Raw genomic sequence first — 114,641 nt, forward strand, 5'->3', positions numbered from 1 at the left:
TAGCAACGGAAGGCGACCGGAACGCCCCAATAAAGTGCGCCGAATATCCTGCCGAGCGCGTTTTATGCAACTGGAGAGCAGACAGACATATGGACTATCGCGGTGAGCCGAACGATAGCCCGGCCGCTAGCGAGCAGGAGCGTGGAGTCCTATTGGCGGTGAGGGCCTCTGATATACTTGCGCCTCCTTCGCACAGACACGCTCCATGCGTGCTCCACGCCGCCTTTCATGCCTTCATCGCCTACTGATCCCATGTCACTCAACATCGCTTCCATCAATATCGAACGCTCCAGACACCTGCCGCGCGTCGAGGCCTTCGTCAATCGTGAACGCCCGGAGTTGCTCTGCCTGCAGGAGCTCTGCGAGCGCGACATTCCGTTCTTCGAAGCCCTGATGGGCGGCCGCATGTCCTTCGCGCCCATGGTGCGCTATCCGGGGGAAGGCCCTGCGAATGTGGTCGGGATCGGTATGATCGCCCGCGACGAAGCATTGACTGACGTAGTCGCCGAGTACTACTCAGGCAGCGCGCAAAGCATCCGTGAAATGACTTTCTTCAGCACCCAGGGCCTGCGCACTGCCGATCCGCTGAGCATCGCCGAAGTCATGGTGACGGCCACTGTCCGCGGCCTGCGCATCGCCGTGACCCATCTCAACGTGACCCCACTCGGCACCTCCACGGCGTACCAGCGAGAAAGCGCCGGCAAGCTGATCCAGCTGGCTCAGGCGCAGGCACAACAGGCTGGCGATCTGTTGCTGGTGGGCGACTTCAACGCGCCGCGCGGACGCGACACCTTCGACATGATCGCCGAGCACTTCATCGATGGCATACCGGCGCATTACACCAGCAGCATCGACGGCTCGCTACACCGTGCCGGGGACATTCCATTCATGGTCGACGGGCTGTTCCACACGCCCGGCTACCGGCTGGAAAACGCCAGCCTGAGTACAGGCGTCTCCGATCACTGCGCAGTCAGTTGCCGCTTGAGCAAAGCCTGAGCCGGCACTTGCCCACAGGGCACTTGAAGGCGGAGAGGACGCGGGGTTGCCGAGCGCTCAATCACCGCCCACGGCGAAGTTGGGTAGGCTGTCCACTGGCTGGCTGAACTCGAAAGGAATCGACTCCAGCGCCATGCCGACGTTGCGCTGCACCACGAAGTGCAGGTGCGGGCCGGTACTGTTGCCAGTATTGCCAGAACGGCCGATGGCTGCTCCGGCGGCGAGGCGCTGGCCTTCACGAACGCTGACCGAGCCCTGCATCAGGTGCAAATAGACGCCCATGGTGCCGTCGTCGTGGAGGATGCGTACGAAGTTGCCGGAGGGGTTGTCTCCGCGCCCGCTCTGGGCGTTCTCGGTCTTCACCACGATTCCGCTACGCGCGGCGACGATCGGGGTGCCCTCGGGCATGGCGATGTCCAGGGCGTAGCGACCTTTGGGGGTGAAATGGCTGTACTGGCCATTGGCACCTTGAGTCAGACGAAACGGTCCACCCTGCCACGGCAGTGGGTAGCTATTCTTGGTCGGCAGCAGCCGCGGGTCACCCAGGGCGTAACTCAGCTTCGGCGTATAGCGCAACGGCTTGGAGGGATCGAGCGGCGCCAGGGTGGCCAGACGTATCTCGCTACGCGGCGGCAGCACCCAGCTGATCGGTTTTGCCGGTACGCCACTGGCGTTGGCGACCTTCTCGAGTTTGAGCTCCACCTGAACCGGCGCGTACAGGTCGTTACGCACCAGCAGCGTCTCGCCGGCAGCGTGCTTGCGGGTTTCCAGCTTCACCTGGTTATCGAGTTTCTCGACCATGCGGTCGCTGAACACGAACACCTTCGCACCGGGCGCAGCCTGATCACTGTAGGTGACCACGCCATTGGCATCGGTGTACTTGTAGACGGTCAGCGCACTTGCCTGACAGGCAAACGCACAGAGTCCCAGGATAAGTGAGAAGCGCCCTAGCATAACGACTCGAGTCGATTTGATTATGTGTGAGTGTTCGGCGAAGCAAGACTAGCAGCGTCTCGCTGGCCGGGCGACAGGCACCTGCGCGCTTTGCGACAACCGGCACAAGCCTACCGTGCCTGCTGCACAGAACGCGCTTCAAGGGGATAAATCCCAGAGGGGTGAACAGTCAGTGACCGCGTTGCCGGCCTAGCCCTGCTCGATACGGTTGCGGCCGCCCCGCTTGGCCCGGTAGAGCGCCTGGTCGGCACGCTCGAACACCTGCTCGCTACGCTCCGCAGCACTGAACGAGCTGATGCCGCCAGACAGGGTGATGGTCACGCGCTCACCCTTGAAGTGGAACGGGCAGTTCTCGATCGCCGTACGCAGGGTATCGAGCAGTTTCAGGCCACCGTCCATGGGCGTAGAGGGGATCAACAGAACGAACTCCTCACCACCGAAACGGGCAATGAAGTCGGTCTTGCGCAGCCGTTTGAACAGTTCGCCAGCGATGATCTTCAACACCTTGTCGCCGGCCAGGTGACCGAAGTCGTCGTTGATGCGCTTGAAGTGATCGATATCCACCACGGCCAGCAGCAGATCGCCGCCATAGCGCTGCCAGCGCGACAATTCGAGCTCCAGGCGCTCCGTCCAGGCAGCGCGATTGGGCAATCCGGTAAGTGGGTCGAGTAGCGCTTTCTGCCGCTGTTCTTCGAGGTGATCGCGAAAGCCCTTGGCTTCAAGCTCCATGCTCGCTACCCGTTCGACCAGGGTCTGCAGGCGCTCACCCACCTGTTGTTCACGGTCGTCACGCTGCTGCTGATACTGCTCCATGGTGCCGAGCAGACCGCTGAGGCGGTTTTCCACCAGGTTCTTGAGGCTGTCCAGATCGGTGGCTTCAAGCACACTGCTGTGCAAGCCATCGACCTGCTGACGCAGTTCGCTGTCCAGGCTGCGGGCCGCCTGGGTCGAGTCGGCATAATCGGCGTGCACGTCACGCAGGCTGCCCTGGAAAGCCGCAAGGCGCTGATTGAGCTGCTTGAGATAGCCTTCGAACTCGCGCTGACCAACGTCGGCGATCGCCAGCATCAGTACGCCCAAGTCGTCCAACACCGGTACCAGCTCGTACATATTGAGACCGGCGGTGATGCGCTGACGCAGCACGTCGGCCTGGGCCTGATGACGATCAGGCAACGGCAACTCGTCGAGCAAACCGAGCAAACTGCTTTCGACGTGGCCGGCAATAGCGCTGTAGCCAGGCTCAGGTGCAGCCGGCAGCGCATAGGCAGGGTCGGACAGTGGCGCCTCTTCTGGCAGCGCCGCGTCGAGCGTGGCGACTTCTGGCACTTCAGCGACCGGCTCACGAGCAGGCTGGGCAGCAGGCGGCGGCATCAGCAACGAGGACAGCAACGGCAGGCTGTCGAGCAATACCGCGCTGTTGGCAGCGGCGGCATTGACCGTTACGAGCGCGGGCTTAGCCACCTCAGGGTGTGGCAGCGGCTCGGCCGCCAACGCAAGCGCGGGCTCAGGTGCTGGTGCTGGTGCTGGCGCAACAGGCTGCTCGGCCAACGCAACAGCGACAGGCGCGTTTTGCACCGGTAAGGGCAGCGCAACCAGCGCAGGCTCTACCGCGGCGTCAGGTGACGTAGGCGGGGTCGTCCCATCACGGTTGCCAAACAGACGCTCGATAAACCCCGGTCGCTCGACCTGCTCCGCTCCCAAAGCACCCAACGCCTGCTGCTGCAGCTGGCTCAGTTCAGCCAGTAGCGCAGGCAGCTCACGGGATTGCCGCGCTCGCTCGGCAACCTGCTTGGCATAACGCTTGAGCGGTTTGCGCACGTCGTTCGGCAGATCCATCTTCAGCAACTGCGTGACCAGGTTCGACAGCCCACTGGCGACCTGCTCGATCCGTTGCTGACGACGCTGCTCGGAATCCAGCACGGTCTTTTCCAACCGCGGAATCAGCGCGCTGAGCCCGGCATCCATATCGTCACGACGAAGGATCTCGCGCAGATCCTGCATACATTGGTCGACTAACTTGTCAGCCCCCTCGGCCGCCAGGCTACTACGCACCAGTCCGCGCCGCAGCAGGTCGACGCGCGAATCCCAACGGCGCTCAAGCTTTTCCTGCTGCTCAAGATTGGACAGATACTTTTCGCGCCAACGCTGGGCGTCGTCAGACATGCTAAGCCTCCCGTATCGCGGGAGGCAGCGGCCCCAATGTATCGGGAAGGCGGATTTCAACGGCCACCGGCAGGTGATCGGAAATCGGTTGAGCCAGTACTTCGAAACGCTCCAGGTGCAGACCCGGACTGAGCAGGATGTGATCCAAACAACGCTGCGGGCGCCAACTCGGGAAGGTCGCTTCGACCTGCGGCGCGATCAGGCCGAGATCGCGCAGTGGCGAATGCTCAAGCAGGTCGGCAGCGTGGGTGTTCATGTCGCCCATCAGGATCTGATGGCGGTACCCGCTGATCAGCTCGCGGATATAGGCCAGTTGCCGAGTGCGGGTACGCGGCCCCAGCGCCAGGTGCATCATGACCACCGCAATGGCGTCGTCACCTTCGCCGATACGCAGCAGAATCGCACCACGACCGGCTGGGCCGGGCAGCGGGTGATCTTCCAGGATCGAGGGACGCAAGCGGCTGAGCAGCCCATTGCTGTGCTGACCAAAGCGGCCAAGATTGCGGTTGAGCTGCTGATACCAGTAGGGGAACGCGCCCAGACGGGCCAGGTGTTCGATCTGGTTGACGAAGCCGGAGCGCACGCTGCCGCCGTCGGCTTCCTGCAGCGCCACGATATCGTAGTCACCGAGCAGATCACCGATACGCTGCAGATTGCCAGCGCGCCCCCGATGCGGCAGCAAGTGCTGCCAGCCGCGGGTCAGGTAATGGTGATAACGCTCGGTGCTGATACCGACCTGAATGTTGAAGCTGAGCAGACGCAAGCGCCCGTTCTGCGGCCAATCGCCGTCTGGGGTGCAGTCAGGGTTGACCTGTGGATCACACAGGCCAGCCTGACGGGGCATCGAACGGCGGCGCAACATGGCAGGCGCTCCGAATAGGCCGATTACTTGGCAGCGCGCTCTTTGGCGATCAGGTGATCAGCGACCTGCAGAGTCTGCTCCGGGCCACCCGAGCTGGAGATATCGAAACGGTATTTGCCGTTGACGATCATCACCGGTACGCCATTGATCTGGTAAGCCATGGCCAGTTTCTTGGCCTTTTCCATCTGGCTCTTCACACCGAAGGAGTTGAATGCCTTCAGGAAAGCGTCACGGTCGATGCCCTGAGTGACCAGGAAATCCGCCATTTCTTCAGGGGTAGCAAGCTTGCGGCCTTCCTGGTGAATCGCACGGAACACTTCGTTGTGCACCTTGTGCTCGACTTTCATGCTTTCCAGGGTCAGGAACATCTGCCCGTGGGCGTTCCATACGCCACCGAACAGAGCGGGGATACGGATGAAGTTAACGTCGTCCGGAAGCTTTTCGACCCATGGGTTGAGCGTCGGCTCGAATTGGTAGCAGTGCGGGCAGCCATACCAGAACAGCTCGACGACTTCGATCTTGCCGGGTTTGGAAATTGGTACCGGATTGCTGAGCTCGACATACTGCTTGCCAGCTTCGATTTCGGCGGCATGAGCAGCAACGCCGAACAGGCTGGCACCAGCCAGAACCGCGGAAAGGATCAGATTACGCATGCATGACTCCTTGCTATGAGGGTACTGCGGACAGCTTCGCTTCGACTGGATAGCCACCCGGCAGGTTCCGTCCATTGTAGCCGCCTCGCAAACGGAAAAGGGCAGTCAAGACCACCCTTTTTCGTTACCGGTATGTAAACGCCGATCAATGCCTCAGTGCAGGCCCTGGACGTAGCTGGAGATGGCCTGAATGTCCTTGTTACTGAGCTTGGCGGCGATGTCGCGCATGATCATGCTATCGCCATCGTTGCTGCGCTCGCCTTCACGGAAGGCGGTCAACTGCTTGGCGATATAGTCAGCGTGCTGCCCACCCAGATGAGGGTAGCCGGCAGTACTGATGCCGCTGCCATCCGGCGAGTGGCAGCCGATACAGGCCGGCATGCCCTCCGCCAGCTTGCCGCCACGAAAAAGATCCTGACCGCGCGCCACCAAGGCTGGATCAGCGGCGCCGACGGAGATTTTCTGGCTGGCGTAATAGGCCGCCACATCGGCCATGTCCTGGTCACTGAGCGGCTCGAGCATGCTGGTCATCTCGACCACTGGCCGGGCGCCTGACTTGATGTCCTGCATCTGCTTGAGCAGATAGCGCTCGCCCTGGCCGGCCAGTTTCGGGAAGTTCGGCAGAGGGCTGTTACCATCCTGCCCATGGCAGGCACCGCAGACGATGGTCTTCGCCTGCCCCGCAACCGGATCGCCTGCAGCCTGAACAGCACCGACCAGACCCAGCGCCACCAGCAGACTCACTATCATCTTGTTCATCAGCTAATCCAAAACGGCTAAGAGAGAAGTGTTATGAACCGGGGCGATTCGCCCGCCGCGTGATGCACGGCAGTGCGCAGAGACTCAAACCGTGCGTTTCTGCACGAACTCTGGGGCGGCATGCATTCACCGGGAAACGCCTCCATCAGCACGTCGCCCTGCCCCCAACAGCCTGGTCACCCACTCGGCACCCGCCATGATTGCCCAGTGCAGCGCAGCCGATAGTGACCGGCATCAATCCCCCGTGCACATTCATGATGAGGGAGCCGTCAACGGTGTGCTGTTGTCGTGCTGTCGAAGCAGTCTATACGAACGCCGTTGCAGGCCAGGGCCGTGGGTCGCTCGGCAGGGGAGCTACAGACAAACGAAATTTTCTGCCTGGCAGCTAGCCGGCAGGCATAAAAAAACCGCGCCAGGCGCGGTTTTTCATACAGCCAGGTGTCAGGCCTTGCAGCTGGCCGGCGCCCAGTCACCCATATCCGGGTTGTTGCACACATCGCTCACCAGCGTGCGGCCTCGGCTGGCCACCTGCTGGCTTTCCTTCTGCTTGGCCTGGGCCTTCTGCAGGGATTGCTCGGTGTTGATGACTTCCTTGGTGACCTTGGTGGTCGCCTTAGGCTGCTTGGCAGTGGCCACCTTGGTCACTTCCTTGCGCTCGACGCCAACGGTCTGCAGATCCTTCTCGTATGCCTGGGTGTAGGTGCTGACGTTCTCGCCAGTACGGCCGTCCACCTTGGCCAGCAGCGCATTGGTTTCGTTCAGACCACTGACGATTTCCGCCAGGCGCGTACGACCATCGGCGTCGCTGATCTTGTTCGCCTTGCGATCGGCACGCAGTTGAGTGAACGCCTGCTGGTAGCAGCTCTGTGCAGCGCTGGCGTAACGGATGTTGCGGTCGATGTTCTGGTTGTTGGTTTCGATGTCGGCGGCATAGGAAGCCAAGCGCGCGTTGTCGTCGGTGATCTGCTGCTGACGCTGGCTATAGTAGGCCACCGCACCACCGGCCAGGGCACCACCGGCTGCGCCGATGGCGGCGTTGCGACCACGCTTCTCATCGTCGACCAGAGCACCGCCGAGGGCGCCCATCAGGCCGCCGGTCACGGCGCCGATGGCGACACTGCGACTCATCGCGTCTTCCGAGCTGCGCAGTTGCTTCACAGGCTCGTAGCATTGCGGAAAGAACTCCGCCTTGGTGGTCGCGGCGACCTGGGAGCTCGGCGAGCCGGCGCAACCGACCAGCAGCACACTGGCGCAGGTGACGGCGGAAAGCAGCGCAGTGCGTATCGAGGAAAAAGCGGGGACCTTGTTGGGATTTTGCATCGTCGTCGATCTCGTACTTGAGTGAGTGTTTATTCCATTCAGGCTGCGTCGCATGACAACCGCCTGCTTGATCACGGCAAAAGCCGTCAGAGTTACTTTCAAAACTCGCTAGGTCAATAACCCATATCGGCTATCCCTCGCTGCACGCTGGTGTCGTCAGGGTGCCAATAGCTGTTTCAGAATCACGTCCGCGTCGGCCTTGCGGTTCTTGCGGTATTCGCCGACATGTCGCACGAACAGCGTAGCCCGGTTCACCAGACTTTTACCCAGTACCGGCTTGCGCGCCAGCTCCTCCTTGGTGCGCTGGAACTGCGCCTGGATGACCGCATTGCTGTAACGCGTGCCGTTGTCCAGGTTGTCGATGTAGATCGCCAGCGCACCGTCCAGCGCACTGCGCCCATTGGCCATCGCCGCTTCGAACAGTTTCGCCGAGGCTTCATCCTTGGCACTGCGAGCTTCGTCACGGCTCTTGCGTAAATTGGTCAGGCGAATGTTGTAGTTGTTGATCGTCTCGGCTACCAGCGCCGCCGACTGGATCAGGTTGCCTGCCGCATCCTCGCGCTGCTTGGCAATCAGCGACACGCTGCGCTTGAGCTCCTCATTGACGATCGCCAGGCGGTCACGCAGCTGCGGATCGTCGCTGTTGGCGATCAGGCCATCGAGTAGTTTGGTGGCGTCCTGTTCTTCGTCGATCTCGTCGGTGAGCGTACTCACTCGTCCTTCGTCCTTCCATTGCGCAAACAGTTCCTTGTAACGCGAACGTGGTGCCGACAAGGCACCGATGGAGACACGGAAGCCGGTGGTTTCGTTACGTTGCTCGGTACCGTCGGCAGCGAATAACGGGTACTCGCGGCGCATGCCGGTAAAGAGGGTCATCTCCCCTTCCAGGTAGTTGCCGCCCTTGACCACGAAGCCGCCGTAGGTGCCCTGACGACGTCCCGCGTGCACCAGCTGGAACGACTCCTGAACCATCTCCGCAGCGTTGCCGACCACGTCGAACAGACCGACCGGATTGGGCTTTTTCAGGCCAATGGGCAACAGCCGCGCGTTCTGCCCGGTGCCGCCGGATACCTGATTGAACACCGCCCAGTCGCCAAGCGGCCCGTCGCTGTCGCTGCCCTCCACCGGGCGTGGGAACAGGCGCGCCTCGAGTTGCTGGCGGCTGACCGCATGGCCGCCTCGGGCAGCGTATTCCCACTCCACTTCGGTAGGCAGGCGCACGAAGCCCTGGCCACCGTCTTCGCGATTGCCGCTACGACCACTGACCGGCAGCAGATCACGGTGATGCTTGAGCAACCAGGCGCTGTAGAGCGCAGCGAAACGCTCGGCGTCGAATCGCGACAGATTGACCTTGGGCAGCCGCCCCGCCATTCCGGACGGCGCCTCGCAGGCCGGCGCCTCGCCCTCTCCGGCCAGCGCCGGGGCTTGGGCCATGACCAGATCGTACTGCCGCTGGGTCACTTCGTACTTGCCGATGAAGTACAGCATCGGCTTGAGCGGCGTCACCCCGTCGGCCTTGGGCAGCTCACCGCGGACGTTGGCCTGCCAGTCCTTGGAGAGGTCGCTGAGGGTGAACTGGCCATTGATGTAGTCGCGTCGGTAGCCGGAGATGAACGACTGCTGATAGCCCGGTTCACCTTCGCTGAAGGGGTAGCCGAGGGTCACCTCACGGTCGTCCAGCGAGCCCTTGGCAAGCACGTAGACATGCCGGAAGACCATCTGCCCCTCGCAGGGTAGCGGCAGGCTGACGTCGCCTTTCAGCGGCTTGGGATTGTAGAGCGGATCGGCATCCGCCTCGGCCCGGGCGACACAAGTGAAACAGCTTAGAACCAGCGCGGCACTCAGCACCTTATACATGACGCAATCCTTCCGAGGCTTCCAGGTAGGCCGCCCGCCAGCCGCCAGCGGCTGCCGCAAGCATGCAGCACAGCAGCGTTGCCAGTGCCGCCAGCAGGTAATGAGAGAACAACAGTCGGCAAGCATATTCGCCGGACGCCGACTGGAACAGCAGATTCAGGCCGCTCGCCGCGATGCCGTACAACAGCGCCGACAGCATCAGGCTGGCAATCCCGGTGTACAGCGCCTGCAGAACCACGAAAGCGACCAGCGCTGCTGCGGGGAAACCCAACAGGCGTAGCACCGCCAATTCATGACGCTTGCGCTCCACTGCGCCCAAGGTACTGGCGGTAAGTGCGGCGAAGGCTCCGGCCAGGGACAGGCAGGCCACCGACCAGAAAATCCACGCCAGGTTGCGGCTCAGGGTGCGAACCTGAGCCACTGCTTCGGCCTGGGTCACCACGGCCTGCCGCGCCTGCTGGAAGTGCAGGCGCAGGCTTTCCACACCATCGAGATCACGGGCATACAGGCGAAAGCCGGGGTAAACCCGCTCCGACCGCACCGTGGCCTGCGCTCCCGGCCAGCCGAAATCGACGACTGCCAGGCCATCACGATAATCCTCCACCGCCTCCAGCAGCGGCAACGAGGCGAACAGTGCGTCGCGCGAGAATGCTGCCAGCGGCAGTACCGCCTGCACCTGCAGGCGGGCACGCGCGTATTGCGGCGCGCCCTGCACGGTACGCCCGAAGCCTGCCTCGAGGGTGTCCCCCGCCGTGACGCCGAGTTTCTCCGCCGCGCTCTGGCTGAGCAGCACGGCGTCTCTGCCGGCCGGCGCAGGCAAGGTGCCGAGCAGCGGATCGCCAGATGCAGTGGGCAGCATTTCCACGGTGAGGGCCTGCCCCGCGCTTTGCAACTCGGCGGTGGCGGCTATCTGCCGGGTTCGCGGGATCACGAACGCCACGTCGTCACGCAGGGCCAGTGCCTCGATGGCCTGCAGGCTGTAGCGGGCACCGCCGAGCGGAATGACTTCGCGAACGCCGGGGTCACGCTCCAGGCGCTCGGTAAGCGTCGTCACCAGGCCGAACTTGAGGCCGAACAGCACCAGCAACGGGGCGATGACGGCCGCCAGCGCGAGGATCGCGCACCAGGACAGGCGCGCATCGCAGCGATAATCCTGCCATGCGAGCCGCGCGAACAGACCCAGACGCATCAGCCCGCCTCCCCCAACCGTGCAGCCACCACGCCGTCGCTGCGCTGCTCCACCGTCAGGCGCATGGGTGTCAGCCCGTAGCGCACGGCCTGTGCTTCGTCGTGAGTGGAGATCACCAGGCACAGGTCACGCACCGCCGCCTGCTCGACCAGCAACTGCATGACGCGCTCGGCGTTCAGGGGGTCGAGCGATGCGGTCGGCTCGTCGGCCAACACGATGTCAGGACGATGAGCCAGGGCGCGGGCGATACTGACGCGCTGCCGTTGACCGACGGAAAGCCGTCCCGGCTGCCGGTCGAGCAGATCGGTAATCCCCAGTTGCTCGGCCAATTGCTCGACCGCACCGTCCATTGGCAACCCCAGGAGTTCGCGGGGTAGCTGAATATTGCCGCGTACATTCAGAAAACCGAGCAGCCCACCGGTCTGCAGCACATAGCCGAAGGCGCGAGCGCGCAGCTTTGCCAGCTCGTCATGCCGGCCAAGACGCCACAGTTCGGCGAGATCGAGAGACTGCACGCTGTCGTCCCAGCGCAGGCTGCCGCCCGAGTCAGGCGACAAGGCCAGCGCCAGCAGATCGAGCACCGTGCTCTTGCCGCTGCCGCTGGGGCCGATCAGGGCGATCCGCTGTCCGGCGCGCAACGCCAGGCCGGGAATTTCCAGGCGATAGCGCTGCCCTTCGGCCCCACGGGTCTTGCTGATCGCGCCAAGGGTGAGCATCAGGGCAGAGTCGACAGGGGCACGCGATACAGCGCGTCTCCCGGAGCCGCATCGCCGAAACGCACCCAGTTGGCGGTATCGTTGTGGAAGGTCTCGTAGAGTTGGATCTTCGAATCCAGCTCGTCGATGAAATCTTCCTGCTCGGCCACGCTGAGCGACAACCACAGATCCTGGCTCATGTTCAGCACCTTGCTGCGGTAGGGCAAACCATCCAGATACTCACCCAGCACGCCGCTCTGGGCCAGGTTGGCGCCCTTGACCATGGCCGACGGATCGCGACTCATATGGGCACTGGCACTGGCGATTTCCTGGAAGAAATCCTTGGGCGAGCTCTGCGTACGCCGCGCCGCATCGACCACCATGCGCAGCGACTGCTGCAGATCGTTGAGCTGCAGCTTGGTCAGCAGCACGCAGACCTGGAAGGCCGGCAATGCAGGATCGGTGATATCACGATCGCTGGTCCACGCAGTGACTACCTGGGGCGCCCGCGCCTCGGATTGATGGCCGAGGAAGTCCATGTGCATGGCGTAGCCGACCGCAGCGGACTTGTCGGCGATGCTGGCGCCGCCCTTGGGCTCGGGCAGACTGTTGTCGCTGCGCACCTGATGCACCAGATCGGCGAACGCGCTGCCGATCTCCGTCACGCGACTGCCGAAGGCATTCACATCACCGCCGGCCACCGGAACGTAAAGGTCGCCGATACGCGGGTTGGGGTCGGCGGTGAGGCTGCGGTACTGCTGCTCGGCGAAGCCGTGATTGCGCTTGCCGGTGGCGGTCTTCAGGTGCAGGGCATAGATCTTGATCTGCTTGCGCAGCGCCGCCTCGCGTACCTCCGCCTCGTTCATTTTGGTCAGCCCCAGCGGATCGCTCTTGCGCAACGCGCCGGCATCGCTGACCAGCAAGATCAGACGACCGCCGTAGCCATTCCAGTCCATGCCGTCGACGGCCTGCATGACGCCGGCGAAGGCGTCTTCGTTGAAGTCATGGCTGGACACGTCGGTGGCTTTGATCTGCTGCGCCAGCTGCAGAAAACGCTCGGGATCACGCCCCTGTTGCAGAGACACGAGTGTCTTGGCGGTGTACTCCAGGCCCGGCGTCTTGGCGGTATTGCTGCGGAAGCCGACCATGCCGAAGCTGACGCTGTCCAAATCGCCACGATTGGCGATCTGGCCCTGTAGTTCGTGGACGACGTCGCGTACTCGGTCGATATAGGGCTGCATCGACACCGAGGTGTCGACCACCAGCACGATGGCCGTTCTGAACCCCTCCGGTATTGCCGCTGGCGCGCTTTCACCCTGGCTCTGCGGGGCATTGCCCGGGTCGATGGAGGCCACATTGAGCAGTTGCAGCGGCTGGCCGTTGGCGTCGAAGGTTTCCTCCGAATCGAAGATCGGCAGCAGGTAGAACTGATCCTGCGGCACCGCACTGCCGCCAGGCTCGACCGCCACCACGTTGTGGCCGGTACCCTTCAGCGCTTCACGCAGCGCCTCGCGAGCGCGGGCCGGCTCGGCCAGCAACTGCTCCAGGGCCGAGGCGTCACGCACGAACATCACCGGAGCGCGACCGGAGCGTTCGGTGAACTTGAGCACCAGACTCTGCTTCCAGTCGCTCACCGCCGTGGCCGGCAACCAGCCATCGCGGCGCCCGTCGCTGGAGGCACCGATCTGCAGCCACGGCTGGCCGTCGATGTCCTGCCGGGCATACACGTAGAACACCGAAAACGCCGGCGTATCCTTGCCGCTGCTGGCACCGGCCGTATCGGCCAGCTTGGCGCCAGGCTTGCTCAGCACGCGCTGGAACAGGGTCTTCTTGCCCGGCATGAGCAGCGGGCGATCGCCACCATCACTGTCCACCACCGCCGAGATCGGCCCTGCCTCGCCACTTGGCTGTGCCTGGGGTTGAGCCGGCTGGCCGGCTACCGGCGGCGAGGCTGGCGGCGTGCTGTCGGAGCCGAACAGCCAGTAACCACAACCGGCCAGCAACAGCACGCCGACCAGGGAGGCGCCGAGGATCAGCGGCTTCTTGCTGTAGCCTACGTTGCCTTCACGTACCGATGACGCCAGCGGCGAGGGCTGTGGACGCGGCGGCGGCACGGCGGTATCCGCCGCCGGTGCGTGGGTCGGTATTTCCACGGAAACCGCTGCCAGCGGCGGCACGCTGGTGTCGCCCTTGACCTCGGCGACGGGTGGCAGCACCAGCGGCTGGAACCGGGTGGCATCGTCGGCGGCAGCGGCTGGCACCTGCAGGCGATCGAGCGCGGCAATCAACTGCGCCGCATCAGCGAAGCGCTCGTTGGGATCCTTGGCCAGCAGGCGCTCGAGAATCGGCTGGTAGCGGCCATGCACCATGGGCAGCGCCGGCAAAGGCTCGGTCAGATGCGCCAGGGCCGTGGACAGCGAATCACTGCCGATGTAAGGCAGCTTGCCGGTGAGTATTTCGTACAACACCACGCCGAGGGCGTAGAGATCGGCACGGCCATCGATATCCAGACCACGGGCCTGTTCCGGGCTCATGTAGCTGGGCGTACCGACGGCGAAGCCGGCCTGGGTGAACTGGGTGCGGTCGTCCAGCGCCTTGGCGATCCCGAAGTCGCTGAGTACCGCCGTACCGTCAGCGCGAAACAGGATGTTGGCCGGTTTGACGTCACGGTGAACCATGCCCTGGGCATGAGCGTAACCAAGGGCCGAGGCGATCTGGCGAATCCACACCAACCCCTGATCGATACTCAGACCCGCGCTGATGCGCTCCTTGAGGGTGCCGTTGGGCAGGTACTCCATGGCCATGTAGTAGAGGCTACCGACATTGCCGATGTCGTGGATGGTCACGGTATTCGGGTGCGACAGCCGCGCCAGGGTCTTGCCCTCGCGCAGGAAGCGCTCGCAGAAGGTCGGGTCGGCCGCCAGCGAGGCCGCCATGATCTTCAGCGCGACCTTGCGGTCGAGGGAACGCTGTGTAGCCAGGTAGACCACGGCCATCGCACCATCGCCCAGCTCGCGTTCGATGTCGTAACCCGGTATTTGCATGTCCATGCTATTGGTCTTCCGAGGCCATCCCGAGATGATCGGGCGCGGCAGCAATTGAGTATTTGGCAGATCGATGTGCAACAGTTGGCCGCCTAAGCGGCCTTGATCACCACGGCGGTAATATTATCCGGAGCGCCTCGAGTCAAGCCAAGGTGTACCAGGCTGCGCACCATCTGGTACGGATCCTCGTGCCCCAGCACCTCGCGCAGTTCGTAATCCTCGACCGTCTTGTTCAGGCCATCGCTGCAGAGCAGGAAGGTGTCGCCAGGTCGCACGTCCAGGCGTGCACTTTCCAGTTGCAGGTCATCCTGAACGCCCAGGGCACGGGTGACGATATTGCCCATGGGGTGGCTGCGCGCAGCCTCTTCGTCGAGCAGGCCGCTGTCGACCAGTTCCTGAACGTAGCTGTGATCACGGCTGATCGGTTGCAGGCCACCGTTGCGCAGCCGATACAGGCGGCTGTCCCCGGCCCACAGGCACAGCGCTTCGGCACCCCGTGCGGCGAGCACCACCACGGTGCTGCCCATGGTCGCCCCGCCACGCTTCTCGGCCTCTATACGCACCTGTTGATTGACGTGATCCAGGGTGTCGATCAACGCCCCTTCGTAAGTGCTCAGCACGGCACTGGGCGGTAACGCACGCAGGCTGTCGATGATCAGGCTGCTGACGTAGTCACCGCTGGCGTGTCCACCCATGCCGTCGGCGACAGCCCACAGGCCGTTGTCCGGGGCATCCAGGCAGGCATCTTCATTGACCTTGCGCACCATGCCGACATGGGTATGACTGGAAGAGTGGTACCGGGTAACGCTCGACGGACTCATGCCTCGCCTCCAGCGGACTCGCTGAGCAGACGACAGAACGCCTCGGCCGGGGGCAGCCCGGCGAAACGTACCAGGCCGGGCGCGACACGCTCGGAACCGCGCCCCCACCACAAGCTGGCGCCACTGCAGGCCTGCTGCATCAGGGCCAGACCACGATCCCGCGGGTTATCCACAGACCAGATCGCCGCGCCGCTGGCATCCAAACGCTGGGTGCTGCCAGTTGCCAGCAGCGGGCTGCCCAGGGCGCCGACAGCGCGCTCGAAGGCTTCAGCATCGGCATCGGTTTCCAGAGTCGAGAGCAACAGGGCCTCGGCACGTTCGAACCAGTCGTCGCTGTCGCTGAGCAGGTGACCGATATCGGTCTGCGCCGGCAGCGGCAGGGCGATGGTCAGGGGAAAGTAACGACCGACCCGGTCGACACTGGGCATCATCACCCCGCAAACGGCTTCCTGACCGAGCAGGCCAGGCGCGATCGCGAAGCGCCAGAGCGGGCTGACCAGATAGGCATCCAGCCAGGCTTCGCCCAGGGTCTGCCGACTGGCGGTGAGGCCTGCCGTCAGCCAGTTGTCCCAGGCCTCGATGAAGCCTGGCGCAAGACCGCGATGAATGAAATCGCCGCGTACGGCTAGCTTGCCGTAGAAACCCGGGTTACTCACAGACGCTCCGGCAGGCTGAAACCGCTGACGACCTGGCGGCGGAATGGATTGAACGCACTGCTGGCACGCAGCTCGCTGGAAATGCTGGCGTTGTCGACGCGCATGCGCAGGGTGAATCGATCAGGTGAATTGCCCTGGGCGAGATCCGACTGATCGAGCAGTCGGAACCAGGCCCACGGTCCCTCCAGGGTTATCCCCGAACGCCCGGTGACCGAGGCCGGTGAAATGTTCAGACGTACCACGCCGGTGCCATTGCTGCTCGGCCACTGCATGGCGACCGGTCGCGCCGGGCCGTGGTCGTAGCTGAACTGCTGGCCATCGAGATCAAGCTGGAACTGCTCGATGCTGGAGTCCATCGCCACCGGCCGCAGCTCGAAACGCACCATCGGCAGGGTACCGCCAGAGCGGAAGAACGCCTCGCGAATGGTTGCGGCACGCTGGAAGGTCTGCAGCACACCGCTGCCGATACCGAGCTTCTGCGCAGCACCCGGCTGCCAGCGCCAGGTGCTCGCAGAGGTATCCACGTAGGGCTGCAAGTACTTGCGGAAGTAGCTGTCGAGCACCCCGCCCTGGCCGAAGAAATGGCCAAAGTCGTCCAGGGTCGCATCCCGGCTGCTGCCACGATCCAGCGGGTAGCGCCCAGCCAGCGACTGGCGGTACACCGACACCACCTCGCTCATCCAGGCGGCATTCAACTGGTTGCGGATGCCGCCCATCATGGTGCCGGTGGTCGAGCCGACCACCGACTTGAGGAACCCCTGTACCAGCGGCGGCTGGCGCTCGGCACTCAGGCGCACCTGATCGGCAGCAGCCGTGGTCTGGTTGCGCGACTCGCCCAGCAACGCTTCGCCACTGGCGCCACTCATGGCACTGACCTGCACATAGAGTGCGTTGAGATCCTGCAGCAGGGCATCGATGGCCGGAGTCTGGCCATCCGTATCTTCGACCAGACCGTTGAGTTCGGCGAAGTGAGCGGTGATCGGATCCATTTCGGTGGCCAGGGCATTGACTACGCCCTCCTCCGACTGGCCGACAAGGGAACCGAGCTGCTGCTTGAGGCGGTCGACGGTATCGTCGCCACGCTCCTTGAGCTTCTCGGCGACCAGTCGCTCCTCCTTCTGCAGATCGGTCTCCTTGGCGACCGCCTGAAGCAACCTCTTCAGCGGCGAGGTCGGTCCCGACAGCACGCGCAGCACGTCCGCGGCCTGGGCCACACTGGTCACCGGCACGAAGTCGATATCGGCGAGCAGCGCATCCCATTGAGCCATGTAGTCCTGCACATAAAGGCGCCGGACTTCCAGCGCGAGGGCGGCGGCATTCTGTCCATCGTCCAGACTGCGACCGAGTACCCACTGCTCCTCGGCCAGGGTACCGGCCTGGCTGACGCTGCCGACCAGAAAGGCCTCACGGTAGCCGCGCTGGGTATAGAAGCCGCTGAGCGGCTCGTTCAGCGGTTTGCCACTTTTGCGGGTGAACACCAGCGCGGCATCACGGCCGGCAGCATCGCTGAGGCGGAAGTCCGGGATACCCTCGGGCAGCTTCTGGCGCTTCACCCGGTCATAGGCGCGCTGCGCCACGGACAGCCGCTGCAGACGCCGGCGCACGTCTTCGACCAGGTTCTCGTCGAGGCGTACCACCGGTGGCTGGCGGTCATACAACGCGACCAGATGCTGATTCAGCGCCTCACGCTGTTCCGGCAGCAGATCCCGCGGCAGGCTGCGATCCCAGTCGAGGGCGATCCAGGCCTTGATGAAGTCGGCATCGTAATGCTCCGACTCGCCAAGCATCAGGTAAGCCTTGAGGCCTTCGTAGAGAAAGTCCGAGTTGCCCCCGGTACGCAACTGCTCTTCCAGGCGCGCCAGCACCCGCGGCGCCATGACCGCGATCAGCAGCTTGCGGTAGACGCTGGAGGCTTCGCTGTCGAGCATGTCGCCCTGGTAGAGGCCAAAGCCCTCGGCCCAGCTCGGCGCATCGCCACTGACAGTGCGGATGGCATTGAGCAGCGGTTGCACCGCCAGAACGTCGCGCTGTGCCGGGCTGAGCGCCTGCAGCTCGCCACGCAGCGGCTGCACGCGGGCATCCACGGCAGCGATATAGGCCTGGTTGGCACGGAAGCTGGCGAACCATACCGCGGCCGTGCCGAGAACCAGAATCACAGTTGCGGCAATCACTCCCCGTGCCAGCCAGCGCTTCTGCCGCTCCACCTTGGGGTTGGCACCGACCAGGCCGCGTTCGCCGAACACCACGTCACGCAGCAGGCGCTCGATGAAGTAGCTACGCCCTGTTCCGGTCTGGCGGGCCAGGTGCTGACGGTCGAGGCTCATGCTCTGCGCCATGGCACCGATCAGACGGTCGATCGGGCTGCCTTCCTGGGTGCCGCTGGTCAGGTAGACGCCGCGTAGTAACACCCGCTCCTCGTAAGGGTTGGGTTTGAACACGCCGTCGAGGAAGCCGGCCAGCGCCTCACGCAGCGCGGCGAACTGTTGCGGGAAGCCATAGATCAAGTCGCGCCGCGCAGGGTCTCGCTCCTGCTGCAGACGCTCGACCAGGCGCTCGTTGAGGCGCAGCTCCAACGCATCGAACTCGCTGCGAAATACCTGCAGCGGGCCCTCGGCACTCTTGCCATCGTCGAGGCTGAAGGTCATGCCCCAGACCTGAGCACGCTCTTCCTTGCTCAGGCCGTCGAAGAACTCCATGAAGCCGGGCACCAGATCCAGCTTGGTGAGCATCACGTACACAGGGAAGCGTACGCCGAGCTGGGTATACAGCTCCTGCACACGGGCGCGAATGGCCACGGCATGGGCCGCTCGCTCGCTGTCGCTGCCGAGCAGCAGATCGGACAGGCTGATGGCGACGAAGGCACCATCAATGGGCCGCCGCGAGCGCTGCTTTTTCAGCAGGTCGAGGAAACCCAGCCAGGCGGCCTTGTCGACCGCGGCATGGCTGTCCTGGGTGGTATACCGCCCGGCGGTATCGAGCAGCACGGCCTCGTCGGCGAACCACCAGTCGCAGTTGCGTGTGCCGCCAACGCCGCGTACCGCCCCGGCGCCCATCTGCTCGGCCAGCGGGAAACGCAGCCCGGAGTTGGCCAGTGCGGTGGTCTTGCCGGAGCCGGGCGGGCCGATGATCACGTACCAGGGCAGCTCATAAAGGTTGCGCCGCTCACCGCCACCGAGCTTGGCGCGCTTGAGCAGGCCCAAAGCCTCGTCCATGCGCTGGCGCAGGGTGGCCAGCTCTTCCGCGGTGGCCACGCTGGTCGGATCCGGTGCAACCTCCACCAACCCCTGCATGACCCTGGCCGCATTGTGCCGCGCCTGAATGATGCGCATCAACCGCCAGGCCGCCCACAGGGCGAACAGCAGGATGATCAACGTCCAGCGCACCGTGCTGCTGGCCAGCGGCTCGAAACCGCCGATGGCGATCAGTGGGCCCACGAACCAGATCACCAGACTCAGCGCCAGCAACCCCAAAACCGGCATGACCCAGCGGGCCATGAAACCGAACAACGCCTTCACTCGACGCCCTCCGCAAAGACTGTGATTTCAACCCGGCGGTTACGCGCGCGGCCTTCCGCCGTATCGTTCGAAGCCTTGGCTTCGGTGTCGCTGCGCCCCTCGGCACGGAAGCGCGCGGGCTGGCCAGTCTTGGCCGCCAGCACGTCCATCACCTGTTGGGCGCGATCCTGGGAGAGCTTCCAGTTGGACGGATAACGCAGCGTCGCGATGGGGCGGTTGTCGCTGTGCCCGGTGACCAGCACCTGGCCGTTGACCTTGCGAATGGCTTCGGCGATGCGCAGTAGCAGCGGTTGGAAGTCGTCGGCAATCGACGCACTGCCGGAGGCGAACAGCTGATCCCCGCGAATGGTCACCACAGAACGGTCGACAGCGTCTTCCACCGCGACCTTCTGCGCACGAATTTCCTCTGCCAGGAAGCCAGCCAGGCGTGGACGCTCGACGACGCGCGGCTGCTGGGCCGGACGGTCGATGGTCTGCACCGGCACGTCACCAAGGGCGTGCAGATTGCGAAACACCGGCTCGGCTTCGGCAGCCAGTTTCATGCGCAGGCCGAACAGCAGCAAGAGCAGGATCGCCAAGCCAATGGCCACCGCCACCCACGGCGGCAGGAACTGACGCAGGCGGTCACGGGCGACCACCAAACCACGCCAGTGTGGCGACAACTCGCGCTCGATCTCGCCCCGTGTGCTGCGAATGGTCGCACTGACCCGCTCGCGCAGCGCATCGAGCTGGCTGCGGCCATCCTGCATGACCCGGTAACGCCCTTCCAGGCCGAGGCTGATGCACAGGTACAACAGCTCCAGCAGATTCAGACGTTGACGGGGGTTCTGCAGGCAGTGGTCGAGCAGCTGGAACACCTTCTCGCCGCCCCAGGCCTCGTTGTGCAGGGTGATCAGCAGACTCTGCTTGCTCCAGTCACTGGCGCTGCCCCAGGGCGTGCTGAGCACAGCCTCGTCCAGCGCGGTGCAGAGCACGTAACGCGCCAGCATTACTTCATCCTGAGCGACGCCGGCGGCACGCGCCTTGTCCTCGAACTGGCGCAGGTAGCCGAGCAGCTGCGCACGCAGGCTGGCCGGCGCGGGATGGGAAATGGTGCTGCGCAAGCGGGTCAGCAGCGCCAGCATCGGCCCGGCGGCGGCCTCGATAGGATTCAGGCCAAGCCCCCGCGCAGCCAGTGGCGGCGCACTGGGCATGGCAGGCGGTGGCGAACCGGCGGAGGTCGGCCGCGAGGGTTCGGCGGCGCGGCCACCGGGGCGCGGCATGATCATGGTGCGGTCGTTGCCCGCCTGGTCGTGTCCCTTGCCGGGCTGACCGGGCAAGGCGCCAAATGGATCGTCGATGGTCATCGCGCGTCAGCCTCGGATGGCCCAGAAGGCCAGGTTCAGACCAGGGAACTGGCCAGCGATATGGAAAGCGAAGCCGCCGGAATGGATCAGTTGCTTCCAGTGGTCGCTGCCCCGATCCAGTTCGAAATAATTGGAGCCAGCGTGATACGGCAACTGCCGTGGTGCGACCGGCAGTGGCAGCAGGCCGATGCCCGGCAACTGCAGGTTGACCAGATCGCGGATGTGCTCCACCGAACCAATCTTGGCCTGCTGCGGGAAGTGCCCACGCAGGCTCTCACCCGGAACGTCCGCACGTACCACCAGGATGAAGCTGGCGGAATCGAGCAGCGACTTATCCGCCAGCATCGCCACGTGCACGCCGAAGGACTTTTCAACGATAGGAATGGGGGTCGCGCGGCTGTCGATGACCATCGACAGCGCCTGACGCAGTGCCAGCATCACTGGCGCGAAGGTGGCGGTCAGGTCGTCGTGCTCATAGACCGGATACTCACCCGGCCGCCGTTCGCTGGCCGTGAAGGTGGCGAACTCACCAGCCAGCGCCACCAGCTCGCGGTACAGTACTTCCGGATGCAGCGGCGTGATACGCGCCAGGTGCGCCACCAGCGGCTGGGCCCGGTTGACCAGTTGCAGCAGCAGGAAATCGGCGATTTCCGAGGCCCCACCGGCACCGGAGGCGACCACTCGACCCGCCAGGGCCTCACCACGCTGATGCAGCAGCCCGAGCAGTTCGTTGCGAAACGCCGAGAGCGGGCGCGAGGCGCTGACGTCGAGCAGCGGCGGGATGTAGTTGTCGTCCAGTAGCAGGCTGCGGTCTTCGCGCTTTTCCACCACGCGCACGACACCGATGGCCGCGTGCTCGTCGAGGCCGTCACGCTCAGTGATCAGGCGCAGGGCCAGGGAGCCGATGGCCACCGGCGCACGGCTCTCCAGTGAGGCATTGTCGTCACGCACCTCGTGCACGCTGCTCTGATAACGGGCCGAGCCCAGGCTCTCGCCGCTTTCCACGGTATCGCGCACACCGGCACGCCGCAGTGGCAGGGCCAGATAGACGATGCCATCACGCAGACTGTCATCAATGTTCAGCGGGGCAGGCGCCGCATCGTTCTCGGGAATGTTGAACGGCGTGCCATCAGGCAACAGGCCCCGCGCGGACAGAATCGCCAGCTTGCCCTGGGTCAGCAACGCGCTGTCGATAAGCACGTGCGAAAAGCCCCAGGCGCCAGGCTGCGAGGCATGGTTGCGGCCTTCGACCAGGGTTTCGATATAGCGATCCTGCTGCTGGAAGTGCTGCGGGCGCAGGAACATTCCCTCCGACCAAACCACACGGTTGTTCCAGGACATGAACGGGTCTCCAGTCACTCAAGAGGGGTCAGCGGCGTGGCGCTGATGGCATAGGCGTCCAGCTGCAGGCGCAAGGCGCTTGCCTGATGGGCAGGAATTTCGATGACCTGGCGCCAGATCGAACGGTCGAGGGCGCGATAGGCCACGACCACGCCAAGGTGGCGAGTAGCATCGTCCAGGGTCAGCGACTTGCGCTGGGTTTCGCCAGGGCGCACCACGAAACGATCATGTTCGATCAGTTCGCTGGCCAGGGTCGCGTCAGCGCGATCAACCAGCGAGAAGAAGTCGGCACGAGAAAAGGTCGAGGCATTGCGCAACTGGTAGACATGCACCCAGACCGGCGCAGCGCCGCCCGCGAGCGCCGGATTGAGATCGCGGCTGGCCTGCAATTGCAGCTCGACGGTAGTGGGTACAGGCTTTTCCGGGCCGGACGCACAGGCGCCGAGCAACAGAAAAACCAGCAGGGTCAGAATCCTTGGCATAACGCTTCCTCAATGATTGCAGCAGGCCCGCGAGCGCGCGGGCCAAATGATCTCAACGGCCTCGCAAGCGTGCGATGTGCTCCTCATAGGCACGACTGAACTCACGGCCGAACAGCTCCTGAAAACCGTCTTCGGCCTCCTGGGAAATGGTCGCGTAGAGTTCGGTGAATAGCTCCCAGTAGTGTGCACGACGACCATTGGGCAACAGCGCCGAGAGCCCGCTCGGCTTGTTCAGACGTCCTTCCAGCTCGCGCGGTTCAAACCGTGCCAGCAAATATTTGATCGCTGCCTGAACGCCAGCCATCAGCGCCAACTGATGGGCACGCAGGTCGTCGAAACTCTCGCCAACCGCCTGATCGGGCGCCATGAAAGCCTGATTGTCGTGACGCAGCAACATCAGCAGCGCCTCATCGACGTTGGGCGCGAACTTCAGCGGATTGTTCTGTACGGGCTGGATCATGGTCTGCGCCATGCGGAACTCGCCCTTGAGGCTGGCACGCGCACGCAACACGTCGATCAGCCCTTCGACCATCAGCCGATAACTGCGCCCGATGGACTCCATCTGTGCGGCCGCCGCCACTCTGTCGAGACGCAGATGCTGCAGACCAGCACCACGCAGGAAAGCCTCCATCAGTTCGCCATCATCAACGGCCGCGGGCGCTGCAGGTGCAGGTGCAGGTGCAGGTGCAGGTGCAGGTGCAGGTGCAGGCTGAGGCGCCGCGACCGGCTCGACAACAGGCAACGGCTGAACCTGCTGCACCGGCGACTCGTTCACGAAGAACGGGGGGATTTCCACTGCCGGCATCGGTGGCGACTCGGCGAACGGATCCGGTACCTCCACGGCTTCGGCACTGGGCAGTTCGGCGAATGGATCGGGAATCAGTTGAGGTGCCGATGCGGCCCGAAGATCGGCGAAAGGATCCCAATCCGCCGGGATCACCGAAGCCGGCGCAGTCACGGGCGCAGCGGTAGCCGCGACTACGGCAGGTGGCGGCTGTGAGGGCCGTGGTGGGCGGAAATCATGCTGCTGGGCCGGCACGTGATCGGAGACCGATGGCGCCACGGCTGCCGGAGGGCTGAGGAAGTCGAACAGATCCGGCTTGGTATCGAATGGCGAATCGCGCCGTGGCGCTGAAGGCGCGGGCGCTGCCTGAGCATTCACCGGCGGCATCTCGAGCGGCTGCGCACTGCGGTTCAGCAACGCCTCGAAGCTGTTGAACGGATCGTCCGTCGCGCCACTGGTCGGTACCGGCGCTGCGGTCAGGGCAATACCGCTGATCTGCACACGGATCTCGTATTCGCCGATCTTCAGCACTTCGCCATCTGCCAGAGGCTCACTGCTGCCGCGGCGCAAACGCGTACCTGCGGCCTGCAGAATCACCCCGTTGGTGCTGGTATCGGTGATGTAGTAGATACCGTCGCGGTACTGGATCACGCAGTGCTGGCTGGACACCAGCCGCTCGGGATCGGGCAGCACCCAATCGTTACCGGCGCTGCGCCCGATTTTCAGCTCACCCCGATCGAGCTCGACCTCGGCCCGTTGCCCGGGCGTCAGTTTGTGATAGGTGGTGATGACCAAACGCAGCGGCATTGCGGCTCCTTGCAGTGCGGTAAAAAAACCATGTTCTTCGAGGGGTGTCGATATGCCAAACGCACTATTTTTTGCCCTTGGCCAATACTGTTCAATGCCCAAGCGGGCATATATTTCCAAGCGGTTGTGAGTCACTGCACAGAAGAAGGAAATACTGTGCCTCACGACAGTTTCTACCGCCTTGCCCTTGCTTGACAATGATCTGAGAGCACTCGGAGAATGATCCGGATTAGCATCGAACCTCGCCTGAATAGTGGCATTGTGCCGCTTTGCGTGATGAATCCAGTCTGACAGGCAGCTCGCCGTCACTGCTTCATTTCAACTTTCAGGCCTGACATGGAGAGCACCTGACGTGGTGGATGTGTCGCACTTGCTCAACGCAGTATCCGACGAAAACCCATGTGGGGAAGACCTCGAATACGATGCCGATTTTCTCGAACTGGAGCGCCTGGCGCTGGGCCAGCCAGAGCGCCAGATGGGCCAGTCGGTCATCGCGGCCGAGCCGCCGGATTGGCGCCAGGTACGCGAACGCGCCAGCGAACTGTTCGCCCGCAGCAAGGATCTGCGTCTCGCCAACCTGTATCTGCAGAGCGCCATCGCCCTCGAAGGCCTGAGCGGCCTGGCACAGAGCCTGACGCTGGTTCGCGAATTGCTCACCCAGTATTGGGACGGTGTGTATCCGCAACTGGATGCTGACGACGATAACGACCCGACCATTCGCATCAACGCGCTCAACGCCCTGAGCGCCGAGCCAGTGATCGTCCTGCTGCGTGAAGCCAGCATCACCCGCTCGCGCGCCTTCGGCTCGGTGAGCATTCGTGCAGCCCTGAACGCCGTGGATCTGCAGCGATTCTCCAGCGAGACGCTCTCCGCCGACCAGCTGCGCGGCGCCTTCCTCGACACCGATGCCGAGCTGCTCGACAGCACCCGCATTGCCCTCGACGAAGCCAGCGCGGCACTGGCCGATATCGAAGGCCTGCTCAGCGAGCGGGTCGGGTCGGCGCAAAGTGCCAACCTCGAAGTGCTCAAGCAGGTGCTGCGCCACACCCGGCAGATTTTCAACGACCAGGCACCAGCCGCAGGCAATGACTCATCGCCTGCCGCCGACACCGACCAGCAGGCCGACGAACAGCCTTCGCAGGGTGCAGCAGAATACACAGCGCGCCAGGCGCCGATAGCGCCGGGACGCATCGCCAGCCGCGACGACGTGCTACGTACGCTCGATCGTCTGCTGGAATATTACGCCCAGCACGAACCTTCCAGTCCGGTGCCGGTCTTACTGACGCGCGCGCAGAAGCTGGTCACCGCAGACTTCGCGGAAATCGTGCGCAACCTGATTCCCGACGGTATGTCGCAGTTCGAAAACCTGCGTGGCCCCGAATACGACTAACGTGCGGTGGATCTTCAGGGAAGCCCCACGCACATCGCTACCGGCCTATGGCCGACGAAGCCAGTGCACATGCACAGGAGGAGCAACATGAGCAGCAATACCAGCAGCCAGAAATTCATCGCGCGCAACCGCGCCCCGCGGGTACAGATCGAATATGACGTAGAGCTGTACGGTGCCGAGAAAAAGGTGCAGTTGCCCTTCGTCATGGGCGTGATGGCCGACTTGGCCGGCAAACCCGCCGAGCCCCAGGCCGCCGTAGCCGACCGCAAGTTCCTGGAAATCGACGCCGACAACTTCGACTCGCGCCTCAAGGCCATGAAGCCGCGCGCGGCGTTCCACGTGCCCAACGCACTGACCGGTGAAGGCAACCTGAGCCTCGACATCACGTTCGAGAGCATGGACGACTTCAGCCCGGCCGCCATCGCCCGCAAGGTCGATTCGCTGAACCAGCTGCTCGAAGCGCGCACCCAACTGGCCAACCTGCTGACCTACATGGACGGCAAGACTGGCGCAGAAGAGCTGATCATCAAGGCGATCAAGGATCCGGCGCTGTTGCAGGCACTGGCTAGCGCGCCCAAGCCCCAAGACAACGAGCCGCAAGCTTAAGAGGATGTCCCGATGGCCCAGTTGATTCAGGATTCCGCGCAAGCGGCCGCCACTACCGAACAGACCAGCGAATTCGCTTCGCTGCTGCTGCAAGAATTCAAACCCAAGACCGAGCGCGCCCGCGAAGCGGTGGAAACCGCCGTACGCACCCTGGCCGAACAGGCACTGGGCAAGACCGACCTGATCTCCGATGACGCGATCAAGTCCATCGAGTCGATCATCGCGGCGATAGATGCCAAGCTGACCGCTCAGGTCAACCTGATCATGCACCACCCGGACTTCCAGCAGCTGGAAAGCGCCTGGCGTGGCCTGCACTACCTGGTCAACAACACCGAGACCGATGAGCAGCTGAAGATTCGCGTGCTCAACATCTCCAAGCCCGAACTGCACAAGACCCTGAAGAAATTCAAGGGTACCGCCTGGGATCAGAGCCCGATCTTCAAGAAGCTCTACGAAGAGGAATATGGTCAGTTCGGCGGCGAGCCTTACGGCTGCCTGGTGGGCGACTACTACTTCGATCAGTCACCACCCGACGTCGAACTGCTCGGCGAAATCGCCAAGATCTCTGCGGCCATGCACTCGCCGTTCATCTCTGCGGCCTCGCCGACGGTCATGGGTATGGGTTCCTGGCAGGAGTTGTCCAACCCGCGCGACCTGACCAAGATCTTCACCACCCCCGAGTACGCCGGCTGGCGCTCGTTGCGTGACTCCGAGGACTCGCGCTATATCGGCCTGACCATGCCGCGCTTCCTGGCTCGCCAGCCGTACGGTGCGAAGACCGATCCCGTCGAAGAATTCGCCTTCGAGGAAGAAACCGACGGCGCCGACAGCAGCAAGTACACCTGGGCCAACTCGGCATACGCCATGGCGGTCAACATCAACCGTTCGTTCAAGCTGTACGGCTGGTGCTCGCGCATCCGCGGTGTGGAATCGGGCGGTGAAGTACCGAACCTGCCGGCGCACACCTTCCCCACCGACGACGGTGGCGTGGACATGAAGTGCCCGACCGAAATCGCCATCTCCGACCGCCGTGAAGCGGAGCTGGCGAAGAACGGTTTCATGCCGCTGCTGCACAAGAAGAACACCGACCTGGCTGCCTTCATCGGTGCCCAGTCGCTGCACAAGCCTGCCGAGTACGACGATCCGGACGCCACCGCCAACGCCAACCTGGCCGCGCGCCTGCCGTACCTGTTCGCCACCTGCCGCTTCGCTCACTACCTGAAGTGCATCGTGCGCGACAAGATCGGCTCGTTCAAAGAGCGCGACGAGATGCAGCGCTGGCTGCAGGATTGGATCCTCAATTACGTCGACGGTGATCCGGCGCACTCAACCGAAACCACCAAGGCCCAGCACCCGCTGGCCGAAGCCGAAGTGGTGGTCGAGGAAATCGAGGGCAACCCCGGTTACTACAGCTCCAAGTTCTATCTGCGCCCGCACTACCAGCTCGAAGGGCTGACCGTGTCGCTGCGCCTGGTATCCAAACTGCCTTCGGCCAAGGGGGCCTGAGGTTCGTCACTGTGGCGTCCGCTCTCGCGGACGCAGTTGAAACAGAGTGGCAAAAGCCACGAAAGGAGGAATGATGGCTGTTGATATGTTCATCAAGATTGGCGACGTCAAGGGCGAGTCCAAGGACAAGACCCATGCCGACGAAGTCGATGTACTGGCCTGGAGCTGGGGCATGAGCCAATCCGGCTCGATGCATGTAGGCGGTGGCGGCGGTGCCGGCAAGGTCAACATTCAGGATCTGTCGCTGACCAAATACGTCGACAAATCCAGCCCCAACCTGATGATGGCCTGCTCCAGCGGCAAGCATTATCCGGAAGCCAAGCTGACCATCCGCAAGGCCGGTGGCGATTCTCAGGTCGAGTACCTGATCATCACCCTGAAGGAAGTTCTGGTGTCTTCCATCAGCACTGGCGGTAGCGGTGGCGAGGATCGCCTCACCGAAAACGTCACCCTGAACTTCGCTCAGGTGCTGGTCGACTATCAGCCGCAGAAAGCCGACGGCGCCAAAGAGGGCGGCCCGGTCAAATACGGCTGGAACATCCGCCAGAACGTCAAGGTATAACCCCCGCCCGAGCTTCGGGCGTACATCAATGCCCGGCACCACGCCGGGCATTGATGGTTTTGACCATAGCGAATTTTCAATGGCCCGCAACGCACCTCGCTCCACGGCGAGCCCCGCGGGCCTGATGGCTAACGCATTGCAGCGGTAGCCGCGCCAGTACAGGGAACGACGATGACTGCCGAAGAACACCTGCGTAACGCACGGCTCGAAGAGGCACTGAAGGCGCTGCAGGATCAGATTCGAGCGCTGCCTGCCAAGGCTGAGCTCCGGGTATTCCTGTTCCAGTTGCTGGCCGTGATGGGCCAGTGGAGCCGCGCCCAGAATCAGCTGAAGGTAGTCGGCGAGCTGGATGCAGCCTGCCTCCCCATGGTGCAGACCTACAGCACCGCGCTGAACTGCGAAGCCCTGCGCGAGCAGGTTTTCGCCGGTAAAACCACCCCCGTCGTTCTTGGCGAACCCGCTGAGTGGGTGGCACCGCTGATCCTGGCCCTAGAGCAGGATGCTCAGGGCAACACCGCCGCAGCCCAGAGCCTGCGCGACCAGGCCTTCGAAACCGCCGCAGCGGTACCGGGCAAGCTCGACGACGTCCCCTTCTCCTGGATGGCCGATGCCGACCCGCGCCTCGGCCCGGTGCTCGAGCTGATCGTCAATGGCCGCTACGTCTGGCTGCCCATGGAAAACATCGCCAGCCTCAACCTGGAAGCACCCAGCGATCTGCGTGACCTGGTCTGGCTGCCGGCTCAGGTGAATCTGACCAATGGCGGCAGCACCGTGGCGCTGATTCCCAGCCGCTATCCCGGCAGCCACACTAGCACCGACGGTGCGCTGCGCCTGGCGCGTAAGACCGAATGGCAGGACACCGGCCTGCCGCTCGGCCAGCGTCTGTTCGCCTTTGATGGGGGCGAACAGGCCCTGTTCGATGTCCGTACGCTGAGCTTCGATCATGGGAATGCAGCGGCATGGCCGACCTGAAACGTCAGGAACGCCTGCAGCCCGCTCTGCTCGATCGTCTGCTCGACGATGATCCGAGCAACCAGGCGGAAAGCGTCGACAAGCGCGTGCTGACCCTCAACCAGTTGCGCGCCTCGGTGCTGCGCGACCTGGCCTGGCTGTTCAACACCGTGGCACCGCTGACCAGCGACAATGAAGCGCAGAGCCGGGCCGGCAGCTCGGTGGTCAACTTCGGCCTGCCACCACTGGCAGGTCACAGTGCCTCGAGTATCGACATACAGGCGGTGGAACGCCTGCTGACCAAGGCCATCGCCGACTTCGAGCCACGCATCGTGCGCTCCTCGCTGCGCGTGCGCGCGCGTCAGGAAGCCGAAGAGATGAGCCACAACTCCCTGAGCTTCGAGATCGAAGGCGACCTCTGGGCGCACCCCATGCCGCTTCGCCTGCTGCTCACCACTGAGCTGGATCTGGAAACCGGCCACGTTCAGGTACTACCTGCCGACGCATCACGGAGACGACGATGAACCCGCGCCTGCTCGGCTACTACAACCAGGAACTGCAACACATCCGCGAGAGCGCCGAAGAGTTCGCTGGCGAATTCCCGAAGATCGCCAGCCGCCTGACGCTGTCGGGCGTGGAATGCGCCGATCCCTATGTGGAACGCCTACTCGAGGGCTTCGCCTACCTGACCGCACGGGTGCAGCTCAAGCTCGACGCCGAGTACCCGACCTTCACCCACAACCTGCTGGAGATCGCCTACCCGCACTACCTGGCACCGACCCCGTCGATGACCGTGGTGCAACTGTGCGCCGATCCCAACGAAGGCTCTCTGAGTAGCGGTTTCACCCTCGAGCGCGGTGCATCGCTACGGGGCCTGCTCGGCAGCGAAGCCCAGACCGCCTGCGAATACCGCACTTGCCAGCCAGTCACGCTCTGGCCGCTGGAAGTGACCCAGGCCAGCTATTTCGGCAACCCGACGACGCAGCTCGGCCGCCTTGCCGCCAGCGAACCCGGTGCCAAGGCCGGCTTGAAACTGCGCCTGCGCACTGGCGCCGGCCTGCCCTTCAATGCCCTGGATCTGGATACCCTGACGTTCTTCCTGCACGGCGCCGACGAGCAACCCTTCCGTCTTTACGAACAATTGCTCGGCAATGCCTGTGCCCTGTTCGTGCGCGCGGTGGATGGCTCGTGGGTCGAGCGTCTGCCACCCGACAGCCTGCGCCCACGCGGCTTCGACGACCAGGACGCCGCGCTACCAGTGGTGCCCCGCGCGTTCCAGGGTTATCGCCTGCTGCAGGAATACTTCGCCCTGCCGAACCGTTTCCTGTTCGTCGAACTGACTGGGCTTAAACGCGCCGTGCAACGCAACGCCAGCCAGGAGCTGGAGATCGTGGTGCTGTTCAATCGCCTCGACAACAGCCTGGAAAACAGCATCGGCGCCGAGCAGTTCCGCCTGTTCTGCACCCCGGCGATCAACCTGTTCGCCCGGCGTGCCGACCGCATTCACCTCAGCGACCGCGTTCACGAACACCAGATCATCGCCGACCGCACACGCCCGCAGGACTTCGAGATCCATTCGATCACCGAAGTCAGCGGCCATGGCAGCGGCCCGGAGCAACCGTTCCAGCCGTTCTATGCGGTGCGCGACCCTTCTCGCTACGGCCGCGAACAGGCCTGGTACAGCCTGCGCCGCGAGCCTCGCGTGCTGTCGAGCAAGCAGCGTCGTAACGGCCCGCGCTCCACGTACATTGGCAGCGAAACCTTCATCTCCCTGGTCGACACCAACCAGGCGCCTTATCGTCACGATCTGCGCCAGCTGGGCATCGCCGCGCTGTGCACCAATCGCGATCTGCCGCTGTCGATGCCGATCGGCGGGACGCGCAGCGATTTCACCCTGGAGGACAGTGCGCCCGTGGTCGCGGTGCGCTGCCTGGCCGGCCCCAGCCGACCGCGGGCCAGCCGCGCCCATGACGCCAGTGCCTGGCGCCTGATCAGCCAGCTGTCACTCAATTACCTGTCGCTCAGCGAACAGGGCCAGGGCGCCGCCGCACTGCGTGAGTTGATGCGCCTGTACGGCGACGCTGGCGACAATGCCCTGCAGTTGCAGATCGACGGCCTGCGCCAAGTCAGCAGCAAGGCCTGCACGCGGCGCCTGCCGATGCCCGGGCCGATCGTTTTCGGTCGCGGCCTGGAGATCGGCCTGGAGTTCGACGAGAACGCCTTCCGCGGTACCGGAGTGTTCCTGCTCGGTTCGGTACTGGAACGCTTCCTGACACGTTACGTATCGATCAACAGCTTTACCGAAACGGTGCTGCGCACCACCGAGCGGGGCGAAGTGATGCGCTGGAGGGCCAAGCCCGGATGTCGGCCGACCCTGTAAACACCCTGGCGGCGATGGCCGAAGCGCCCTGGAACTATGACTTCTTCCAGGCCATGCGGCGCATCGAGTGCGAATACCCAGAGCGCCCGCGCCTCGGCCATTCCGTGCGCCTGGTCGACGACCCGCTGCGGCTTGGCCAGAAACCGGACTGCGGCTTTGCGCCCTCGACCCTGGCCAGCGTCATCCACGACAGCACCGGCACGCCGCGCATCGAGCAGTTCTTCTTCGGCCTCACCGGCCCCAACGGCCCGCTACCGCTACACCTGACCGAACATGCCCGCGAGCGCCAGCGGCACCATGGCGACGCCACCTTCAAGCGTTTTCTTGACGTTTTCAATCATCGCCTGCTGACCCTGTTCTACCGCGCCTGGGCCGAAGCACGACCCACCGTCAGCCAGGATCGTGCGGACGACGACTACTGGTCACCACGCCTCGGCGCCCTGTCCGGCCGCGGTATGCACAGCCTCATGGGCCAGGGCCCGATCGACGACGCCGCACGCTATTACTTCACCGGCCACCTGGCCGCGCAGACCCGCTATCCGGACGGCCTGCAGGCGATCCTCAGCGAGTACTTCGGCGTGCCGGTGGCCCTCGAGGAATATGTCGGCCAATGGCTGCAACTCCCGGAATACAGCCGCCTGGGCGCCTCGACCTGCACACTCGGCGTGGATCTGTGCCTGGGTACCCACGTGTGGGATCGGCAACACAAGTTTCGCCTGCGCATGGGCCCGTTGAGCCTGGCGCAGTACAGGCGGTTTCTGCCCGATCAGCCGCTGCTCGCCGAGCTGGCAGCCTGGGTGGCCGAATACGTCGGCATGGAACTGGACTGGGACACCAACCTGGTGCTCAAACAGGAGGAAGTACCGCAGGCCAACCTGGCCGGTGGTTACCGACTCGGCTTCGACATCTGGCTCGGGCAACCGACTGAGGACGCCGAGGACCTCTACCTCAGCAGTGGCCACTGCACATTCGCGGAAGCGTGCTGATGGCCAATCAGGTCTTTGCCAACAACATGGAAATTTCCTGCAGGTCGGCCAGCGGAAAATCCGTCGCCGCCTTTCCGGACGTTTGCTTCACCCCGCCGCAGGCACCGCCCACACCTATGGGCGTACCGATTCCCTACCCCAATACCGGGCTGGCGAAAGATCCCAGTCGCGGTACGCGCAGCGTGAAGATCACCCGCAAGGAAGTGATGCGCAAGAACAAGAACTTCTTCAAGACCAGTTACGGTGATGAGCCTGGCTGCGCACCGAAGAAAGGCATTCTTACCGGCAAGATCAAGGGCAAGGTGTACTTCACCAGTTGGTCGATGAACGTCAAGGTCGAAAGCCTCAACGTCGTCCGCCATATGGATCTGACCACTCACAACCATGGCTCCATGCCCGGCAATACGCCGCCCTGGCCGTACATGGATGAAATAGCCATGGCCGTCATGAACTGTGACGAGGCCCTGGAACGTACACCGGTAAAAAATCATAGCGAGCAACAGAAGCGCTGCCAGGCCATCAAGCAGGAGACTGAAGTGGAATACCAATCCCACCATGTCATCCAGAATTCGCACCTCTGCTATCCGCGCGGCACCACGCTCACGGAAATCTGCCCAGGGTATGACGAAGCGCTGGCGCCCTGTATCGCGCTAGAGGACGGTACCGATCCGAGTACCGACCACGGCCGGGTATCGCAGATGCAGAAGGCGGATGCCAAGCGCTACCGGGATGCCTATAAGCACAAGCAGACCAGCCCGACCTATCAGGACGCACGAGCCGACGCCAAGCGTCAGTTGATCGAGCCGGGGCCCGGCCCGGGTCTCAGCGCAAACGATGCCGAATGCGTGCTGCGTGAGGTCGACAAGCAATTTCACCAGATGTGCAAAAGCAGCATGCAGAAGCCCAAGCAATTCGAGCTGCGAGCGCCCGGCACTCGTGGAGCAGCGTTGCCGCAGAAAGTCATTGCGAAGAAAGCCCAAAAATCAAAATTGTTCTGATAAGGACGTTTTCAATGAGCGATTCACGTCAAGTCAGCATCGTCACCATACATGGCAACGGCCAAGGACAGGCCGATGTTCTGTTGAACGTCTACGAACCACCTCTAGAACCCGACGCGATCATTTCCTGCATCCATAGCGTTGCCTATGACGACGAGGGGCTGAGTGCTACCTCGTTATTCGAGGTCGATCACTGGCTGACCCATATGCATCGTCGGGGTGACTGGATCGCCGCCTGCTCCATGGATGGCCATATCCACTATTTCGATGGCATCCACTGGCAGACGCTACAGACCACGACAGAAGATGGCTTCAACGCCGTGTTCGTCGCCAGCCCGGGGAGCATTTATGCCGCCGCGCTGGACGGTTCCATACGCCTGATCGAGAACCATCACGAGCAGATCGTTTCAGCGGCGGGCGGCAAGCGCCTCAATGCACTGCACGGCTGTGCCAGCGATTGCCTGTATGCCGTCGGCGATGGTGGGCGCGTGGTTCACTTCGACGGCAGTCGCTGGAGCGAAATCGAGCCGTTCACCAACATCAGCCTGCTGGCTGTGCTGTGCATAGCCGACGATCAGGTCGTCATTGCCGGGACCAAAGGAGGTCTCTGGATCGGCCATGGCGATATCTGGCAGCAACTCGATGCCGCTGACTACACCATCACCAGCCTTGCTGTGCAGCAGGACCAAATCTGGCTTGCAGCAGGAGCCAACGGTGTATTCAAACTGGACGGCGATCAATTGCAGGAAAGCAAACAGGCCCCCCTATATCGGCTGGCGGCCAATGATGCGCACCTGATGGCGGTTGGCGGAGAGATCTTCGCCTGGTGGGACGGACATCAGTGGCAAGGTTGGCGTTATGAAATCGACTGACCGACCTGCCGTCACCGCAAAGACACCAGATGCAGTAAGCAACGGACATAAGTCATTAGGTAAAGGAGCACACCATGAGTGAAATCAGTCGCGCCGCGCTATTCGGCAAATTGAACAGCGTCGCCTACAAGGCCATCGAAGCAGCCACCGTATTCTGCAAGCTGCGTGGCAACCCCTACGTCGAGCTGAGCCACTGGCTGCATCAGATCCTGCAATTGCAGGACTCCGACCTGCACCAGATCGTGCGTCAGTTCAGCATCGAGCCGGGCCGCCTGGCCAAGGACATCACCGAAGCCCTGGATCGCCTGCCGCGCGGCTCCACATCGATCACCGACCTGTCCTCCCACGTCGAGGAAGCGGTCGAGCGCGGCTGGGTCTACGGCAGCCTGATGTTCGGCGAAAACCAGGTACGCACCGGCTATCTGGTGGTCGGCATTCTCAAGACACCGAGCCTGCGCAATGCCTTGTTGGCCATCTCCCGCGAGTTCGACAAGGTCAAGGTCGAGACCCTCACCGAGCGTTTCGACGAGATCGTCGGCGCATCACCGGAGAACGCTCTGAGCGCCACCGACGGTTTCGATGCCGGTGCGGTGCCGGGTGAAGCCAGCGGCGCCATGGCCCCGGCAGCGATGGGCAAGCAGGAAGCGCTCAAGCGCTTCACCGTCGACCTCACCGAACAGGCGCGCAGCGGCAAGCTCGACCCCATCGTCGGGCGCGACGACGAGATTCGCCAGCTGGTCGACATCCTCATGCGTCGCCGTCAGAACAACCCGATCCTCACTGGCGAGGCCGGGGTGGGCAAGACCGCAGTGGTCGAAGGTTTCGCCTTGCGTATCGTCGCCGGCGACGTACCGCCAAGCCTCAAGGACGTCGAGCTGCGTAGCCTGGACGTCGGCCTGCTGCAGGCCGGCGCGAGCATGAAGGGTGAATTCGAACAGCGCCTGCGCCAGGTCATCGAAGACGTACAGAGCTCACCGAAGCCGATCATCCTGTTCATCGACGAAGCCCACACTCTGGTCGGCGCCGGTGGCGCGGCCGGTACCGGTGATGCCGCCAACCTGCTCAAGCCCGCGCTGGCCCGGGGCACCCTGCGTACCGTGGCCGCCACCACCTGGGCGGAATACAAGAAACACATCGAGAAAGACCCTGCGCTAACCCGCCGTTTCCAGGTCGTGCAGGTGGACGAACCCTCCGAGCACCGTGCGATCCTGATGATGCGCGGCGTCGCCTCGACCATGGAAAAACACCATCAGGTGCAGATCCTCGACGAAGCCCTGGAGGCTGCCGTCAAGCTTTCGCACCGCTACATTCCGGCCCGTCAGTTGCCGGACAAGTCGGTCAGCCTGCTCGACACCGCCTGCGCTCGCGTAGCCATCAGCCTGCACGCCGTGCCGGCCGAGGTGGACGACAGCCGTCGACGCATCGAGTCCCTCGAGACCGAGCGAGCGATCATCGGCCGCGAACAAGCCATTGGCGTCACCATCGGCAGCCGCCTGCTGGACGTCGATACGGCGCTGGCCGAAGAGCGCCTGCGCCTGGTCACCCTGGAAACCCGCTGGGCTGACGAGAAGGCGCTGGTCGACGAACTGCTGGCCACCCGTGCCCGCTTGCGCGCCGCTGCCGAGCCGGTGGACGACACCAGCCGTGAAGCGGGCGCCGAACAGCCGGCCCTGAACGACGAGCAACGCGCTGCACTGCGCGATACCCTCGTCGATCTGCAGCAGCGTCTCAGTGCCCTGCAGGGCGAGGCGCCATTGATTCTGCCGACCGTGGATTACCAGGCGGTCGCCTCGGTGGTCGCCGACTGGACGGGCATCCCGGTCGGGCGCATGGCACGCAACGAGCTGGAAACCATCCTCAAGCTCGACCAGCACCTGAAAAAACGCATCATCGGCCAGGATCATGCCCTGGAGATGATCTCCAAGCGCATCCAGACCTCCCGTGCCGGCCTGGACAACCCCAACAAGCCGATCGGCGTGTTCATGCTCGCGGGCACCTCCGGCGTGGGCAAGACCGAAACCGCCCTGGCCCTGGCCGAAGCTCTCTACGGCGGCGAGCAGAACGTCATCACCATCAACATGAGCGAGTTCCAGGAAGCGCACACGGTTTCCACCCTCAAGGGTGCGCCACCGGGCTACATCGGCTACGGCGAAGGCGGCGTGCTGACCGAAGCGGTACGTCGCAAACCCTATAGCGTGGTGTTGCTCGACGAGGTGGAGAAAGCTCACCCGGACGTGCACGAGATCTTCTTCCAGGTGTTCGACAAGGGTGTGATGGAAGATGGCGAAGGCCGTCAGATCGACTTCAAGAACACCCTGATCCTGCTCACCACCAACGCCGGTACCGAGATGATCGCCGGGCTGTGCAGTGACCCGGAGCTGATGCCCGAACCCGAAGGCATCGCCAAGGCACTGCGCGAACCCCTGTTGCAGATCTTCCCGCCAGCCCTGCTCGGCCGCCTGGTGACCATCCCCTACTACCCACTTTCCGATGACATGCTCAAGGCCATCACCCGCCTGCAACTCGAGCGCATCAAGAAACGCATCGAAAGCACCCACAAGGTGCCGTTCGATTACGACGATAGCGTGATCGATCTGGTGGTTTCGCGCTGCACCGAGAACGAGAGTGGCGGTCGGCAGATCGACGCCATCCTGACCAACAGCATGCTGCCGGACATGAGCCGCGAGTTCCTGACCCGCCTGCTCGAGGGCAAACCGCTGAGCGGGGTGCAAGTAACGCAGCAGAACAACGAGCTGCATTACAGCTTCGAACAGACGCCGTGAGCCCCACGATGCTGACTGCGACAGAGGACGCTAGATGGCAATAACCCAGAGCGCACGCATGGCCGTCGTCACTAGCCCCTTGGGTGGCGACGTGCTGGTGCTGCGAAGAATGGAGGGCCGGGACGAACTCAGCCGCCCCTTCGCCTACGAACTGGCGCTGATTTCCGAAGATCATGCGCTGCCACTCGATGCCCTGCTGGGCAAGCCGATGGGGCTGACCCTGCAACTGGCCGACGGCAGCGACCGCTACTTCCACGGCATCGCTGCACGCTGCAGCCAGGCGGCTGGTAGCGGCCAGTTCGCCAGCTACCGGGTCAGCCTCAAGCCCTGGTTATGGCTGCTGTCGCGTACGTCAGACTGCCGCATCTTCCAGAACAAGACGGTGCCGGATATCGTCAAGCAGGTCTTCCGCGACCTGGGTTTCTCCGACTTCGAAGACTCCCTCACCCGCTCCTATCGGGAGTGGGAGTACTGCGTGCAGTACCGCGAAACCAGTCTCGACTTCGTCAGCCGACTACTCGAGCAGGAAGGCATCTACTACTACTTCCGCCACGAGCAGGCCCGCCACGTGCTGGTGCTGTGCGACGCCTATGGCGCACACCGGGCGGCCCCTGGCTACGCCAGCGTGCCCTACTTCCCGCTGGAAGATCAGATGCGCGAACGCGACCACATCTACGACTGGCACCTCAACCACGAAGTGCAGTCAGGTTCGCTGGAACTCAACGATTACGACTTTCAACGCCCCAGCGCACGCCTGGAAGTACGCTCGATCGTCTCGCGACCGCATAGCAACGCCGGGCATCCACTGTTCGACTACCCCGGTGAATACGTCCAGAGCAAGGACGGCGAGCAATACGCACGCAATCGCATCGAGGCCATTCATACCCAGTACGAGCGCGTACAGTTGCGCAGCAACGCGCGCGGGATCGGTGCCGGTCACCTGTTCAGCATGACTGGCTACCCACGCGCCGATCAGAACCGCGAATACCTGACGCTCAGCGCCGACTACCAGATCGTGCAGGAAGCCTTCGAGAACAACACCAGCGACGAGCCGCTGCAGTTCGACAGCCGCCTGGAGTGCATCGATGCCAGCCAGGTTTTCCGCCCGCTACCACTGACCGTGCAGCCGATCGTGCAGGGGCCGCAGACGGCCATGGTGGTCGGCCCGCAAGGCGAGGAAATCTGGACCGACTCGTTCGGCCGGGTGAAGGTGCACTTCTACTGGGATCGTCACGACCAGTCCAACGAGAACAGCTCCTGCTGGATCCGCGTATCGCAGAACTGGGCCGGCAAGAACTGGGGCTCGATCCAGATTCCGCGTATTGGTCAGGAAGTCATCGTTAGTTTTCTGGAAGGCGACCCTGACCGGCCGATCATCACCGGTCGCGTCTACAACGCCGAACAAACCGTGCCTTACGATCTACCTGCCAACGCCACCCAGAGCGGCATCAAAAGCCGCTCCAGCAAGGGTGGCACGCCAGCGCAGTTCAATGAAATCCGCATGGAGGACAAGAAGGGCGAAGAGCAGCTGTACATCCATGCCGAACGTAACCAGGACATCGTCGTCGAGCTGGACGAGACCCACGCCATCGGCCGCGACCGCAGCAAGTCCATCGGCCGCAACGAGACGGTCGATGTCGGCGCCAACCGCACCAAGAAGATCGCCCGCAACGAGCGATACAGTATCGGCCACAACAAGACGGTGAACATCGGACGCTTCAAGGTCGAGAGCATCGGCATGGCCAAGATGACCAACGTCGGCCTGGGCTATAACCGCAACATCGGCATGGCGATGTTCTCGGCAGTGGGCATGAACCGCACCGATTTCGTCGGCAAGACCTGGGCCGTCTCGGCCGGCGACAAGATCGAGTTCAAGGTCGGCAGCTCGCAACTGACCCTGACGCCGGATGCCATCTACCTCAGTGCCAAGGACATCCACTTCAAGGCGCAGGAGTATCTGCACGCCGATGCCCCGTCCGATATCCTGCTCAACTCGGGTACCGCGCAGCCAGCGCCAGAACACAGCGGCAAGGCGGAGCCCGGCTCGCAGGTCGGTGCACTCGCAGCGGTCACTGGCGTTCTGCGCGACCTCGGTTCGCAGGCCGCACCGAGCGCCCAGGGTAATGACAAGCGCCCGGGCGCCGAAGCACAGGGCAGCCTCTCGTTGAGGAGCAATGCACCCGCGGCGGCCGATACGCCTGCCGCCGTTACCACCGGCCTCGGCAGCGCAGTGGATCGCATTGCCGCCCAGTCACCCGCGCTGCAGGAGGATCTGCGCTCGCTGCAGGAGCAAGGCTGGGATATCGAATACGGCCCTGCAGGCGCAGGGACATACGTGAGTCAGGAAGGTGACGTGAGCCGGATCGTCATCGACGGCGACATGCGTGGCTCGCCCGCCACAGTGACCCAACTGCTGGCTCACGAGGTGGGCCATGCCACCAATCCCTACGAGGAGAATCTTTCCTCCAAGGCTGCTTACGTCAGCGGTGCTCTGCAAGACGAGGGCGCTGCGGTGCTGAACAACATCAAGGTACAACGGGAGATCATCGCCAGCGGCGGTCCGGACATCAGCATCAATGGTTCGGCGGCCAACCATGCGGCTTACAACGCGGCCTACGACCAGCTCGTCAGCAGCGGCGATACAGGTGCAGCCCGCAAGGCCGTCGGCCAGGTGTGGGGCAGCGAAACCTCATCGGTCAAGGTCGACGGCCAGTTCGTCACGTACAACGATTATTACGGCAGCTGGTATGACGATAACGTCGACGATTAAGCGGCCCTTTTTCAGGCTCTTTGCCTACCTGCTCGTAGCGAGCACGGCAGCCTGTTCAACAGCGAACGAGAACCAACGGATGAACCAAGCCTCTTTCACGCTCTGGCAAACCATCGAGAAACTGGCGCAGCAAGGGCCGCTGACCAAGACCAAGATCGAGCAGACACTGGGCAGCACCTTGCAGCTGGACAAGCAGGATGAGCACCGCACCCGCTGGATTGGTGGCGAGGTTGTCCTGCAAGGCAACGTGCGCATCGCGCAGACTGGTTTAACGGTGCTCAACAAGGAGCATGCGGCTCGCCAGAGCACCGTCGGCCTGTTTCTGACCGGTGCCTGCATAGGCCGCCATGACATAGAAGCGCAGTATGGTGAACTGCTTCTGGTCTCGGCCCCGCGTGGCCGCTCACCGCACGAGACGAGCGTTTGGGAAAGCGCACGCCCCTGGGGCCAACTGCGCTTCGCGTTCAAGCAGAACAACCCCGAGTGCCTGCACAGCGTGTCGATCATTCCAGCCGCGCAATCGATACCTGGCGAAGCTTGATTCATAGCGAACGGACATAGCGTGCAGATCGATAATCGCAGTGGTTTCCCCCATGCCTGGTTCGAGAAAACCGGCCCAGGCGACGTCGTTTACGACGTACTGGTGCTGCGCGGCACCTTCGCGCTGACCGGTAGCTATCTTCCACTACCGCGGGCCGATGTGCAGGCACCCATCGTCTATGCCGATGAGTACGATGGCCATCCCGAAGCCAACCCCCTGCAAAGCGTGCTGCGCCGCGAAGGCGACCTGACGCTGCTCAAACCGGCCAGTGATATCTACGTCACGGGTACCGCCCGTAGCGAAGGCGGTGTCGCCCTACCTGGCTGGCTCGCCGGCATTCGCGTCGGCACACGGCGCAAGCTGCTGCAACTGCACGGCCCGCGGCGCTTCGAACGCCACGGGCAGGAGTGGCGCCTGAGCAGCGCTGAACCCGTCAACCAGGTGCCCCTCGACTACCGCTATGCCTTCGGTGGCTGCTACAGCGTGATGGCGAGCGAACAGAGCCCGGTAGAGCGGGTGTACAACCCCGATAATCCCGCCGGGTGCGGCTGGCTGCCCGGCGAGGCCGACCTGCAAACCGTGTCCCCCGAGGCCCAGGCGCAGATACGCCAATGGCTGGAGGGCGTAAGCGAGCTGCCGGCGCCACAGATCGAGGACGTCGATGCGCCAATCACCAGCCCCCATGACGCGCTGCCGCCACAAGGCTTTGCCCCCCTCGCCCGCTGGAGCCAGGCACGCCTGCAATACGCCGGCACCTACGACGAACACTGGCAGCGCGAGCGCTATCCCCTGCTGCCCGACGACTTCGACGAACGCTTCTACCAGGCGGCGCCGCCTGAGCTGATCCAGCCCGGCTACCTGACCGGCGACGAATTCATCTCCCTGCTCGGCATGCTGCCTGAGGGCCTGACGCATTTCCGTCTGCCCGGGATCCTCGCGCTGGTATCGCTGACCCCGTTCCACGGCCGTACCCGACAAGGGCCGCTGGTGCTCGACACCGTGGCCATCGACCTGGATGCCCGGCACGTCTCGCTGATCTGGCGCGGCACCTTCGAGCGCGGCGAGCCCTGGCAGCGGCTGGCGATCGGCACGCTGGACGTTCCCCTGGTACAGGAGGACGTGCATGGCACTTGAGATAGACATATCGGCAGGCCGGTACCACAACGCCGACCTGTTCCGTAAGAACTTCGGTATCGACAGCGCCGAACAGGCCGCAGGCGCCCTGAACAATCTGGATAGCCTGTATGCCCGTGGCGGCCACCCCTGGGAAGCCTTCACCGCCAACGGCGAATACTTTCCGGGCCAGCGCGAGAGCTTCGACAAGACCGCCAGGCAGGTCAAGGATCTGTACGACAAAGGGGTCTACAAGGATGGCGAGCTGGCGGAGTCAAAACCGACGGAGGACGGCAAGGATCTCGTGGGCAACGCCCGCCACGCCGCCAACGACAGCCATGAATGGAAAGCCGTCTGCTCGGTACCGGACTTCTGCAAGGTCGGCAATGCCGTGGTGCCCTTCGACAGCTTCGCCACCATTGGCAATCAGACCCAGTCCTCATCGGACGTGAAAGCCCAGGGCGTGCCGGTGTATCGAGTCGGCGACCTGCACAAGGGCGTCCAGGGCGATGCCGGTTCCCACGTGGTCGCCGGTACTTCGCTCGGCGGCGGCTACGTCAAGTTTCTCAGCGGCCAGAACGACGTCAAGGTCAACGGTATCCCGCTGGTGCGCCAGGACAGCACCTGCCTGGTCAATTGCAATGGCGCAGGTATCGGCGGTGCGCTGGGCAAGGTCGTCACTACACAGCGCGGCGCAGATACCCAGGCCGAAAAAACCGCCGAGGAGACCACCCCGGAACTGCAGGCGCTGCTCGACGCCGAAGCCGACGAGCGCTCGCTGTGGGAGAAGACCAAAGACTTCGGTTCCGGCGCCTGGAGCAGCACCAAACGCATAGCCGAGGCCAGCGTTGACGACCCGCTGGATACCGGCGTTGGTGTACTCAAGGGCATTGGCAACCTGCCTACAGATCTCTGGAACCTCGGCGTGATGGCCAGCAAATACAGCTCGGCGGCGGGCATCCCCCCTATCGCACTGCGCGCACATGCTATGGAAAAGGCCGCCCTTGCCGCCCACCAGGCCGGCGACCTGACCAAGGCCAACGAACTGGCCAGCCAGGCCAGCAAGATGATGAACGCGGGCTACGCCGGGGATTTGTTCGAGCTGACCAGCGATGCACAGACCGGTGGCTCTGTACTGTCGATGTTCATACCCGGCAGCGTGGTGGTGAAGGGGGCGAGTAGAGCGGGCAAGGCAGCACGTGGAGTGCGAGTTCTGGATGAGGCGGCCGACGCCGAGAAAGCCGCAGATGTAGGCAAGAGTTCGGGCCCAGGGGTGCACGTCAAGGCGGCAACAGGCGAGAAGGCGGCACATGAGGCCATGGTAGGTAAAGGATACGAGCCTCTGGGTAAAACGGACGGCAATTACAAGCCCGGGCAGAACGGCATTGATGGTGTCTACAAGAATTCAAACCCGCCTCCCGAGTACATCATCACCGAGGCGAAGTACGGCTCATCGCAGCTCAACAAGAGATTGGCCGATGGCACAAATCAGATGGATGATGCCTGGGTAAGAAACCGATTGGATGCACAAGTTGGTAAAAGGCAGGCTGATGCCATTCGCGCGTCCATGCGCCGCGGAGATGTTCAAAAGTGGGTACTTCGTGTTGGCGAGGATGGCAAGGTAAACGCCAAGCTGGTTGACAGTGCAGGTAACGTAATCAGAGGCAATGCTGGGAAAGTTCCGAATTTTTAAAGGAAATAATTGATGACTCGTGACAACGTGAAAACGACGGCGTATTTCGATGAATGGATTGATTACGATCAAGATGTAATCCAACAAATACTCGACGAACTAGGGTCCAACTCCTTGGCGCCATATGGCAGAGTTCAAGCGGCATATGACCTTGCCAGGAAAATTCTTGATCGCATCATAATGCGCTACTCAAGAGGGGATAGCCTTACCGGTTTTCGCGATGACCTCGAAAGCCTGTTGGCTGCCCGTGAGCAACTGAAGTTACTGTGCGATGCATTGCCATCGGACGAGCAAAAGAACCGTTTCCAATATGAGCGACTGAGTTTCGACAACTACCTGGATTTCTTCTGGTGGCTCTCTCTGGCCGTCTGTCTCGATATGGACGAAGCACACCTTGAGCGCGTAATCGCGCTGATCAACAACGCAGGCCAGGACGCGCTACTGGATCGTATCGCTGTGAAACTCGGCGCTCATCAGCGTGCCGTATCCAACGAATTGGTGTTCCCCAAGCAATATGCGCTGTTGCTGCAAGCACTGGATGCGCCTTCGCAAGAGCAATCCAATCTGGTCAAGAAATTCCTCGACGGCTGGTACAAAGGCAACAAGAACCTTGCAGCGTGGTACGACAACCATAAGGGCGAAGACACCGGCTACGTTGGTTATTGGTGCTTTGAAGCCGCACTGGTAGTGAAGCTATTTGGAATAGACGATTCGTCTTTCAGAACGCATGCGCACTATCCGGCTGACTTAGTTCACAACACCTGATTTCTATGGCATCGCTTCACCCGCAATCGCCTGCACCGATATGGGATGTGAATCAGTGATTCGTATCGGTCAGGCTGCTAATCAGGCACAGGTCTGCTTCGCCACCATCGGCAATCAGACCTAGTCTTCGCTCGACGTCAAACGTCGGCTACCTGCACAAGGGCCTCTAGGGCGATGCCGGTTCCCACGTGGTAGCCGGCACCTCGCTCGGCAGCGGCTACGTCAAGTTCCTCAGCGGCCAGAACGACGTCAAGGTCAACGGTAGTCCCGTGGTGCGCCAGGACAGCACCACCTGCCTGGTCAATTGCAATGGCGCAGGTGTCGGTGGTGCGCTGGGCAAGGCCGTCACCACCCAGCGCGGCGCAGATACCCAGGCCGAAAAAACCGCCGAGGAGACCAACCCGGAACTGCAGGCGCTGCTCGACGCCGAAGCCGACGAGCGCTCGCTGTGGGAGAAGACCAAAGACTTCGGATACGGCGCCTGGAGCAGCACCAAACGCATAGCCGAGGCCAGCGTTGACGACCCGCTGGATACCGGCGGCGTACTCAAGGGCATCGGTAACCTGCCTACGTATCTCTGGAACCTCGGGGTGATGGCCAGCAAATACAGCTCGGCGGCGGGTATCCCGCCTATCGCGCTGCGCGCCCAGGCCATGGAAAAGGCAGCCCTTGCCGCCCACCAAGCCGGCGACCTGACCAAGGCCAACGAACTGGCCAGCCAGGCCAACAAGATGATGAACGCAGGCTACGCCGGGGATTTGTTCCAGCTGACCAGCGATGCACAGACCGGTGGCTCTGTACTGTCGATGTTCATACCCGGCAGCGTGGTGGTGAAGGGGGCGAGTAGAGCGGGCAAAGCGGTGCGTGGGGCACATGCGCTGGATTCAGCGGTCGATGCGAGAGCCGCAGGAACAAAAGCCCAACAAGGTGTACATATTGCGCCTCGAAGCACAGCCTGGACGGAGCTTGCGAAAAAAATCAGAGCCTACATCAAAGATGTCGAAGCTCGCACCGGTCGGAAGATCCCTGAAAACCAAAGAAAATTGCTTGAGCAAGACCTACGATCCAATAAGTACCAGCGCTTAGATGTGGAGGCCGCAGCGGCGCACCGGACTGACTTCAATCGAGTGGAAAACGATTTGATTTCAGAGTGGGAAAAAAATACAAATCAGAAATGGCCAAGGTATAGCGAGGATGTACTCTCGAAAAACGGCTCCGTTATTCGACGTGTTGGACAACCCTACGATGCACATCACTTGATTGAATCCAGCTACGGCGGACCCAATAAATGGTGGAATATGCATCCAGCCAGATTCCCAGATCAACATCAGGGCGGAATACATAGATCGGGCAGCCCGGCCCGAGACTTATTCGAAAAGTGAGAGCAAATCATGAGCATGTACCTGGATTATCAAAATGCGAAGGGCAAAGGTTCCTTAATCGACAGGATGATTCCAATTTCGCCAAATGGTGAGGCCGCTATCCGTGCCATTTACCCAGCCATTCCCAATGACTACATTGACTTCCTGTTGGCTGTTGGAGCAGGAGAGATTGGTGATGCCGCATTCGAGCTCTACAGCGGGCCAGTTGAACCTGAAGAAATCTATGGGGATAGCGATGGCGTCGAAAACGTTCTGCTCATAGGCGATGACCTTCAGGGCTACAACGTGGGTTACGACATAGATACATGGAATGTGGTCGAGATCGACCCGACGAATCGCAGCACTCGGAAAGTGGCATCAAATTTTGAGAGTTTCATACGAACACTTGTCATTACTTACTCCTAATCTTAATAATTTGCATCGAGAAAAAACAATAGATATAAAGTCTGCTTAGAATAGAAACAGGCAATGTCATCTTGGTTAAGTATCCCGGTGATTACCACTGCGGGATGGGTTGCTTTCGTTATATGCCTTCACTATGACAGGACGAGCTACAACGATGATCACTTGAAAGCTGTTCAGCAATACGCACTCTCATCAGCATGTAAGAGCTCCCGACATGTCGTCATGCGTTTGATTCGGCTCACCGCACCTATGTCGCAACGTTAATCACAGTACGGGCCTGTTCTAGAATCGTCTCCATGAACAAACCACGCTCCAGCCTCCTGACTGCTCTCTCCATCTTCGCCATCACGGCCTATATCGGCATATTCCTTGATGCCCGTGGTAACCCGGCCTAAAACAAACCGCTGGAGTGGCTGTTCGCCCCGACGAACGCTCGCTGTGGGAGAAGACCAAGGACTTCGGTTCCGGCGCCTGGAGCAGCACCAAGCGAATCGCCGGAGCGAGTACTGACGACCCGTTAGATACCGGCGTCGGCGTGCTTAAGGGCATCGGCAACCTGCCCACCGACCTATGGAACCTGGGCGTGATGGCCAGCAAGTACACATCGGTGGCTGGTATCCCACCCGTAGCCGTACGCGCCAACGCCATGGAAAAGGCAGCCGTTGCCGCCCATCAGGCCGGCGATCTGGCCAACGCCAATGAGCTTGCCCGTCAGGCAAGCCAGCTAATGAGTGCAGGTACCACAGGTGATCTGTTCGAACTGAACAGCGATGCGCAACAAGGCGGCTCTTTCCTATCGATGTTGATACCCGGCAGCGTGGTGGTGAAGGGTGCGAGTAGAGCCGGCAAGGCAGCACGTGTACTGGATACTGCAGCGGATGCAACAAGGGGGCCGACGTAGCATCGGATGCGGGTGGTTTGGGGCGGCGCCTGCCGGAGTCCGCCAAGGAAGCAGAAAAAGCCGCGGATGCAGCCGTGACCAGTGTGCATGTAGCCAAATTGTCAAACGCTCAGCAATACGCAAAGCTAGTGAACTCAAACAAACGCTGGTCATGGGAAAAAGATTTCCCTGGTGGTGAGAACCTCACCCGAGGGCAAAAGGAGGCGATAAAGCGGCAAGCAATAGCGGAGGGTTTGATACCAGATGTGCCTTTCAAACCTGGCACCAAGTTTCCAGATTTCGAGAAAGCAGGATTGGTTAGCCGGGTCGACCACCTCCCTGAGTATTTGTGGAAAACGGGCGACAAAGCGCAGTTCAAATGGCTGGATAGCCAGATACCCGGAGGTCGCCCTAGCGGGTTCACATGGCACCACTCAGAGCTGCCGGGTAGAATGGAACTTATTCCGTTTGGGCCGCATAACATCATTACTCACTCTGGCGGTCGGTCTACAGGCATGTGGGCGGCAGGCAAGAGATGAACCAGGAGTTTGTTATGGAATTAAAAACAGTAGGCCAGATTTCAGCGCCCCCTATTGAAGCGACCACTTCACTCGAGCGTTACTGCAGAGTAAAACTGCCTCAGGATTTTATTGAGTTCCTCCAATACGGCAATGGTGGAATCCCCGAAAAAAATCTATTTATCCATGAGGGTACGGACAGACTGATTGAACGCTTTCTACCCGTTATGCTAGACCCTAACTCAGAGGATATAGGTGAGTACGACATATCGGTAGTGATGACAGCGTTGGACTCCCGACTCGGCGATGATCCTGACGAGATCGGCTGCAAGCTCATTCCTTTCGCAGCGCTTTTTTCTGGTGACTTTCTCTGCTTAGATTTTCGGAAAAACGCTGAATGCCCCGAGGTAGTACTTTGGGATCACAACCAATCCGATGATTTCGCTCCGCATACGGAGCCAGTTGCACCCTCCTTCGCCGACTTTAAGACCCAGCTATTCACTTGAAAACCGAAAAAGACTCGGGCATATACAACTACTATCAGTAGACTAAATAGCGTCTACAAGAACTCAAACCCGCCCCCCGAATACCTCATCACTGAGGCGAAGTACAACTCATCGCAGCTCAGCAAGAGATTGGCCGATGGCACCAATCAGATGGATGATGCCTGGGTCATGAAGCGCCTCGATAGGCCAAGACTTATCGACAGCTCTGGCAATGTGGTCAGGGGTAACGCCGGAAAGGTTCCGGGATTTTGAGACAGAGGGGCAGATCAATGCCGCGCGATACGCTAAAGAGCAAAGAGTTCTTCGACAAATGGATTTCGTATGACCTGGAGAGAATGCAACAGAAGCAGAACCGTCTCGACTCTGGAGGCATACCGCTGCCCTACGGCAAGGTAACCGCCGCTGCGGATCTCTGCAATAAGGCGCTTGAAGTCATCGTCATGAGCTATTCGCGTGGCGACCGGGTTGCCAATTTGAGCGGCCATATAGTCAGACTGCTCGCTGAGCGTGAGCAACTCAAAGCGCTGTGCGCCGCCCTGCCTAAGGACGAGCAAAAAAAACGCATCCAATATGAGCGACTGAGTTTCGACAACTACCTGGATTTCTTCTGGTGGCTCTCTCTGGCCGTCTGTCTCGGTATGGACGAAGCACACCTTGGGCGCGTAATCGCGCTGATCAACAACGCAGGCCAGGACGCGCTACTGGACCGTATCGCCGTGAAACTCGGCGCTCATCAGCGTGCCGTATCCAACGAATTGGTGTTCCCCAAGCAATATGCGCTGTTGCTGCAAGCACTGGATGCGCCTTCGCAAGAGCAATCCAATCTGGTCAAGAAATTCCTCGACGGCTGGTACAAAGGCAACAAGAACCTTGCAGCGTGGTACGACAACCATAAGGGCGAAGACACCGGCTACGTTGGTTATTGGTGCTTTGAAGCCGCACTGGTAGTGAAGCTATTTGGAATAGACGATTCGTCTTTCAGAACGCATCCGCACTATCCGGCTGACTTAGTTCACAACACCTGATTTCTATAGCATCGCTTCACCCGCAATCGCCTGCACCGATATGGGATGTGAATCAGTGACTCGTATCGGTCAGGCTGCTAATCAGGCACAGGTCTGCTTCGCCACCATCGGCAATCAAACCTAGTCTTCGCTCGACGTCAAAGCCCAGGGTGTGCATCGGCGACCTGTACAAGGGCGTTCGGGGCGATGCCGGCTACCACGTGGTCGCCGGTACTTCGCTCGGCGGCACTACGTCCAAGCACACGATCATAAACCCTACAGGTCAATGAAATGACACCCGAAATTCAACAGCTGCAGCAAACCATCGCAAAAGGTGTGTACGAAGTGCTGCCAGAGGACGGTTGGACAGACGCTACCTATTCGTTCCAGGCCATTACCCGGTTTTTTTCGGAGACCGGCCACTATCTGCTCAATGACGTAAAAACAGTGTCGTTCGTCGCGGAAGATGAATTAAGCGATGCGTTTCGCGAGCTACGTACCAAAATGGCAGCCCTCCATGAAAACGGGCATGCCTGGTACACCGCTACGTTCACACTTACCCCTGACGGCAACTTCAAATTCGATTTCATCTACGACGAACTACCTGCGTTCGAGATAATTCCATCTCCGGACAAATGGGCTGACGAATTCCGCACCTACCCACGGCCGGAGTTACAGAATTTTGTTCCACAGCAGCCGAAGCTCTAGGGGTGAAACGACCGAAAATGGTCACAAACCAAAACGGACTTCATGACGTGACTAGCACAGTCGTCTGACTGGTGCAGGAAGCCTCCGATAAATCTCATCAATGGATAGCAATTGCTGACATGACTCGCTTCCAGCGTATCCAGGCCAGCGTTCCAGCAGGCGTCGTGCTCCCCGATGCGCTGCGCCGAATCTGCGACTATCTGGATGAAACCGACTACCCCATCAGCGGCTGCATGCGCCTCAGGCCCGACGACTACGGTGGCCTGCTCGCCTGGTTCGATGGCGACGCAGCCATGGCTGCCAACTTCGCCTGCTTCGGCGCCGGCCCGGATGGTTCGCTGGTCGCCTTCTGGCTGCTCGGCGGCACCGATGCCCGCCAGGCGCCAGTCGTCCATCTGGGTTCGGAAGGTTGTGACAATCGGGTGCTGGCGAAGAACTTCGAGGACTTCCTGCAACTGTTCGGCATCGGCTACGACGAGCTGGGCTCCGACGACCTGAACCAGCCACCCGATGATCCAGGCTCAGCGGAAGCTCTACGCGCCTGGCTGCACATCGAATTCGGCCTGACCTGCCCGGCAACCGGCGCCAGTATCGTCGAAGACGCCAACCGGGCATGCCCCGACGTGCAGCATGCCATCGATGAGTGGTTCAGGAATCGGTACGGCGAACAGGCTTGAGCGTCCCTTCACACGGAAGCAAAACGAATGGATGCATCCTCCGTGAGTCGGCAAGCCCGTTGCGGACAGCCCGTGGCCGGACAGCTGCCCCTACTGGAATACACCAGCTACAGCGCCTTTTCGGGCGCCCCAAACACCACATGACTTAGACTGTCGGGCGCTTCTCATAGCCACCCAGGAGTCTCACCGTCATGTCGCCCGTTCCCGGAGATGTCTTCGCTGTATTCAATGCTCGCCTGGGGGCATACGTCGCCATGCAGGTGACCCATGTGCGCCAGGAAGGCAAGCATACGAATGCGGCAGTGCTGCTGTTGAGCCCCACGTTCGACGAGTTGCCCAATGCGGCCCAGATTGCCGAGATGCAACCGGCGCGTTTCGATTTCCACTTCTGGAACGACCATCTGGAGCACCTCTGGGTGCCTGCCAGGGTGCCACAGGGTTACACACGCATTGGCCATCTGGCGCCACTGATCGAAGACCACACGAACAGCTACGCGGACTGGCCAGATGGCGGCCTGTTCGTTAACCAGCAGCGGTGGAACGCCACTCCCGAGGCGGCACGCCAGCGCTTCAAGCAGGCCCATGCGTGCGGCGACGACAGCGTGGTACTGGAGACCCCGCATGGCATGAAAATCCGCCGTTCGGCCACGCGGCTGTTCACCGAAGACGTGAAAGCCATCGGCGATCTGACGACGTTCGACGACTTGCCCATCCTCACCTCGGTCCACGTGGTTGAGCCCATCGAGGGTCTGCTCGACTTCATCCGCCGCCGCCCCTTCATCAATGAAGTCGGTATTCACAACCATGGTCAGCACAGGATCGACGTGCGCGATACGCATCTCACCCGCTTCATCATCGATGTGACCGGTGTGCGCGATCTGTATGTGAATGACGATCTCGAGATGCTGTCGCTGGTCGGCAAGGCCGAGCCGAGCCTGACGATCCATCAGCCTGCGGCCGGCCGGTGGCTCTCACTCAACACCGCTGAAGTGCCACCCGTGTGGTCGGGGTTGGAAACGCTAAGGAGCCTGCTGCTCAACAAGGTACGCGAAGTCGATGTCGCCAGGATCGCCCAGCGATTTCCGGCGCTGCAAGAACTGCGCATCTGGGGCGCGCCCTGCGTGCTGAGGCATGCAGAGGCTCTGGCCAGATTCGAGCAGTTGCACACCCTCACATTGACCGACACCTTCGGCTACCAGGCCGAGGCCTTCCCGTCGCCCGAGGCTTGGCCGAAGCTGGGCCGCCTTTGGCTATCGAGCCTGCCGGCGGATGTCGCCACCTGGGTCAAGAAGGCCTACAAGGCTCGCGCACTCAGCGGCCTGGATCTCGAGGTTCGCCAGGCGCGCAAGCCGGAATGGCTCGCTGCGAATCTCGACAATCCGTTTCGCGACTGGGACGGCCTGGACACCATCACACCGGCGCAGGCCAGGAAAGCCGCTGCCCTCTATCGCAAGGCACGATCGACCGCCCTCGATATAGCCGCCCAATCAGGCAGCAGCGCTGCCGACCTCGCCGTAACCTTGGCAGCCTTGGTTCGTGAGTACACCGAGGGTTTCAATGCACTGGATCGCCGATCAGGCTTCATCGAGACCGTGGAGCGCGAAGCGATCTACGTCGCCCTGATGGGCATCATGGATGCAGTGGATGGGAAGCGCGTTGCACTGTTCGGGGTCGAGACGCTGCCCGTGGATCGCGCGGTGATCGACGCCGCCATGGACGAGGTGCGCGACTTCTGAGGTGGAACGCCACCGCCGCATCGCCACCATCGAGTGGCGATGCGCAGATCCATTACCTGCCGTAGGCAGGCGCCTGCAGCACCAAAGGCTGCGGGTTGGCGATGACCCAGCGTATGGCCAGATCGCAGAGCCGATCCGTGCGCTCGGCGTCATCGTCGCCGCTGCGCAGCGCAACAGCCAGTGCCTGAGCTTCAGCCAGCTCGCCGGACAGCAGAGACACGGCACTACCAAGATGGCCGACCAGAGCGGCCAACATGGCCTTGAAATCACCGTCCCAATTGGCTGAGCCGTTGTGATGAATCTCGCGGGAAATACGCCCACTGAGGCGGATCACCTCGCCCTGCACAGTTGCTGCAGGGCCGGAGGATGGAACCAGCAGTTGCCAAAGCTGCTGGTGCTGCTCAGGCCAGGGGCCTGCCGCGACGACGATGGTTGCCTTGCCGTCGTGAAGCGTGCGTGAGGCGACAGGGGTGACATCGAACAGGTGATAGAGGCTGGCCAGACCTGCATCCGTCGCCTCGAGGTAGTCCGGGTTGAAGCCGGCGCGGTGAAACTCGAATTCGCGACCAATGCGCTGCACGTCGGCACGCATGCCATCATCCACCTGTACACCCGCATCCAGCAGGATCTGGGCGATCTTCGCAGTGGCCTCGATGTCGGCGTTGCGGGTGGTGGCCAGAGCGACGTGCAGCACGCCATGCCCCTGCCGACTCCTGGCATCGATATTCGCGCCACGGCGAATCAACGCAGCAAGCGCATCCGACTTGTGGCTCTTGGCTGCTGCATGCAGTGGCGTGTCGCCCTGGTAATCCTGTGCCTCGATGTCCGCACCCAGGTCGAGCAGCAGATCGACACCGCCGATCCAGCTCGAACTGCGATGGTGCAGCGGCGTGCGCTGGTAGGTGTCACGGGCATCGATGTCGGCGCCCTGCTCCACCAGCCAACGAACCAGCTCATCGGGGCAATTGTAGAACCCCAGCGCTGTACTCTTGCCGTAGCCACCGGTGGCTTCGAGCTCGCAACCATCGAACACGGAGACCAGTTCGGTGAACGAGGCGTGCTCCAACAACTGAGCGAAATCCTTTGGCAGTGTCTTGCGTTTACGCTTACCCATGGCGGCGGCCATCATCCTGATCAATACGGTTTTCATTGCCCACCATCGTGGCTTGGCGCGGCGCTTGTCAACGGCCTGACGATCCGGCTGGCTCATCACGCCAGCCGCCGCCCAGCGCCCGTGCCAGATTGACGCTCGCCTGCAGGTGCAGCATGCGCAGTCGCGCCGCTTCATCTTCCGCACTGTAGAGGCTGCGTTGCGTATCGAGCAGCGTGAGCAGGGTTTCGGCGCCTGCACGGTAGCGGGACTCGGCCAGGCGGAAGGCACGCTCGGCCTGCAGCAGTACCTCGTCCTGCGCCTGCTGCTGCGCAGCACTGCCGCTCAACCCATTGAGCGCCACCTCGACCTCGGCGAAGGCGGTGATCAGCGCACCGCGATAATCGGCCAGCAGCTCCTCACGCTGCGCCATGGCCAGATCACGGTCGGCGCGCAGGCTGCCACCGTCGAAGATCGGCGCGGTCAGCGCACTGCCGAGGGAGTACAGCGGATTGGCGAATACCCGTGAGGCGCTGTCGGCACTGCCGCCGAGCGTGGCCCTCAGGCTGAGGCGCGGCAGGAGAGCGGCGCGAGCGGCCTGCAGATTGGCATGCGCAGCCGCCAGGTTGGCTTCGGCACGGGCCAGATCCGGACGGGCCAGCAGCAATTCGCTGGGGATGCCTGCGCCGATATCGAGCATGGGCAGTTCGAACAAACGCGCCTGGCTGGCCGGCAACTGATCCACGCGCCCGCCAAGCAGGACGGCCAGAGTTGCCAGGCTGTCTTCACATTGCTGGCTGACGGCCGCCAGCTCACGCCGCTGCACGGCCACCACGCCGCGCTGCTGAGCCAGCTCCAGCGACGTGGCCGCACCGGCGCTCTGCCGCGCCTCGACCGTACCCAGCACGCGCTCGGCGTTGTCCAGGTTGAGGCGAGCGATGCGCTGGCGCTCCTGCAAGCCAACGGTGTCCAGCCAGGTCGAGGCCACTGCGGCGCTCAGGGAGACCTGCAGGGCAGCGCGGTCGAACTGGCTGGCATCGCGGGCAAAAGCGGCACTGTCGCGACTGGCGCGCAGGCGCCCCCACAGATCGACTTCATAACTGGCGGCGACATTGCCGCTGTAGGCATTGCCATCGACCTCCGCGTTGCCGCCAAGCCGCGCCTGGCGGTCGACAGCAAGATTGCCATCAAGGCGTGGTGACAGTTCGGCACCTGCACGCCGCGCGGACGCTTCGGCCTGGCGCAGACGCGCAACGGCGGCGGCCAGATCCTGGTTGTCACGCAAGGCCTGCGCCATCAGCTCATCGAGTTCACGGCTGGCAAAAGCCCGCCACCATTGCTGACGGGGCGGCTGGGCACTTTCAGCGGCAGCGTTGCGCCAGTGTTCGGGGGCTGCGGGCAGATCTGTCGGAGCATCGGCTGTCCGGGTACAGCCGCCCAACAGCAGCGCTGCCAGCAGACCGGGGATCAGGTAAGGCGTCATCGGAATTCCTGTCATTGCGCGGCCAACGCCACGACCGGGTCGAGCTGCGCCGCAGTCTTGGCCGGCAGATAGCCGAACACCAGGCCGGTGCCTACCGAGCAGGCGAATGCCAGCAGCATGGCCGACAGCGAGAACACCAACGGCACGTTCCAGGCGATCAGCAGTGCACCGAACAGCAACCCGGTGACCACACCGACGCTGCCACCGACCAGCGTCACCAGTACCGACTCGGTGAGAAACTGGCGCAGGATGTCGCGCTGCCGTGCACCGGTCGCCATGCGAATGCCGATCTCGCGGGTGCGCTCGCGTACCGTCATCAACATCACGTTCATCACGCCAATACCACCGACCATTAGTGATACGGCCGCGATCAAACCCAGCATCAGGGTCATGCTCTGCCGCGTCTTGGCCTCGGCCTGCAGCTTGGCGGCGGAGTTGTAGACGCGAAAATCCTTGCGCCCGTGACGTTGCAACATCAGCTCTTCCACTGCGCTCTGTGCCTTGAGCACTAGGTCACTGCTGCGTGCCTCGATGCTCCCGTAACTCTCGTCGCGCAGCTTCGGGAAGACCCGCACCACGCCTGTGCTATGGGGCACCAGCACCTGCTCATCCGGATAGTTGCCGCCCGCATCGCTGCCCTTTTCGCTCATCACGCCGATCACCTCGAACGGCGAGCTGTTGATCAGGATGATCTGCCGCAACGGATTGCCTCCATCGGGGAAGAGCGTCTGGTAAACCTCGTGACCGAGCACCGCCACCGGAGCGACTTCCTCATTCTCCGCCGCGCTGAAAAAGCGCCCCCGCGCTACCGGCCAGTGGTGGATTGCCGGCATGTGTTCGCCGACGCCTAGCACCTCGGTCTGCAATGCTTGCTGGCCATGCCGGATCAGGGCCGGGTCGCGTAGCACCGGCATCACCCGTGCCACCTCGCGCAATTCACCGATGGCCTCGAAGTCACTCAGGGTCAACACGCCAATTGGCCCGCCACTGCGCGGCACATCACTGGACACGTACATCATGTTGGCGCCCATCACGCCCATCTCGGCGACCACTTTCTGCTTGGCGCCCTCGCCGACGGCGAGCATGACGATCACCGAAGCCACGCCGATGACGATGCCGAGCAAGGTCAGCGCCGTGCGAAAACGGTTGATCAGCAATACCCGCCAGGCACCACGCAACATCTCGTCCAGCTCAGCAAAGAAGGACGCGCCATGATCGCGCCCGGCCAGGCTCATGTCCGGCATTGGCAGGGCATTGATCGGCTGCTGCGGGCCACTGTCGCTGATGACCTCGCCATCACGGATCTCGATCACCCGCCGCGCCTGAGCCGCGACGTCGCGGTCGTGGGTGATCAGGATGATGGTGTGGCCGGCGTCGGCCAGCTCGTGCAGCAGCGCCATTACTTCCTCGCCGCTGCGACTGTCCAGCGCGCCAGTGGGTTCGTCGGCGAGGATGATGCGTCCGCCATTCATCAGCGCCCGGGCAATCGATACGCGTTGCTGCTGGCCGCCGGACAACTGACCCGGCCGGTGTTCCAGGCGCTCGTCCAGCCCCAGCCGACGCAACAGCGCAGACGCACGCTCGCGGCGCTGCTCGGCCGGCATGCCGGCATAGATGGCCGGCACCTCGACGTTCTCCCGTGCCGACTCGGTGGCGATCAGGTGGTAACCCTGGAACACGAAGCCAAACGCTTCGCGGCGCAGCCAGGCTAGTTGGTCGGCATCGAAGGCGGCCACGTCTTCACCGGCGAAGCGGTAGCTGCCAGCGCTGGGACGATCCAGGCAGCCGAGCAGGTTCATCAGTGTCGATTTGCCGGAGCCCGAGGTGCCGACAATGGCGACGAACTCACCGGCCTGAACGGACAGACTGACGCCCCGCAACACATCCACCGCTGGCGCACCACCCTCGCCACCATAGGTACGCCGAATGCCTTGCAGCTCAATCAACGGCGTTACCACTGGAACCTCGACATCCCCGCATCGGTCTGGGCCTCGCCCGTTACCAGACGCTCACCTTCCTGCAGGCCATCGAGAATTTCCGCCACCTGGCGATCCCGCGCGCCGACCTGCACCACGCGCAGCTCTGGCTGATCCTTGCCAAGAATGCGCACCTGATAATGACCCTGCTTGCCCTGCAAGGCATCCAGCGGAGCGGTCAGCACACCCTTCGCCGAGGCAGTGACGAACACCACCTGGGCGGTCATCTGCGGCATCAGCTCACCATCGTCGTTGTCCACCTCGAACAGCACGGTGTACTGCACCACTTTTTCCGTTTCGCTGCTGGTGCTGCTGGCTTCGCCCTGGCTGTTGGCCGGCACCGGCGGCGCCGGCAACACCTGACGCACCGTGCTGTGCCAGCGCCGCTCGTCACCGCCGAGGGTGGTGAAGTACAGCGGCAGACCTGCCTTGACCCGACGGATATCGGCCTCGGAGACACGCGTCCAGCCGGTCATGCTGCGCAGGTCGGCGATGCGCATCACCGTTGGCGTCTGGTAGGTGGCATTGAGGGTTTGCCCCTCTTTCACGTCGACACCCAGCACCGAACCGGCGATGGGCGCATAGATACGGGTGTAACTGAGCTGCGCCTCGTTACGTTTGAGCAAAGCCTGGCTTTCGGCGATCTTCGCGCGCAGGTTGTCGAGCCGCGCCTTGGCCGATGTGTAGCCAGCGGCGGCGCTCTGCACATCCTCCTCACGGGTGGCGTCGAGCTTGGCCAGGTGCAACTGCCGCTCATGCTGTTGGCGCGCCAGCAGCAACTGCGCCTGCTGCTCCTGCAACTGCGCGCGCAGGCCGTCGAGAGCGGCGCGATCCGCCTCCACCGTGGCTTCGTGCAGGCTGGCGTCGATCTCGGCGAGCAACTGGCCCTTTTCCACCTGATCACCCGGCTCAACATGCAAACGCATGATCTGCCCGGACACCTGGGCGCCAACATCCACCGAATAGCGCGGCTGCAGGGTGCCGATGGCGACCACCGTGGCCTCCACGTCGCCTCGGCCAACCACAGCAGTTTCGTAGACAGGCGTCGGCTCGCCGTTGAACCAGGCCAGAGCGATAACCGGCACGAGCGCGACCGCGGCGAGCAGCCAGCGCCGGCGAATGGGGAAAGGGGAAAACGTCATGACGGGCCCGACCTCTGCCTGAGCATCCAATAACCATCCCCGACGTCAACCGAACCTGCGCTCGCACTCAGGCAAACGAAGGCAGCGTGACACGCCAGGGTGAGGTGCAAGGTGAAAGACGCAACGCGCCCGTGCAGGCGCCATGCAACTCGTGGAGAGCGAAAAAATATCCGGCTCTTACCACCCAAGACGGATGACCCCGGGAAAACCCGGCGCCTCCAGCCCGAACAAATGAAACAAAATGTTTCAAAGCTATAACCACACCGGAAGTGACAGGTCTCGGATCAGGAAAATTCAGCCCCATGACCAGTGCGAATACCTCATGGCCGCTCTTGTCTGGCGAACCGTAGAACCATCACAGCAACGCACGTTGCGCCGGTATATCCTGCCGTCATTGAAAGACCTGCCCCGAAAGGAATCCCCCATGCACAGCAACCCTTACGCCATTGCTCAGGTCGACCCCAGCCCCGCGAGCGAGGCCAGACAGCCGTCCGGGCTGCCCATGCGCCTGTTGATCACCGCGATGCTCTGCTGTGCAGCGGGCCAGATGATCTCCTGGGTCATCATGTGGCTGACTCTGCAGCCCGAATACCTGCAAGCCTACCTGGACGATTTGTGGCAGCTGGCGACCTACTGGCTCGGCGCGCTGGCAATCGATGGCTGCAGTGCGCTGCTGCTGACCCGCTATTACCTGCAGCGGCACAATCTGGTGAACGTCACCCGCCCAGGTCGGCTCATCGCGCTCTTCGTCGGCTTCTACTTCGTGGCCTTCGTTCTGGTCGGCCTATTCTTCAGGCTGCTGGTGACTCACTTGATTACATGGATCTACGAAGGCGATCACGGGATATCCCCCACTCTACTGCTGCAACCGTTGAACCTCGTTTCCTTCGTACTGGCGACGTTGTTGCCACTGTGGCTGAGCCTGCACCTGATGCGCCGTACGGGCCAGGTCGAAAGCGGACTCGGCCTGGTCAGCCGCGGCGAAACCGCGCTGGCCTTCGGCCTGCTGTTCTGCGTTATCTACATGAAACTGCTCACGCTGCTGCCGGCCGGCGTCATCAACCCCTACGGCATGGAGTGGCTGCAGGCTGCCAGCAGTGCTTCCGGACTCTTGTACGGGCTGGTCGCCCTGCTCGCCGCCCGCGGCGCGCTGCCTCCGCAGTTGCCGCGTCTGGCTGTCGGTCGTCTGCTGGCAAGCGTGCTGCTATGCATGGGGATCTGGTTGGTCGTGGCGACCGTACTTTGCGTCGTGCTGTTGGTGGCTCTGTATGCCGGCTCGGAGTTCGTGGCCCTGGCGCTGGTGCTGCTGTTCGGGCTTGTGCTGCTGGCGCTGCTCTGGCCACTGACGCGCCTGAGCCTGCGCTGGGTCTATCGCCCAACGTCGGCCTGAGTTGCTTGAGCGGCTTGCGTTGCGGGACAATTCGCGCCGTTTCAGGCCAGCGGATATCCATACCATGCAGCAGCGCACCGTTCTCTTCGACCTCGACGGCACCCTGACCGACCCGCGCGAGGGCATCACCCGCTCGGTGCAGTACGCCCTGGCGCAACTGGATATCGATGAGCCCGACCTGCAGGCACTGGAGCACTTCATCGGCCCACCGCTGCTGCAGTGCTTCATGCACACCTACAGCCTCAGCGAGGAGCGCGCCTGGGAGGCGGTGAACCATTACCGGGTGCGCTTTCGCGAAGTCGGGCTCTACGAGAATGAGCTGTTCGAGGGCGTCGTCGAGCTACTGCAGCTGCTGCGCGAGCAAGGACGCACGCTGTATATCGCCACCAGCAAACCCACGGTGTTCGCCACGGAGATCGCCCGCCACTTCGATTTCGGTCGCTACTTCAAGACGATCTATGGCAGCGAGCTGGATGGCACACGTACCAACAAAGTGGAGCTGATCGCCCACCTGCTCGAGCAGGAAGGCCTCGACCCCGCCGATACGCTGATGATCGGCGACCGCAAGCACGACCTGATCGGCGCTCACAGCAACGGCCTCGATGCCGTCGCGGTAGGTTACGGCTTCGGCAGCCTGGAAGAGTTGAGCGGCGAACGGCCGGCCCATCACGTCCAGACGCTGGCGCAGTTGCACCAGGCGTTCGCTGGCTGAGGGCTACATCATCCTCGAACCGGTGAGGTCATTGCGCTGGTAGATCACCTTGCGAGTGCCGTTGTCGCAGGTGCCGATTACCATGCCGTCGTCCTCGACTTCCTCGTTCGGCACGATCTCCAGCGTATAGCTGGCCACGCCCGCAGCCTGGATCTTCACTTCGATCTCCTGCCTGAGCTCCTCGCACGACTTGGGCGCGGCCCAGGCATTGCTGCCCACCAGGCCAAGCACCAGCATCACTGCCGTCCATCCTTTCATCACGACCTTCCTCTGCGTGTTGTTCACTTCTCTCGGACAGCATCTAGCGCTTGCAGTTGTATAAGCCGTTGCGCATCGGGCAAAGCACCCAGTTCCGCCACCCGACGATAGAAGGTTGGCCAGTCGCCCTGCGCCTCGCGGAACAGCCTGGCGAAGGCAGGCACCCAGCGGTCGTAAAGACCGAAGGGCAGCAGTTTGGCGTTGTTCAGCGGCCCGTTGATCCAGCCGTCGTAGTAGCCGACGCCCTTCCATTGCGTGGCCCGCAGTTGCCGGTACTCGTCGCGCAGACGGTCGAATTCGGCTTGCTTGCCAGCACGCATCGCGTCGGCATCGAGGCCGCTGGCGTAGAGGGCTTCCAGGCGCGCGCGACTGGCCAGCACCAGCTCGCTGAACTGCTCGCGCGGCTGTACCGACAATTGCTGCGGAGCCGGCAAGCCACGTGCAGCGCGCCATTGGCGTAGCCCCTCCTGCTCGACGAAGGTGGCGTAGGACTCGTTGAAGGCGGTGTCGCCGGCCAGGTAGTACTGCTGATGCGCCAGTTCGTGGAAGATCACCGCGACCAGGCGTTCGTCGCTCCAGCGCAGCATGGTGTTGAGGATCGGATCATCGAACCAACCCAGGGTCGAGTAAGCCTCCACACCACCCAGGTAGGTGTCGAGTCCCTGCGCATTGAGCAGCGCAGCCGCGCCGCGGGCTCGGTTCTGCTGATAAAAACCGCGATAAGCCACGCAGCCCGCGATCGGAAAACAGTGCAGTTGCGGTTGCAGGGAAAACTCCGGCGTGGCGAACAGGTTCCACACCACGAACGGCCGTTGTAGATCGGCATACAAGCGATAGCTGCGATTGTCCGGCAGCCCCAGGCGCTCACTGGCGAAGCTTCGTGCCTCTTGGGACAGCACCAGACGTTGGCGCAGTTGCGGCTCGGTCTCTGCGTCGTCGATCAGGGTTTGCACCGGTTGCCGCGCGTGCAGCAACTGCAGTTGCCCGCGGGCCAGCTGGCCGTAATAGTCGACCGTGCTACAGCCTGCCAGCAACAGCGCGAACAGGGGAACCGCCGCACGGCGCGACAGGTCGACAAGAAAGGAGGTGCAATGCTCGAGCATGGCTGTCGTCATGTGAAAGTAAGCGCTTCATCCTACCGCGAAGTCGCGGCGGCTTTGCGCGATACTGCAGCATCTTCAGTTCACGCCCACGGGAGACACCACGATGCGCCAGCCTGTCCTTCTTGCTAGTTTGTTGTTGCTCGGAGCCTGCGCCTCGCCCCTGCCGGCAGCCAATCCAAACATGGCATGGGTCGATCTGCAGGGTGAAGGTATCGATTTGCTGATGGCCGAGCGCCTGGATCGCGAGCGCGTCAATGACGGGCGCTACTTTCAGGTCACTCCAGGCGCTCATGAACTGGACATGCGCTTCCGATTCCAGGTCAGTAGTGGCGGAGGTGCGTCGATGATGTCCGAGCCACAGGAGCTAACGTGCGATATTCGCATTCGCTACGACGACTTCAAGGCCGGTCAGCAATACCGCGTCGAAGCGCGCTCGATTGTGATGCGTGGCCAGGCGATTCTCTATGACGCCGAGCGCAACGTACTGGCGCGCGGCAAGAATCTGCGCTGTGGAAGTTTCTAACGGGACTTTGCGAGGGGAGCCGGCCTCAGCCGCGACTGGTGTCGCGGCTGAGCGCTGGTACTGAGCAGGCGATTACGCCTCCAGCACGACTTCCAGGGTGATTTCCGCGTTCAAGACCTTGGAGACCGGGCAGCCGGTCTTGGCGGTTTCGACCGCTTTCTCGAATGCCGCACGGTCAGCGCCCGGCACCTTGGCCTTCAGCGACAGGTGCACGGCGGTGATGGCGAAGCCGCCGTCCTGCTTGTCGAGGGTCACTTCAGCCTTGGTGTCGATGCTCTCGGCAGTCATACCCGCCTCGCCCAACTCCTTGGACAGTGCCATGGAGAAGCAGCCGGCATGTGCAGCACCGATCAGCTCTTCAGGGTTGGTGCCCGACTTGTCTTCAAAACGGGTGTTGAAGCCGTAGGGCTGCTCGGAAAGCGCACCGCTCTGGGTGGAAATGGTGCCTTTGCCGTCTTTGATGCCGCCCTGCCAATGGGCCGATGCTGTCTTCTTCATCTCTATGCTCCTGTTGATGAGGGGTACAGAGTTCAGAGAGACAGCAGCCCGGCAAGTTCGAGTTTTTTGACCAGGCAGCCAATCAGGCGATCAGCGCAGACCGGCGAGAATATCGAAGGCGTGCAGGCGGTCGGCGAAGTCGTAGTGGTCGCAGGTGAAGATCAGCTCGTCGGCCTGGGTCTGCTCCAGCAAGACCTCCAGACGCGCACGGATCTTCTGCGGGCCGCCGATTACCGCCATGCCCAGGAAGCTGCCGACGGCATCGCGCTCGTGGGGCAGCCACAGGCCTTCCATCGACTCCACCGGCGGACGCTGCACCAGGCTCTGGCCACGGATCAGCGAGAGAATGCGCTGGTAGGCGGACGTAGCTAGGTGCTGGGCCTGCTCGTCGGTATCGGCTGCCATCAACGGCACGCCGAGCATCACATAGGGTTTGTCGAGCGTCTCGGACGGTTTGAAGGCATTGCGGTATACCCGAATGGCCTCGTGCACATAGCGTGGCGCGAAGTGCGAGGCGAAGGCGTAAGGCAAACCACGCTCGCCAGCCAACTGGGCACTGAACAGGCTGGAACCAAGCAGCCAGATCGGTACGTTGGTACCGGTGCCCGGTACGGCAAGGACTCGTTGATCCGGCGTGCGCGGGCCGAGGTAGCGCTGCAGTTCGGCAACGTCCTGAGGGAAATCGTCGGCACTGCCGGAGCGCTCGCGGCGCAAGGCCTGAGCGGTGAACTGGTCGGCGCCCGGCGCACGCCCAAGGCCCAGTTCGATGCGCCCCGGATACAGGGTTGCGAGGGTACCGAACTGTTCGGCGATCACCAGCGGCGCGTGGTTGGGCAGCATCACCCCACCGGAGCCCAGGCGGATACGCGAGGTTCCGGCGGCCAGATAGCCAAGCAGTACAGCAGTCGCGGAGCTGGCGATACCGTCCATGTTGTGATGTTCGGCGACCCAGAAACGCTTGAAATCCAGCGACTCGACGTGCCTGGCCAGCGCCAGAGAGTTGTGCAGCGCCTGCTCTGGGCTGCCGGTGTCGCGGATCGGCGCCAGGTCGAGAACGGAGAAGGGAAGTTTCGCGAGTGCAGTCATGAGAAAAAACCTTGGCTGTGGATAAAGCCAAGGCTTTATCCGAGTAAAACAGTAGGTCTTATCCTACGCCTACAGAGGGGCTGAGACCACCTCGCGGCAAATCGCAGGCAGTAAAAAGCCGGCATCGCAGAGGCTGCGAGCCGGCTTTCGACCATCATCATCAGTTGCGCTGGTAGACGATTTCCTTGGTGTCGCCACCGCAGGTGCCGACCACTTGACGGTCAGTCACGCTGCCTTTGTCGACCACTTCCAGAGTGTAGGACGCCACGCCATTGGCTTGGATCTTGGCGTCGATCTCACCTTTCAGCTCTTCGCAATCTTTAGCTGCGAATGCCGAGCCAGCGAGGGCCATCAGGCCTACTGCAAACAACACTTTTCTCATCACAAACGCTCCCTCGTTACCAGTGAACTACTCCGGGCGCCAAAAAGTGGCCCGTTTCAATAAAGCCGCAGATTGCCGTTATGACAAGTAAACGCGGCTGCTGATGCCCGTGGTCAGCTGTTGGCGACGCGGAAGCCGACCTTCAGAGTGACCTGATAATGGGCCACCGCGCCATCGGCGATGTGACCACGGGTTTCGGTGATTTCGAACCACTCCAGATGACGAATGCTCTTGCTGGCCTCGGCCAGTGCATTGCTGATCGCATCTTCGATGCTGGTCGAGGACGAGCCAACCAGCTCGACCTTCTTGTAGGTGTGATGATCTGACATATCCGCCTCCAGGGCTGGTAACTAAAAATGGGCAATTGGTGCGGCCCTTGTGTATTCAGTCACCGGTGAGCGCGGCAAAGTTCAGGCTTTCGGTTACGCCACAGTGACGGCGATTGCATGCGTCTAGAACCTGTTCACGCTCTCGGCTGATCGTCTCGAGTCGCGTGGGGGTCAACGCACAGGTAAGCCGGCTGCTACTGCGCAGGCTCTTGTCACGCGAGGCTGAAGAAGGTCGCCACAGGGGCAGTCTTGCGCTGCACGGTTCTTAACTATATCCAGCGCTCCCGATAAATCGTGAGCAGGCTCTAGGCAACCGGATCATGGCGGCTGCGTGACACCTTGGCGTCTGTTCATGCGGGCAGCAGTGCTTCAAGTGCCGCGATGTCCACGGTGTCTATCTGGCTGGGTTGCATGTGCCGCTGTGCGAAAACGCGCCAGATGTCACTGTGCAGGAAGTAGCGAAACAGCGCAGCGTCGAGGTGGTTGTCTTTGCACATCAGGGCCATGATGCGCAGCGATTCGGACAGGCGCTTGGGCTCTTTATACGGGCGGTCGGCGGCGGTCAGGGCTTCGAACACATCGGCCAGCGTCATGATGCGGTCGGCCGTGGTCAACTCACTGGCGCTTAGCCGGCGCGGGTAGCCGTTGCCGTCGAGTCTTTCATGGTGAGTGGCTGCGATCTCGGGCACCTTCGCGAGGTTCTGCGGCCAGGGCAGGTTACGCAGCATGATGTACGTTTGCACCACATGGTCGTTGATGCGAAAGCGGTCTTCGGCGGTTAGCGTACCGCGCCGAATCGACAGGTTGTGCAGCTCGCCCATGTTTTGCCGATGCGGCGGCAGTTGCATGTCGAAACCATAGTGGTTGGCTGGGTCGTGCTTTTCCACAGGCGGCTTATCAGTGCCCCAGGCAATCGCGTGCTCGGGCCGGTTGGACAGCAGCGACTCCATGACCGGCAGGGCTGGCGCGTCAGGCTGTGTGGCCTCCAATTGACGCAACTCGCCGATGGCCAGCCCCAACCGGTTATCGAAATGCCGCACCCAGCCCTGGGCGCCGATACGCTCGATACGTTCCACGGCCGTATCGGCCAACATTTCACCGCCGATGTTGCATTGGGCCACATAAGCGAAGTCGTCGCTCAGTTCTCGGTGTCGGGCCTGCAGGGTGGCGGTCGATGCATCAATCGGCTGGCCCGCCAGCAGGCGGTCGCGGTGCGCAATTTCAGCGTCACGCCACAGCACCTCGAAGCGCGTGCGCACCTCGTGAATGCGGTTGTAGATGGTTTCTAACTTGGTACCCTTGTCGATGATGTGCTCGGGCGACGTGACCTTGCCGCAGTCATGCAGCCAGGCGCCCAGGTAGAACTCATAGCGCTGCGCCGCATCCATGCAAAAACCGCTGTAGGGGCCAGCCGTCTCGCGGTTCATCTGGTCTGCCAGCAGCAGCGCCAACTCGGGCACACGCTGGCAGTGGCCGCCGGTGTAGGGGCTCTTGGCATCGACTGCATCGGCCATGAGCAGTACCACGCCGTCGAGCAAGGTCTTTTGCGCATCGATCAGTTGGCGCGTTTCGATGGAGATGGCCAGCATGCCCGACAGCTGAGCCATAAATACCGAAAAACCTTCGTCGGCATGCGTGGCCATGCCCTGGTGCGCCAGCACCAGCAGCCCCTGCAACTGGCCGCTGCGGTCGCGCAGTTCCATGTCCACCTGCTCCAGCCGAGGCGCACCGGGCTGGGGGGCCACGCGCGGGGCCTGGGCTGCAAGGTAGCGGAACTGGCTGGGCAGCCGCGCGCAGTGCTCACCTTCGAGGGCGCTACGCTGCATGCTGCCGTCCTGGTACAGGTAGACCGCACCTGACACACACTGTGTGGCATGCACAACCTCGTGCAGCACCGCTTGCAGCATGCGCGACATGTCGGTCTCGGTGGCCAGGTGTTGGCTGATCGTCAGGAAGCAGTTGATCGTATCCGCCATGGCGTCCATATCGCGGGACAGCTCAGCCACTTCGCGCACCACGCTCACAGGGCCTGCATGCTCGTGGGCCTTGAAGTCGAACCGCTTAATGGCCTGTGTGCGCCGAGTTAAGCGGTCCAGACTCTGGCCGATCAAACTGCCGCCCCACCAGCCCAGCGGCAGGAAAGCGAGCACCGCGATGACGATGTAGAGGAGCGTGCGACGTTGCATCCGGCTGATGTCCTGCGTCAGCTCCTGATAGGGGGCTGACATGAGCAGCCGTATGCCTTGGTTTTTCCACGTCGCGATGGGCAACGTCATGCCCAGCCAGCGCTGGCCGGCCGCGTCGAAATCCTGTGCGTCCGAGCCGCCTTGCGGGGTGTTCACCAGATGCAGCAGGCTCGGCGCGCCGAGGGCATCGATCTTGCGAAAGTCGAATGTATCGCCTCCGGGGATCAGGACACGGGACATGTCCGGGTAAGCCAATACCTGGTTGTCGGCTCCCAGCAGGGCCAGTTCAGTGCCTGGAGTCAACTTCAGGTTGTTCAAGTAAGAGGCCAGGTCGCTCAGCGTTACGTCGATACCAATCACCGCGCCCCCGGAGCGGCTGGTCTGGCTAAGCGTCAGGCCGATCTGCTGAGTGGTAAAAAACACGTAGGGCGGGGACAGCGCGGGCACGCCGGGGACCTGCATGGCCGCCTGATACCAAGGCCTCATTCGTGGGTCGAATGCGTAGCCAGGCTGAGGGCGACGCTCAAGTATGTCGAGTTGTGCGTTGTAGAAAATGAATTCGCCCAGCGGCGCGCCGCCAGCCGGGTGCGACATCGACTGGATCAGGTAGACGGCATCTGCAGGGGGCAGGAAGCGCCGCTGGGCATCGCTAGCATCCAGACGTCGGGCCAGAAAAAAATCCCCCGAAGCATGACCCACGTAGAGGGCCGTCACCAACGGGTTGGCTTTGAGCTCCTCGATCAGCACAAACGCCCGAGCCAGACGTTCATCGACCTGAGTGTCCGTGGTGAGCGGGTCGAACGAGACCTGGCGCAACGTGGCTTGCACAGGTTCGAGCACGCGGCCCATCTGTTCCGACATGAGGTTGCCGACATCGTGGAACTTGGTGGTCGTCATCGACAGCACGGCCTGGGTAGTTCCGGCCTGCCCCACCAAATACACGATCAGTGCGCCGGTCAGTATGCAGGCCACTCCCATCATGGAAATCACGCTTTTGAACGGCAAGCCAGCCCGGCGCAGCATGGTGAGTCGCGTGATGATGCCCATAGCTACCTGCCGTCCATGTCGAGAGATGAAGCACGACGCGCCTGCCAAACCCGGCGAGGTTTGGAGGTGCAGCAGCGCATAGTTGCCCAGATACATGCGGGTTGTTGGCCCTGAAGCATAGCGGCCAAAAGCGTCGCAGGCAGGCGTAATACATGCCGATGCAGAAGCTGGCGGCAATCCACAATCGGCCACCTGCCACGCCGTCTTCGCTGACGCGGGTATAAGCCACACACCGCAACCAACACCAGCCACGTGTGATCAATCCTGTTCCCAAAGCGCAGCCGCCCGCCTACAATTGCGATCAATTCTTATCCGCACTGGCGCACGCCAAGGGAGTTTCGGTGTCCAGCGCTCCGACCCCATCGACGCTGCAAAGCGTCGATACGCTCTACCGTGATCATCACGGCTGGCTGCACGGCTGGCTGCGCAAACGCCTGGGCGATCGCGAACAGGCGGCGGATATCGCTCAGGACACCTTCCTGCGTCTGCTGCTCAGCGGCCGTCTGCCGAGCATCGACGAAGGCCGCACCTACCTGACCCAGATCGCACGCAACCTGATCATCGACCAGTGGCGCCGGCAGCGGATCGAACGGGCTTACCTCGAGAGCATCGCTCATCTTGCAGAACCCGAGTCGCCGTCGCTGGAGACCCGCGCCATGGTCATCGAGACTCTGCTGCAGATCGATGCGATGCTCGACGCCATGCCCACCAAGGTGCGCGAAGCCTTCTTGTTGTCGCAGTTCGAGGGCCTGAGTTATCCACAGATCGCGGAACGCCTGCAGGTCAGCGTCAGCTCGGTGCAGAAGTACATGCTGCGCGCCATCTCGGCCTGCTATCAGGTGCTCTACGCAGAATGAAGCGCGCCAGCGATGCACCCATCCCGCCGGCCATCGTCGAACAGGCCAGCCACTGGTTGATGCTGCACTGGGGCGGCGAACTGGATGCCGAGCAACGCCAGCGCTTCGCTGACTGGCAGGCCTGCGACCCCGAACACCAGCGCGCCTGGCAACGCCTGGAGCGCTTGCAGGGTACCTTGGCTGGCGTCCCCGCCCACACCGCTGGCGCCGTGCTGCGCGAGCAGCCTGACGCACGTCGTCGGCAGACCCTCAAGATGCTCGGCCTGGCGCTGCTGGCCGGCGGTAGCGGATACCTGGCCCAGTCGCAGCTACCTTGGCGCGAAGCCATGGCAGACCTGCGCAGCGGCACCGGCGAACGCTTGCAGCGCACCCTCGCCGATGGCAGCCGGCTGGCGCTGAACAGCGACAGCGCGGTGAATGTCCGCTTTAGCGAAACGGAACGACGCATCCGGCTGCTCAAGGGCGAACTACTGCTGGAGAGCGGCCGTGATGCCGCTCGCCGCCCACTGATCGTCGAGACCGCCGCCGGTGAAATCCAGGCACTCGGCACGCGCTTCTCGGTGTATGAAATCGACGGCGGCAGCCGCGTCGAACTCTACGAAGGCCAACTGGAGCTGCGACCGCGTAACACGCCGCCCTCACGCCTGCAGGCGGGCCAGCAGCGCTGGTTCAACAGCGAACGGGCCACGGCCATCGGCCAGGCAGACAACAATGCCATCGCCTGGAACGAGGGCCGGCTGATCGCCGAACGCATGCCCCTGGGTCAATTCCTCGACGAGCTGGCTCGCCATCGCCCCGGCGTACTGCGCTGCGACCCGGCCGTCGCCGAGCTGCCGCTGACCGGCGTATTTCCGCTGGCCGACACTGACCGCGTACTCGCCGCCTTGCAGCAATCGCTGCCTGTGCAAGTACAGCGCGTCACCCGCTACTGGGTGACCGTGCGGCCGAGAGGCTGACCTCTGCTCGTTCCTCACGCTCCGCGTGGGAATGCCACGTGTGGCGCTCAGCGCCTCGAACCATCGGCGACTGCTGAACCTGATGGACGTGGATGTCAGAGCAATCAGCAAATAATTTCCACAACCCATTGTCGGTTTCACCCGCTCGCTCGGGATACCTCTTGAACCCAATAAAGACGCATTCTCAGAGGATATCCAGAATGCCGCACCTGCCTACATCCCACCGCTCGACACTGAGCCTGTCGATCACCCGAGTCCTGCTCACCAGCCTGCTGGCCACCAGCCCCTTGCTGATCGTAGCCAGCGTACAGGCGCAATCAGCTGCCACCGAACAGACCCGCACCTATGCCATCCCCGCGGGAGATCTCGACCAGGCGCTGAATCGTTTCGCCAGCGAAGCCGACATTCTGCTTTCGGTGGATTCACGGCTGACCACGGGCAAACGCAGCCCTGGACTAAACGGCAGCTACTCGGTGGATACCGGCCTGGCCCGGTTGCTGGCCGGTACCGGTTTGCGACCGCTCAAGGCCGGAGACAATTACGCACTGGAAGCGTCGCAGGAAGGCGATGGTTCACTGGAGCTGGGCGCGACCAGTATCAACGCCAGTGGTCTGGGTGACACCACCGAGGGCAGCGGCTCCTACACCACGGGTGCGGTGACCATCGGCAAGGGTCAGCATTCGCTGCGGGAAACGCCGCAATCGGTCACGGTGATAACCCGCAAGATGCTCGACGACCAGAACCTCAACACCATCGAACAGGTCATGGAAAAGACCCCAGGCATCACCGTGTACGACTCACCCATGGGCGGCAAGTACTTCTACTCCCGCGGCTTCCGCATGACCGGACAGTATCAGTACGACGGCGTGCCACTGGATATTGGCAGCAGCTACGCACAGGCCGACAGTTTTGCCAGCGACATGGCCATTTATGACCGCGTCGAAGTACTTCGCGGAGCCGCAGGCATGATGAAAGGCGCTGGCGGTACAGCGGGAGGCGTCAATTTCGTGCGCAAGCGCGGCCAGTACACGCCACATACCCAACTGTCTCTCGCTGCGGGCACCTGGGACAACTACCGCGCCCAGGTCGACACCGGAGGCCCGCTCAATGAAGCCGGCACCATCCGCGGGCGGGCCGTGGCAACTCAGCAAAGTCGCCACTACTTCTATGACGTCGCCGAGCGCCGGGATCAAATCTACTACGGTGCCGTGGATTTCGACCTGAGTGCCGACACCACCTTCGGCCTGGGCCTCGCCTATGAAGACCTCGATGCGACACCCTGCTGGGCCGGCGTGCCGCGCTACGCCGATGGCAAAGACCTGAAGCTCAGCCGTTCTACTTGCCAGAACCCATCCTGGAACAGCCAGCGCAGCAAGCGCACCACGCTGTTCGGTGATCTGAAGCACCCGCTCAACGACAACTGGGCGCTGAAGGTAGCGGGCGTCTGGTCGCGAAACACCCAGGAGATGGAGTACGCCTTTCCCAGTGGTTCGGTGCCGGTTGGCGCCAGCAGTTCCAGCACGTTGGTACTTGGCAGCATCTATGACTACGACCAGGTGGACTACGGCCTCGACGCCTACGTGGATGGCAAGTTCGACGCCTTTGGCCAGCAGCACGAGCTGATCGTTGGTGCCAACACCAGTCGCTCCCACAAGGACGATTTCTTCGCAGTGGCGGCCCTGCCGCAACGTCAGAACGTGCTCGATCCTGACCATCATCTACCGCAACCGGATGAAAGCTACTACCTGGCCAACGCCTCGCGCGGCGGCCCGCTGGACATCCGCATCAAGCAGTACGGCGTCTACTCAACCGCGCGCCTGAAACTGGCCGAGCCGCTGACATTCGTAGTCGGCAGCCGCGTCAGCTGGTACAAATCCGAAACCGACTCTGTCGCCTACTTTCGCGGCGTCGGCACCCCGGCCAATTCCGAGACCACCGAAACCGGACAGGTCACGCCATTCGCCGGCCTGCTGCTCGATCTCAACGACAACCTGACGGCCTACGCCAGCTATACCGATATCTTCACGCCCCAGGGCAACCTCAAGACCATCGATGGCAGCACCCTGAAACCGCTGATCGGCACAAGCTATGAGCTGGGCATCAAAGGCGAGTGGTTCGAGGGTCGTCTGAACAGCGCCTTCAACCTGTTCCGCACCATTCAGGAAGATGCGGCCCAGACCGACCCGAACTGTGCCGACGGCAGCTGTTCGCAGAACTCCGGCAAGGTGCGCGCCCAGGGCTTCGAGGCGGAGCTGAGCGGTGAAGTCATCGACCGCCTGCAACTGCTGGCCGGCTACACCTACACCCAGACCAAGGTGCTGGAGGATGCCAACCCAGACCAGAACGGCGTGTCCTACAACTCGTACGTGCCGCGGCACCTGCTGCGCGTCTGGGGTGATTACAGCCTCAGCGGGCCCCTGGAGCGCTTCACAGTCGGCGCCGGCTTCAACGCCCAGAGTGACAATTACCGGACCTCACCGATCAGCGGCAACAACATCTCCCAGGCTGGCTACACCGTGTGGAACGGCCGCATCGGCTATCGCGTCGATGACACCTGGTCGCTGGCCCTCAACGGCAACAACCTTTTCGACAAACGCTACTACGCCACCGTGGGCACCGAAGGTTTCGGCAACTTCTATGGCGAGCCGCGCAACTTCATGCTGTCGGTAAAAGCGGACTTCTAGGTCGGTTGATTGGTCGTTCCCACGCCCATTCGTTCGGCTAAGAGACACGACGCAGAGCGTCTAAGGCTGGGGTACCCACGCAGAGCGTGGGTACCATCAGATGAGGCCCGGCCCGAAGGGCCGATCGCCGAGAATCGTCGCGCGGTGCATGATGCGCCGCTGCGGGCGGTAGTCGTCGCAGGCGTAGTGCTGGGTCAGGCGGTTGTCCCAGAACGCCAGGTCGCCCTGGCGCCATTGCCAGCGCACGCTGAATTCCGGTTTGGCGATCTGGGCGAAGAGCATCTTCAGCAGTGCATCGCTTTCGCCCGGCTCCAACTCGACGATCCGGGTGGTGAAGGACTCGCTGACGAAAATCCCCTTGCGGCCGGTTTCCGGGTGCACGCGTACCACCGGGTGCGTGACCGGCGGATTCGCCGCCCGAGCGGCGTTCCATTTTTCCAGTGCATCGGGCGTAGTGCCAAAACGCTCCAGGGGAAACGACAGAGTCAGGTCGTGCACGGCGGTCAGGCCGTCGAGCAGTTGCCGGATCGGTGCGGACAATCCCTCGTAGGCGGCCGAGCAACTGGCCCACAGCGTGTCGCCGCCATGAGCCGGGACGTGCCGTGCACTGAGCAGCGAGCCCAGCGGCGGCGACTGGATGAAGGACACGTCCGAGTGCCACAGGGCGTTGTCGCGCAGGTCATTGAGCTCGGTATCGAGGACGAGGACTTCCGGCTGGTCTTCGATCTTCGGATAGATCGGGTGGATATGCAGATCACCGAACATGGCTGCCGCATCGCGCTGTTGGCGCGGCGTCAGCAATTGATCACGCAGAAACAGCACCTGATGCTCAAGCAGCCCCTGGCGCAAGCTGGCGTAGCTTTCGGCATCCAGCGGGCGGCTCAGGTCGACACCGGTAACACGCGCGCCGAGGGCCTGGCCGATACGTTCGAATACGATGGTCATAGGTCTTTCTCTATTCAGTCCCGTTCAGCCGTCAGTTCCAAGAGGCGAAGCGCTTTTGCAGCGCGCGCAAACCGAGTTCGATGGTCAAGGCGATGCTGGCGATCAACAGGATGCCGACCACCACCACGTCGGTGGCAAGGAACTGCGCGGCAGACTGCACCATGAAGCCCAGGCCCTGATTGGCTGCGATCAGCTCCGCAGCGACCAGCGTCGACCAACCGACACCCAGGGCGATGCGCAGGCCGGTGAGGATGTCCGGCAGCGCGCTGGGCAGGATCACGTGGCGCACCACCTGCAAGCGGCTGGCACCCAGGCAGCGCACCGCCTGGATACGTGCCTTGTCGACCCTGCGCACGCCGCCCACGGTGGCGATCAGCAGCGGCGCGAACAGCGCCATGTAGATGAGCAGCACCTTGGACAGCTCGCCGATGCCGAACCAGATCACCATCAACGGCAGGTAGGCCAGCGGCGGGATAGGTCGATAGAACTCCACCAGCGGGTCGAGCGCGGCGTTGAGCGTCGGGTTCAAGCCCATGGCGACTCCCAGCGGGATGGCCGTGACGACCGCAGCCAACAGCGCGACCAGCACGCGCCCCAGGCTGGTACTCAGGTGCTGCCACAGCGTGGCATCCAGATAACCGTCCTGCAGCAGCCCCTTGAGGGCCACCAGCAGTTGTTCGGGGGCAGGCAGGAAGATGGTGTCGACCCAGCCAAGGTGCGTTGCCAGCCACCACAGGCTCGCCAACGCCGCCAAGGTACCGAAGGCTGCCGCCCGGCTACGGTCGAAGCGGATCACGAAACGGCGGCTGCGGTCGTTCAGGGTGCTTTTCAGCGCATCAGAAGGCATGGTCGGCGGACTCCTGAAGGAAGAGATCGAGCAGCTCCTGGCGCAGCTCGGCGAAGGCCGGATCGCTCTTGATCGAACGCACCGGCTCACCGGCGATGTAACGGCGAGCGAACGGCAGTTGCCGACGAATCACCGCACGGGCAGGCGGGCCGTCCAGCACGATCAGGTCGGTGGCGAGAAACAGCGCCTCGTCGACACTGTGGGTGATCAGGAACAGGCCCTTGCCGGTGCGCTTCCAGACGTCGAGCAGCAGCAACTGCATGCGCTCGCGGGTCAGCGCATCGAGGGCACCGAAGGGTTCGTCGAGCAGCAGAAAGTCCGGATCGACCGCCAGCGCCCTCGCCAGCCCAAGGCGCTGACGCTGACCGCCCGACAGTTCGGAAATCTGGTGATGAGCATGGCTGGCCAGACCGACCAGTTCGAGCACCTCAAGTGCCCGGGCGTGACGTTGCTCTTTGCTCAGGCCGCGCAGGCGCAGCCCCAAGGCAACGTTGTCGAGGGCATCGAGCCAGGGCATCAGCGCGTCATCCTGAAACACCACACCGCGATCGCCGCCCGGGCCTTCGAGGGTGCGGCCATCGATATGCACGCGGCCGCTGCCAGGTGGCTGAAAGCCGGCCAGCACGTTGAGCAGGCTGGACTTGCCGCAGCCCGACGGGCCGAGCACGACCACGGACTCGCCCTTTTCGATCTGCAGATCGAAATTATCCAAGATGACCTGCGAATGACCGCGACGCTTGAAGCTCAAGCTGACCCGCTCGGCGCTCAGTCGGCTCATGGTCGACTCCTCAAAGTAAAAAAGCCCCTCCGGAGAGGGGCGAAACGTGGCTTGAACGTAGCTCTGGTTTCACTGCGCCTGGCGGACGTACTCAGCACTTACGTAGGGCGAGTAGTCAGGCAGCACAGCGGGAATGCGTTTCTGTTCCTTGAGGAACTCGGCGGTGCGGGCAATCGCCTTGGCAGTACCTCCACCCAGCAGGTCGCTACTGACTTGCTGCTGAGCAGTCGGGTAAGCGGATCCGGCGAGCAGTTCTGGGATGTCGGCAGCGTTGGCACCGATCAGTTTGGCGATCTTGCCCGCCTGTTCGGAGTCGGCCGTCCACGTGGCGACGTTGGCCTGGTAGTCGGCGAAGGCATCGAGGGTCACGCCAGCGAACTTGGCCAGCACTTCAGGGTGCTTGTCGGCGAAATCCTTGCGCGCGACCCAGACCTCGAACGTCGGCGCGCCCCATTTACCGACCTCAGCCGCATCGGTCAGCACCTTGCCGCTGCGTTTGATTTCACCCAGTGCAGGCGACCAGACGAAGGCACCGTCGATGTCACCACGCTTCCACGCCGCATTGATTTCGGCCGGGTTGAGGTTGACGATCTTCACCTTGCTGGTGTCGATGTTCCAGTGCTTCAGAGCGCCAAGCAGGCTGTAGTGGGAGGTGGACACGAAGGGTGTGGCGATGGTCTTGCCGACCAGTTGCTCGGGGCTGTCGATGCCACTGCCGTTGCGTACGACCAGCGCCTCGGCAGCATTGATTTCGGCAGCGACCAGGAAGGTCACCAGCGGCAGTTTGCGCGAAGTGGCGGCGGCCAGGGGGCTGGAACCAAGGTTACCGATCTGTACGTCACCGGAAGCCAGCGCCGTCACCACATCGGCACCGGAGTTGAAACGGCGCCAGTCGAGCTTCTCGCCGATGGCTTTTTCGTAGGCACCGTCAGCCTGCGCGACCTTGGACGGATCCACACCGGTCTGATAACCGATCACGATGTCGGCGGCATGGGCCGGTACAGCGGTTGCCGCGGCGACAGCGAGCAGCAGGGCTTTGATGGTCTGTTTCACGTTCGACTCCTCGCAAGTGGCACCGCTGCGGTTGATCCCAGCTGCCGAAGCGCCACCATGGCGCTGATGGAGGAGAATTTATGGTTATAAGAAATAGAAAACCAATAACATTTAACGCTTAGCTTAGAGCAGGTTTGAAGCGCCGCGAGATAGAGCGGCGCGCGCCCTAAACCGCGTGAAACGGCGCCTGAAGCGCAAGCCATGCGCCATGCCTCGAAGCCCTGAAGCGAAACGCGTCATCGCAAGGCAGCCCCGCCTGCAAGAGATTGTCAGGTGGCAAAACGGCGCGGTCATCCATCCCCATGGGCATTGCCTCGGCCAACCCGTAGAATCCGCCGTTTTTCCAGGCAGCGACCACCATGCAACCAGCCGACCCGAAGCGTGACGAACTGATCTACGGCCTCGAAGACCGCCCGCGCCCGCTGGTGGCGATCCTCGCCGCCCTGCAGCATCTACTGGCGATCATCGTGCCGATCGTCACGCCCGGTCTGCTGATCTGCCAGGCCCTGGGCGTGTCGGCCCGTGACACCAACTTGATCGTTTCCATGAGCCTGGTGATCTCCGGTATCGCCACCTACGTGCAATGCCGTCGCTTTGGCCCGCTGGGTGCAGGGCTGCTGGTGGTGCAGGGCACCAGCTTCAACTTCGTCGGCCCACTGATTGCCGGCGGCGCGCTGATGGTCAAACAGGGCACGCCAGTCGAAGCGGTGATGGCGGCGATCTTCGGCGTGGTGATCGCCGGCTCGTTCGTCGAGATCGGCATCTCGCGCATCCTGCCGTTCGTGAAGAAACTGATTACTCCGCTGGTCACCGGCATCGTGGTGCTGATGATCGGCCTGACGCTGATCAAGGTCGGCTTGATCAGCATGGGTGGCGGCTACGGCGCCATGGCCAATGGCACCTTCGCCAATGGCGAGAACCTGATGCTGTCCGGCGCGGTGCTGGCCGTGATCGTGGTGCTCAACCGCATTCCCGTAGTGTGGATGCGCAGCTGCGCAATCGTCATCGCCCTGCTGGTCGGCTACGCCCTGGCCGGTTACCTGGGTCGCCTGGATTTCACCGGCATGCACCAGGCCGAGCTGTTCCAGGTGCCGACGCCGCTGCACTTCGGCCTCGGCTTTTCCTGGAGCCTGTTCATCCCGATGCTGGTGATCTACCTGGTGACCTCGCTGGAGGCCATCGGTGACGTGACCGCCACCAGCAAGGTGTCCAAGCAGCCCGTCGAAGGCCCGCTGTGGATGCAGCGAATCAAGGGCGGCGTGCTGGTCAACGGCGTCAATTCGCTGCTGGCGGGCGTGTTCAACACTTTCCCCAGCTCGATCTTCGCCCAGAACAACGGCGTGATTCAGCTGACCGGTATCGCCAGCCGCCACATCGGCGTGTGGATCGCCCTGATGCTGGTGATTCTCGGCCTGTTTCCGGCAGTGGCCGGGGTCATCCAGGCGGTACCGGAGCCGGTGCTCGGCGGTGCGGCTATGGTGATGTTCGGCGCCGTGGCGGCCTCGGGCATCAACATTCTGGCGGGTATCGATCTGGATCGCCGCGCGCTGCTGATCATCGCCGTGTCCCTGGCCCTCGGCCTTGGCGTGTCGCAGGTACCGGAGTTCCTCGCCCATATGCCTGCGGCGCTGCGCAACGTACTCGAATCCGGCGTGGCCACCGGCGGCATCTGCGCCTTGCTGCTCAACTGGTTCCTGCCGGAAAGCCCGGCCAAGGGCGAGCAAGCCTGACGCCAATCCCATGACCGTGACCGTGACCTGTAGGAGCGTCGCCCCCGGCGCGAACTAATTGCAGCAGCAGCCTGGTATCGGTGTTGTTTGCACCATTCGCCGCGGGGTCGCGGCTCCTACAAAAGCGTGTAGACCTCCAGACGCGTAGGAGCCCCGACCTCGGGGCGCGGTACTTACAACTCCAAGAACCAATGAAGAGGGCCGCATAAGCGGCCCTCTTCGTACCTGACAGGCGACTTAGAATTCGTAGCGCGTGGTCAGCATGACGTTGCGCGGTTCGCCCCAGGAGTAAACGCTGTAGAAGTCCATGATGGTCAGGTACTTCTTGTCCAGCAGGTTGTTGACGTTCAGGGTCGCGGACAGGTTATCGGTTACCTGATACTTGGCCATCACGTCCAGTAGCCAGTAGGCGCTCTGGCCAAAGTCCTCATTGCGAGACCGAGGCGCGTTCCACACCGAGCCCCAGCTTCTGCTCTGCCAGCGCGCACCGCCGCCAACGGTCAATGGCTCGAACTGCCCCTTGAGGTTATAGGTGGTGTAAACGCTGAATTGATCTTCCGGTTCGACGGTGGAAAGTTTCTCGCCGTCGACACGAGCGATCTTGTGCGAGTACCCGGCCTGCAGCTGCCAACCCGGCGTGAGCTCACCCGAGACTTCGGCCTCGTAGCCCTTGGTCTTCACACCCTGAACGGCGCGGAAAGCCTGCTCTGCCGTGCCGTTGATGAATCCATCGGCCTCAGGACGGTTGTCCTGGTGGATTTCGAAGTAGGCCAGGCTGGCATTCAGGCGGCCATCGTAGAACTCGCCCTTCAGGCCGATCTCGTAGTTGTCACCTTCTTGCGGCTCGAGGGTTCTATCCTGCCGGTCGCGGCTGCTCTGCGGTTTGAAGATCGTGGTGTAGCTGGTGTAGGCCGAGATAGTGTCCGTCAGGTCATAGATCAGCCCTGCGTAAGGCACGACGACACCGCTCTTCTTGGTGTCTTCGCCCCGATAATTGGCCAGGCGCGCACCGAGGATGAGTTTCAGATCATCCTGCAGATTGAAGCGCGAAGTCGTATAGAGGCCGTTCTCACGAATCGTATCCTTGTCGTTGGTCGGCGCTCCCCAATCCGGCTCGGGGACATCGCCATTCCAGTTGTAGAAGTCATCGACATCCGGGCCGAAGAAGGCATAGCCATCACGATCCGTCTTGCGGCGCGCGATGCTGCCTCCCACGACCAGCTCATGCTCGCGGCCAAACAATTGGTACGAGCCGCTCACGTAGCCATCGGCCGCATCCGCTTTCGTCTCGCCAACGTACTTGCCCTGCCACTGGCGAGCACCAGAACCGTCCGCCGGGTTGGGATTACCCGCACTGGCAGATCCCAGGGTCGCGTCATAGCCATTGATCTGGTGGTTGAGCTGCATCTTGGCCAGCCAGCCATTGGCAAAGTTGTGCTCCAGCGTGGCAAATACGGTGCGGGTGTATTGCTCCCAGCCACTCCAGTTGGTGCCCGGATTGAAAGAGCGAGAAACCTTGTTGAAGTTGCCATTGCTATCGAAGATCGGCATCGATCCCCAGCTCGACCCTTCCGGCTTGTTGTCCTGATAGTCGGCCCCGACGCTGAGCAGCGTGTCTTCGCTCAGGTCGAACTCCAGAATGCCGTAATAGACGTTGGTCTTGCGCTCATAGTTGTCCTGGAACGAATGCTTGTCCTGGTAGGCAGCGACTGCCCGACCGCGCACGTTGCCAGTAGGGGTCAGCGGGCCACCTACATCGATCTCGGTGCGGTAATCGTCCCACGATCCGATGCCAGCGGAGAGATGTCCTGAGAATTCGTGGGTTGGTTTCTTGCGAATCAGATTGATGGTCGCACCCGGATCACCGCTCCCCGTCAACAGGCCGGTAGCGCCCTTGAGCACTTCGATACGGTCATAGATCGCCATGTCGCTCAAGGTATTGCCTGCCGAGTAGGCAGAGTCCCGCGACATCGGAATGCCGTCGTACTGGAAGTTGTCGATCGCAAAACCACGGGCGTAGTACTCGGTACGCTCGGTGTCATAGGTGACGATGCTGACACCCGGCGTATGGCGCATAACGTCATCGATACTGGTGAGCCCGAAATCATCCATGTGCTTGCGGGTGATCACGCTGATCGACTGCGGCGTTTCGCGCGGCGTCAGTACCAGGCGAGTCGCAGTGGCGATGGAACCCGGCGTGTAGGACTGGGATTCCTCGGTGATGGTACCGAGCTGGTTGCTGGTAACCGAGGTGGCATCCAGTTCGAGGGCGCCGTCCTGAGGTTCCAGTACCACGGTGCTGCCACTATCGCCCTGTGCAGCCTGTTGCGCGTGGGCCATCAGCGGCATCGCGAGGCCAGCCAGGGTGATAGCGACAGCCAGCAGGCTGGGGGCGCAGGGAAGCGGACGCCGGGCACAGCCGGCGCCCGCCATGGCATGGGGATTCATAGGAGTCTCCTGTTGTTTTGAGTTGAGTGATACGCAGACGTCAAGACGATATCACTTCTCATTAACTCCTTAAATCTTATTACCATATATGGCGACACCAATTTCCGCCCACGACAACCCCTGACAGCAAGGGCCCGCTCTCAGAAAATGGGCGAACGGCATCGCGCCGCGCGGCAGTTGGCAGCCTGACAAGAGGGTACCTGCGCAAGGGTCGATACTCAGGAGCAACTGAGTGTAGCGAGTCGCCTGTCAGCTCACGCCCATGTAACGGCCGGCGCGGTGATTGATGGCCAGCACCATGTTCAGTGCCACGGCACCGAGTACCGAAAGTGCGACCTTTTCCGGGGCGACGACGAAGATCGAGGCCAGCACGATGGCAGCGTCCACGCCCATCTGTATGGCGCCAGCGCGCAACCCGAAGCGCTCCTGCAGATACAGTGCGAGGATGTTCACACCGCCTAGGCTGGCGCGGTGACGGAACAGCATCAGCAACCCCAGGCCCATGGCGAAACCGCCGAACAGCGCGGCGTACAACTCGTTGAGCGCCGCGAAAGTGATCCAGTGCGGCGTCAGCTCGGCCAGCACTGAAACCAGGCCGACCGCACAGATCGTACGCAAGGTGAACGCCCAGCCCATGCGCCAGATCGCCAGCACGTAAAATGGCACGTTGAGCAGAAAGAACACCGCGCCAAACGGCCAGCCGGCCAGGTACTTGATTAGAAAGGCCAGCCCCACCGTGCCACCAGTCAACAGGCCCGCATGGCTGTAGAGGGTGATGCCCAGGGCAACCATGGCGGTGCCGAGGACGAGCGCCAGGGCATCTTCCCAGAGCGGATGACGAACGAAGAAATCGGCAATCGTCTCTCGCTCGCCGGCGTCAGGGGTGTGGTTCATGGCGTTACTGTCTCTCGGGGCGCACACGGTAAAACGCCACCGGATCAGGGTGGCGAATCAGAATGTATAAGGGGGCGGACTAGAGGCGAGTCCAGGTCTCGTAACTGTGTGCGGGCGCTGTATCGGTAGCCGGCTGGTCGTCGTGCTCCGTGCGCCGCCACTGCGCCTCATCGAGCGCCGGGAACCAGGCGTCGCCCTCGGGCTGCAACGCCACGCGGGTCAGGTACAGGCGGTCGGCAATGGTTAGCGCCTGCTCGTACAGCTGGGCGCCGCCGATCAGCATCACTTCGTCGACGCCCTGCTCGCGAGCCCAGGCCTCGGCCCGCAGATGAGCGGCCGCGACGGTCGCGAAGACCTCGGCGCCTTCCAGCTCGAGGCCGGACTGGCGGCTAACCACCAGATTGAGCCGCCCGGGCAGCGGACGGCCGAGAGAATCCCAGGTCTTGCGACCCATGATGATCGGCTTGCCAAGAGTCTTGGCCTTGAAGTGCTTGAGGTCGGCCGGCAGGTGCCAGGGCAATTGGTTGTCGCGGCCGATCACGCGGTTTTCCGCGAGGGCGGCGATCAGGCAGAGAGGGAGTCGAGTCGTCATGGCGGCGAGCATAGCAGAGGGCCGCATCACGCCGCATGACTTGCTGCACTGTCATCGCCACGCCATCTTTTTCAGTGCAGGCTGTTGGCAAACCACCGGCCAATGCCGCTGAGGAGAGATGCCCGATGCCCCTACGCCAGCCCCGCCTGTTACTGCTCAGCGCCCTGCTCGCCCTGCCCTTCACGGCGAATGCCGAAACTCCAGCGGCGCCCACCGCCAAACGCGCCGACGACGGTAAACCGCTGATCATCGCGCACCGTGGCGCCAGCGGTTACCTGCCCGAACATACCCTCGCCGCCTATGCGATCGCCGTGCTGCAAGGTGCTGATTACGTCGAACCGGATCTAGTGATGAGCAAGGACGGCCAACTGTTCGCCCGCCACGACAACGAACTGGGCCTGACCACCGACGTGGCCAGGCACCCGGAGTTCGCCGATCGCAAACGCAAGGCCAGTATCGATGGCGTCGAGCTCGATGGCTGGTTCAGCGAAGACTTCACCGCAGCCGAACTCAAGCGCCTGCGTGCCATCGAGCGGATCCCCGATATCCGCCCGGGCAATACTCGCCTCAATGGCCAGTTCGAAATCCCTACCCTGCAGGAAATCATCGACCTGGTGAAGGCACTGCAGGTCAGCCAGGGGCGTGAGATCGGCCTGTACATCGAGACCAAGCATCCCCAGCACTTCAGCCAACTGGGCCTGAGCATGGACAAGCCGCTGGTCGAGACCCTCGCCCGCAATGGCTATCGCGACGCCGCAGCGCCTGTGTACGTCCAGTCCTTCGAGGTGAGCAACCTGAAAGCTCTGCGTCAGTTGAGCTCACTGCGCTTGGTGCAGCTGTACGGCAAGGGCCAGCCCCATGATCAGGTCGTGCGGGGCAATCCGCTGAACTATGCACAGATGGCCACGCCTGCCGGGCTGCGGGCAGTCGCCGAATACGCAAATGGCGTAGGCCCGGACAAGAGTTACGTCATCCCTCGCCAGCCGGATGGCAGCCTGGGCGAACCGACGCGATTCGTCGCCGATGCCCATGCCGCCGGGCTGTTGGTGCACCCCTATACCTTCCGCGCCGAAAACCAGTTCCTGCCCACAGAGCTGAAGCGGGGCAGCAGCCCGGCAGAGCGTGGCGATATCGACGCGGAGCTGCGTGCCTTCCTGGCCACTGGCATCGACGGCCTGTTCACCGACCAGCCGGATATTGCCGTGCGACTACGCCAGCAACAGGCCCGTTAAACGCGAGTTTTTGCCAATCGCCTCACAGCGGTTATGCTCCCCGTGGATTTCAACTGCCGGGAGATCGCGTGGCCTTACCCAAGCTGCAACGCCTATGGCTCTGCGAAGCCGTACGCTTGCGAGAAGAACATGCCGGGTTGCTCGAGGACAGCGAAGCCAATCGCCGTGCTCAGGTGGCCGGCGGTGACCTGGCCACACGCATCGAAAACCGCGCCCTGCTGCTTGCCGAACGCGATGGCCAGCAGCAGGCGCAACGCCATTGGCTGCAAGGCGCACGCCTGGCGTTGCTGCTGCTCGGCCTGCTCGCCCTGGCCAGCGGCGCGGGCCTGGCGGTAGCGGCACTGGGCGACGGGCAAACGCCGGTCAACGTATTCTGGGCACTAGGTAGCCTGCTCGGTTTGCACCTGCTGATGTTGGTTGGCTGGCTGATCGGCTTGCTGTTTGGCGGCGGCCATGGCGCGGTGCTCGGGCGCCTCTGGCTATGGCTCAGCGAAAAGCTCGCTCGCGACTCCAGCGCGCTGCACACGGGCCCTTCCCTGGTCCTGCTGCTACGCCGCCAGCGTCTCAATCGCTGGTTGATCGGCATGGCCGTGCACGGGCTCTGGCTGGTGGCGCTGACCACCGCGCTGCTGATGCTGCTGGCGCTACTGTCCACCCGCCGTTACGGCTTCGTCTGGGAAACCACCCTGTTGGGCGGCGATACCTTCGTCGCCCTGACCCAGGCCCTCGGCGCCCTACCCGGCCTGCTGGGCTTTCCGGTGCCAGATGCCGCCACCGTGCGCGCCAGCGGCGACAGCCCGCTGCCGCTGGAGTCGGCACGGCATGCCTGGGCTGGCTGGCTGATCGGCGTGGTCGTGCTCTACGGCCTGCTGCCACGCTTGCTGCTTGGGCTGATCTGCCTGTGGCGCTGGCGTAGCGGCGTGGCACACCTGCAGTTGGACGTCGACCTGCCCGGTTACGGCCTGCTGCGCGACCGTCTGCAACCCAACAGCGAACGCCTGGGCGTGTGCGATGCGGAGCCGGCGCAGCTCTATCAGGTGCAGTCCGGCGCCGGCGTCGACGCCAGCCAGGGTGCGCTGCTGGTGGCTATCGAGCTGGATGACCGGCGCCCCTGGCCACCGGTGCTACCCAAGTCGGTGGCCGACGCCGGAATCATCGACAGCCGCGAGCAGCGCCGCCAGTTGCTCGACCAGCTCACCCGTTTTCCGCCTGCTCGCCTGGCCATCGCCTGCGACCCTCGGCGCTCGCCGGATCGCGGCAGCCTGGCACTGCTCGCCGAACTGGCACGCTGCGCCGGCACCACGCGCATCTGGCTGCTGCAGCCGCCACCCGGCGAAACCCTGGACAGCGAGCGCCTCGGCGACTGGCACAAGGCACTGGATCAACTGCACTTGGCCCACCAAGACAGCTCGCCGTTGACCTGGCTGGAGACTGGCCATGATTGATCACCTCCCTGCAGGAGCCGGCTTGCCGGCGATCAGGAACACAACCGATACCGGTATTGTTTCAACACTCGCATCGCCCGCAAGCGGGCTCCTACGCAACCCGCACCAAGGGCTACGCTCATGAGCCAGGCACTGAAGCTCGCCGTGGTCGGCCACACCAACGTCGGCAAGACCTCGCTGTTGCGTACCCTGACCCGCGACATCGGTTTCGGCGAGGTGTCGCATCGCCCCAGCACCACTCGCCACGTCGAGGGCGCACGCCTGTCCGTGGACGGCGAAGCGCTGCTGGAGCTGTACGACACGCCCGGCCTGGAGGATGCCATCGCCCTGCTCGACTACCTCGACAGGCTGGATCGTCCGGGCGAGCGCCTCGACGGCCCGGCCCGCTTGGCTCGCTTCATGGAAGGTAGCGAGGCGCGCCAGCGTTTCGAACAGGAAGCCAAGGTGCTGCGCCAACTACAGGCATCGGACGCCGGTCTTTACGTGATCGACGCACGCGAGCCGGTACTGGCCAAGTACCGGGACGAGCTGAACGTGCTGGCCATGTGCGGTCGGCCACTGCTGCCGGTACTGAATTTCGTGGCCAGCGCCAATCATCGCGAAGACGACTGGCGCGAAGCGTTGGCACGCCTGGGGCTGCATGCCCTGGTTCGCTTCGACAGCGTGGCGCCGCCGCTCGATGGCGAGCGCCGGCTGTACGAAAGCCTGGCGCTGATGCACGAGAAGTCGCGCCCGCAGTTGCAACGCCTGATCGACGACCACGAGGCCCAGCGAGTGGCCCGCCACCGCAGCGCCAAGCGCCTGATCGCCGAACTGCTGATCGACTGCGCCGCCTGCCGGCGCAGCGTCGCCAACGAAAGCGAACTGGAAAAGACCGCCATCGGTGAACTGCGCAAAGAGGTTCGCCAGCGCGAACAACGCTGCGTGGAAGCCTTGCTGCGCCTGTATGCCTTCCGCCGCGAAGATGCCCGCGCCGACGACCTGCCATTGCTGGACGGCCGCTGGGGCGACGATCTGTTCAACCCGGAAACCATCAAGCAGCTGGGCATTCGCCTGGGCGGCGGCGCTGCCGCCGGTGCTGCAGCCGGTGCGGGCGTGGATCTGCTGGTCGGCGGCCTGACCCTGGGAACCGCTGCCCTGGCCGGCGCATTGCTCGGCGGTGGCGCCCAGACCCTGCGTAATTATGGTTCGCGTCTCAAGGGCAAGCTCCAGGGCCAGCGTGAGCTGACCGTCGACGATGCCGTGCTACGCCTGCTCGCGCTGCGCCAGCAGCACCTGCTGCAGGCCCTCGATAATCGCGGCCATGCGGCGGTGGAAGCGGTGCGTCTCGACGTCCTGCAGGACAGCCAGTGGCGCGAGGGCAAGCTACCGGCTGCGCTACGTATCGCCCGCGCACGACCGGAATGGTCGTCCCTGAACCCCGGCGCCCGCGTCGATCAGGTCGAGCGCCTGGAACAGGTCGAGCGTCTGGCCAAGGAAATCGACGCGGGCTGATCGCCACGTCTCTCGGAGCCGCCATGACTGCAACCTCACTCGCCAACCTGTTCACCGACAGCGAGCCGCCCGCCCAGGGCGAACGCTTCGAAACCCTGCTGAGCCATCGCAATCTGGTGATCGAGCGCATCGTCAGCTCAGATCGCATCGAGTCGGTGGACTACGTGCAGGAGCAGGACGAATGGGTGCTACTGGCGCGTGGCACGGCCAGTATGACCGTTGCAGGAAAGGCGCTGGAGTTGGCGGCCGGCGACCACCTGTTCCTGGCGGCCGGCACACCCCATCGCGTGGAACGCACCAGCGACGGCGCGCTCTGGCTGGCAGTGCACCTGCATCCAGAGGCGGCCACGCAACGCGAGTAGGAGCGTCGCCCTCGGCGCGAAACCGATTGCAGCCTTGGCGCATAATCGGCGTCGCCTGCCCGATTCGCCCCGAGGGCGGGGCTCCTACAGATCCACGACCTTCAAAAACCGATCAGCCCGTAGCCTGGGTTGAGCGCAGCGATACCCAGGGCTCCATCAGGCGCCGAAAGTGCCCCGGGTTACGCCTTCGGCTAACCCAGGCTACAAAAGCCGAGGCCGATGTAGGATGGAAGACGCTTCACCTGCGCGGCCCGCCCCTTCACCACGGTCACGCGCTAACGCCTGAGCAGACTCGTCCACACCGTCGCCGCCACGATCAACAACCCACCTATCCAAGCCTGCACACTCAGTTCTTCACTGAGCCACAGCACGGCGAACAGTGCGCCGAATAACGGCTCGCTGCCCATCAACAGCGACACCCGCGTGGGGCTGCTGCGGCGCAGTGCGTAGTTCTGCACGAAGAACGCGAACAGCGTGGCGAACAGCACCAGATACAAGGTGCCTATCCAGAACGCGGGCTCCACGGGCAGGGCGGGCAAGCCGCCTGGCAGGAAGATCGCCCCCAGTAACAAACAGCCGAGACCGATCACCCCGGTCTGTACCGCCGTCAGCGCCAGTGCGGGAACCTGAGTGTGGGCGGTGAGCTTGCCGGTCAGGCACACCAGTACGGCGCGCAGCAGCGCCGCCACGAGCATCAGGCCATCCCCCAAATTGAACTGCAGGTCGACGCCGCCGCTGAGCAGCCAGGTGCCGAACAGCGACAACGCAACCGCCGGCAGCAGGCGCGAGTCTGGCCGGCGGTCGAACATTAGCCACTCTACGAACGGGGTGATGACCACACACAGGCTGATCAGGAACGCCGCATTGCTGGCCGAGGTATGCAGCACGCCATAGGTTTCGCACAGGAAGATGGCCAGCATCACACCGCCAAGCGGAATCCCCGGCGCCCAGGCCTGGCGCCCCTCGCCGCGCAACTGCGGCAGCAGGATCAGAAAGGTCAGGCAGAAACGCACGGCGAGAAAGCCGAGCACGGGATAGAACACCAGCGCCTGCTTGGCCACGCCGTAACTGGTACCCCAGACTAGCGCCACAAGCAGTAGCAGCAGATCGCTGGCCTGCAACAGGCGGGAAGGGGAACGACTGATCAGCGTGGACATGGCGGTGTTTCCTGGAAATCGGCGGGAAGCACATTGTCCATTGTGTCTCTCAGCGTGATAATCCAATCACTTCGAACAAGACCTGTTCCCCATGCGCACGAATCTCACACCACAGCTACTTCCTTATCTGGCCATCTTCGTGCGCGTGGTCGAGGCTGGGAGCTTCTCTGCCGCTGCCCGACAGCAAGGCAGCACGGCGTCGGCGGTGAGCCGACAGATCGCCCACCTCGAGCAGACCCTCGGTGTGCGCCTGCTGGAGCGCACCACCCGCCGCCTGCGCCTGAGCGAGGCCGGCAGCGAAGTCTTCGAGCGCTGCAAGGACATGCTCGACGCCGCCCAGGCAGCCCTGGATGTGGGCGAGCGACTGATGAGCCAGCCGCGTGGCCGGGTCCGGCTGAGCGTGCCCAAGGCCTTTGGGCGCTTTCTGGTCATGCCGCTGATCAACGACTTCCTGCAGCGCTACCCGGAGGTGGATATCAGCCTCAACCTCAGCGACCGCAGCCCGGACTTGATCAGCGATCAGTTCGACCTGCTGGTGAGCATCACGGATCAGCCACCGCTCACCCTGGCCGGTCGGCCGCTGTGCAATGTCCAACAACTGCTGTGCGCGAGCCCCACCTATCTGCAGCGCCACGGCATGCCTCAGCACCCCAGCGAACTGGTGCGCCACGCCTGCCTGTATCTGGACGAAACCGCAGACGACCACCGCTGGCATTTCAGCAACGGGCCGGAACAATGCGTGGTGGCGGTGAGCAGCCGCTTCGCCAGCAACCACAGCGAAGTACGCCTGAACGCTGCGCTCGAGCATCTGGGCATCACCTGCCTGCCGCACTTCACTGCCGCGGCGTCACTGGCCAGTGGCGAGCTGGTGCGTGTGCTGCCGCAGTGGCGCTACACCGGCTCCTATCAGGGCACCGCGTGGATTCTCTACCACCCGACCCGCCACCTACCGCCCAAGCTGCGGGTGCTGATCGACCACCTGGCCGCAGGGCTGGGCAAGGGGCCATCGATATGACGAAGGCGATAAGAAGGCTTCGCCAGTGGCTGGAAAGTCGGTGGCTCGAGCGTCAGCCGGTGTGCACGGCCGATCACGTCACCCTGGAGAATATCGAAACCGAGGTCGGCAACCGGATGTTCGAAAGCCTCAAGGCCGAGGGCTGGCAGCAGGTCGCGCAGTACAGTCCAATGGCGTTCGACAAGGGTATCGATTACGACAGCTACACACTGCGCCGCGGCCTGGATGAGCTGAGGCTGGAGTGGGACAACTGGTTCGAGTGGAAACTCAGCGGCCCGAGCGGGCTCGTCGAAGAAATCGCCGAGCGTTTTTCGTTACGCAAGTGAGCGAGCCATCTGCCGGGCGACCTAGGCGTAGGGTGGGCTTCAGCCCACCGCACACCAGCCAAACCACTCTCACTATCGCCTTGAACCCGAAGACCCAAGCTACATCGGGAAGCGATCATTCCAGACCGACAATCCTTGCATGCATCGTCGGATGGGCGGGCATTGGTGGGCTGAAGCGGATCGCCGCCCGGCCCACCCTACTTGTGGCAGCCTGGGTCAGACGGCGACCGGGGCTTTGATGTGCGGGTGCGCTTCGTAGCCGACCAGTTCGAAATCCTCGAAGCGGAAGGCGAACAGATCCTTCACCTCGGGGTTGAGCTTCATGGTCGGCAGCGGCAGGGGCTCGCGGGTCAGTTGCAGGTCGGTCTGCTCCAGGTGGTTGGCGTACAGGTGGCAGTCGCCGCCCGTCCAAATGAACTCGCCCGGCTGCAGGCCGCAGACCTGGGCCACCATCAGCGTCAGCAACGCATAGCTGGCGATGTTGAAGGGCACGCCCAGGAAGATGTCCGCCGAGCGCTGATACAGCTGGCAACTGAGCTTGCCGTCTGCGACGTAGAACTGGAACAGCGCGTGGCACGGCGGCAGGGCCATCTGCTCGACCAGCGCCGGGTTCCAGGCGGAGACGATCAGGCGGCGCGAGTCCGGGTTCTTTTTGATCATTTCGATCAGCTTGCTGATCTGGTCGACCGACTCGCCATTTGGCGCCGGCCAGTTGCGCCACTGGTAGCCGTACACCGGCCCAAGGTCACCGTTTTCGTCGGCCCACTCGTCCCAGATACGTACGCCGTTGTCCTTCAGGTACTTGATGTTGGTGTCGCCCTGCAGGAACCAAAGCAGCTCGTGAATGATCGACTTGAGGTGGCACTTCTTGGTGGTCACCAGGGGAAAGCCGTCGGCCAGGTCGAAACGCATCTGGTGGGCGAACACGCTGTAGGTGCCGGTGCCGGTGCGGTCTTCCTTGAAGGTGCCGTTCTCACGCACGTGGCGCATCAGGTCGAGGTACTGTTTCATTGCGCGACCTCCTGGGCAGCCTGACGTTTGTAGGCATAGGCCATTACACCCAGGCCGGCGAGGATCATCGGGATGCACAGCACCTGGCCCATGGTCAGCCAGCCCCATGCGAGGTAGCCGAGCTGAGCGTCCGGTACACGAACCAGTTCAACGATGAAGCGGAAGATGCCATAACACACCGCGAACAGACCGGAGACCGCCATGGTCGGCCGCGGTTTGCGCGAGTAGAACCAGAGGATCACGAACAGCGCCACGCCTTCCAGCGCGAACTGGTACAGCTGCGACGGATGACGCGGCTCCGGCCCGCCAGTCGGGAAGACCATGGCCCATGGCACGTCGGTGACCTTGCCCCACAGCTCGCCGTTGATGAAGTTGCCGATACGCCCGGCGCCCAGGCCGATCGGCACCAGCGGGGCGATGAAGTCCATCAGTTCGAAGAAGCTCTTGCCGTTGCGCTTGGCGAACCACAGGGTGGCCAGCATCACGCCGATCAGGCCGCCGTGGAACGACATGCCGCCCTTCCACACTTCGAGGATCAGCAGCGGGTTGGCGATATAGGCCGGCAGATCGTAGAACAGCACATAGCCAAGACGGCCACCGAGAATCACGCCCATGGCCACCCAGAACACCAGGTCGGAGAGTTTCTCCTTGCTCCAGGTCGGATCGAAGGCGTTCAGGCGCCGCGAGGCAAGGAACCAGGCACCGCCGATACCGACAAGGTACATCAGGCCGTACCAGTGGATCTGCAGAAAGCCCAGGTCGAGGGCGACCGGATCAATATTCGGGTAGGGCAGCATCAGGATTCCTCACAACAGAAAATTCAGGCCGACGATGAACAGCAGCAAGGCGAACAGGCGCTTGAGCACCCGCGGCGATAAACGATGGGCCAAACGCGCACCGGTACGTGCGAAAAACACGCTGGTCAGGGCGATGCCCAGCAGCGCAGGCAAATAAACATAACCCAGGCTCCAGCCAGGCAGACGCGCGTCGCCCCAGCCCAGCCATAGATAACTCAGGGCACCGGCCGCCGCGATGGGCCAGCCGCATGCCGAAGACGTCGCTACCGCCTGCTGCACGGAGACGCCGCGCCAGGTCAGGAACGGCACGGTCAACGATCCACCACCGATGCCGATGATCGCCGAAGCCCAGCCGATCACGCCACCGGCAACGCCCAGCCCGGTTTTGCCCGGCACGGCACGGCTGGCCTTGGGCTTGAGATCCAGCGCCAGTTGCAGCGCCACGCAAAGGGCGAATACGCCAATGATCTTCTGCAATACCTGACCGTCGATGGAATCGGCGGTCAGCGCGCCAAGCGCCGAGCCCAGCACGATACCCACGGTCAACCAGACGAACAGCTCCCAGCGCACGGCGCCACGGCTGTGGTGCTCACGCACGGCATTGATCGAGGTGAACAGGATGGTGGCCAGCGAAGTACCGACTGCCATGTGGGTCAACACGGACGTGTCGAAGCCCTGAGCCGTGAAGCTGAAGATCAGCACCGGCACGATGATCATGCCACCACCCACGCCAAACAGCCCAGCCAACAGGCCTGCCGCGGCACCGAGCAGTATGTAGAGTAGGAAGACCATGATGTCACCGCAAAGCAATGCGGCATGGTAACGGAAGCCGCCTTCCGCCTCTAGCGTTGGCGATGGATGCCCCGCCCGGCTTTGCGTAGAGTGGCCACTTTCCATGGGCGAGAAATGTACTGTGTTCAACACCCTCTATTTGCGCGTCGCATGCGACAACTTGCATGTGAATAACGTTGAAAACGGCCGTGAAGCTGAGTTGCACGCCAATCCGCCGTTCAGCAATTCGCGTCTATTGATCGCCGACTATTCGGTGGCCGAACGGCTTATCAAACAGCTGGTGAAGGAGGTGGTGAACAAACGTTTCATGCTCGTCATTGCGCCGAAGATGGTGATTCATCCGCTGGAGCGCCTGGAAGGCGGACTGTCGGTGGTCGAGGAGCGAATATTGCTGGAGTTGGGTAAAGCCTGTGGTGCCAGGCAGGTTGCGGTGCATGTCGGCGAGCGCCTCGATGCAGCCGGCGTGCGGGCCTGCCTGAAAAAACCATGTGCCTGATCGTCCTCGCCTGGCGCCCCGGTCACAGCCTGCCCCTGCTGGTCGCCGCCAATCGCGATGAGTTCTACGCGCGCCCTACAGCTGCCCTGGCCGAGTGGCCGGAGGCACCGGGACTAATCGCCGGGCGCGATCTAGAGGCTGGCGGCACCTGGCTGGGTATCGGCCCTCGCGGACGCTTCGCGGCGCTCACCAATATTCGTGATCCGCAGGCTGAGCAGGGCTCACGCTCGCGAGGTGAACTGCCGCTGCGCTTTCTGCAGGGAAATCAGGGGCCAGAGGCTTTTCTGAACGAGCTGCGTCGCGATGCAGATGACTACAGCGGCTTCAACCTGCTGGTCGGCGACCGCGAGCAGCTGTGCCACTTCAATTCCCAGAGCGGGCGGATAGAGACGCTGCAGCCAGGTATCCATGGTGTTTCCAATGCCGATCTGGATACGCCATGGCCAAAGCTGCAACGAGCCAAGGCGGCGCTTGCCGACGCCATCGAGACGCTCGATGAGCAAGCGCTGTTCGCTCTTTTGGCCAATACCGCGAAGCCTGAAGACGCGGCACTGCCAGATACGGGCGTCGGCCTCGATACCGAACGACTGCTCGCCAGCGTATTCATCGCCAGCGCCAATTACGGCACCCGTGCCAGCACCCTGCTGTTCAGCCATGCAGACGGAGCACGGCAGTTGATCGAACGCAGCTTCGGGACAGAAGGGGTGGCTATCGGTGAAGTGAGGTTTGAGACAGAAAACCAATTGGTGGGCTGAAGCGCAGCGCCGCCCGACCCTACCGCGGGATGTTGCCATTCAACACCGGACGCGGAGCGTCCGAGAGGCATTCCCACGCGGAGCGTGAGGAACGATCTCGGGGGAGCTCGAAGGTCCGCTATGCCTTGCTAGGAGCGTTAAGCCTGAATATCCGACGCCGGGTTGATCATCCGACCCAGGCCGAGGTTGCGCAGGGCCAGTTGCAAGGTGCTGTGGATAAGCTGCGGGTTGTCGATACGCATCACCTGGCTCAGCAGATCATTGGCCTTGGCCATGCTGATCTGGCGCAGCAGCCATTTCACCTTGGGCAGGTTGGTGGCGTTCATCGACAGGCTGTCGAACCCCATTGCCATCAGCAATACCGCAGCGGTCGGGTCACCGGCCATTTCGCCGCAGATGCTCACCGGTTTGCCTTCAGCGTGGGCGTCTTCGACCACTTTTCTCAACGCCTGCAGCACAGCGGGGTGAAAGAAATCGTAGAGATCGGCGACGCGCGGATTGTTGCGATCCACTGCCAACAGGTACTGGGTCAGGTCGTTGGAGCCGACCGACAGGAAGTCCACCTGGCGAGCCAGGTCGCGGGTCTGGTAGACGGCCGCAGGAATCTCGATCATCACGCCGATGGGCGGCAGCGGTACATCAGTGCCTTCGTCGCGCACTTCGCCCCAGGCGCGATGAATCAGGTGCAACGACTCTTCCAGTTCCTGGATACCGGAAATCATCGGCAGCAGGATGCGCAGGTTATCCAGCCCTTCGCTGGCCTTGAGCATGGCGCGCACCTGCACCAGGAAGATTTCCGGGTGGTCAAGGGTCACGCGGATACCGCGCCAGCCAAGGAAGGGGTTATCTTCCTTGATCGGGAAATAGCTCAGTGCTTTGTCGCCACCGACATCCAAGGTGCGCATGGTCACCGGTAGCGGGTGGAAGGCAGCCAGTTGCTCCCGGTAGATCGCCAGCTGTTCTTTCTCGCTGGGGAAACGATCCTTCATCATGAACGGCACTTCGGTGCGATACAGGCCAACGCCTTCGGCGCCCCGCTCCTGAGCCCGCACCACATCGGCAAGCAGGCCGGTGTTGACCCACAGCGGCATGTGATGGCCGTCCAGGGTCTCGCACGGCAGCGCACGCAGGGCGTCGAGGCCCTTGGTGAGCTGGCGATCCTCCTCGACCACATCGGCATACTGCTTGCGCAGGATCTCGCTGGGGTTGGTGAACACCTCGCCGTGATAACCGTCGACGATCAGCTGGATGCCGTCGATCTTCGAGTACGGCAGCTCGACCGCGCCCATGACCGTGGGAATGCCCATGGCGCGAGCGAAGATCGCCACATGGGAGTTGCCCGACCCTTGTACCGACACCAGGCCGACCAGCTTGCCTTCCGGCACCTCACCCAGCATGGCGGGCGACAGTTCTTCTGCGACCAGGATGCAGTTGTCCGGGTAGACCAGGGTCTGTTGCCGAGCCTGCTGCAGATAGGCGAGCAAACGACGGCCAAGGTCACGTACGTCCGATGCACGCTCGCGCAGGTAGGCGTCGTCCATCAGTTCGAAGCGATTGATGTGCTCACTGACCACATGGCGCAGCGCGCCCTGAGCCCACTGGCCGGTCTGGATGATCTTGACGACTTCGTTACCGAGCGCAGCGTCTTCGAGCATCATCAGGTAAACGTCGAACAGCGCGCGCTCTTCCGGACGCAACTGAGTGGCCATACGCTCAGAGAGGCTGCGCATGTCGCCACGCACACCTTCCAAAGCATCGTTGAACAGTTTCAGTTCGGCATCGATATCGGTGACAGCGCGGTCGGGCACCACGTCCAGATCGGCCGGCGGTAGCACCACCAAGGCGGTACCGACAGCGGCACCGGGCGAGCCCGGTACGCCGACGAACTTGGCCTCCTGAATACCCTTGCCCTGCTTGCCCAGGCCGCGGATCGAGCCGGTCGCCTCGGCATGGGCGATAACCCCGGCGAGCTGCGCGCTCATGGTCACCAGGAAGGCTTCTTCCCCCTCGTCGAACTGGCGGCGCTCTTTCTGCTGCACGACCAGCACGCCCATCACGCGACGGTGGTGGATGATCGGTGAACCGAGGAAGGAGGCATAGCGCTCTTCGCCGGTCTCGGCGAAGTAGCGATAACGGGGGTGTTCGGAGGCGTTCTCAAGGTTCAGCGGCTCTTCACGGGTACCCACCAGGCCGACCAGGCCTTCGTTGGGTGCCATGCTGACCTTGCCGATCGAGCGTTTGTTGAGGCCATCGGTGGCCATCAGCACGAAACGGTTGCTCTCCGGGTCGAGCAGGTAAACCGAGCACACCTGGGTGCCCATGGCTTCCTTGACGCGCTGCACGATGATGCCCAGCGCCGCCTTGAGATCCTTGGCGGCGTTGACTTCCTGGACGATCTTGCGCAGCGTGTTGAGCATGCCTGACCCTGCTTAGTCCCGTGCCAGCAGGCGCGGTGCGAGTTCCTTGAGCGCGCGACGGTAAACCTCGCGCTTGAATGTAACCACCTGCCCCAACGGGTACCAGTAACTGACCCAGCGCCAGCCGTCGAACTCGGGCTTGCCGGTCAGATCCATGCGCACCCGCTGCTCATCGGCGGTCAGGCGCAACAAGAACCACTTTTGCTTCTGGCCGATACACAGCGGTTGGCTGTGGGTACGCACCAGGCGCTGCGGCAGACGATACCTCAACCAACCCCGGGTACAGGCGAGAATTTTCACATCCTGCTGCTCGAGACCGACTTCTTCGTTCAATTCGCGGTACAACGCCTCTTCCGGCGACTCGCGGTCATTGATGCCGCCTTGCGGGAACTGCCAGGCATCCTGGTTAATTCGACGCGCCCAGAGCACCTGGCCAACATCATTGGTGAGAATGATGCCAACGTTGGGGCGAAAACCATCAGGATCGATCACGGCGCACAACCTCGTAAACGCATGTTCCGGCATTGTTCCACAAAGCTCGGGACAGCGGCAACGCGCCCGCGTGGGACTTCGCCATAGGCCGGGCGCGACACCCGATCCGGTTTTCCCCAGCCAGGCAAAGCCGCTATTCTGGCGCCTTCCATGGCTCTGTATAAAGAGGTGGTTCTGTGCGTTTGGCTTTATTCGATCTCGACAACACCCTGCTCGGCGGCGACAGCGACCACGCCTGGGGCGACTGGCTGTGCGAGCGCGGCATTCTCGATGGCGCGACCTACAAGGCCCGCAACGATGCCTTCTACCAGGATTACCTGGCCGGGCGCCTGAACATCACCGACTACCTGAACTTCACCCTGGATATCTTCGGCCGTACCGAAATGGCGCAACTCGATGCCTGGCATGAACAATTCATGGCCGAATGCATCGAGCCGATCATTCTGCCCAAGGGCCTGGCGCTACTCGATGAGCACCGTGCGGCTGGCGACAAGCTGGTGATCATCACCGCCACCAACCGCTTCGTCACCGCGCCGATTGCCGCCCGCCTGGGCGTCGACACGCTGCTGGCGACCGAATGCGAGATGATCGATGGCCGCTACACCGGGCGCACCACCGATGTGCCCTGCTTCAAGGAGGGCAAGGTCACCCGCCTCAATCGCTGGATGCAGGAAAACGGCTTCAATCTCGATGGCGCCAGCTTCTACAGCGACTCGATGAACGACCTGCCATTGCTGGAGTGCGTCAGCCGCCCAGTGGCCGTCGACCCGGATCCGAACCTGCTGGCTGAAGCGCAGAAGCGTGGCTGGCCGGTGATGTCGCTGCGCTAGAACGCATTTGGCATGCAATGAAAATGAAAAAACCGGCGTTCAGGGCGCCGGTTTTTTGTGAAGCGATAACCACGCTTACAGCTGCTTGGCCACTTCGCTCGGCACCTTTTCCGGCATCGCCGAAGAATGGTGGTTGAGGATCTTCCACTGGCCGTCGACACGGGTGTAGAGGAAGGTGTAGCGCGCCTGCACATCCTGCGTCTTGCCTTTGGCATCGGTCAGGCGGAAGGTGTATACGCCGCTGTCCAATGCAGTGTTCAGGCCAAGACGACGGATTTCCCGGTAATTGATGTGGCCAACCGGCTTCAGCGCCAGGAAGTGGTCGAAGTAGTCAGTGATTTCCGCAGACGTTGCCCGCACATGGTTGGAAACGGTTGGCTGCAACACCGCATCCTTGCTGTACAGAGCAACGACCTTGGACGAATCACCGGTCTGCAGCGCTTTGTTCCACTGATCGAAAAGAGCAGCCACGTCACGATCGGCGGAATTGGTAGGCGCCTCGGCGATACTGCTGTAGTTGTAAGGTTTCTGCTCGACGGCAGCGAACAGCGAGGAGCTGGCGGTAAGCAACAGAGCGGCGGCGATGGCATGTACTTTCATGGTCTTTCCTGTCTCGTTGGTTGATGCCGGTACTTTGCCCCGCCTGCCCGACGCCGCCATCGGCCGGTTGGCGACAACGGCCTATGCCGATCGGCGGATGGGCGACAGCGGTATGAAGTCGATTTAATGGGATCATTGCGCCACCAATCGGCGCTGCCCCGCTGGAGAGACACCCATGCACAATGACAACGGCAGTGCCCTGGCCCTACGCAGCCAGTACCGGCAGTGGGAAAGCCGCGCGGCGCGTCTGAGCCTGCTGGTCGATACCGGGCGCGAGCTGGGCGCCCTGGCGCCGAGTGAGATGGGCGAGCGCGTGCTGCAACGCGCCTGCGCTTTCTGTGCCATGGACAGCGGCCTGGTAATCCGTGAGCTGAACGGTGAGAACCAGGTGCTCGCCAGCCATGGCGCCCACTCCAACGAACAGCGCGTGGCACTCTTGGCACTGGCCGAAAACGACTCCCCTCTGGCCCAGTGTCTGGCAATCGAGAAGAGCGTGCTGCAACTGGTCATCAGACTGCCCTTGTCGACCGCTCAGGGCCGTCCGTTCGGCAGCGTATTGCTGGCCAGCGCAGCGAAGATCAATCCGCCGGATGACGAAGACCTCGAGTCCCTGCAACTGCTCGCCACCCTGCTTGCCGCGCACCTGGAGAACCAGCGCCTACACGGCGACCTGCAGGCCCGCGAGCGCACCATGTCGGAGCTGGTACATCAACTGCTCAGTGCCCAGGAAGATGAGCGCAGGCGCGTCGCCTATGACCTGCACGACGGCCTCGCGCAGACCCTGGCCGGCCTGCATCAGCGCCTGCAGGGCTTCGCCAGCCAATGCACGGGGCTGCCCGACGCCCAGCAGCAAGAACTAAGCACCATCCTCGACCTGGCCCAGCGCTGCGTGCGCGAAGGCCGACAGGCCATCGGTGGGCTGCGCCCGCAACTGCTCGATGACTTCGGCCTGCTGCAGGCGCTCGACAAGGAAGCCGACCGCCTGCGCGAAGCCGGCTACCGGGTGCAATGGCTGCAGCGCAGCGATGCGCGGCTGCCAGCCAATGTGGAAATCACCCTGTTTCGTATCGCCCAGGAAGGCATCAACAACATCCTCAAACATGCCGGCCACTGCAGCGTGCGCATCGGCCTGAGCAATGATCAGGAAAACGCCGAGCTGCGGGTCGAAGACGATGGCCGCGGCTTCGACACGGCACCCGACCGTTCCGTGACAGGCAGCGGCGGCCTCGGCCTCGCCGCCATGCACGAGCGGGCCAGCCTGCTGAGCGGCCACCTGCGTTGCAGCAGCGAGCCGGGGCGCGGCACTCGATTGCTGGCTCAGGTACCCAGCGTCGGGGGGAACACCCCATGACCACACCCTTGCGCCTGGTGCTGGCCGATGACCATGAAGTGACCCGCGCCGGCTTCGTCGCCATGCTGGCGAGCTGCGACGAATTCGAGGTGGTCGGTCAGGCAGCCGACGGTGATAGCGCGCTGCAACTGTGCGAGCGCCTGCAGCCGGACATCGCCATCCTCGACATCCGCATGCCCGGGCTGAATGGGCTGGGCGCCGCGCGCCTGCTGCAGCAGCGTCTGCCGCGCCTGAAGGTGGTGATGTTCACCATGTACGACAGCCCCGAGCACCTCGAAGCGGCCATCGCCGCGGGCGCCGTGGGTTACCTGCTGAAGGACGCCACGCGCGATGAAGTGATCGCCAGCCTGCGCCGCGTCGCAGCGGGTGAAGAAGCACTCAACAGCTCAGTCAGCGCGCGCCTGCTGCGACGCATCGCCGACCGCAGCAATACAGGCGCTCCACCCTCAGACGCCCTGACCAACCGCGAGCGGCAGGTACTTGGCCTGGTCGCCGGTGGCTTCAGCAACCGCGAGATCGGCGAAAAACTGGGAATTGCCGCCGGCACCGTGAAGACCCACGTCGAGCGGGTGATCGCCAAGCTAGGCGTGGCCGACCGTACCCAGGCGGCCGTACGCGGCATCGCCCTGGGTTTGGTGGCGCAGCCGGCGACAGACTGGTTCGGCCCGCCCACATGATGCGCCGCATTGATGGTTTCTGGGCTGACCTGCCCCTGCGCGGCAAGGCGCTAGTCGGTATCTCGCTGCCATTGGTGATTCTGCTGCTATCACTGGTACTGATCTACATCACCGAGCGCCGCACCGCCGAGGCCGAAGAGGACGTGCGCCGGGTGCTGCAGGTGCAGGGCGATATCCAGGCCGTACAGACGCTATTGGCCGAGGGCGCCTCTAGCGTGCGGGGCTACCTGCTGACCCGCCGTGAGAATTTCCTGCCCACCTACCTGCAAATCGAACCGCGTATCGACGCAGCCCTGGCACGCCTCGACGCCAACATCCGCGATACCGAGGTGCGCCAGCGCCTGGATCGCATCAAGCCGCTGATCAGCACCAAGCTGCAGGGGCTGGATGTTCTGCGCAACGTCGACATGCGCCAGGACAGCGAGCAGATCATCGCCATCCTGGTCGAGAACAAGCGCATGCTCGATACCCTCCGCCAGGAGATCGACGCAATGCGCGTGCGCGAAGACGCCCTGCTCGCCGACCGCACGGCGAATGCTGCGGACAATCGCCAGCGCATGCTGCTGGCGACGCTGCTGGCGGCCGGCTGTGGCCTGTTCGGCGCGATCATCGCCGTGCTGTTGCTGTCCAGCGGCATCGTCACCCGCGTTCAACGCGTGCAGCGCAGTGCTCGCCACCTGGCCCTCGGCAAGCCGCTGAAAACCCGTCACCACGAACGCGACGAGATCGGCCGCCTGGGCGCCAGCCTCGAGGAAGCCAGCCAGTTGCTGGCCCAGCGCGAGCGCGCCTTGCGTGACAACGAGGAACGCCTGCGCCTGATCATCGAAGGCGTGCGCGACTACGGCATCTTCGCCCTCGACCCGCAGGGCCACGTCACCACCTGGAACGCGGGGGCCGAGCGCATCAAGGGCTACAGCGAAGCGGAAATCATCGGCCGCCACTTTTCACTGTTCTACCCGACCGAGCAGCGCCCGCATCATCCGCTGCACGCACTGCAGGTGGCGGCCGAAAAAGGCCGCTACGAGGAAGAAGCCTGGCGCCAGCGACGTGATGGCTCGCGCTTCTGGGCCAGCGTAGTGATCACCGCCCAGCACGATGCCAGCGGCACCCTGCGCGGTTTTTCCAAGGTCACCCGCGACATCACTGACCGTCGCGCCGCTGACATCGCCCTGCGCGACGCCCGTGAGGAAGCCGAGAACGCCAGCCAGGCGAAGAGCGAATTTCTCTCGCGCATGAGCCATGAGCTGCGCACGCCGCTCAACTCCATTCTGGGCTTCGCTCAACTGCTCGATCTGGAATCGCCCAGGCCTCAGGTCACCCACATCCTGCGCGCTGGCCAGCACCTGCTGACGCTGATCAACGAAGTGCTCGATATCGCCCGCATCGAAGCCGGCCGACTGCCCATGAGCCCGGAAGCCATCGACCTGCACGGGGTGGTGCAGGAGGCGATGACGCTGATCTCACCACTGGCCGACGAGGCCGGGATCCGCCTTCGACCCTTGCCGCCGAGCACCTCGCCGGCAGGTGTGATGGCCGACCGGCAGCGGCTGATCCAGGTGCTGCTCAACCTGCTATCCAACGCCGTGAAGTACAACCGCCCGGATGGCGAAGTGCATCTGGATATCGAATTGCAGGGCGAACGCCTGGCCTTGGCCGTCAATGACAGCGGAGCGGGCATCGCCGCGGACGATCTGGAGCGACTGTTCCGGCCCTTCGAACGCCTGGGCGCCGATCAACACAGTGAAGGCACCGGCCTGGGCCTGGCCCTGAGTCGCAACCTGCTGGAGGCAATGGACGGCACGCTGGAGGTGATCAGCGTGGTGGGCACCGGCAGCCGCTTCGTGCTGACACTGCCCACGGCGCAGGTCGAAACCCTGGCAAGCGCTGAAGACCCCTGGCGCCAGCCGCCCTCCCCGGCCCCCGCCGGTATGCAGGAAAGCGGCAACCTGACCCGCGTGCTGTGCATCGAGGACAACCTGTCCAGCCAGGCGCTGATCGAAACCCTGCTGCAGCGGCGCCCCGGCGTGCAACTGCTGTCGAGCATGCAAGGTCAGCTTGGCCTGGATCTGGCGCGCCAGCATCTGCCCCGGGTAGTCCTGCTGGATATCAACCTGCCGGACATGACCGGCATCGATGTACTGAAACGGCTGCGGGCCGACCCGGCCACAGCAGGTATTGCCGTACTGATGATCACCGCCGACGCCACCAGCGCCTCACGGCGCGCCATGCAGCAGGCGGGAGCAACGGCGATCCTCACTAAACCCATCCACGTACCGACCTTTCTGGCCTTTCTCGACCAGCACCTGCCGGAGCCCGCATGAGTGACGACTATCGCATCCTGATCATCGATGATCAGCGACCCAACCTGGATCTGATGGAACAACTGCTGGCCCGCGAAGGTCTGCACAACGTGCTCAGCAGCACCCAGCCGACCCGGGCGCTGGAGCTCTACAACAGCTTCGAGCCGGACTTGGTGATTCTCGATCTGCATATGCCGGACTTCGACGGCTTCGCCCTGATGGAACAACTCAACCGACGCATCCCGCAGAACGATTACGTGCCGCTGCTGGTACTGACCGCCGACGTAACCCGCGCCACGCGCCTGCGCGCCCTGGCACTGGGCGCACGGGATTTCATCAGCAAGCCGCTGGACGCTCTGGAAACCATGCTACGGGTCTGGAACCTGCTGGAAACCCGCGCGCTCTACAAAGCCCTGCGCGCGACCCTGAGCGAGCCGCAGCTGGCCGCCCTGCTGCAACCGTTGGTGGCGCAGCGTCAGGCCAGACGTTAAACGGGTTCTTAGACGGGCTTGGCGCCCATCACCGCCATGATCACCACCAGCAGCACCACGATCAGCGCGGCATAGGCCATCACGAAACGCAGCGACCTGGCTGATACCGTGCCGCCGGCCTGAGCCTGCCAGGCACCGAGACGACCGAGCAGCAGCAGGCCGACGATCATTAGCACCGCGAAGAGAATGCTACCCAGCAGCAGCCAGGTCTGACTCAGCGGCCAACCGGCCAGGTTGACCATCCACCAGCCGGTCACCGGCAGGCTCAGCGCCAGCACGGCGAACACCGGCAGGCTGATGGTACGGGTGCGCTGCAGCTTGCGTTGCAGGACGGCACTGTCGCCATTGCGCCAGGCCTTCCAGAGCATGAAGGCATGGGCCAGCACGCCGAGCAGCAGCAAGATGCCAGGCACGCTGTGGAGGATGCGCAGCAGCAGGTAATGTTCCATCACGGTTTCCTTCAGCGTTTATAGATATAGGCCCCGGGTATCGCTGCGCTCAACGCCAGGCTACCGGTAGGAACTTCCGTAGCCTGGGTGGAGCAGCGCAATACCCGGGAAAATCGTCTGCGCCTGTTCTGGCTGAAGCAACTAGCCAAGAAACAGCTTATAGGCCGGATTGTCGCTTTCATCCCAATACGGATAGCCGATCGCATCCAGCGCCGGCGCGAGCAGATGGCGCTCGTCTTCCGGCACCTGCAGGGCAGCCAGCACGCGACCGTCGGCGGCGCCATGGTTGCGGTAATGGAACAGCGTGATGTTCCAGCGCCCACCCAGCTTGTTGAGGAAGTTGAACAGCGCACCCGGCCGCTCCGGGAACTCGAAACGGAACACGCATTCGTCCGGCACGGCTGCGGCATGCCCGCCGACGGTGTGGCGGATGTGCAGTTTGGCCAGTTCGTTGTCGGTCAGATCGAGCACCGGGAAGCCCTGGCCACGCAGATTCTCCACCAGCGCTGCACGGGGGTCGTTCTCCGGATGGGTCTGCACGCCGACGAAGATGTGCGCCTCGCCATCCTGGTGGTAGCGATAGTTGAATTCGGTGATCTGCCGTTTGCCGATCGCTTCGCAGAAGGCCTTGAAGCTGCCCGGCTTCTCCGGAATGGTCACGGCGATGATCGCTTCGCGTTTTTCACCCAGCTCTGCCCGTTCCGCCACATGGCGCAGGCGGTCGAAGTTGACGTTGGCGCCGGAATCGATGCCCACCAGCACCTGGCCGGTGGCGTTTTCACGCTCGACGTACTTCTTGATCCCGGCCACTGCCAGGGCGCCGGCGGGCTCGGTGATTGAGCGGGTGTCGTCGTAGATGTCCTTGATCGCCGCACAGATCTCGTCGGTGCTGACGGTGATCACTTCATCGACGCACAGCTTGCAGATATCGAAGGTGTGCTGACCGATCTGCGCCACTGCCACGCCGTCGGCGAACAACCCGACTTGCGGCAGAACAACGCGTTCGCCTGCGGCCAAGGCCTGTTGCAGGCAGTTGGAGTCATCCGGCTCGACGCCGATAATCTTGGTCTCCGGACGCAGGTATTTGACGTAGGCGGCGATGCCGGCGATCAACCCACCGCCGCCGACCGGAACGAAGATCGCGTGCAGCGGGCCCTGATGCTGACGGAGGATCTCCATCGCCACGGTGCCCTGGCCGGCGATCACATGGGGATCGTCGTAGGGGTGCACGTATACCAGGCCCTTTTCCTCGACCAGCTTCAGCGAATGCGCCAAGGCTTCGGGAAAGGCGTCGCCGTGCAGCACCACCTTGCCGCCACGGGAACGCACACCCTGCACCTTGAGCTCAGGCGTAGTGCGCGGCATGACGATGGTCGCCTTCACGCCCATGTGCTTGGCGGCCAGCGCCAGGCCCTGGGCGTGGTTACCGGCCGACGCGGTCACCACGCCGCGGGCCAGCTCTTCAGGGGTGAGCTGCGCCAGTTTGTTGTAGGCGCCACGAATCTTGAACGAGTAAACCGGCTGCAGATCCTCGCGCTTGAGCAGAATCTGATTGCCCAGGCGTTCGGAGAGTTGGCGAGCGGGTTGCAGCGGGGTTTCCACGGCAACGTCATAGACACGGGAGGTCAGGGTCTTCTTGACGTACTGTTCGAGCATGGCAGGCATCGCAGGCGGCTTCATGGGGAACCCCGGAGTCTAACGCAGCCATCCGCCGAGCGACCATACGAATTCCGGGGTTTTGCCGGCTATAATCAGCGCCTCGTTTCCTTCTCTCTTGTGGAACCCGCATGACCCAGGATCAGCTCAAACAAGCCGTGGCTCAGGCCGCCGTCGACTTCATCCTTCCCAAGCTCGACGCCAAGAGCGTCGTTGGGGTCGGCACCGGCTCCACGGCCAACTGCTTCATCGACGCCCTGGCCAAGCACAAACTGGACTTCGACGGCGCCGTAGCCAGCTCCGAAGCCACTGCCGCGCGCCTCAAGGGCCATGGCATTCCGGTGTACGAACTCAATACCGTCAGCGACCTGGAGTTCTACGTCGACGGCGCTGACGAGAGTGACGAGCGCCTGAACCTGATCAAGGGCGGCGGCGCAGCGCTGACCCGCGAGAAGATCGTCGCCGCCGTGGCGCGCACCTTCATCTGCATCGCCGACGGCAGCAAGCTGGTGCCGGTGCTCGGCGCCTTCCCACTGCCGGTGGAAGTGATCCCCATGGCCCGCAGCCACGTGGCCCGTGAGCTGGTCAAACTGGGCGGCGACCCGGTCTACCGCGAAGGCGTGCTGACCGACAACGGCAATGTGATCCTCGATGTGCACAACATGAGCATCACCGACCCGGTGAAACTGGAAGCGGACATCAACGCCATCGTCGGCGTGGTCACCAACGGCCTGTTCGCCGCGCGCCCGGCCGACCTGCTGCTGCTCGGCACCGCCGAAGGCGTGAAATCGCTGCAGCGCTGATTATCGCAGGCGCTACCGAAAAGGCCGGGTGAGCAGTCACTCGGCCTTTTTGCTGAAGATGTAGAAGAGATTGGGCTCGCTGATCATGTAGATCACACCATTCTCGTCCATGGCGATACCCTCGGCCTGAGGCACGGATTCCTTGAGCCCCTGTTGCCCACCAACCAGCGACAGGCTACTGACCGGTTCGCCCTGAGTATTCATCTCAACCAGCAAGCGCGAGTCATCGGAGAGCGCGAGGAGGTGCCCGCTACCGGCGACGTATTGCAGGCTGGACAGATCGCGCACGAACAGCCCCTCGTCACGCTGGCGGTCATCGATGATGCGGATCGCCGACGGCTTGCTCGGGTCGAGATGGGGAAAGCCATGCACCTCGTAGATGCGCAGTGGATCGCGCTCCTTGGCGACGAACAGGCGCTTGCCCGCCAAGTCGTAGGCCAGGCCTTCGAAGCCTTTGTTCTTGGCCTCCATCTCCAGGCCCAGCGACAGCTGCTGACCATCGGCAGCGTCGACACGGGTAGTGGTGTCGTCGATACGCACTTCGACCAGACGCTGCGGGCGCTCGTCGGCGATCACGAAGATCCCCGGAGCCACATATTCCACCGCCTCCGGATCACCGAAACCGACCAGCTCGATCTCTCGCAGCACCTTGCCGTCCAGCGAAAGCTCGATCAGCCGCGAGTTCTGGTTGGTGACGGTGAACAGGCTCTTGCGCAGCGGATCGTAGGTCAGTGCCGACACATCGTCGTCCAGACCGTCGATCACCTGTGCTTCCAAGGTTACCTCATAACCATCGAGCCACAGCGCGTTGGCCGGCGCGTCGTCGGGCTGCTGCACATTGAACCAGGCCCGTTCGAAGACCCGGAACTCCTGACCCCAGACAGCCAGCAGCGAGGCCGCGATGAGTATGAACAGCACCAGCAATGCCTTGAAGGAAAACAGACGACGCATATCGGTTCACTTGTCCATCGGCGGGAAAAACCGCGCTGCCTCTGGGTAACCACGCGGAGGCGAGCATTTGAGATCGGCGAAGCTAACAGCCCTCGCGTCACTTCACCAGCGCGGCGAGCCCGGCAGCTCTATCGCAAGCTGGCCGATTCTCGCCGCACGACACCTGGCTCAGTCGCTCTTGCTGTCCTTGCTGAAGACGTAGAAGAGATTGGGCTCGCTGGTCAGGTAGAGCACACCGTGATCATCCATGGTGATGCCTTCCGCCTGCGGTACTGACTTCTTGAGGCCCTGCTGACCCTGCAGTAACGACAGGCTGCTGATCGGCTTGCCGTCCTCGCCCAGCTCGACGACCAGCCGCGACTCATCCGACAACGCCAGCAAATGGCCGGTGAGGTTGTCGTAATGCAGGCTGGAAAGATCACGCACGAAGATGCCAGCATCACGTTTTCGGTCATCGCGGATCTGCACCGGATTGGGCGCGGCCGGGTCGAGGTTGGGGAAGCCATGTACCTCGTAGATTCGCATCGGATCACGCTCCTTGGCGACGAACAGGCGCTGCCCTTTCAAGTCGTAAGCCAACCCCTCGAAGCCCTTGTTCTTGCTGCCCATCTCCAGGCCCAGCGACATCTGCTGACCGTCGGCGGCATCGATGGAGGTGGTGGTGTCGTCGACGCGGATCTTGACCAGCCGCTGCGTGCGCTCGTCGGCGATCACGAAACGCCCAGGCGCCACGTATTCCACAGCTTCGGGATCACCGAAACCGACCAGCTCGATCTGCCGCAGCACCCTACCGTCGAGGGACAGCTCGATCAGCTTGGGGTGCTGGTTGGTCACGGTGAACAGGCTCTGGCGATCCGGGTCGTAGGTCAGCGCCGAAACGTCGTCCTCCAGTCCCTCGATGCGCTGCGCCTCGATCACCACCTTGTAGTCGCTCAGCCACAGCGAATGCGAGGGCGCCTCGGCGGGCTGGCTGACATTGAACCAGGCCCGTTCAAACAGGCGAAATTGCTGGCTCGTGATGGCCAGCGCGGCCAGCACAACGAGCATCAACAGCAGGAATAATCCTTTGATCGAAATCAGACGACGCATGGTGGCTCACATATCCATCAGCAAAAACGACAACGCCGCCCCTCGGTACTCCGAGAGGCGGCCATTCAGTGCGGTAGTGGACGCTAACAGCGCGTGCCTTATTTCACCAGTTCAACGATATCGACGTCGATTTCGCGGCTGGTCAGATCCTTGTCGACTTCACCAGTCAGCTTGACGTTGGCCTTCTCGGAGATGGCTTGCGGCGGCCAGTCTTCGTCGTCGATTTCAACGTGGATAGTGCCGGTGGCGTCCTTGAACTCATAAAGTTCGTCTTGCAGACGCTTGACGATCTGGCCCTGCAGTACCACCGGGGTGTCGTCGTCGGCTTTCAGCGCCTGTTCGACAGTGGTGACCTGAGCGACCTGACCCGGACCGGTGTAGCCGGCGGCCATGGCAGCGGAAGAGAACAGTGGAACGAGCAGCAGTGCGAGTGCGGGAGCTTTCATGGGTGTGACCCTCTATCTGTAGATGACGGGGTCAGGTTAAGTCGACTAGCTGAAGCCAGGCTTAAAGCCGGCTTAAGTGAAGCTTAAAGAGCAGCGACAAGCTTCAAGCTGAAACCCAACACAAGCGTGCTCTTTCAGATCGTTCCTCACGCTGGAGCGTGGGAATGCCGCCTGGAAGGTGGATAGGTAACGCGACCAGTTGGTGGGCTGAAGCCCACCCTGCAGCCCCATGGCGCTCTGTCGTAGGGTGGGCTTCAGCCCACCAAATCGAACGACAGGCACCACATTCAAGGCAATCGCTGTGTCAGATGACCCGGCTGGCGAAGCTGGAGTGGCCGACCAGATCCAGCACGAGCTCATCACCCTTGTGCAGCGGGCCGACGCCAGCGGGGGTGCCCGTGAGGATCACGTCGCCAGGCTGCAGGTTGAAGTGGCCAGCCATTTCCTGGATCACCGGCAGGATCGCGAAGATCATGTCGCCGCTGATGCCATCCTGGCGCACTTCGCCGTTGATGGTCAGGCGGATGCCGATAGCAGCCAGGTCTTCGACCGCGTCACCCGGCACGAAAGGCGCCAGCACGCAGGCGCCATCGAACGACTTGGCCGGCTCCCACGGATGGCCTTGCCCCTTGAGCTTGTTCTGCACGTCGCGCAGGGTCAGATCCAGAGCGGGGGCGAAACCAGAGATGGCGTCCAGCACTTCCTCGTCACTCGGTTTACGCGACAACGGCTTGCCGATCAGCACGGCGATTTCCACTTCGTAGTGCACCGAGCCGCGATCTTCCGGGATGCTGAAGCCACCTTCGAGCGGCACCACGCAGCTGCCGGGCTTGATGAACAGCATCGGCTCGGTCGGCAGCGGGTTGTTGAGTTCCTTGGCATGCTCGGCGTAATTGCGGCCTACACAGACCACTTTGCCCATCGGGAAGTGGATACGGGTGCCATCGATATACTGGTGCTGGTAGCTCATGGTCGCTCCTTTTGTTATGCCTGGGATCAGTTGAAGATCTTGCCCGGGTTCATTATGCCGTTGGGGTCGAAGACCGCCTTGACCGCTCGCATGTAAGCGATTTCTGCCGGCGAGCGGCTGTACTCCAGATAATCACGCTTGGTCATGCCCACGCCGTGCTCGGCAGAGATCGAGCCGTTGTATTTCTCGACGGTCTCGAACACCCACTTGTTGACGGTCGCGCACTTGGCGAAGAAGTCTTCCTTGCTCAGTGCGTCGGGCTTGAGGATGTTCAGGTGCAGGTTGCCGTCGCCAATGTGGCCGTACCAGAGCACTTCGAAATCGGGGTAGCTGCCGGACACGATGGTGTCGATATCGGCGAGGAACGCCGGCACCTGGCTGACCGTCACCGAGATGTCGTTCTTGTAAGGCGTCCAGTGGCTGATGGTCTCGGAGATGTACTCGCGCAGTTTCCACAGGTTCTGCAACTGCTGCTCACTCTGGCTCATCACGCCATCGAGCACCCAGCCCTGTTCAACGCAATGCTCGAAGGTCGCCAGGGCAGCGTTGGCGACGTCTTCATTGACGGCTTCGAATTCCAGCAGGGCGTAGAACGGCGTGCGGCTTTCGAAAGGAGCCGGAATGTCGCCACGGCCGAGGATCTTGTCCAGGCACTTGTCGGAGAAGAACTCGAAGGCGGTGAGGTCGAGCTTGCCGTGAAAGGCATGCAGCACCGGCATGATCGAATCGAAATCCGGCGTGCCGAGCACCATGGCGGTGAGGTTGCGCGGAGCACGATCCAGACGCATGGTCGCCTCGACCACAAAGCCCAGGGTGCCTTCGGCGCCGATGAACAGCTGACGCAGGTCATAGCCGGTGGCGTTCTTGATCAGGTCTTTGTTCAGCTCGAGCAGCTCACCGGTACCGGTGACCACTTTCAGGCCAGCGACCCAGTTACGGGTCAGCCCATAGCGGATCACCTTGATGCCACCGGCGTTGGTGCCGATGTTGCCGCCAATCTGGCTAGAGCCGGCGGAGGCGAAATCCACCGGGTAATAAAGGCCCTTGTCCTCGGCGAACTGCTGCAGCGCGCCGGTGACCACGCCTGGCTGGCAGACCACGGTGCGGTTGGACTCGTTGAAGTCGAGGATCTGGTTCATGTAGTCGAACGACACCACCACTTCGCCATTGGCCGCGACTGCCGCTGCCGACAGGCCGGTACGACCACCCGAGGGCACCAGGGCAATCTTGTGGGTGTTGGCCCAGCGCACGATGGCCTGCACCTGCTCGATCGTCTTGGGGAAGACGATCGCGCTCGGGGCTGGCGCGTAGTGCTTGGTCCAGTCCTTACCGTAGGTTTCCAGGGAGGCGGCGTCGGTCAGCACCTTACCGGGCTCGACCAGGGTTTTGAGTTCTTCAATCAGCAGGTGATCGGTCATTTCAACTCTCGAAACATTCATGGTCGCCCTGAGAACCGTTCAGGTCGCAACCGAGCAAGGAAAAGGGAAGCCATGCTAGCATATGCCCCCCGCAAATCACGCTTCGCCGCGATCTGCAGGCCCATTGGCGGCAGCGCCGATACTTCTCCTGACACTTAAATTTAGTGGGGCAACAGGTACTCCGATGAGCACGACCTCTCTCGACAAGAGCAAGATCAAGTTCCTTCTTCTCGAAGGCGTCCACCAGAATGCAGTGGATACCCTGAAGGCGTCCGGTTACACCAACATCGAGTACCTCAAGACCGCGCTGTCCGGCGAGGAGCTGAAGGCCAAGATCGCCGACGCGCATTTCATCGGCATCCGCTCGCGCACCCAGCTGACCGAAGAGGTCTTCGACTGTGCGAAGAAACTGGTCGCCGTCGGCTGCTTCTGCATCGGCACCAATCAGGTCGACCTGAACGCCGCCCGTGAACGCGGTATCGCCGTGTTCAACGCGCCGTACTCCAACACCCGCTCGGTCGCCGAGCTGGTGCTGGCCCAGGCCATCCTGCTGCTGCGCGGCATCCCCGAGAAGAACGCCTCCTGCCACCGTGGCGGCTGGATCAAGTCGGCCGCCAACTCGTTCGAAATCCGCGGCAAGAAGCTGGGCATCGTCGGTTACGGCTCCATCGGCACCCAACTGTCGGTACTTGCCGAAGCCCTGGGCATGCAGGTGTTCTTCTACGACGTGGTAACCAAGCTGCCGCTGGGTAACGCCACGCAGATCGGCAAACTGCATGACCTGCTGGGCATGTGCGACATCGTTTCGCTGCACGTGCCGGAGCTGGCATCCACTCAGTGGATGATCGGCGAGAAGGAAATTCGCGCCATCAAGAAGGGCGGCATTCTGATCAACGCCGCCCGTGGCACCGTGGTCGAGCTCGATCACCTGGCTGCGGCGATCAAGGACGAACACCTGATCGGCGCGGCCATCGACGTGTTCCCGGTCGAGCCAAAGTCCAACGACGACGTATTCGAAAGCCCGCTACGTGGCCTGGATCGCGTGATCCTGACGCCGCACATCGGCGGCTCCACCGCCGAAGCCCAGGCCAACATCGGCCTGGAAGTGGCCGAGAAGCTGGTCAAGTACAGCGACAACGGTACCTCGGTATCCTCGGTCAACTTCCCGGAAGTGGCCCTGCCAGCACACGCGGGCAAGCACCGTCTGCTGCACATCCACGCCAACGTTCCGGGCGTGATGAGCGAGATCAACAAGGTGTTCGCCGACAACGGCATCAACATCTCCGGTCAGTACCTGCAGACCAACGAGAAGGTCGGTTACGTGGTCATCGACGTCGACGCCGAATACTCGGATCTGGCGCTGGAGAAGCTGCAGCACGTCAACGGTACCATCCGCAGCCGCGTTCTGTTCTAAGAACCTAGGCGCAATGAAAAGGGAGGCCTCGGCCTCCCTTTTCGTTTCCGGCAGTCGCTGACGTCAGAGCGGGCCGTCACCACGGCGGCGAAACCAGCCGGTCAGTGACAGTCGATCACGGCTGGCGGGCAGCACTTCGTGGGGTACATCGGCAGACAGGAAGACGACCAGTGCGCCGGCCTGAGGCCAGACATCACGCACCTCGCCATCGGCCAGGTATAGTCGCAACGCACCGCCCTCCTCCGGCAACCAGTCGTCGTTGAGATAAAGCACGGCAGAAACCGCTCGGCGATCCTCGTCGAGAAAGCGATCCAGGTGCTTGAGATAGAACGTCCCCGGCGGGTAGAAGGCGAAGTGACTCTCGTAGTCCACCAGCCCGAGATAGAGACTCTGGTTGAGCACGACACGCAGTTCGTCGAGCAACTGCAGGTAACCATCGCAGGCCGGCGACTGCCCAGCCTCGAGCCACTGGATATGATCACCGCGGGTGCCCTCACGTACCGCAACCGCGTGACCACGACCGGTACCAGCAGGCGCCAGCGTGCCCAGAGCGATACGTTGGCGGCACTCGTCGGCCAGTTGCTGAGTCAAAGCTGGGGAGGCGAACTGCGCTTGCAACGACCAACCGAACTCGGCAAGGTCATCGATGATGCGGTTCAGCAGCGAGTCGGTGATTTCGGTCGTCATGAGCGGATTCTACCCTGTGTCGACTACACCTCGACAAGTGCCACCCAGCTGCCGAAAATAGCCGCCCCAGACAGGAGTCCTTATGCGTGCGTTGTGTTGTTTCTTGTTGTTGCTCCTGAGCCTTCCCGCTCTGGCCGAGCCCCATGCCGAGTTGTATGAGAAAGCCGGCTGGCCGCAGCAACGTGCGCACTTCAGCGATGCCCTCAGCGCCGCCCAGGCCCGCTACCGCAACAGCCTGCCGCCCGCGGTTTATCAAGCGCTGGTGAGCAACAGCAATCAGCGTTTCGCGGCCAGCGCCATGGATCAGCGTGCAGAAAGCAGCCTGCGCGAGAACCTGGCCGATCCGACCCCAGCCCTGCACTTCTTCGAATCCCCTCTGGGCCGCAAGATCGTCGAGGCGGAGCTGCTCGCCACTCGCCCGGATCAATTGGCCAAGTACGCCGACGGCTTGCCGCTCAGCGAGGCAGACGCCACCCGCCGCTTGTTGATACGCCACCTGGCTCAGGCGCTGCCGGCCAGCGAGTCGGGCGCGGAAATCAGCCTGGCCCTGGCCGGTGTCGCTGCCGACAGCCTAAGCCAGATGATTCCCGGGCTGCTTGGCGCAGGCGCCGCCCAAGGCCTACTCGACGGCCAACGTCAGCGTCTGATGGCACAGATCGACAAGGATCTGGATAACACGCTGCTGCACGTCTACCGCGGGCTTTCAGACCCAGAGCTGGAAGAGTTCGTCACGTTCGCCCAATCCAGTGAAGGCGCGGCGTACTACAAGGCCGCGCTAGCGGCAATTCGCGCTGGCCTGGCGGTTGGTCAGTAAGCGCTCAACTGCTCGCCCAGATAATCGAAGTAGCGCTGACGCAGCGGCGCCGACTCATTGGCAAGGTGGTGTCGGGCTTCAGGCAGGCGCAGGATGCGCGGCGCACTGAACTTATTCTCCAGCACGCCGAGGTTGTGCCGCCAGTCCACCGTCATGTCTGCCTCGCCCTGAATGATCAGCGGGCTGCGCGTACTGCGCTGCGCCTGCTCGATACGCGGCACCCACTGGCTCAGCGCACCAACCCAGACAGTCGGCACCACCTTGGGCTGCAAGGGGTCGCGGTTGCGCAGAAAGTCGAGAAATTCCAGGTCACTGGAATTTTCACTGAAACGCCGTGGAATCTCCTGAACGAAACGGCGCAGCAGGCGATAGCTGAGTTGCGACCAGTTCCAGCGGCGCGGCCGTACCAGCGGCGCCAGCAGGATGGTCTCACCCACCGCGGCCAGCGGCTTGTCGTTGAGCAGGTAGTCGATCAGGATCGCCCCACCGGTGCTTTGTCCGCACAGGTGCCAGGGCTCCGGCAGTTCCAGAGCCTCGGCCTGTTGCAGTGCCGCGCGCAGCACCGCCTGATATTCAGCGAAATCATTGATGCTGGCGCGCAGCCCGCTGGACAACCCATGCCCAGGCAAGTCCACGGCAAGCACGGCAAAGCCCATCTCCAGGCCCCACTGAATCACGTGGCGATACAGCCCGCTGTGATCGTAATAGCCGTGCAGGAGCAGCAAGGTTGCGCGCGGCGCGACGGGTTTCCAGACCTGCGCTGCGATGCGATAGCCGCCCACCTCGAACCAGCCCAGCCGCGTTTCTACCGCGTCCTGCGGCACGAAGCCGTAGAACTGCCGATAGACGAGCTCCGCAGGCGACAGCGGCGCCGCACTGGCCAGAGGGCGCAGGCTGGCGACCAGGGATTCGGGCTGAAAGGTATCGGACATCAGGGGCATGACTCATTTGATTCACAGCAGCGTCACCCCAGCGGGCAACGGGTACAGTAGCGATATTCTGCTGCCGAGCGCCTCATGGCAAGCCAGCCTCGGCAGTGGCAGGCTTCAAGCACTGTGCAACTCGAAGCTGTCTCCACACCTAACAGAAGCTGTCATATGGCCCGTTCCCGCCGCACCACCCTGCTCGCCTGCCTGGTCACCGTGATCTGGCTGGTTGCCATGGTTGTCGCCTTTTGGTGGTTCGAGGCGCGCTACCTGCGGCCGTTCAGTGATCGCACCACGTTGTTCACAGGCGCAGAGCTGCGCCTGCCTGCAGAGCTGGCCGGATCAGGTGAAGTTCGCCTGGTGCATTTCTGGGATCCGGCCTGCCCCTGCAATGTCGGCAATCAGCAGCATCTCGCCGAGCTCACGGAACGTTACTCTGCGCGTGGCGTGAGCTTTCACGCTGTACAGAAGGCGGGCACCGACGGACAGCTACCCGCCAGTCTGAGTGCCCTGCAACCGCTCAGCGGATTGATCGGCAGCGACAACCTGCCAGCCAGCCCGGCCGTGGCGATCTGGGATCAGCGCGGCGAACTGGCCTATTTCGGCCCCTACAGCAGCGGCTTTACCTGCACCTCGGGCAACAGCTTCGTCGAGCCCGTACTCGACGCGCTGCTCGCTGGCCGGACAGTCGTTGCAAACAACAACCTGGCCAGCGGCTGCTTCTGCGATTGGGCAGAACTGCGCTGAACGGCCATTAAATAGAGCCGATGTTGCGCTTTTCCTCGTGTTCTGCCACAACTTCTGGGCGCAGCAGCAACCGGAAGGGAAACCATGCACAACAATTTCTATCGCCAGGCCGACCGCCTGATGCTTTGCGTCGTCTGGCTGATGACACTGTACGCATTCGGCCTGGCGTTCTGGCACTCGACCTGGGCCGCGGCACTGATCATCGGCGGCGGCACTGCCATCGCGCTCAGCGCTCTGTACGCCATGATCGGCGGCACCCGCCCTTACCGCTGCCTGATCGCGGTGGCGTTCATGGTCCTGGCGGCGCTGCATATCCAGCAAAGCCACGGCATGGTCGAAATGCACTTCAGCGTATTCGTCCTGCTGGCGTTCCTGGTCTATTATCGGGACTGGTTGCCGATCCTGCTGGCTGCCGGCACCATCGCCGTGCATCACCTGAGCTTCTTCGCCCTGCAGCAAAACGGCAGCGGCGTGTTCCTCCTGCAAGCGGGCGCTGGCTGGCCCGTGGTGTTTATCCACGCCGCCTATGTGATCGCCGAGACCATCATTCTGCTCGTGCTGGCTCGCCACAGCGCCCGTGAAGCGGCAGCAGGCGAAGACCTGCAACGCACCTCCGCGCACCTGCTGCGCGATGGCGAACCTGTCGACCTGGCGTATCGCAGCACCTCCAGCGACCGCCTGGCGCAACGCTTCAATCGCTTTCTGGCACTGCTCGACAACCTGGTCAGCCGGGTTGTCGGCGCAGGCGATGAGCTGCGTAGCACCAGCCAGCATCTCAGCCAGTCCACCCACGAGCTGAACAAGTGCGCCGAGGATCTGCTCAGCGCCACGGCACAGATGGGTGGCGCCATCGAGCAGATGACCCTGGCCGTGGGCGAAGTGTCCAACAGCGCTGAACAAGCTGCTCAGACCGCACGCCTGGCCGATCGCGACGCGGCGGCGGGCGCCTCGGCGATCACCGATACACAGAGCGAGATCCAGAGCCTGGCCCGGCAGATCGATGGCAGCAGCAGCGTGGTTCAGGAACTGGCCGAGGAAGCCAGAGCCATCGACAAGGTGCTGGAGGTGATTCGCTCGGTGGCCGAGCAGACCAACCTGCTGGCCCTCAACGCCGCCATCGAAGCCGCCCGCGCTGGCGAGCAGGGCCGCGGCTTCGCGGTAGTGGCCGATGAAGTGCGCCAATTGGCGCAACGTACCCAGCAGGCCACCGGCGAGATCCAGGGCATGATCGCCCGCCTGCAACAGGGCTCCACGAACGCGGTGAAT

General features: G+C 62.7%; 100 protein-coding genes and 2 pseudogenes (1 of these 102 only partly in view). 51 read left to right on the forward strand and 51 right to left on the reverse strand.

Annotated elements, in window-relative coordinates:
* Positions 1–252: 252 nt before the first annotated feature.
* Positions 253–996: an endonuclease/exonuclease/phosphatase family protein gene (locus ACZ3GY_RS18235; protein ID WP_465911420.1), complete on the forward strand. Its 744-nt coding sequence runs from the start codon at positions 253–255 to the stop codon at positions 994–996.
* Positions 997–1,053: 57 nt separating this feature from the next.
* Here the strand turns inward: ACZ3GY_RS18235 and ACZ3GY_RS18240 are convergent, their stop codons facing one another.
* The 17 genes from ACZ3GY_RS18240 to tagH all read right to left on the reverse strand — a co-directional run bounded on the left by ACZ3GY_RS18240 (position 1,054) and on the right by tagH (position 24,244).
* Positions 1,054–1,950, reverse strand: coding sequence for a peptidoglycan DD-metalloendopeptidase family protein (locus ACZ3GY_RS18240; protein ID WP_465911421.1), 897 nt, complete (start codon positions 1,948–1,950; stop codon positions 1,054–1,056).
* A gap of 189 nt (positions 1,951–2,139) precedes the next feature.
* The gene (locus ACZ3GY_RS18245; protein WP_465911423.1) at positions 2,140–4,113 is read right to left on the reverse strand and encodes a GGDEF domain-containing protein; all 1,974 of its coding nucleotides are present in this window, start codon (positions 4,111–4,113) and stop codon (positions 2,140–2,142) included.
* Between the two features lies 1 nt (position 4,114).
* The gene (locus ACZ3GY_RS18250; RefSeq protein WP_463562733.1) at positions 4,115–4,975 is read right to left on the reverse strand and encodes an endonuclease/exonuclease/phosphatase family protein; all 861 of its coding nucleotides are present in this window, start codon (positions 4,973–4,975) and stop codon (positions 4,115–4,117) included.
* Positions 4,976–4,998: 23 nt separating this feature from the next.
* On the reverse strand, positions 4,999–5,628 hold the full coding sequence (locus ACZ3GY_RS18255) for a thiol:disulfide interchange protein DsbA/DsbL (protein WP_465911425.1): 630 nt from the start codon (positions 5,626–5,628) through the stop codon (positions 4,999–5,001).
* Between the two features lie 153 nt (positions 5,629–5,781).
* Positions 5,782–6,387, reverse strand: coding sequence for a c-type cytochrome (locus ACZ3GY_RS18260; protein ID WP_463562735.1), 606 nt, complete (start codon positions 6,385–6,387; stop codon positions 5,782–5,784).
* Between the two features lie 441 nt (positions 6,388–6,828).
* On the reverse strand, positions 6,829–7,707 hold the full coding sequence (gene tagQ / locus ACZ3GY_RS18265) for a type VI secretion system-associated lipoprotein TagQ (RefSeq protein WP_465911426.1): 879 nt from the start codon (positions 7,705–7,707) through the stop codon (positions 6,829–6,831).
* Positions 7,708–7,863: 156 nt separating this feature from the next.
* Positions 7,864–9,564, reverse strand: a complete 1,701-nt coding sequence (locus ACZ3GY_RS18270; RefSeq protein ID WP_465911428.1) for a formylglycine-generating enzyme family protein — start codon at positions 9,562–9,564, stop codon at positions 7,864–7,866.
* A complete protein-coding gene (locus ACZ3GY_RS18275; protein WP_465911430.1) occupies positions 9,557–10,753 on the reverse strand; it encodes an ABC transporter permease in 1,197 nt (398 codons plus the stop codon). Before ACZ3GY_RS18275 ends, ACZ3GY_RS18270 begins: the two co-directional genes overlap by 8 nt.
* Positions 10,753–11,469 carry an ABC transporter ATP-binding protein gene (locus tag ACZ3GY_RS18280; RefSeq protein ID WP_465911431.1) on the reverse strand — a complete coding sequence of 239 codons (717 nt, stop codon included), beginning with the start codon at positions 11,467–11,469 and terminating at the stop codon, positions 10,753–10,755. Before ACZ3GY_RS18280 ends, ACZ3GY_RS18275 begins: the two co-directional genes overlap by 1 nt.
* Complete coding sequence (locus tag ACZ3GY_RS18285) at positions 11,469–14,498, reverse strand: serine/threonine-protein kinase (protein WP_465911432.1); 3,030 nt, start codon at positions 14,496–14,498, stop codon at positions 11,469–11,471. The genes ACZ3GY_RS18280 and ACZ3GY_RS18285 overlap by 1 nt, the downstream gene beginning before the upstream one ends.
* 86 nt (positions 14,499–14,584) lie before the next feature.
* Positions 14,585–15,313 carry a PP2C family protein-serine/threonine phosphatase gene (locus ACZ3GY_RS18290; protein WP_465911433.1) on the reverse strand — a complete coding sequence of 243 codons (729 nt, stop codon included), beginning with the start codon at positions 15,311–15,313 and terminating at the stop codon, positions 14,585–14,587.
* Positions 15,310–15,969: a type VI secretion system-associated protein TagF gene (gene tagF / locus ACZ3GY_RS18295; RefSeq protein ID WP_465911434.1), complete on the reverse strand. Its 660-nt coding sequence runs from the start codon at positions 15,967–15,969 to the stop codon at positions 15,310–15,312. Before tagF ends, ACZ3GY_RS18290 begins: the two co-directional genes overlap by 4 nt.
* Complete coding sequence (tssM, locus tag ACZ3GY_RS18300) at positions 15,966–19,484, reverse strand: type VI secretion system membrane subunit TssM (protein WP_465911435.1); 3,519 nt, start codon at positions 19,482–19,484, stop codon at positions 15,966–15,968. Before tssM ends, tagF begins: the two co-directional genes overlap by 4 nt.
* Positions 19,481–20,830: a DotU family type VI secretion system protein gene (locus ACZ3GY_RS18305; protein ID WP_442963969.1), complete on the reverse strand. Its 1,350-nt coding sequence runs from the start codon at positions 20,828–20,830 to the stop codon at positions 19,481–19,483. Before ACZ3GY_RS18305 ends, tssM begins: the two co-directional genes overlap by 4 nt.
* A gap of 6 nt (positions 20,831–20,836) precedes the next feature.
* Entirely contained in the window at positions 20,837–22,171 is a 1,335-nt protein-coding gene (gene tssK / locus ACZ3GY_RS18310; RefSeq protein ID WP_465911436.1) for a type VI secretion system baseplate subunit TssK, read from the reverse strand.
* Positions 22,172–22,185: 14 nt separating this feature from the next.
* Positions 22,186–22,653 (reverse strand): type VI secretion system lipoprotein TssJ, encoded by a 468-nt coding sequence (gene tssJ / locus ACZ3GY_RS18315; RefSeq protein ID WP_465911438.1) that lies wholly within the window; start codon positions 22,651–22,653, stop codon positions 22,186–22,188.
* A gap of 52 nt (positions 22,654–22,705) precedes the next feature.
* A complete protein-coding gene (tagH, locus tag ACZ3GY_RS18320; RefSeq protein WP_465911439.1) occupies positions 22,706–24,244 on the reverse strand; it encodes a type VI secretion system-associated FHA domain protein TagH in 1,539 nt (512 codons plus the stop codon).
* A gap of 352 nt (positions 24,245–24,596) precedes the next feature.
* Here tagH and tssA point away from each other — a divergent pair, with 352 nt between their 5' ends.
* The 25 genes and pseudogenes from tssA (at position 24,597) to ACZ3GY_RS18445 (ending at position 51,976) form a co-directional block, all read left to right on the forward strand.
* Positions 24,597–25,634, forward strand: coding sequence for a type VI secretion system protein TssA (tssA, locus tag ACZ3GY_RS18325; protein WP_463562747.1), 1,038 nt, complete (start codon positions 24,597–24,599; stop codon positions 25,632–25,634).
* A gap of 87 nt (positions 25,635–25,721) precedes the next feature.
* On the forward strand, positions 25,722–26,240 hold the full coding sequence (gene tssB, locus ACZ3GY_RS18330) for a type VI secretion system contractile sheath small subunit (protein WP_042553512.1): 519 nt from the start codon (positions 25,722–25,724) through the stop codon (positions 26,238–26,240).
* Between the two features lie 12 nt (positions 26,241–26,252).
* On the forward strand, positions 26,253–27,746 hold the full coding sequence (tssC, locus tag ACZ3GY_RS18335) for a type VI secretion system contractile sheath large subunit (protein WP_225837344.1): 1,494 nt from the start codon (positions 26,253–26,255) through the stop codon (positions 27,744–27,746).
* A gap of 73 nt (positions 27,747–27,819) precedes the next feature.
* Positions 27,820–28,308 carry an Hcp family type VI secretion system effector gene (locus tag ACZ3GY_RS18340; protein ID WP_131179927.1) on the forward strand — a complete coding sequence of 163 codons (489 nt, stop codon included), beginning with the start codon at positions 27,820–27,822 and terminating at the stop codon, positions 28,306–28,308.
* Between the two features lie 171 nt (positions 28,309–28,479).
* Positions 28,480–29,280 carry a type VI secretion system accessory protein TagJ gene (locus ACZ3GY_RS18345; protein ID WP_465911442.1) on the forward strand — a complete coding sequence of 267 codons (801 nt, stop codon included), beginning with the start codon at positions 28,480–28,482 and terminating at the stop codon, positions 29,278–29,280.
* Positions 29,268–29,783, forward strand: coding sequence for a type VI secretion system baseplate subunit TssE (tssE, locus tag ACZ3GY_RS18350; protein WP_465911443.1), 516 nt, complete (start codon positions 29,268–29,270; stop codon positions 29,781–29,783). Before ACZ3GY_RS18345 ends, tssE begins: the two co-directional genes overlap by 13 nt.
* Positions 29,780–31,639 (forward strand): type VI secretion system baseplate subunit TssF, encoded by a 1,860-nt coding sequence (tssF, locus tag ACZ3GY_RS18355; RefSeq protein WP_465911445.1) that lies wholly within the window; start codon positions 29,780–29,782, stop codon positions 31,637–31,639. The genes tssE and tssF overlap by 4 nt, the downstream gene beginning before the upstream one ends.
* Complete coding sequence (gene tssG, locus ACZ3GY_RS18360; protein WP_463566159.1) at positions 31,621–32,625, forward strand: type VI secretion system baseplate subunit TssG; 1,005 nt, start codon at positions 31,621–31,623, stop codon at positions 32,623–32,625. The genes tssF and tssG overlap by 19 nt, the downstream gene beginning before the upstream one ends.
* A pseudogene (locus tag ACZ3GY_RS18365) lies at positions 32,625–33,056 on the forward strand (DUF4150 domain-containing protein); the annotation flags it as partial. The gene tssG and the pseudogene ACZ3GY_RS18365, both read left to right, overlap by 1 nt.
* Before the next feature lie 581 nt (positions 33,057–33,637).
* Positions 33,638–34,495 carry a beta propeller repeat protein gene (locus ACZ3GY_RS18370; protein ID WP_465911448.1) on the forward strand — a complete coding sequence of 286 codons (858 nt, stop codon included), beginning with the start codon at positions 33,638–33,640 and terminating at the stop codon, positions 34,493–34,495.
* Positions 34,496–34,569: 74 nt separating this feature from the next.
* Positions 34,570–37,278 (forward strand): type VI secretion system ATPase TssH, encoded by a 2,709-nt coding sequence (gene tssH, locus ACZ3GY_RS18375; protein ID WP_465911450.1) that lies wholly within the window; start codon positions 34,570–34,572, stop codon positions 37,276–37,278.
* 34 nt (positions 37,279–37,312) lie between these two features.
* Positions 37,313–39,160, forward strand: a pseudogene (locus ACZ3GY_RS18380) (type VI secretion system Vgr family protein); the annotation flags it as partial.
* Positions 39,161–40,127: 967 nt separating this feature from the next.
* A complete protein-coding gene (locus ACZ3GY_RS18385) occupies positions 40,128–40,589 on the forward strand; it encodes a hypothetical protein (RefSeq protein WP_465911451.1) in 462 nt (153 codons plus the stop codon).
* Positions 40,590–40,610: 21 nt separating this feature from the next.
* Entirely contained in the window at positions 40,611–41,723 is a 1,113-nt protein-coding gene (locus tag ACZ3GY_RS18390; protein ID WP_465911453.1) for a DUF2169 family type VI secretion system accessory protein, read from the forward strand.
* Complete coding sequence (locus ACZ3GY_RS18395) at positions 41,713–43,395, forward strand: hypothetical protein (RefSeq protein WP_465911454.1); 1,683 nt, start codon at positions 41,713–41,715, stop codon at positions 43,393–43,395. Before ACZ3GY_RS18390 ends, ACZ3GY_RS18395 begins: the two co-directional genes overlap by 11 nt.
* Before the next feature lie 12 nt (positions 43,396–43,407).
* A complete protein-coding gene (locus ACZ3GY_RS18400; protein ID WP_465911455.1) occupies positions 43,408–44,160 on the forward strand; it encodes a PoNi-like cognate immunity protein in 753 nt (250 codons plus the stop codon).
* Between the two features lie 188 nt (positions 44,161–44,348).
* On the forward strand, positions 44,349–45,542 hold the full coding sequence (locus ACZ3GY_RS18405; RefSeq protein ID WP_465911456.1) for a hypothetical protein: 1,194 nt from the start codon (positions 44,349–44,351) through the stop codon (positions 45,540–45,542).
* A 9-nt stretch (positions 45,543–45,551) separates the two neighbouring features.
* Entirely contained in the window at positions 45,552–45,947 is a 396-nt protein-coding gene (locus ACZ3GY_RS18410) for an SMI1/KNR4 family protein (protein WP_463562759.1), read from the forward strand.
* Between the two features lie 409 nt (positions 45,948–46,356).
* Complete coding sequence (locus ACZ3GY_RS18415) at positions 46,357–46,848, forward strand: hypothetical protein (protein ID WP_465911457.1); 492 nt, start codon at positions 46,357–46,359, stop codon at positions 46,846–46,848.
* Between the two features lie 74 nt (positions 46,849–46,922).
* Positions 46,923–47,366: an HNH endonuclease signature motif containing protein gene (locus ACZ3GY_RS18420; protein ID WP_465911458.1), complete on the forward strand. Its 444-nt coding sequence runs from the start codon at positions 46,923–46,925 to the stop codon at positions 47,364–47,366.
* 14 nt (positions 47,367–47,380) lie between these two features.
* Entirely contained in the window at positions 47,381–47,851 is a 471-nt protein-coding gene (locus ACZ3GY_RS18425) for an SMI1/KNR4 family protein (protein WP_465911459.1), read from the forward strand.
* 269 nt (positions 47,852–48,120) lie between these two features.
* A complete protein-coding gene (locus ACZ3GY_RS18430; protein ID WP_465911460.1) occupies positions 48,121–48,876 on the forward strand; it encodes a PoNi-like cognate immunity protein in 756 nt (251 codons plus the stop codon).
* A 270-nt stretch (positions 48,877–49,146) separates the two neighbouring features.
* Complete coding sequence (locus ACZ3GY_RS18435) at positions 49,147–49,563, forward strand: immunity protein YezG family protein (RefSeq protein WP_465911461.1); 417 nt, start codon at positions 49,147–49,149, stop codon at positions 49,561–49,563.
* A gap of 119 nt (positions 49,564–49,682) precedes the next feature.
* The gene (locus tag ACZ3GY_RS18440; protein WP_465911462.1) at positions 49,683–50,240 is read left to right on the forward strand and encodes a hypothetical protein; all 558 of its coding nucleotides are present in this window, start codon (positions 49,683–49,685) and stop codon (positions 50,238–50,240) included.
* Between the two features lie 269 nt (positions 50,241–50,509).
* Positions 50,510–51,976 carry a hypothetical protein gene (locus tag ACZ3GY_RS18445; protein ID WP_465911464.1) on the forward strand — a complete coding sequence of 489 codons (1,467 nt, stop codon included), beginning with the start codon at positions 50,510–50,512 and terminating at the stop codon, positions 51,974–51,976.
* A 52-nt stretch (positions 51,977–52,028) separates the two neighbouring features.
* Here ACZ3GY_RS18445 and ACZ3GY_RS18450 read toward each other — a convergent pair whose 3' ends face one another.
* The 4 genes from ACZ3GY_RS18450 to ACZ3GY_RS18465 are packed head-to-tail and all read right to left on the reverse strand — an operon-like array spanning position 52,029 to position 57,667.
* Positions 52,029–53,126 carry an ankyrin repeat domain-containing protein gene (locus tag ACZ3GY_RS18450; RefSeq protein WP_465911465.1) on the reverse strand — a complete coding sequence of 366 codons (1,098 nt, stop codon included), beginning with the start codon at positions 53,124–53,126 and terminating at the stop codon, positions 52,029–52,031.
* Between the two features lie 31 nt (positions 53,127–53,157).
* Entirely contained in the window at positions 53,158–54,549 is a 1,392-nt protein-coding gene (locus ACZ3GY_RS18455) for an efflux transporter outer membrane subunit (RefSeq protein WP_465911466.1), read from the reverse strand.
* Positions 54,550–54,560: 11 nt separating this feature from the next.
* Entirely contained in the window at positions 54,561–56,507 is a 1,947-nt protein-coding gene (locus ACZ3GY_RS18460) for an ABC transporter permease (RefSeq protein WP_465911468.1), read from the reverse strand.
* Positions 56,501–57,667: an efflux RND transporter periplasmic adaptor subunit gene (locus ACZ3GY_RS18465; RefSeq protein WP_465911469.1), complete on the reverse strand. Its 1,167-nt coding sequence runs from the start codon at positions 57,665–57,667 to the stop codon at positions 56,501–56,503. Before ACZ3GY_RS18465 ends, ACZ3GY_RS18460 begins: the two co-directional genes overlap by 7 nt.
* A gap of 424 nt (positions 57,668–58,091) precedes the next feature.
* On the opposite strand from ACZ3GY_RS18465, the gene ACZ3GY_RS18470 reads away from it, so the two are divergent.
* Positions 58,092–59,057, forward strand: a complete 966-nt coding sequence (locus ACZ3GY_RS18470) for a hypothetical protein (protein WP_465911470.1) — start codon at positions 58,092–58,094, stop codon at positions 59,055–59,057.
* Between the two features lie 64 nt (positions 59,058–59,121).
* Complete coding sequence (locus ACZ3GY_RS18475) at positions 59,122–59,769, forward strand: HAD family hydrolase (protein WP_465911471.1); 648 nt, start codon at positions 59,122–59,124, stop codon at positions 59,767–59,769.
* A 3-nt stretch (positions 59,770–59,772) separates the two neighbouring features.
* Here the strand turns inward: ACZ3GY_RS18475 and ACZ3GY_RS18480 are convergent, their stop codons facing one another.
* Together ACZ3GY_RS18480 and ACZ3GY_RS18485 are read right to left on the reverse strand one after the other, a co-directional pair.
* Positions 59,773–60,027: a DUF1161 domain-containing protein gene (locus ACZ3GY_RS18480; RefSeq protein WP_463562770.1), complete on the reverse strand. Its 255-nt coding sequence runs from the start codon at positions 60,025–60,027 to the stop codon at positions 59,773–59,775.
* A gap of 23 nt (positions 60,028–60,050) precedes the next feature.
* Positions 60,051–61,130: an aminopeptidase gene (locus tag ACZ3GY_RS18485; RefSeq protein ID WP_465911472.1), complete on the reverse strand. Its 1,080-nt coding sequence runs from the start codon at positions 61,128–61,130 to the stop codon at positions 60,051–60,053.
* Between the two features lie 103 nt (positions 61,131–61,233).
* Here ACZ3GY_RS18485 and ACZ3GY_RS18490 point away from each other — a divergent pair, with 103 nt between their 5' ends.
* The gene (locus ACZ3GY_RS18490; RefSeq protein ID WP_463562772.1) at positions 61,234–61,653 is read left to right on the forward strand and encodes a PA0061/PA0062 family lipoprotein; all 420 of its coding nucleotides are present in this window, start codon (positions 61,234–61,236) and stop codon (positions 61,651–61,653) included.
* Positions 61,654–61,725: 72 nt separating this feature from the next.
* Here the strand turns inward: ACZ3GY_RS18490 and ACZ3GY_RS18495 are convergent, their stop codons facing one another.
* The 5 genes from ACZ3GY_RS18495 to ACZ3GY_RS18515 all read right to left on the reverse strand — a co-directional run bounded on the left by ACZ3GY_RS18495 (position 61,726) and on the right by ACZ3GY_RS18515 (position 67,277).
* Positions 61,726–62,151 carry an OsmC family protein gene (locus ACZ3GY_RS18495; protein WP_463562773.1) on the reverse strand — a complete coding sequence of 142 codons (426 nt, stop codon included), beginning with the start codon at positions 62,149–62,151 and terminating at the stop codon, positions 61,726–61,728.
* 90 nt (positions 62,152–62,241) lie between these two features.
* Positions 62,242–63,237, reverse strand: coding sequence for an LLM class flavin-dependent oxidoreductase (locus ACZ3GY_RS18500; protein WP_465911474.1), 996 nt, complete (start codon positions 63,235–63,237; stop codon positions 62,242–62,244).
* Positions 63,238–63,397: 160 nt separating this feature from the next.
* Positions 63,398–63,619, reverse strand: coding sequence for a DUF1161 domain-containing protein (locus ACZ3GY_RS18505; protein ID WP_225837301.1), 222 nt, complete (start codon positions 63,617–63,619; stop codon positions 63,398–63,400).
* A 113-nt stretch (positions 63,620–63,732) separates the two neighbouring features.
* A complete protein-coding gene (locus tag ACZ3GY_RS18510; protein WP_042553536.1) occupies positions 63,733–63,948 on the reverse strand; it encodes a dodecin in 216 nt (71 codons plus the stop codon).
* Between the two features lie 350 nt (positions 63,949–64,298).
* Positions 64,299–67,277 (reverse strand): HD domain-containing phosphohydrolase, encoded by a 2,979-nt coding sequence (locus ACZ3GY_RS18515; RefSeq protein ID WP_465911476.1) that lies wholly within the window; start codon positions 67,275–67,277, stop codon positions 64,299–64,301.
* A gap of 245 nt (positions 67,278–67,522) precedes the next feature.
* On the opposite strand from ACZ3GY_RS18515, the gene ACZ3GY_RS18520 reads away from it, so the two are divergent.
* The 3 genes from ACZ3GY_RS18520 (at position 67,523) to ACZ3GY_RS18530 (ending at position 71,678) form a co-directional block, all read left to right on the forward strand.
* Positions 67,523–68,038, forward strand: a complete 516-nt coding sequence (locus ACZ3GY_RS18520; RefSeq protein WP_465911477.1) for a sigma-70 family RNA polymerase sigma factor — start codon at positions 67,523–67,525, stop codon at positions 68,036–68,038.
* Positions 68,035–68,994, forward strand: coding sequence for a FecR domain-containing protein (locus tag ACZ3GY_RS18525; RefSeq protein ID WP_465911478.1), 960 nt, complete (start codon positions 68,035–68,037; stop codon positions 68,992–68,994). The genes ACZ3GY_RS18520 and ACZ3GY_RS18525 overlap by 4 nt, the downstream gene beginning before the upstream one ends.
* Positions 68,995–69,194: 200 nt before the next feature.
* Positions 69,195–71,678 carry a TonB-dependent siderophore receptor gene (locus tag ACZ3GY_RS18530; RefSeq protein WP_465911479.1) on the forward strand — a complete coding sequence of 828 codons (2,484 nt, stop codon included), beginning with the start codon at positions 69,195–69,197 and terminating at the stop codon, positions 71,676–71,678.
* Positions 71,679–71,774: 96 nt separating this feature from the next.
* Here ACZ3GY_RS18530 and tauD read toward each other — a convergent pair whose 3' ends face one another.
* The 4 genes from tauD to tauA all read right to left on the reverse strand — a co-directional run bounded on the left by tauD (position 71,775) and on the right by tauA (position 75,301).
* Positions 71,775–72,623, reverse strand: a complete 849-nt coding sequence (gene tauD, locus ACZ3GY_RS18535; RefSeq protein ID WP_465911480.1) for a taurine dioxygenase — start codon at positions 72,621–72,623, stop codon at positions 71,775–71,777.
* A 31-nt stretch (positions 72,624–72,654) separates the two neighbouring features.
* Positions 72,655–73,470: a taurine ABC transporter permease TauC gene (tauC, locus tag ACZ3GY_RS18540; RefSeq protein ID WP_465911482.1), complete on the reverse strand. Its 816-nt coding sequence runs from the start codon at positions 73,468–73,470 to the stop codon at positions 72,655–72,657.
* Positions 73,460–74,248, reverse strand: coding sequence for a taurine ABC transporter ATP-binding protein (locus tag ACZ3GY_RS18545; RefSeq protein WP_465911484.1), 789 nt, complete (start codon positions 74,246–74,248; stop codon positions 73,460–73,462). The genes tauC and ACZ3GY_RS18545 overlap by 11 nt, the downstream gene beginning before the upstream one ends.
* Positions 74,249–74,317: 69 nt before the next feature.
* On the reverse strand, positions 74,318–75,301 hold the full coding sequence (gene tauA, locus ACZ3GY_RS18550) for a taurine ABC transporter substrate-binding protein (protein ID WP_465911485.1): 984 nt from the start codon (positions 75,299–75,301) through the stop codon (positions 74,318–74,320).
* A gap of 359 nt (positions 75,302–75,660) precedes the next feature.
* On the opposite strand from tauA, the gene ACZ3GY_RS18555 reads away from it, so the two are divergent.
* Complete coding sequence (locus tag ACZ3GY_RS18555) at positions 75,661–77,031, forward strand: uracil-xanthine permease family protein (RefSeq protein WP_465911486.1); 1,371 nt, start codon at positions 75,661–75,663, stop codon at positions 77,029–77,031.
* Positions 77,032–77,268: 237 nt separating this feature from the next.
* On the opposite strand, the gene ACZ3GY_RS18560 is transcribed toward ACZ3GY_RS18555, so the two are convergent.
* The 3 genes from ACZ3GY_RS18560 to ACZ3GY_RS18570 all read right to left on the reverse strand — a co-directional run bounded on the left by ACZ3GY_RS18560 (position 77,269) and on the right by ACZ3GY_RS18570 (position 80,977).
* A complete protein-coding gene (locus ACZ3GY_RS18560; RefSeq protein ID WP_465911845.1) occupies positions 77,269–79,380 on the reverse strand; it encodes a TonB-dependent siderophore receptor in 2,112 nt (703 codons plus the stop codon).
* A 348-nt stretch (positions 79,381–79,728) separates the two neighbouring features.
* The gene (locus tag ACZ3GY_RS18565; protein ID WP_465911487.1) at positions 79,729–80,373 is read right to left on the reverse strand and encodes a YitT family protein; all 645 of its coding nucleotides are present in this window, start codon (positions 80,371–80,373) and stop codon (positions 79,729–79,731) included.
* 79 nt (positions 80,374–80,452) lie between these two features.
* Positions 80,453–80,977 carry a dihydrofolate reductase gene (locus tag ACZ3GY_RS18570; protein ID WP_465911846.1) on the reverse strand — a complete coding sequence of 175 codons (525 nt, stop codon included), beginning with the start codon at positions 80,975–80,977 and terminating at the stop codon, positions 80,453–80,455.
* A gap of 113 nt (positions 80,978–81,090) precedes the next feature.
* Between ACZ3GY_RS18570 and ACZ3GY_RS18575 the strand changes: the two genes are divergently transcribed.
* The 4 genes from ACZ3GY_RS18575 to ACZ3GY_RS18590 all read left to right on the forward strand — a co-directional run bounded on the left by ACZ3GY_RS18575 (position 81,091) and on the right by ACZ3GY_RS18590 (position 85,498).
* The gene (locus tag ACZ3GY_RS18575) at positions 81,091–82,197 is read left to right on the forward strand and encodes a glycerophosphodiester phosphodiesterase (RefSeq protein WP_465911489.1); all 1,107 of its coding nucleotides are present in this window, start codon (positions 81,091–81,093) and stop codon (positions 82,195–82,197) included.
* 68 nt (positions 82,198–82,265) lie between these two features.
* Positions 82,266–83,642, forward strand: a complete 1,377-nt coding sequence (locus tag ACZ3GY_RS18580; protein ID WP_465911491.1) for a DUF2868 domain-containing protein — start codon at positions 82,266–82,268, stop codon at positions 83,640–83,642.
* Positions 83,643–83,762: 120 nt separating this feature from the next.
* On the forward strand, positions 83,763–85,136 hold the full coding sequence (locus ACZ3GY_RS18585; RefSeq protein WP_465911493.1) for a GTPase/DUF3482 domain-containing protein: 1,374 nt from the start codon (positions 83,763–83,765) through the stop codon (positions 85,134–85,136).
* Between the two features lie 23 nt (positions 85,137–85,159).
* Positions 85,160–85,498 (forward strand): cupin domain-containing protein, encoded by a 339-nt coding sequence (locus tag ACZ3GY_RS18590; protein WP_465911494.1) that lies wholly within the window; start codon positions 85,160–85,162, stop codon positions 85,496–85,498.
* Between the two features lie 275 nt (positions 85,499–85,773).
* On the opposite strand, the gene ACZ3GY_RS18595 is transcribed toward ACZ3GY_RS18590, so the two are convergent.
* Positions 85,774–86,655, reverse strand: a complete 882-nt coding sequence (locus ACZ3GY_RS18595) for a DMT family transporter (RefSeq protein WP_465911495.1) — start codon at positions 86,653–86,655, stop codon at positions 85,774–85,776.
* A 91-nt stretch (positions 86,656–86,746) separates the two neighbouring features.
* On the opposite strand from ACZ3GY_RS18595, the gene ACZ3GY_RS18600 reads away from it, so the two are divergent.
* Complete coding sequence (locus tag ACZ3GY_RS18600) at positions 86,747–87,670, forward strand: LysR family transcriptional regulator (protein ID WP_465911496.1); 924 nt, start codon at positions 86,747–86,749, stop codon at positions 87,668–87,670.
* Positions 87,667–87,996 (forward strand): hypothetical protein, encoded by a 330-nt coding sequence (locus ACZ3GY_RS18605; protein ID WP_465911497.1) that lies wholly within the window; start codon positions 87,667–87,669, stop codon positions 87,994–87,996. The genes ACZ3GY_RS18600 and ACZ3GY_RS18605 overlap by 4 nt, the downstream gene beginning before the upstream one ends.
* 216 nt (positions 87,997–88,212) lie before the next feature.
* Here the strand turns inward: ACZ3GY_RS18605 and ACZ3GY_RS18610 are convergent, their stop codons facing one another.
* From ACZ3GY_RS18610 to ACZ3GY_RS18620, 3 genes are read right to left on the reverse strand one after another with little or no spacing between them, the layout of a single operon-like run.
* On the reverse strand, positions 88,213–89,007 hold the full coding sequence (locus ACZ3GY_RS18610) for a thymidylate synthase (RefSeq protein WP_465911498.1): 795 nt from the start codon (positions 89,005–89,007) through the stop codon (positions 88,213–88,215).
* Entirely contained in the window at positions 89,004–89,804 is an 801-nt protein-coding gene (gene lgt / locus ACZ3GY_RS18615; RefSeq protein ID WP_225837254.1) for a prolipoprotein diacylglyceryl transferase, read from the reverse strand. The genes ACZ3GY_RS18610 and lgt overlap by 4 nt, the downstream gene beginning before the upstream one ends.
* 9 nt (positions 89,805–89,813) lie before the next feature.
* Positions 89,814–90,596, reverse strand: a complete 783-nt coding sequence (locus ACZ3GY_RS18620; RefSeq protein ID WP_465911499.1) for a sulfite exporter TauE/SafE family protein — start codon at positions 90,594–90,596, stop codon at positions 89,814–89,816.
* 121 nt (positions 90,597–90,717) lie between these two features.
* Here ACZ3GY_RS18620 and ACZ3GY_RS18625 point away from each other — a divergent pair, with 121 nt between their 5' ends.
* Both ACZ3GY_RS18625 and ACZ3GY_RS18630 read left to right on the forward strand, forming a co-directional pair.
* Entirely contained in the window at positions 90,718–91,092 is a 375-nt protein-coding gene (locus ACZ3GY_RS18625) for a hypothetical protein (RefSeq protein WP_465911501.1), read from the forward strand.
* Positions 91,083–91,847: an NRDE family protein gene (locus ACZ3GY_RS18630; protein ID WP_465911503.1), complete on the forward strand. Its 765-nt coding sequence runs from the start codon at positions 91,083–91,085 to the stop codon at positions 91,845–91,847. Before ACZ3GY_RS18625 ends, ACZ3GY_RS18630 begins: the two co-directional genes overlap by 10 nt.
* 137 nt (positions 91,848–91,984) lie before the next feature.
* On the opposite strand, the gene ptsP is transcribed toward ACZ3GY_RS18630, so the two are convergent.
* Together ptsP and ACZ3GY_RS18640 are read right to left on the reverse strand one after the other, a co-directional pair.
* Positions 91,985–94,264, reverse strand: coding sequence for a phosphoenolpyruvate--protein phosphotransferase (gene ptsP / locus ACZ3GY_RS18635; protein WP_465911504.1), 2,280 nt, complete (start codon positions 94,262–94,264; stop codon positions 91,985–91,987).
* A 12-nt stretch (positions 94,265–94,276) separates the two neighbouring features.
* Positions 94,277–94,756 carry an RNA pyrophosphohydrolase gene (locus ACZ3GY_RS18640; RefSeq protein ID WP_042553561.1) on the reverse strand — a complete coding sequence of 160 codons (480 nt, stop codon included), beginning with the start codon at positions 94,754–94,756 and terminating at the stop codon, positions 94,277–94,279.
* 176 nt (positions 94,757–94,932) lie between these two features.
* On the opposite strand from ACZ3GY_RS18640, the gene ACZ3GY_RS18645 reads away from it, so the two are divergent.
* The gene (locus ACZ3GY_RS18645) at positions 94,933–95,586 is read left to right on the forward strand and encodes a histidinol-phosphatase (RefSeq protein WP_465911505.1); all 654 of its coding nucleotides are present in this window, start codon (positions 94,933–94,935) and stop codon (positions 95,584–95,586) included.
* A 75-nt stretch (positions 95,587–95,661) separates the two neighbouring features.
* On the opposite strand, the gene ACZ3GY_RS18650 is transcribed toward ACZ3GY_RS18645, so the two are convergent.
* Positions 95,662–96,186, reverse strand: a complete 525-nt coding sequence (locus ACZ3GY_RS18650) for an SgcJ/EcaC family oxidoreductase (protein ID WP_465911507.1) — start codon at positions 96,184–96,186, stop codon at positions 95,662–95,664.
* A gap of 175 nt (positions 96,187–96,361) precedes the next feature.
* Between ACZ3GY_RS18650 and ACZ3GY_RS18655 the strand changes: the two genes are divergently transcribed.
* Genes ACZ3GY_RS18655 through ACZ3GY_RS18670 form a run of 4 tightly spaced genes read left to right on the forward strand, consistent with a single transcriptional unit; the run spans position 96,362 to position 101,005 of the window.
* The gene (locus ACZ3GY_RS18655) at positions 96,362–97,537 is read left to right on the forward strand and encodes a sensor histidine kinase (protein WP_465911510.1); all 1,176 of its coding nucleotides are present in this window, start codon (positions 96,362–96,364) and stop codon (positions 97,535–97,537) included.
* On the forward strand, positions 97,534–98,214 hold the full coding sequence (locus ACZ3GY_RS18660) for a response regulator (protein WP_465911511.1): 681 nt from the start codon (positions 97,534–97,536) through the stop codon (positions 98,212–98,214). Before ACZ3GY_RS18655 ends, ACZ3GY_RS18660 begins: the two co-directional genes overlap by 4 nt.
* Complete coding sequence (locus ACZ3GY_RS18665) at positions 98,211–100,535, forward strand: ATP-binding protein (protein ID WP_465911512.1); 2,325 nt, start codon at positions 98,211–98,213, stop codon at positions 100,533–100,535. The genes ACZ3GY_RS18660 and ACZ3GY_RS18665 overlap by 4 nt, the downstream gene beginning before the upstream one ends.
* On the forward strand, positions 100,532–101,005 hold the full coding sequence (locus ACZ3GY_RS18670) for a response regulator (protein WP_463562801.1): 474 nt from the start codon (positions 100,532–100,534) through the stop codon (positions 101,003–101,005). Before ACZ3GY_RS18665 ends, ACZ3GY_RS18670 begins: the two co-directional genes overlap by 4 nt.
* 8 nt (positions 101,006–101,013) lie before the next feature.
* On the opposite strand, the gene ACZ3GY_RS18675 is transcribed toward ACZ3GY_RS18670, so the two are convergent.
* Both ACZ3GY_RS18675 and ilvA read right to left on the reverse strand, forming a co-directional pair.
* Positions 101,014–101,454: a DUF2269 family protein gene (locus ACZ3GY_RS18675; RefSeq protein ID WP_463562802.1), complete on the reverse strand. Its 441-nt coding sequence runs from the start codon at positions 101,452–101,454 to the stop codon at positions 101,014–101,016.
* A 141-nt stretch (positions 101,455–101,595) separates the two neighbouring features.
* On the reverse strand, positions 101,596–103,110 hold the full coding sequence (gene ilvA / locus ACZ3GY_RS18680) for a threonine ammonia-lyase, biosynthetic (protein ID WP_465911847.1): 1,515 nt from the start codon (positions 103,108–103,110) through the stop codon (positions 101,596–101,598).
* Between the two features lie 131 nt (positions 103,111–103,241).
* Here ilvA and rpiA point away from each other — a divergent pair, with 131 nt between their 5' ends.
* Positions 103,242–103,913 carry a ribose-5-phosphate isomerase RpiA gene (gene rpiA, locus ACZ3GY_RS18685; RefSeq protein ID WP_225837224.1) on the forward strand — a complete coding sequence of 224 codons (672 nt, stop codon included), beginning with the start codon at positions 103,242–103,244 and terminating at the stop codon, positions 103,911–103,913.
* 36 nt (positions 103,914–103,949) lie between these two features.
* Here the strand turns inward: rpiA and ACZ3GY_RS18690 are convergent, their stop codons facing one another.
* The 5 genes from ACZ3GY_RS18690 to ACZ3GY_RS18710 all read right to left on the reverse strand — a co-directional run bounded on the left by ACZ3GY_RS18690 (position 103,950) and on the right by ACZ3GY_RS18710 (position 108,787).
* Complete coding sequence (locus ACZ3GY_RS18690; protein ID WP_465911514.1) at positions 103,950–104,864, reverse strand: SdiA-regulated domain-containing protein; 915 nt, start codon at positions 104,862–104,864, stop codon at positions 103,950–103,952.
* A 168-nt stretch (positions 104,865–105,032) separates the two neighbouring features.
* A complete protein-coding gene (locus ACZ3GY_RS18695) occupies positions 105,033–105,953 on the reverse strand; it encodes an SdiA-regulated domain-containing protein (protein WP_465911515.1) in 921 nt (306 codons plus the stop codon).
* A 98-nt stretch (positions 105,954–106,051) separates the two neighbouring features.
* Entirely contained in the window at positions 106,052–106,399 is a 348-nt protein-coding gene (locus ACZ3GY_RS18700) for a NirD/YgiW/YdeI family stress tolerance protein (RefSeq protein WP_465911516.1), read from the reverse strand.
* Between the two features lie 304 nt (positions 106,400–106,703).
* The gene (locus ACZ3GY_RS18705) at positions 106,704–107,369 is read right to left on the reverse strand and encodes a fumarylacetoacetate hydrolase family protein (protein ID WP_465911517.1); all 666 of its coding nucleotides are present in this window, start codon (positions 107,367–107,369) and stop codon (positions 106,704–106,706) included.
* 26 nt (positions 107,370–107,395) lie between these two features.
* A complete protein-coding gene (locus ACZ3GY_RS18710; RefSeq protein ID WP_465911518.1) occupies positions 107,396–108,787 on the reverse strand; it encodes a D-2-hydroxyglutarate dehydrogenase in 1,392 nt (463 codons plus the stop codon).
* Positions 108,788–108,971: 184 nt separating this feature from the next.
* Here ACZ3GY_RS18710 and serA point away from each other — a divergent pair, with 184 nt between their 5' ends.
* Positions 108,972–110,201 (forward strand): phosphoglycerate dehydrogenase, encoded by a 1,230-nt coding sequence (gene serA, locus ACZ3GY_RS18715; RefSeq protein WP_225837206.1) that lies wholly within the window; start codon positions 108,972–108,974, stop codon positions 110,199–110,201.
* Positions 110,202–110,264: 63 nt separating this feature from the next.
* On the opposite strand, the gene ACZ3GY_RS18720 is transcribed toward serA, so the two are convergent.
* The gene (locus ACZ3GY_RS18720) at positions 110,265–110,888 is read right to left on the reverse strand and encodes a 2OG-Fe(II) oxygenase (protein WP_465911520.1); all 624 of its coding nucleotides are present in this window, start codon (positions 110,886–110,888) and stop codon (positions 110,265–110,267) included.
* A gap of 82 nt (positions 110,889–110,970) precedes the next feature.
* Here ACZ3GY_RS18720 and ACZ3GY_RS18725 point away from each other — a divergent pair, with 82 nt between their 5' ends.
* Positions 110,971–111,702 (forward strand): hypothetical protein, encoded by a 732-nt coding sequence (locus ACZ3GY_RS18725; RefSeq protein ID WP_465911522.1) that lies wholly within the window; start codon positions 110,971–110,973, stop codon positions 111,700–111,702.
* Here the strand turns inward: ACZ3GY_RS18725 and bipL are convergent.
* On the reverse strand, positions 111,696–112,634 hold the full coding sequence (gene bipL / locus ACZ3GY_RS18730) for a phospholipase BipL (protein ID WP_465911523.1): 939 nt from the start codon (positions 112,632–112,634) through the stop codon (positions 111,696–111,698). The two genes, ACZ3GY_RS18725 and bipL, sit on opposite strands and share 7 nt — an antisense overlap.
* 165 nt (positions 112,635–112,799) lie before the next feature.
* On the opposite strand from bipL, the gene ACZ3GY_RS18735 reads away from it, so the two are divergent.
* Together ACZ3GY_RS18735 and ACZ3GY_RS18740 are read left to right on the forward strand one after the other, a co-directional pair.
* On the forward strand, positions 112,800–113,375 hold the full coding sequence (locus ACZ3GY_RS18735; protein WP_465911525.1) for a DUF6436 domain-containing protein: 576 nt from the start codon (positions 112,800–112,802) through the stop codon (positions 113,373–113,375).
* Between the two features lie 858 nt (positions 113,376–114,233).
* Positions 114,234–114,641, forward strand: the 5' portion of a protein-coding gene (locus ACZ3GY_RS18740) for a methyl-accepting chemotaxis protein (RefSeq protein WP_463565958.1). It continues 306 nt past the right edge of the window; only the first 408 of its 714 coding nucleotides appear in the window; the start codon lies at positions 114,234–114,236; the stop codon falls past the right edge of the window.

The organism is Pseudomonas sp. PME37.24/006, assembly GCF_055556635.1.

Bases quoted from the DNA above. Each gene is read 5' to 3' on its own strand.
- ACZ3GY_RS18425 (WP_465911459.1), top strand. From the start codon at position 47,381: ATGGAATTAAAAACAGTAGGCCAGATTTCAGCGCCCCCTATTGAAGCG.
- tssE (WP_465911443.1), top strand. From the start codon at position 29,268: ATGGCCGACCTGAAACGTCAGGAACGCCTGCAGCCCGCTCTGCTCGAT.
- ilvA (WP_465911847.1), bottom strand. From the start codon at position 103,110: ATGCTCGAACAGTACGTCAAGAAGACCCTGACCTCCCGTGTCTATGAC.
- tagQ (WP_465911426.1), bottom strand. From the start codon at position 7,707: ATGCAAAATCCCAACAAGGTCCCCGCTTTTTCCTCGATACGCACTGCG.
- ACZ3GY_RS18630 (WP_465911503.1), top strand. From the start codon at position 91,083: ATGTGCCTGATCGTCCTCGCCTGGCGCCCCGGTCACAGCCTGCCCCTG.
- ACZ3GY_RS18370 (WP_465911448.1), top strand. From the start codon at position 33,638: ATGAGCGATTCACGTCAAGTCAGCATCGTCACCATACATGGCAACGGC.
- ACZ3GY_RS18490 (WP_463562772.1), top strand. From the start codon at position 61,234: ATGCGCCAGCCTGTCCTTCTTGCTAGTTTGTTGTTGCTCGGAGCCTGC.
- ACZ3GY_RS18235 (WP_465911420.1), top strand. From the start codon at position 253: ATGTCACTCAACATCGCTTCCATCAATATCGAACGCTCCAGACACCTG.
- ACZ3GY_RS18240 (WP_465911421.1), bottom strand. From the start codon at position 1,950: ATGCTAGGGCGCTTCTCACTTATCCTGGGACTCTGTGCGTTTGCCTGT.
- ACZ3GY_RS18500 (WP_465911474.1), bottom strand. From the start codon at position 63,237: ATGACTGCACTCGCGAAACTTCCCTTCTCCGTTCTCGACCTGGCGCCG.
- ACZ3GY_RS18655 (WP_465911510.1), top strand. From the start codon at position 96,362: ATGCACAATGACAACGGCAGTGCCCTGGCCCTACGCAGCCAGTACCGG.
- ACZ3GY_RS18345 (WP_465911442.1), top strand. From the start codon at position 28,480: ATGACTGCCGAAGAACACCTGCGTAACGCACGGCTCGAAGAGGCACTG.
- ACZ3GY_RS18665 (WP_465911512.1), top strand. From the start codon at position 98,211: ATGATGCGCCGCATTGATGGTTTCTGGGCTGACCTGCCCCTGCGCGGC.
- ACZ3GY_RS18670 (WP_463562801.1), top strand. From the start codon at position 100,532: ATGAGTGACGACTATCGCATCCTGATCATCGATGATCAGCGACCCAAC.
- ACZ3GY_RS18565 (WP_465911487.1), bottom strand. From the start codon at position 80,373: ATGAACCACACCCCTGACGCCGGCGAGCGAGAGACGATTGCCGATTTC.
- ACZ3GY_RS18545 (WP_465911484.1), bottom strand. From the start codon at position 74,248: ATGAGCCGACTGAGCGCCGAGCGGGTCAGCTTGAGCTTCAAGCGTCGC.
- ACZ3GY_RS18510 (WP_042553536.1), bottom strand. From the start codon at position 63,948: ATGTCAGATCATCACACCTACAAGAAGGTCGAGCTGGTTGGCTCGTCC.
- ACZ3GY_RS18290 (WP_465911433.1), bottom strand. From the start codon at position 15,313: ATGAGTCCGTCGAGCGTTACCCGGTACCACTCTTCCAGTCATACCCAT.
- ACZ3GY_RS18250 (WP_463562733.1), bottom strand. From the start codon at position 4,975: ATGTTGCGCCGCCGTTCGATGCCCCGTCAGGCTGGCCTGTGTGATCCA.
- ACZ3GY_RS18590 (WP_465911494.1), top strand. From the start codon at position 85,160: ATGACTGCAACCTCACTCGCCAACCTGTTCACCGACAGCGAGCCGCCC.
- ACZ3GY_RS18705 (WP_465911517.1), bottom strand. From the start codon at position 107,369: ATGAGCTACCAGCACCAGTATATCGATGGCACCCGTATCCACTTCCCG.
- ACZ3GY_RS18695 (WP_465911515.1), bottom strand. From the start codon at position 105,953: ATGCGTCGTCTGATTTCGATCAAAGGATTATTCCTGCTGTTGATGCTC.
- ACZ3GY_RS18465 (WP_465911469.1), bottom strand. From the start codon at position 57,667: ATGACGTTTTCCCCTTTCCCCATTCGCCGGCGCTGGCTGCTCGCCGCG.
- ACZ3GY_RS18660 (WP_465911511.1), top strand. From the start codon at position 97,534: ATGACCACACCCTTGCGCCTGGTGCTGGCCGATGACCATGAAGTGACC.
- ptsP (WP_465911504.1), bottom strand. From the start codon at position 94,264: ATGCTCAACACGCTGCGCAAGATCGTCCAGGAAGTCAACGCCGCCAAG.
- ACZ3GY_RS18700 (WP_465911516.1), bottom strand. From the start codon at position 106,399: ATGAAAGCTCCCGCACTCGCACTGCTGCTCGTTCCACTGTTCTCTTCC.
- ACZ3GY_RS18575 (WP_465911489.1), top strand. From the start codon at position 81,091: ATGCCCCTACGCCAGCCCCGCCTGTTACTGCTCAGCGCCCTGCTCGCC.
- tssB (WP_042553512.1), top strand. From the start codon at position 25,722: ATGAGCAGCAATACCAGCAGCCAGAAATTCATCGCGCGCAACCGCGCC.
- ACZ3GY_RS18340 (WP_131179927.1), top strand. From the start codon at position 27,820: ATGGCTGTTGATATGTTCATCAAGATTGGCGACGTCAAGGGCGAGTCC.
- ACZ3GY_RS18275 (WP_465911430.1), bottom strand. From the start codon at position 10,753: ATGCGTCTGGGTCTGTTCGCGCGGCTCGCATGGCAGGATTATCGCTGC.
- ACZ3GY_RS18495 (WP_463562773.1), bottom strand. From the start codon at position 62,151: ATGAAGAAGACAGCATCGGCCCATTGGCAGGGCGGCATCAAAGACGGC.
- ACZ3GY_RS18385 (WP_465911451.1), top strand. From the start codon at position 40,128: ATGAACCAAGCCTCTTTCACGCTCTGGCAAACCATCGAGAAACTGGCG.
- ACZ3GY_RS18450 (WP_465911465.1), bottom strand. From the start codon at position 53,126: ATGAAAACCGTATTGATCAGGATGATGGCCGCCGCCATGGGTAAGCGT.
- ACZ3GY_RS18470 (WP_465911470.1), top strand. From the start codon at position 58,092: ATGCACAGCAACCCTTACGCCATTGCTCAGGTCGACCCCAGCCCCGCG.
- ACZ3GY_RS18725 (WP_465911522.1), top strand. From the start codon at position 110,971: ATGCGTGCGTTGTGTTGTTTCTTGTTGTTGCTCCTGAGCCTTCCCGCT.
- ACZ3GY_RS18260 (WP_463562735.1), bottom strand. From the start codon at position 6,387: ATGAACAAGATGATAGTGAGTCTGCTGGTGGCGCTGGGTCTGGTCGGT.
- ACZ3GY_RS18675 (WP_463562802.1), bottom strand. From the start codon at position 101,454: ATGGAACATTACCTGCTGCTGCGCATCCTCCACAGCGTGCCTGGCATC.
- serA (WP_225837206.1), top strand. From the start codon at position 108,972: ATGAGCACGACCTCTCTCGACAAGAGCAAGATCAAGTTCCTTCTTCTC.
- tagH (WP_465911439.1), bottom strand. From the start codon at position 24,244: ATGCCGCTGCGTTTGGTCATCACCACCTATCACAAACTGACGCCCGGG.
- rpiA (WP_225837224.1), top strand. From the start codon at position 103,242: ATGACCCAGGATCAGCTCAAACAAGCCGTGGCTCAGGCCGCCGTCGAC.
- ACZ3GY_RS18650 (WP_465911507.1), bottom strand. From the start codon at position 96,186: ATGAAAGTACATGCCATCGCCGCCGCTCTGTTGCTTACCGCCAGCTCC.
- tauD (WP_465911480.1), bottom strand. From the start codon at position 72,623: ATGACCATCGTATTCGAACGTATCGGCCAGGCCCTCGGCGCGCGTGTT.
- ACZ3GY_RS18600 (WP_465911496.1), top strand. From the start codon at position 86,747: ATGCGCACGAATCTCACACCACAGCTACTTCCTTATCTGGCCATCTTC.
- ACZ3GY_RS18735 (WP_465911525.1), top strand. From the start codon at position 112,800: ATGGCCCGTTCCCGCCGCACCACCCTGCTCGCCTGCCTGGTCACCGTG.
- ACZ3GY_RS18410 (WP_463562759.1), top strand. From the start codon at position 45,552: ATGAGCATGTACCTGGATTATCAAAATGCGAAGGGCAAAGGTTCCTTA.
- ACZ3GY_RS18430 (WP_465911460.1), top strand. From the start codon at position 48,121: ATGCCGCGCGATACGCTAAAGAGCAAAGAGTTCTTCGACAAATGGATT.
- ACZ3GY_RS18285 (WP_465911432.1), bottom strand. From the start codon at position 14,498: ATGGACATGCAAATACCGGGTTACGACATCGAACGCGAGCTGGGCGAT.
- tssG (WP_463566159.1), top strand. From the start codon at position 31,621: ATGTCGGCCGACCCTGTAAACACCCTGGCGGCGATGGCCGAAGCGCCC.
- tssC (WP_225837344.1), top strand. From the start codon at position 26,253: ATGGCCCAGTTGATTCAGGATTCCGCGCAAGCGGCCGCCACTACCGAA.
- tauC (WP_465911482.1), bottom strand. From the start codon at position 73,470: ATGCCTTCTGATGCGCTGAAAAGCACCCTGAACGACCGCAGCCGCCGT.
- ACZ3GY_RS18570 (WP_465911846.1), bottom strand. From the start codon at position 80,977: ATGCTCGCCGCCATGACGACTCGACTCCCTCTCTGCCTGATCGCCGCC.
- bipL (WP_465911523.1), bottom strand. From the start codon at position 112,634: ATGTCCGATACCTTTCAGCCCGAATCCCTGGTCGCCAGCCTGCGCCCT.
- lgt (WP_225837254.1), bottom strand. From the start codon at position 89,804: ATGCTGCCCTACCCGAATATTGATCCGGTCGCCCTCGACCTGGGCTTT.
- ACZ3GY_RS18485 (WP_465911472.1), bottom strand. From the start codon at position 61,130: ATGCTCGAGCATTGCACCTCCTTTCTTGTCGACCTGTCGCGCCGTGCG.
- ACZ3GY_RS18435 (WP_465911461.1), top strand. From the start codon at position 49,147: ATGACACCCGAAATTCAACAGCTGCAGCAAACCATCGCAAAAGGTGTG.
- ACZ3GY_RS18560 (WP_465911845.1), bottom strand. From the start codon at position 79,380: ATGCCGCTGATGGCCCACGCGCAACAGGCTGCACAGGGCGATAGTGGC.
- ACZ3GY_RS18440 (WP_465911462.1), top strand. From the start codon at position 49,683: ATGACTCGCTTCCAGCGTATCCAGGCCAGCGTTCCAGCAGGCGTCGTG.
- ACZ3GY_RS18605 (WP_465911497.1), top strand. From the start codon at position 87,667: ATGACGAAGGCGATAAGAAGGCTTCGCCAGTGGCTGGAAAGTCGGTGG.
- ACZ3GY_RS18620 (WP_465911499.1), bottom strand. From the start codon at position 90,596: ATGGTCTTCCTACTCTACATACTGCTCGGTGCCGCGGCAGGCCTGTTG.
- ACZ3GY_RS18255 (WP_465911425.1), bottom strand. From the start codon at position 5,628: ATGCGTAATCTGATCCTTTCCGCGGTTCTGGCTGGTGCCAGCCTGTTC.
- ACZ3GY_RS18280 (WP_465911431.1), bottom strand. From the start codon at position 11,469: ATGCTCACCCTTGGCGCGATCAGCAAGACCCGTGGGGCCGAAGGGCAG.
- ACZ3GY_RS18480 (WP_463562770.1), bottom strand. From the start codon at position 60,027: ATGAAAGGATGGACGGCAGTGATGCTGGTGCTTGGCCTGGTGGGCAGC.
- ACZ3GY_RS18505 (WP_225837301.1), bottom strand. From the start codon at position 63,619: ATGAGAAAAGTGTTGTTTGCAGTAGGCCTGATGGCCCTCGCTGGCTCG.
- ACZ3GY_RS18690 (WP_465911514.1), bottom strand. From the start codon at position 104,864: ATGCGTCGTCTGTTTTCCTTCAAGGCATTGCTGGTGCTGTTCATACTC.
- ACZ3GY_RS18395 (WP_465911454.1), top strand. From the start codon at position 41,713: ATGGCACTTGAGATAGACATATCGGCAGGCCGGTACCACAACGCCGAC.
- ACZ3GY_RS18530 (WP_465911479.1), top strand. From the start codon at position 69,195: ATGCCGCACCTGCCTACATCCCACCGCTCGACACTGAGCCTGTCGATC.
- tssJ (WP_465911438.1), bottom strand. From the start codon at position 22,653: ATGCCAAGGATTCTGACCCTGCTGGTTTTTCTGTTGCTCGGCGCCTGT.
- tssH (WP_465911450.1), top strand. From the start codon at position 34,570: ATGAGTGAAATCAGTCGCGCCGCGCTATTCGGCAAATTGAACAGCGTC.
- ACZ3GY_RS18270 (WP_465911428.1), bottom strand. From the start codon at position 9,564: ATGTATAAGGTGCTGAGTGCCGCGCTGGTTCTAAGCTGTTTCACTTGT.
- ACZ3GY_RS18555 (WP_465911486.1), top strand. From the start codon at position 75,661: ATGCAACCAGCCGACCCGAAGCGTGACGAACTGATCTACGGCCTCGAA.
- ACZ3GY_RS18400 (WP_465911455.1), top strand. From the start codon at position 43,408: ATGACTCGTGACAACGTGAAAACGACGGCGTATTTCGATGAATGGATT.
- ACZ3GY_RS18720 (WP_465911520.1), bottom strand. From the start codon at position 110,888: ATGACGACCGAAATCACCGACTCGCTGCTGAACCGCATCATCGATGAC.
- ACZ3GY_RS18525 (WP_465911478.1), top strand. From the start codon at position 68,035: ATGAAGCGCGCCAGCGATGCACCCATCCCGCCGGCCATCGTCGAACAG.
- ACZ3GY_RS18455 (WP_465911466.1), bottom strand. From the start codon at position 54,549: ATGACGCCTTACCTGATCCCCGGTCTGCTGGCAGCGCTGCTGTTGGGC.
- ACZ3GY_RS18585 (WP_465911493.1), top strand. From the start codon at position 83,763: ATGAGCCAGGCACTGAAGCTCGCCGTGGTCGGCCACACCAACGTCGGC.
- ACZ3GY_RS18710 (WP_465911518.1), bottom strand. From the start codon at position 108,787: ATGACCGATCACCTGCTGATTGAAGAACTCAAAACCCTGGTCGAGCCC.
- tssK (WP_465911436.1), bottom strand. From the start codon at position 22,171: ATGTCCTGGAACAACCGTGTGGTTTGGTCGGAGGGAATGTTCCTGCGC.
- ACZ3GY_RS18610 (WP_465911498.1), bottom strand. From the start codon at position 89,007: ATGAAACAGTACCTCGACCTGATGCGCCACGTGCGTGAGAACGGCACC.
- ACZ3GY_RS18475 (WP_465911471.1), top strand. From the start codon at position 59,122: ATGCAGCAGCGCACCGTTCTCTTCGACCTCGACGGCACCCTGACCGAC.
- tssF (WP_465911445.1), top strand. From the start codon at position 29,780: ATGAACCCGCGCCTGCTCGGCTACTACAACCAGGAACTGCAACACATC.
- ACZ3GY_RS18245 (WP_465911423.1), bottom strand. From the start codon at position 4,113: ATGTCTGACGACGCCCAGCGTTGGCGCGAAAAGTATCTGTCCAATCTT.
- ACZ3GY_RS18595 (WP_465911495.1), bottom strand. From the start codon at position 86,655: ATGTCCACGCTGATCAGTCGTTCCCCTTCCCGCCTGTTGCAGGCCAGC.
- ACZ3GY_RS18305 (WP_442963969.1), bottom strand. From the start codon at position 20,830: ATGACCATCGACGATCCATTTGGCGCCTTGCCCGGTCAGCCCGGCAAG.
- ACZ3GY_RS18515 (WP_465911476.1), bottom strand. From the start codon at position 67,277: ATGTATCTGGGCAACTATGCGCTGCTGCACCTCCAAACCTCGCCGGGT.